The organism is Rhizobium sp. CFBP 13644 (genome assembly GCF_014842165.1).
Classification (GTDB): domain Bacteria; phylum Pseudomonadota; class Alphaproteobacteria; order Rhizobiales; family Rhizobiaceae; genus Agrobacterium; species Agrobacterium tumefaciens_C.
On sequence record NZ_JACYVF010000003.1, the window covers coordinates 230,686 to 346,028 of the forward strand.

General features: G+C 55.7%; 100 protein-coding genes (2 of these 100 only partly in view). 52 read left to right on the forward strand and 48 right to left on the reverse strand.

The window, feature by feature from the left end; genetic code table 11:
* Both IFT53_RS10550 and IFT53_RS10555 read right to left on the reverse strand, forming a co-directional pair.
* Nucleotides 1-173, reverse strand: partial view of an ABC transporter permease gene (locus IFT53_RS10550; RefSeq protein ID WP_192064982.1) — the 5' end (the start) only. It extends 835 nt beyond the left edge of the window; the window shows 173 of its 1,008 coding nt (coding positions 1-173); the start codon lies at nt 171-173; its stop codon lies off the left edge, out of view.
* A gap of 35 nt (nt 174-208) precedes the next feature.
* On the reverse strand, nt 209-1,735 hold the full coding sequence (locus IFT53_RS10555) for a sugar ABC transporter ATP-binding protein (RefSeq protein ID WP_192064667.1): 1,527 nt from the start codon (nt 1,733-1,735) through the stop codon (nt 209-211).
* 161 nt (nt 1,736-1,896) lie between these two features.
* Between IFT53_RS10555 and IFT53_RS10560 the strand changes: the two genes are divergently transcribed.
* Nucleotides 1,897-2,928, forward strand: coding sequence for a LacI family DNA-binding transcriptional regulator (locus IFT53_RS10560; protein WP_192064668.1), 1,032 nt, complete (start codon nt 1,897-1,899; stop codon nt 2,926-2,928).
* Nucleotides 2,929-2,953: 25 nt separating this feature from the next.
* On the opposite strand, the gene IFT53_RS10565 is transcribed toward IFT53_RS10560, so the two are convergent.
* Complete coding sequence (locus IFT53_RS10565) at nt 2,954-3,226, reverse strand: DUF6074 family protein (protein WP_042616706.1); 273 nt, start codon at nt 3,224-3,226, stop codon at nt 2,954-2,956.
* 377 nt (nt 3,227-3,603) lie between these two features.
* Between IFT53_RS10565 and IFT53_RS23965 the strand changes: the two genes are divergently transcribed.
* Both IFT53_RS23965 and IFT53_RS10575 read left to right on the forward strand, forming a co-directional pair.
* Nucleotides 3,604-3,894, forward strand: coding sequence for an exopolysaccharide production repressor protein (locus IFT53_RS23965; RefSeq protein WP_192064669.1), 291 nt, complete (start codon nt 3,604-3,606; stop codon nt 3,892-3,894).
* 120 nt (nt 3,895-4,014) lie between these two features.
* Nucleotides 4,015-5,010 (forward strand): glycosyltransferase family 2 protein, encoded by a 996-nt coding sequence (locus IFT53_RS10575; protein WP_192064670.1) that lies wholly within the window; start codon nt 4,015-4,017, stop codon nt 5,008-5,010.
* 21 nt (nt 5,011-5,031) lie between these two features.
* On the opposite strand, the gene IFT53_RS10580 is transcribed toward IFT53_RS10575, so the two are convergent.
* The gene (locus tag IFT53_RS10580; protein WP_192064671.1) at nt 5,032-5,982 is read right to left on the reverse strand and encodes a polysaccharide pyruvyl transferase family protein; all 951 of its coding nucleotides are present in this window, start codon (nt 5,980-5,982) and stop codon (nt 5,032-5,034) included.
* A gap of 38 nt (nt 5,983-6,020) precedes the next feature.
* Complete coding sequence (locus IFT53_RS10585; protein ID WP_192064672.1) at nt 6,021-6,986, reverse strand: glycosyltransferase family A protein; 966 nt, start codon at nt 6,984-6,986, stop codon at nt 6,021-6,023.
* 118 nt (nt 6,987-7,104) lie between these two features.
* On the opposite strand from IFT53_RS10585, the gene IFT53_RS10590 reads away from it, so the two are divergent.
* The 9 genes from IFT53_RS10590 to IFT53_RS10630 all read left to right on the forward strand — a co-directional run bounded on the left by IFT53_RS10590 (nt 7,105) and on the right by IFT53_RS10630 (nt 18,705).
* Nucleotides 7,105-8,577: a lipopolysaccharide biosynthesis protein gene (locus IFT53_RS10590; protein ID WP_192064673.1), complete on the forward strand. Its 1,473-nt coding sequence runs from the start codon at nt 7,105-7,107 to the stop codon at nt 8,575-8,577.
* Between the two features lie 358 nt (nt 8,578-8,935).
* Entirely contained in the window at nt 8,936-10,084 is a 1,149-nt protein-coding gene (locus IFT53_RS10595; protein ID WP_342365800.1) for an acyltransferase family protein, read from the forward strand.
* Between the two features lie 4 nt (nt 10,085-10,088).
* Nucleotides 10,089-10,880 carry an endo-1,3-1,4-beta-glycanase ExoK gene (exoK, locus tag IFT53_RS10600; protein ID WP_192064674.1) on the forward strand — a complete coding sequence of 264 codons (792 nt, stop codon included), beginning with the start codon at nt 10,089-10,091 and terminating at the stop codon, nt 10,878-10,880.
* Nucleotides 10,881-10,936: 56 nt separating this feature from the next.
* Complete coding sequence (locus IFT53_RS10605; RefSeq protein WP_192064675.1) at nt 10,937-12,118, forward strand: glycosyltransferase; 1,182 nt, start codon at nt 10,937-10,939, stop codon at nt 12,116-12,118.
* A 14-nt stretch (nt 12,119-12,132) separates the two neighbouring features.
* The gene (locus tag IFT53_RS10610) at nt 12,133-13,149 is read left to right on the forward strand and encodes a glycosyltransferase family 2 protein (protein WP_192064676.1); all 1,017 of its coding nucleotides are present in this window, start codon (nt 12,133-12,135) and stop codon (nt 13,147-13,149) included.
* Complete coding sequence (locus IFT53_RS10615) at nt 13,146-14,084, forward strand: glycosyltransferase (RefSeq protein ID WP_274604078.1); 939 nt, start codon at nt 13,146-13,148, stop codon at nt 14,082-14,084. Before IFT53_RS10610 ends, IFT53_RS10615 begins: the two co-directional genes overlap by 4 nt.
* Nucleotides 14,081-15,076 carry a glycosyltransferase family 2 protein gene (locus tag IFT53_RS10620; RefSeq protein WP_192064677.1) on the forward strand — a complete coding sequence of 332 codons (996 nt, stop codon included), beginning with the start codon at nt 14,081-14,083 and terminating at the stop codon, nt 15,074-15,076. The genes IFT53_RS10615 and IFT53_RS10620 overlap by 4 nt, the downstream gene beginning before the upstream one ends.
* Nucleotides 15,077-15,282: 206 nt before the next feature.
* On the forward strand, nt 15,283-17,631 hold the full coding sequence (locus IFT53_RS10625) for a polysaccharide biosynthesis tyrosine autokinase (protein WP_192064678.1): 2,349 nt from the start codon (nt 15,283-15,285) through the stop codon (nt 17,629-17,631).
* 129 nt (nt 17,632-17,760) lie between these two features.
* Complete coding sequence (locus tag IFT53_RS10630) at nt 17,761-18,705, forward strand: 2-hydroxyacid dehydrogenase (protein WP_192064679.1); 945 nt, start codon at nt 17,761-17,763, stop codon at nt 18,703-18,705.
* Between the two features lie 13 nt (nt 18,706-18,718).
* Here IFT53_RS10630 and IFT53_RS10635 read toward each other — a convergent pair whose 3' ends face one another.
* Both IFT53_RS10635 and IFT53_RS10640 read right to left on the reverse strand, forming a co-directional pair.
* On the reverse strand, nt 18,719-21,655 hold the full coding sequence (locus IFT53_RS10635; protein ID WP_192064680.1) for a hybrid sensor histidine kinase/response regulator: 2,937 nt from the start codon (nt 21,653-21,655) through the stop codon (nt 18,719-18,721).
* 140 nt (nt 21,656-21,795) lie between these two features.
* Nucleotides 21,796-23,010 carry an NAD(P)/FAD-dependent oxidoreductase gene (locus IFT53_RS10640; protein WP_192064681.1) on the reverse strand — a complete coding sequence of 405 codons (1,215 nt, stop codon included), beginning with the start codon at nt 23,008-23,010 and terminating at the stop codon, nt 21,796-21,798.
* A 79-nt stretch (nt 23,011-23,089) separates the two neighbouring features.
* Between IFT53_RS10640 and IFT53_RS10645 the strand changes: the two genes are divergently transcribed.
* The 3 genes from IFT53_RS10645 to IFT53_RS10655 are packed head-to-tail and all read left to right on the forward strand — an operon-like array spanning nt 23,090 to nt 25,021.
* Nucleotides 23,090-23,674 (forward strand): IMPACT family protein, encoded by a 585-nt coding sequence (locus tag IFT53_RS10645; RefSeq protein ID WP_192064682.1) that lies wholly within the window; start codon nt 23,090-23,092, stop codon nt 23,672-23,674.
* A gap of 47 nt (nt 23,675-23,721) precedes the next feature.
* Nucleotides 23,722-24,390, forward strand: a complete 669-nt coding sequence (locus tag IFT53_RS10650) for a pseudouridine synthase (protein ID WP_192064683.1) — start codon at nt 23,722-23,724, stop codon at nt 24,388-24,390.
* 7 nt (nt 24,391-24,397) lie between these two features.
* Nucleotides 24,398-25,021: a class I SAM-dependent methyltransferase gene (locus IFT53_RS10655; RefSeq protein ID WP_192064684.1), complete on the forward strand. Its 624-nt coding sequence runs from the start codon at nt 24,398-24,400 to the stop codon at nt 25,019-25,021.
* Between the two features lie 6 nt (nt 25,022-25,027).
* Here IFT53_RS10655 and IFT53_RS10660 read toward each other — a convergent pair whose 3' ends face one another.
* Nucleotides 25,028-25,213, reverse strand: coding sequence for a hypothetical protein (locus tag IFT53_RS10660; RefSeq protein WP_042616506.1), 186 nt, complete (start codon nt 25,211-25,213; stop codon nt 25,028-25,030).
* Between the two features lie 189 nt (nt 25,214-25,402).
* Between IFT53_RS10660 and IFT53_RS10665 the strand changes: the two genes are divergently transcribed.
* Entirely contained in the window at nt 25,403-26,632 is a 1,230-nt protein-coding gene (locus IFT53_RS10665) for a PQQ-dependent sugar dehydrogenase (protein ID WP_192064685.1), read from the forward strand.
* Between the two features lie 116 nt (nt 26,633-26,748).
* On the forward strand, nt 26,749-27,765 hold the full coding sequence (locus IFT53_RS10670) for a DNA topoisomerase IB (protein WP_192064686.1): 1,017 nt from the start codon (nt 26,749-26,751) through the stop codon (nt 27,763-27,765).
* On the opposite strand, the gene IFT53_RS10675 is transcribed toward IFT53_RS10670, so the two are convergent.
* Nucleotides 27,766-28,368 (reverse strand): hypothetical protein, encoded by a 603-nt coding sequence (locus IFT53_RS10675; RefSeq protein WP_197980203.1) that lies wholly within the window; start codon nt 28,366-28,368, stop codon nt 27,766-27,768. It lies immediately after the preceding gene.
* A gap of 264 nt (nt 28,369-28,632) precedes the next feature.
* Between IFT53_RS10675 and IFT53_RS10680 the strand changes: the two genes are divergently transcribed.
* The 4 genes from IFT53_RS10680 (at nt 28,633) to IFT53_RS10695 (ending at nt 33,535) form a co-directional block, all read left to right on the forward strand.
* The gene (locus IFT53_RS10680) at nt 28,633-30,291 is read left to right on the forward strand and encodes a phosphoethanolamine transferase (protein ID WP_192064687.1); all 1,659 of its coding nucleotides are present in this window, start codon (nt 28,633-28,635) and stop codon (nt 30,289-30,291) included.
* Between the two features lie 83 nt (nt 30,292-30,374).
* Nucleotides 30,375-31,028 carry a response regulator gene (locus IFT53_RS10685; protein WP_192064688.1) on the forward strand — a complete coding sequence of 218 codons (654 nt, stop codon included), beginning with the start codon at nt 30,375-30,377 and terminating at the stop codon, nt 31,026-31,028.
* A gap of 4 nt (nt 31,029-31,032) precedes the next feature.
* Nucleotides 31,033-32,361, forward strand: coding sequence for a sensor histidine kinase (locus IFT53_RS10690; protein ID WP_192064689.1), 1,329 nt, complete (start codon nt 31,033-31,035; stop codon nt 32,359-32,361).
* 70 nt (nt 32,362-32,431) lie between these two features.
* A complete protein-coding gene (locus IFT53_RS10695; RefSeq protein WP_192064690.1) occupies nt 32,432-33,535 on the forward strand; it encodes an RHE_PE00001 family protein in 1,104 nt (367 codons plus the stop codon).
* Nucleotides 33,536-33,607: 72 nt separating this feature from the next.
* On the opposite strand, the gene IFT53_RS10700 is transcribed toward IFT53_RS10695, so the two are convergent.
* The 3 genes from IFT53_RS10700 to IFT53_RS10710 form a co-directional block, all read right to left on the reverse strand.
* On the reverse strand, nt 33,608-35,533 hold the full coding sequence (locus IFT53_RS10700; RefSeq protein WP_192064691.1) for a methyl-accepting chemotaxis protein: 1,926 nt from the start codon (nt 35,531-35,533) through the stop codon (nt 33,608-33,610).
* A gap of 317 nt (nt 35,534-35,850) precedes the next feature.
* The gene (locus tag IFT53_RS10705; RefSeq protein WP_192064692.1) at nt 35,851-37,161 is read right to left on the reverse strand and encodes an HlyD family type I secretion periplasmic adaptor subunit; all 1,311 of its coding nucleotides are present in this window, start codon (nt 37,159-37,161) and stop codon (nt 35,851-35,853) included.
* The gene (locus tag IFT53_RS10710; RefSeq protein ID WP_192064693.1) at nt 37,154-38,992 is read right to left on the reverse strand and encodes a type I secretion system permease/ATPase; all 1,839 of its coding nucleotides are present in this window, start codon (nt 38,990-38,992) and stop codon (nt 37,154-37,156) included. The genes IFT53_RS10705 and IFT53_RS10710 overlap by 8 nt, the downstream gene beginning before the upstream one ends.
* A 293-nt stretch (nt 38,993-39,285) precedes the next feature.
* Here IFT53_RS10710 and IFT53_RS10715 point away from each other — a divergent pair, with 293 nt between their 5' ends.
* The 5 genes from IFT53_RS10715 (at nt 39,286) to IFT53_RS10735 (ending at nt 43,765) form a co-directional block, all read left to right on the forward strand.
* On the forward strand, nt 39,286-40,029 hold the full coding sequence (locus IFT53_RS10715) for a FadR/GntR family transcriptional regulator (RefSeq protein WP_192064694.1): 744 nt from the start codon (nt 39,286-39,288) through the stop codon (nt 40,027-40,029).
* Nucleotides 40,030-40,254: 225 nt separating this feature from the next.
* Entirely contained in the window at nt 40,255-41,277 is a 1,023-nt protein-coding gene (locus IFT53_RS10720; protein WP_042616516.1) for an ABC transporter permease, read from the forward strand.
* Nucleotides 41,277-42,161 carry an ABC transporter permease gene (locus tag IFT53_RS10725; RefSeq protein ID WP_192064695.1) on the forward strand — a complete coding sequence of 295 codons (885 nt, stop codon included), beginning with the start codon at nt 41,277-41,279 and terminating at the stop codon, nt 42,159-42,161. The genes IFT53_RS10720 and IFT53_RS10725 overlap by 1 nt, the downstream gene beginning before the upstream one ends.
* A gap of 3 nt (nt 42,162-42,164) precedes the next feature.
* Nucleotides 42,165-43,001, forward strand: a complete 837-nt coding sequence (locus IFT53_RS10730) for an ABC transporter ATP-binding protein (RefSeq protein ID WP_192064696.1) — start codon at nt 42,165-42,167, stop codon at nt 42,999-43,001.
* Nucleotides 43,001-43,765: an ABC transporter ATP-binding protein gene (locus tag IFT53_RS10735; RefSeq protein WP_192064697.1), complete on the forward strand. Its 765-nt coding sequence runs from the start codon at nt 43,001-43,003 to the stop codon at nt 43,763-43,765. Before IFT53_RS10730 ends, IFT53_RS10735 begins: the two co-directional genes overlap by 1 nt.
* Before the next feature lie 10 nt (nt 43,766-43,775).
* On the opposite strand, the gene IFT53_RS10740 is transcribed toward IFT53_RS10735, so the two are convergent.
* The 4 genes from IFT53_RS10740 to katG form a co-directional block, all read right to left on the reverse strand.
* A complete protein-coding gene (locus tag IFT53_RS10740) occupies nt 43,776-44,474 on the reverse strand; it encodes an FkbM family methyltransferase (protein ID WP_042616520.1) in 699 nt (232 codons plus the stop codon).
* A 59-nt stretch (nt 44,475-44,533) separates the two neighbouring features.
* Nucleotides 44,534-46,447 (reverse strand): putative bifunctional diguanylate cyclase/phosphodiesterase, encoded by a 1,914-nt coding sequence (locus IFT53_RS10745; protein ID WP_244656544.1) that lies wholly within the window; start codon nt 46,445-46,447, stop codon nt 44,534-44,536.
* 21 nt (nt 46,448-46,468) lie between these two features.
* On the reverse strand, nt 46,469-46,975 hold the full coding sequence (locus IFT53_RS10750) for an oxidoreductase (RefSeq protein ID WP_042616712.1): 507 nt from the start codon (nt 46,973-46,975) through the stop codon (nt 46,469-46,471).
* 342 nt (nt 46,976-47,317) lie between these two features.
* Nucleotides 47,318-49,519 carry a catalase/peroxidase HPI gene (katG, locus tag IFT53_RS10755; RefSeq protein ID WP_192064699.1) on the reverse strand — a complete coding sequence of 734 codons (2,202 nt, stop codon included), beginning with the start codon at nt 49,517-49,519 and terminating at the stop codon, nt 47,318-47,320.
* A 183-nt stretch (nt 49,520-49,702) separates the two neighbouring features.
* Here katG and IFT53_RS10760 point away from each other — a divergent pair, with 183 nt between their 5' ends.
* The 4 genes from IFT53_RS10760 to IFT53_RS10775 all read left to right on the forward strand — a co-directional run bounded on the left by IFT53_RS10760 (nt 49,703) and on the right by IFT53_RS10775 (nt 55,651).
* A complete protein-coding gene (locus tag IFT53_RS10760) occupies nt 49,703-50,635 on the forward strand; it encodes a hydrogen peroxide-inducible genes activator (protein WP_192064700.1) in 933 nt (310 codons plus the stop codon).
* Between the two features lie 95 nt (nt 50,636-50,730).
* Nucleotides 50,731-51,288, forward strand: a complete 558-nt coding sequence (locus IFT53_RS10765; RefSeq protein ID WP_042616523.1) for a TetR/AcrR family transcriptional regulator — start codon at nt 50,731-50,733, stop codon at nt 51,286-51,288.
* 70 nt (nt 51,289-51,358) lie between these two features.
* Nucleotides 51,359-52,501, forward strand: a complete 1,143-nt coding sequence (locus IFT53_RS10770) for an efflux RND transporter periplasmic adaptor subunit (RefSeq protein WP_244656308.1) — start codon at nt 51,359-51,361, stop codon at nt 52,499-52,501.
* A 12-nt stretch (nt 52,502-52,513) separates the two neighbouring features.
* Nucleotides 52,514-55,651, forward strand: a complete 3,138-nt coding sequence (locus tag IFT53_RS10775) for an efflux RND transporter permease subunit (RefSeq protein ID WP_192064702.1) — start codon at nt 52,514-52,516, stop codon at nt 55,649-55,651.
* Between the two features lie 71 nt (nt 55,652-55,722).
* On the opposite strand, the gene IFT53_RS10780 is transcribed toward IFT53_RS10775, so the two are convergent.
* The 5 genes from IFT53_RS10780 to IFT53_RS10800 form a co-directional block, all read right to left on the reverse strand.
* Entirely contained in the window at nt 55,723-56,043 is a 321-nt protein-coding gene (locus IFT53_RS10780) for a hypothetical protein (RefSeq protein WP_042616526.1), read from the reverse strand.
* 131 nt (nt 56,044-56,174) lie between these two features.
* Entirely contained in the window at nt 56,175-56,588 is a 414-nt protein-coding gene (mutT, locus tag IFT53_RS10785; protein WP_192064989.1) for an 8-oxo-dGTP diphosphatase MutT, read from the reverse strand.
* A complete protein-coding gene (locus IFT53_RS10790; RefSeq protein WP_192064703.1) occupies nt 56,588-57,358 on the reverse strand; it encodes a GNAT family N-acetyltransferase in 771 nt (256 codons plus the stop codon). The genes mutT and IFT53_RS10790 overlap by 1 nt, the downstream gene beginning before the upstream one ends.
* 17 nt (nt 57,359-57,375) lie before the next feature.
* The gene (gene argJ, locus IFT53_RS10795; RefSeq protein ID WP_192064704.1) at nt 57,376-58,617 is read right to left on the reverse strand and encodes a bifunctional glutamate N-acetyltransferase/amino-acid acetyltransferase ArgJ; all 1,242 of its coding nucleotides are present in this window, start codon (nt 58,615-58,617) and stop codon (nt 57,376-57,378) included.
* Nucleotides 58,618-58,692: 75 nt separating this feature from the next.
* On the reverse strand, nt 58,693-59,562 hold the full coding sequence (locus tag IFT53_RS10800) for a peptidylprolyl isomerase (RefSeq protein WP_192064705.1): 870 nt from the start codon (nt 59,560-59,562) through the stop codon (nt 58,693-58,695).
* Between the two features lie 240 nt (nt 59,563-59,802).
* Here IFT53_RS10800 and secA point away from each other — a divergent pair, with 240 nt between their 5' ends.
* The 4 genes from secA (at nt 59,803) to IFT53_RS10820 (ending at nt 66,032) form a co-directional block, all read left to right on the forward strand.
* Complete coding sequence (gene secA, locus IFT53_RS10805; protein ID WP_192064706.1) at nt 59,803-62,514, forward strand: preprotein translocase subunit SecA; 2,712 nt, start codon at nt 59,803-59,805, stop codon at nt 62,512-62,514.
* A 54-nt stretch (nt 62,515-62,568) separates the two neighbouring features.
* Nucleotides 62,569-63,450 (forward strand): glycosyltransferase family 8 protein, encoded by an 882-nt coding sequence (locus IFT53_RS10810; RefSeq protein WP_192064707.1) that lies wholly within the window; start codon nt 62,569-62,571, stop codon nt 63,448-63,450.
* Between the two features lie 206 nt (nt 63,451-63,656).
* Nucleotides 63,657-64,544 carry a DMT family transporter gene (locus IFT53_RS10815; RefSeq protein WP_192064708.1) on the forward strand — a complete coding sequence of 296 codons (888 nt, stop codon included), beginning with the start codon at nt 63,657-63,659 and terminating at the stop codon, nt 64,542-64,544.
* A 207-nt stretch (nt 64,545-64,751) separates the two neighbouring features.
* Entirely contained in the window at nt 64,752-66,032 is a 1,281-nt protein-coding gene (locus IFT53_RS10820) for a GNAT family N-acetyltransferase (RefSeq protein WP_192064709.1), read from the forward strand.
* 50 nt (nt 66,033-66,082) lie between these two features.
* Here IFT53_RS10820 and IFT53_RS10825 read toward each other — a convergent pair whose 3' ends face one another.
* Nucleotides 66,083-66,679 carry a hypothetical protein gene (locus tag IFT53_RS10825; RefSeq protein ID WP_192064710.1) on the reverse strand — a complete coding sequence of 199 codons (597 nt, stop codon included), beginning with the start codon at nt 66,677-66,679 and terminating at the stop codon, nt 66,083-66,085.
* A 371-nt stretch (nt 66,680-67,050) separates the two neighbouring features.
* Between IFT53_RS10825 and IFT53_RS10830 the strand changes: the two genes are divergently transcribed.
* From IFT53_RS10830 to IFT53_RS10860, 7 genes are all read left to right on the forward strand, one after another.
* Nucleotides 67,051-68,667, forward strand: a complete 1,617-nt coding sequence (locus IFT53_RS10830; RefSeq protein WP_192064711.1) for an ABC transporter substrate-binding protein — start codon at nt 67,051-67,053, stop codon at nt 68,665-68,667.
* On the forward strand, nt 68,664-69,653 hold the full coding sequence (locus IFT53_RS10835) for an ABC transporter permease (RefSeq protein WP_342365801.1): 990 nt from the start codon (nt 68,664-68,666) through the stop codon (nt 69,651-69,653). The genes IFT53_RS10830 and IFT53_RS10835 overlap by 4 nt, the downstream gene beginning before the upstream one ends.
* Nucleotides 69,650-70,480 carry an ABC transporter permease gene (locus IFT53_RS10840; RefSeq protein ID WP_192064713.1) on the forward strand — a complete coding sequence of 277 codons (831 nt, stop codon included), beginning with the start codon at nt 69,650-69,652 and terminating at the stop codon, nt 70,478-70,480. Before IFT53_RS10835 ends, IFT53_RS10840 begins: the two co-directional genes overlap by 4 nt.
* Nucleotides 70,477-71,280: an ABC transporter ATP-binding protein gene (locus tag IFT53_RS10845; protein WP_192064714.1), complete on the forward strand. Its 804-nt coding sequence runs from the start codon at nt 70,477-70,479 to the stop codon at nt 71,278-71,280. Before IFT53_RS10840 ends, IFT53_RS10845 begins: the two co-directional genes overlap by 4 nt.
* A gap of 2 nt (nt 71,281-71,282) precedes the next feature.
* Nucleotides 71,283-72,074, forward strand: a complete 792-nt coding sequence (locus IFT53_RS10850) for an ABC transporter ATP-binding protein (protein ID WP_192064715.1) — start codon at nt 71,283-71,285, stop codon at nt 72,072-72,074.
* Nucleotides 72,067-73,164: a pyridoxal-phosphate-dependent aminotransferase family protein gene (locus IFT53_RS10855; protein ID WP_192064716.1), complete on the forward strand. Its 1,098-nt coding sequence runs from the start codon at nt 72,067-72,069 to the stop codon at nt 73,162-73,164. The genes IFT53_RS10850 and IFT53_RS10855 overlap by 8 nt, the downstream gene beginning before the upstream one ends.
* A gap of 181 nt (nt 73,165-73,345) precedes the next feature.
* Complete coding sequence (locus IFT53_RS10860) at nt 73,346-73,531, forward strand: hypothetical protein (RefSeq protein ID WP_042616540.1); 186 nt, start codon at nt 73,346-73,348, stop codon at nt 73,529-73,531.
* 114 nt (nt 73,532-73,645) lie between these two features.
* Here IFT53_RS10860 and IFT53_RS10865 read toward each other — a convergent pair whose 3' ends face one another.
* The 6 genes from IFT53_RS10865 to IFT53_RS10890 all read right to left on the reverse strand — a co-directional run bounded on the left by IFT53_RS10865 (nt 73,646) and on the right by IFT53_RS10890 (nt 81,185).
* Nucleotides 73,646-74,491, reverse strand: coding sequence for a dipeptide ABC transporter ATP-binding protein (locus IFT53_RS10865; protein ID WP_192064717.1), 846 nt, complete (start codon nt 74,489-74,491; stop codon nt 73,646-73,648).
* Nucleotides 74,488-75,354 (reverse strand): ABC transporter ATP-binding protein, encoded by an 867-nt coding sequence (locus IFT53_RS10870; protein WP_192064718.1) that lies wholly within the window; start codon nt 75,352-75,354, stop codon nt 74,488-74,490. Before IFT53_RS10870 ends, IFT53_RS10865 begins: the two co-directional genes overlap by 4 nt.
* 1 nt (nt 75,355) lies before the next feature.
* Nucleotides 75,356-76,264, reverse strand: coding sequence for an ABC transporter permease subunit (locus IFT53_RS10875; RefSeq protein ID WP_192064719.1), 909 nt, complete (start codon nt 76,262-76,264; stop codon nt 75,356-75,358).
* A gap of 16 nt (nt 76,265-76,280) precedes the next feature.
* The gene (locus IFT53_RS10880) at nt 76,281-77,285 is read right to left on the reverse strand and encodes an ABC transporter permease subunit (protein WP_192064720.1); all 1,005 of its coding nucleotides are present in this window, start codon (nt 77,283-77,285) and stop codon (nt 76,281-76,283) included.
* A 148-nt stretch (nt 77,286-77,433) separates the two neighbouring features.
* Nucleotides 77,434-79,032 (reverse strand): ABC transporter substrate-binding protein, encoded by a 1,599-nt coding sequence (locus IFT53_RS10885; RefSeq protein WP_042616544.1) that lies wholly within the window; start codon nt 79,030-79,032, stop codon nt 77,434-77,436.
* Between the two features lie 332 nt (nt 79,033-79,364).
* Nucleotides 79,365-81,185 (reverse strand): IlvD/Edd family dehydratase, encoded by a 1,821-nt coding sequence (locus tag IFT53_RS10890; RefSeq protein ID WP_192064721.1) that lies wholly within the window; start codon nt 81,183-81,185, stop codon nt 79,365-79,367.
* A gap of 489 nt (nt 81,186-81,674) precedes the next feature.
* Here IFT53_RS10890 and ytfQ point away from each other — a divergent pair, with 489 nt between their 5' ends.
* From ytfQ to IFT53_RS10915, 5 genes are all read left to right on the forward strand, one after another.
* Complete coding sequence (gene ytfQ / locus IFT53_RS10895; RefSeq protein WP_042616546.1) at nt 81,675-82,634, forward strand: galactofuranose ABC transporter, galactofuranose-binding protein YtfQ; 960 nt, start codon at nt 81,675-81,677, stop codon at nt 82,632-82,634.
* A gap of 67 nt (nt 82,635-82,701) precedes the next feature.
* Nucleotides 82,702-84,225 (forward strand): sugar ABC transporter ATP-binding protein, encoded by a 1,524-nt coding sequence (locus IFT53_RS10900; protein WP_192064722.1) that lies wholly within the window; start codon nt 82,702-82,704, stop codon nt 84,223-84,225.
* Complete coding sequence (locus IFT53_RS10905; protein ID WP_192064723.1) at nt 84,225-85,268, forward strand: ABC transporter permease; 1,044 nt, start codon at nt 84,225-84,227, stop codon at nt 85,266-85,268. Before IFT53_RS10900 ends, IFT53_RS10905 begins: the two co-directional genes overlap by 1 nt.
* Nucleotides 85,265-86,245 carry a galactofuranose ABC transporter, permease protein YjfF gene (gene yjfF, locus IFT53_RS10910; protein ID WP_192064724.1) on the forward strand — a complete coding sequence of 327 codons (981 nt, stop codon included), beginning with the start codon at nt 85,265-85,267 and terminating at the stop codon, nt 86,243-86,245. The genes IFT53_RS10905 and yjfF overlap by 4 nt, the downstream gene beginning before the upstream one ends.
* A 17-nt stretch (nt 86,246-86,262) precedes the next feature.
* Complete coding sequence (locus tag IFT53_RS10915; RefSeq protein ID WP_192064725.1) at nt 86,263-86,994, forward strand: FadR/GntR family transcriptional regulator; 732 nt, start codon at nt 86,263-86,265, stop codon at nt 86,992-86,994.
* Between the two features lie 14 nt (nt 86,995-87,008).
* On the opposite strand, the gene IFT53_RS10920 is transcribed toward IFT53_RS10915, so the two are convergent.
* The 13 genes from IFT53_RS10920 to pcaD all read right to left on the reverse strand — a co-directional run bounded on the left by IFT53_RS10920 (nt 87,009) and on the right by pcaD (nt 101,327).
* The gene (locus IFT53_RS10920; RefSeq protein WP_446737672.1) at nt 87,009-90,266 is read right to left on the reverse strand and encodes an error-prone DNA polymerase; all 3,258 of its coding nucleotides are present in this window, start codon (nt 90,264-90,266) and stop codon (nt 87,009-87,011) included.
* A gap of 2 nt (nt 90,267-90,268) precedes the next feature.
* Complete coding sequence (locus IFT53_RS10925) at nt 90,269-91,786, reverse strand: Y-family DNA polymerase (protein WP_192064727.1); 1,518 nt, start codon at nt 91,784-91,786, stop codon at nt 90,269-90,271.
* Nucleotides 91,701-92,462: an ImuA family protein gene (locus tag IFT53_RS10930; protein ID WP_192064728.1), complete on the reverse strand. Its 762-nt coding sequence runs from the start codon at nt 92,460-92,462 to the stop codon at nt 91,701-91,703. The genes IFT53_RS10925 and IFT53_RS10930 overlap by 86 nt, the downstream gene beginning before the upstream one ends.
* Nucleotides 92,463-92,610: 148 nt before the next feature.
* Entirely contained in the window at nt 92,611-93,876 is a 1,266-nt protein-coding gene (locus IFT53_RS10935) for an O-antigen ligase family protein (protein WP_192064729.1), read from the reverse strand.
* A gap of 7 nt (nt 93,877-93,883) precedes the next feature.
* The gene (locus IFT53_RS10940) at nt 93,884-95,155 is read right to left on the reverse strand and encodes a polysaccharide biosynthesis/export family protein (RefSeq protein ID WP_192064730.1); all 1,272 of its coding nucleotides are present in this window, start codon (nt 95,153-95,155) and stop codon (nt 93,884-93,886) included.
* 127 nt (nt 95,156-95,282) lie between these two features.
* Nucleotides 95,283-95,963, reverse strand: coding sequence for a sugar transferase (locus tag IFT53_RS10945; protein WP_192064731.1), 681 nt, complete (start codon nt 95,961-95,963; stop codon nt 95,283-95,285).
* 699 nt (nt 95,964-96,662) lie between these two features.
* Nucleotides 96,663-97,223, reverse strand: a complete 561-nt coding sequence (locus IFT53_RS10950) for a DJ-1/PfpI/YhbO family deglycase/protease (RefSeq protein WP_192064732.1) — start codon at nt 97,221-97,223, stop codon at nt 96,663-96,665.
* A 37-nt stretch (nt 97,224-97,260) separates the two neighbouring features.
* The gene (locus IFT53_RS10955; protein WP_042616557.1) at nt 97,261-97,482 is read right to left on the reverse strand and encodes a hypothetical protein; all 222 of its coding nucleotides are present in this window, start codon (nt 97,480-97,482) and stop codon (nt 97,261-97,263) included.
* 209 nt (nt 97,483-97,691) lie between these two features.
* A complete protein-coding gene (locus IFT53_RS10960; protein WP_192064733.1) occupies nt 97,692-98,744 on the reverse strand; it encodes a 3-carboxy-cis,cis-muconate cycloisomerase in 1,053 nt (350 codons plus the stop codon).
* Nucleotides 98,745-98,751: 7 nt separating this feature from the next.
* A complete protein-coding gene (gene pcaG, locus IFT53_RS10965; RefSeq protein WP_192064734.1) occupies nt 98,752-99,372 on the reverse strand; it encodes a protocatechuate 3,4-dioxygenase subunit alpha in 621 nt (206 codons plus the stop codon).
* Nucleotide 99,373: 1 nt separating this feature from the next.
* Nucleotides 99,374-100,114: a protocatechuate 3,4-dioxygenase subunit beta gene (pcaH, locus tag IFT53_RS10970; protein ID WP_042616560.1), complete on the reverse strand. Its 741-nt coding sequence runs from the start codon at nt 100,112-100,114 to the stop codon at nt 99,374-99,376.
* Nucleotides 100,111-100,527, reverse strand: coding sequence for a 4-carboxymuconolactone decarboxylase (gene pcaC / locus IFT53_RS10975; protein WP_042616561.1), 417 nt, complete (start codon nt 100,525-100,527; stop codon nt 100,111-100,113). Before pcaC ends, pcaH begins: the two co-directional genes overlap by 4 nt.
* A 2-nt stretch (nt 100,528-100,529) precedes the next feature.
* Nucleotides 100,530-101,327: a 3-oxoadipate enol-lactonase gene (gene pcaD, locus IFT53_RS10980; RefSeq protein ID WP_192064735.1), complete on the reverse strand. Its 798-nt coding sequence runs from the start codon at nt 101,325-101,327 to the stop codon at nt 100,530-100,532.
* A gap of 92 nt (nt 101,328-101,419) precedes the next feature.
* On the opposite strand from pcaD, the gene pcaQ reads away from it, so the two are divergent.
* Nucleotides 101,420-102,349: a pca operon transcription factor PcaQ gene (gene pcaQ / locus IFT53_RS10985; protein ID WP_192064736.1), complete on the forward strand. Its 930-nt coding sequence runs from the start codon at nt 101,420-101,422 to the stop codon at nt 102,347-102,349.
* Here the strand turns inward: pcaQ and pobA are convergent.
* Entirely contained in the window at nt 102,346-103,518 is a 1,173-nt protein-coding gene (gene pobA / locus IFT53_RS10990; RefSeq protein WP_192064737.1) for a 4-hydroxybenzoate 3-monooxygenase, read from the reverse strand. The two genes, pcaQ and pobA, sit on opposite strands and share 4 nt — an antisense overlap.
* A 117-nt stretch (nt 103,519-103,635) precedes the next feature.
* Here pobA and IFT53_RS10995 point away from each other — a divergent pair, with 117 nt between their 5' ends.
* Nucleotides 103,636-104,553 (forward strand): helix-turn-helix domain-containing protein, encoded by a 918-nt coding sequence (locus IFT53_RS10995; protein ID WP_244656284.1) that lies wholly within the window; start codon nt 103,636-103,638, stop codon nt 104,551-104,553.
* On the opposite strand, the gene IFT53_RS11000 is transcribed toward IFT53_RS10995, so the two are convergent.
* Nucleotides 104,523-105,281: an IclR family transcriptional regulator domain-containing protein gene (locus IFT53_RS11000; RefSeq protein ID WP_192064739.1), complete on the reverse strand. Its 759-nt coding sequence runs from the start codon at nt 105,279-105,281 to the stop codon at nt 104,523-104,525. The two genes, IFT53_RS10995 and IFT53_RS11000, sit on opposite strands and share 31 nt — an antisense overlap.
* 129 nt (nt 105,282-105,410) lie before the next feature.
* Here IFT53_RS11000 and IFT53_RS11005 point away from each other — a divergent pair, with 129 nt between their 5' ends.
* The 3 genes from IFT53_RS11005 to pcaF are packed head-to-tail and all read left to right on the forward strand — an operon-like array spanning nt 105,411 to nt 108,032.
* Nucleotides 105,411-106,118: a 3-oxoacid CoA-transferase subunit A gene (locus IFT53_RS11005; RefSeq protein ID WP_192064740.1), complete on the forward strand. Its 708-nt coding sequence runs from the start codon at nt 105,411-105,413 to the stop codon at nt 106,116-106,118.
* Nucleotides 106,115-106,816: a CoA transferase subunit B gene (locus tag IFT53_RS11010; protein WP_192064741.1), complete on the forward strand. Its 702-nt coding sequence runs from the start codon at nt 106,115-106,117 to the stop codon at nt 106,814-106,816. Before IFT53_RS11005 ends, IFT53_RS11010 begins: the two co-directional genes overlap by 4 nt.
* 10 nt (nt 106,817-106,826) lie before the next feature.
* Nucleotides 106,827-108,032, forward strand: coding sequence for a 3-oxoadipyl-CoA thiolase (pcaF, locus tag IFT53_RS11015; protein ID WP_192064742.1), 1,206 nt, complete (start codon nt 106,827-106,829; stop codon nt 108,030-108,032).
* A 50-nt stretch (nt 108,033-108,082) separates the two neighbouring features.
* On the opposite strand, the gene IFT53_RS11020 is transcribed toward pcaF, so the two are convergent.
* The 5 genes from IFT53_RS11020 to IFT53_RS11040 form a co-directional block, all read right to left on the reverse strand.
* Complete coding sequence (locus tag IFT53_RS11020) at nt 108,083-108,982, reverse strand: amino acid ABC transporter substrate-binding protein (RefSeq protein ID WP_197980204.1); 900 nt, start codon at nt 108,980-108,982, stop codon at nt 108,083-108,085.
* Nucleotides 108,979-109,815: an amino acid ABC transporter substrate-binding protein gene (locus IFT53_RS11025; RefSeq protein ID WP_342365802.1), complete on the reverse strand. Its 837-nt coding sequence runs from the start codon at nt 109,813-109,815 to the stop codon at nt 108,979-108,981. The genes IFT53_RS11020 and IFT53_RS11025 overlap by 4 nt, the downstream gene beginning before the upstream one ends.
* A 115-nt stretch (nt 109,816-109,930) precedes the next feature.
* Nucleotides 109,931-112,153: an EAL domain-containing protein gene (locus tag IFT53_RS11030; RefSeq protein ID WP_192064744.1), complete on the reverse strand. Its 2,223-nt coding sequence runs from the start codon at nt 112,151-112,153 to the stop codon at nt 109,931-109,933.
* Between the two features lie 233 nt (nt 112,154-112,386).
* The gene (gene ligM, locus IFT53_RS11035; RefSeq protein ID WP_192064745.1) at nt 112,387-113,805 is read right to left on the reverse strand and encodes a vanillate/3-O-methylgallate O-demethylase; all 1,419 of its coding nucleotides are present in this window, start codon (nt 113,803-113,805) and stop codon (nt 112,387-112,389) included.
* Between the two features lie 90 nt (nt 113,806-113,895).
* Nucleotides 113,896-114,630, reverse strand: coding sequence for a GntR family transcriptional regulator (locus tag IFT53_RS11040; RefSeq protein ID WP_192064746.1), 735 nt, complete (start codon nt 114,628-114,630; stop codon nt 113,896-113,898).
* A gap of 165 nt (nt 114,631-114,795) precedes the next feature.
* Here IFT53_RS11040 and IFT53_RS11045 point away from each other — a divergent pair, with 165 nt between their 5' ends.
* Nucleotides 114,796-115,343: the 5' portion of a methylenetetrahydrofolate reductase gene (locus IFT53_RS11045; protein WP_244656285.1), read on the forward strand. It continues 373 nt past the right edge of the window; 548 of the gene's 921 nt are visible here — the first part of the coding sequence; the start codon lies at nt 114,796-114,798; its stop codon lies beyond the right edge, outside the window.

Here is a 115,343-nt window from a genome sequence, read left to right on the forward strand (position 1 = left end):
GCGCTTCTCGTCGCCACATTGGCAAGGTTGTTGATGCTGATGAAATTCGGATTGACCATGGCACCGACAATCAACAGCAAGAACAACGCAACGAAGGGGGCAACGGCGCGCAGGTCTATGTCGCGGAGCGACCGCTTCGCCCGTCTTTCCTTGCCGTCTTCACTCTCACTCATACCCAAAACAGACCTCCCGCCCTGTAACACATCGGCTATGCTGCTGCCTTAGATTTCAGGCCTGCCGCATAACGCATGATTTCTCGCTCGTTAATTTCGTCGCCTTCCAGCATCCCGACAACGCAACCTTCGCGCATCACGGCAACGCGGGTACATAAGCCGATGACCTCCTGCATTTCCGACGATACGACAACGACCGAATGGCCATCCCGCGCCAGAGCAGAAATGAAATGGTAGATTTGCTGTTTCGTGCCCACGTCGATGCCACGTGTCGGCTCATCGATAATGATGATTTTGGGCTCGGTCTCCATGACCTTGGCAAGCAACAGCTTCTGCTGGTTGCCACCCGACATGCGCCCGACGACCACGCTGCCATCGCGCACGCGAATATCAAAGCGCCGCCGCGCCCGCTCCAGCGATTTCGCTTCACTGGATGCGCTGAGATAGCCAAACTTGCCGTGCCGCTCCAGAGATTGCAGGGTAAGATTCAGCGCCATCCCCGCATTCAGTAGCAACCCCTTGGATTTTCGGTCCTTGGTCATATAGGCAAGTCCAGCATCGATGGCCGCGTGCAAATCATGCGGCGGCAGGACTTTGTCGTTGACGATGACCTCGCCCGTGGAGCGGCCCCGCAGACCAACGATGGCTTCGGCGAGTTCGGTCCGACCAGATCCGATGAGCCCTGAAAAACCGATGATTTCGCCGCGTCGAAGCTCAAAACTCGCATCCTGCACGTAGCGTGTGGACAATCCGGTGACGCTGAGGACCACCTTTTCATCAACATCAGGCTCGCGCTTGGCCGGATAGAGGCTGGCAAGTTCGCGGCCCACCATCAACTGGGCAATCGCTTCACCATCCAGCATGGATGTGGGTGCTGTCTTGACCCAGTGGCCATCGCGCAGAACCGTGACACGGTCTGTCAACTCCATCACCTCATCCAGCTTATGGGACACGAACACGAAACTTGTGCCCTTGTCGCGCAATTTGCGGACCTGCTGAAAGAGGTAATTGGTTTCATCCCGAGACAAGACCGCCGTCGGTTCATCCATGAAGACGATGCGTGCATCGCGGCTAATGGCCTTGGCAATCTCGACCATCTGCTTTTCGGCGACCGACAACGTGCCAATCAGCGCATTTTCATCGACATGGCACCCGAGCTGGTCGAGAACTCTGCGTGTCTCAGCGCGCATAGCCTTGCGATCCAGCACACCGAACCGCGTCAACTCCCGCCCGAGAAACAGGCTCTCGCTGACAGTCAGGTGTTCTGCCAGATTGAATTCCTGGTGAATGATGACGATGCCGAGAGCTTCGGCCAGCCCATTGGCTGGCAGCTTTATAGGGGCACCATCCAGCAAGATTTCACCGCTGCTTGGCTGCTCAAACCCTGAGAGAACCTTTACGAGCGTCGATTTCCCGGCACCGTTTTCACCCATCAGGGCGTGGATTTCGCCGGCCTTCAGGTCAAAATTGACACTGAAAAGCACCTGTACACCGTTAAATGATTTTGAAATTCGACGCGCAGACAGCACTATAGTGCCGCCTTCAGACATGTCCTCACCCATGATTTCCTCCAGACGTCTCCCTCGTCTAGAGGCTGATGTAAACCTTTACACAGATGATGTAAAGGTTTACATTGACCTCATTCCACAGAATTGGCGTAATCTGCTTTGACCCATCGCCCTGTCTGTGTAGTGTCCCGGCACGCACATATCCGAGGCCTTCCTTGTCCACTTCCTCACCCGCCACAATCGAAGACGTTGCCAGAATTGCGGAGGTTTCCATCGCGACCGTTTCGCGGGCGATCCACAATCCTGAAAAAGTCGCGACTTCAACGCGGTTGAAGGTCAATCAGGCCATCGCCGTCACAGGCTACACGACAAATGCCATGGCGCGCAGCCTGCGGCTGGGTCGCTCCAACATGATCCTGGTTGTCGCGCCCGATATTGGCGATCCGAATTTTTCCAACATTCTCGTCGGGCTTGAGAATGAAGCGCGGTCGCACGGTTACGGCGTCCTGATCGGCCATACGCAGAACGATGCTCAACGCGGGTTGGAATATCTGAAGTTTCTCAACTCGAACCAAGCGGCCGGTTTAATCCTGTTCACCGGCATTCTGCCCTTTGGACATCAGGCCATGACAGCAAGGCTACCGCCAAGCGTCGGGGTGTTCGAACCGATCTATAATGGCGGCATTCCCTATGTGGGCGTGGATGACACGGCTGGTGCGCGCAAGGTGATAGATATGCTGATTGCCGAGGGACACAAACATATTGCCTTCATCGGCGATTCCCGCGTTCGCCTTGCCTATAGCAGGCGTCGAAAAGGATATGATGAGGGTTTGAATGCCGCTGGTCTGTCGCCCAACCCGGCCATGATTGTCGAAGGCGATGGCACGCTGGAAAGCGGACGGTTGGCTATCGAGCAACTTTTCATGCGCGATACGCTACCGACGGCTTTCATGTGCGTGAATGATCAAACGGCAATCGGTGTCATGATCGGCCTCACAGCGCGTGGCTATGATATTCCCAGTGACTTTTCCGTCACCGGCTTCGACGACATTCCCCAGGCCGTCTTCATGAACCCTGCCCTGACAACCATCCGCCAGCCGAGAACATCGATTGGCAAACACGCCATGGCACTGTTGCTAGACCTGCTCGGCGGACAAAAAGCAGATCAGCCAGAGATACTGCTGACGCCGGACCTCATTGTTCGCAATTCTGTTGCTGCGCCCGCCAGACGATGGGCCCAGAAATAGCAAACCAGGAAGCGCGGCTTCGGTTTTAGTTCGCGTCGCGGCGCGCTGGCTCGGCCTGCTGGCAAGCTGCCCATAGGAGCTGAGACTGAACCGCTGCCTGAAATTCCATAACTTCATGGCGCATGGCAAGCTCGTCATAACCAAGATTGGTGAGACGTGTGGCAAGCGCCCGGCACTCATCCCGCCAGAAACGGTTTGCCTCTTCGCCGTGGGTAACCTGAAGGGCCTGAACACATCGCTTGATGTCTGCGACGCGGTTTTTGGCAGGAAACGCAATTACTTCTGAACGCTTTGTCACACGCACACCTTACATCTTCGGGAATCACTCCCCTATCTTTACCCGTGACATAGTTAACGAAGTCTACAGACGCACTTCTGCAGCAAAGAACGTCCGCAACCACGCAGCACCTTGATGAAGGCGATGGGGACCGGTGCAATTTAATGCTTTCTCAACCCTGAGACCCGAAAGGCAGGCGACACACACTGAAGAACGGCGAAACAGAACAAATTCGGGAAAATTTTACCAACAAAGATTACCAAAGTTTCATCCTGCACGCATTAAGGGAAGTATAACTTTGTTGAAATGGCACGCATTTCGTAATATTATCCGGTGAAAAGAAGGCTAGAAAAATGCATTTCTCTACAGGGAGGCAATGCTTAGCGGAGGAGAATAATATGTACGCCCCGCGCGTTTTCATCAGCATGATGTGCGCATTGCTGGTTTTCGCTGTTGCGACGTACATTATTCATGGCTCATTCTTCACTAGCCTTATCCAGACATTGATCTGCCTTGTGATCATTCAGGTCGGTTACTTCATCGGCGTTGTCCTTCTTGTCGCGAAGGAAAAGCGTCGAATGAATGCAAGCTTCGGCTTTCAGAAAGATCTGCCGCCAGCGTTGGATAAGTCCGTTGCTGAAAGCATTACCGTTGTGCCAACGCACAGCCCGAAACTGAGTGATCTCTGAGTTTCCACCTTTCGCGCACACCATCGAAATTTTTGCAGGTGCGAAATAACGCCTGGACCTCCATACGCCTGACATTTTTTGCGTTAAATACAGTGGTAACGCAAAGACGCAGGAGTTTTTATGGCCGGGGAATTGCAATCGATCTGTGTGATTATTGCTGCGAAGAACGCATCAGACACAATCGCGACCGCGATCAAATCAGCCCTTAGAGAGCCTGAAGTCGCTGAGGTCGTCGTCATCGATGACGGTTCGACCGACGCAACATCTGCCATTGCCCAATCCTGTGATGATGGTACCGGGCGCCTGAAGGTAGAACGCTTCGAGGTCAATCGCGGCCCCTCTGCTGCACGCAATCATGCCATTCAAATCTCCACGGCCCCTCTAATCAGCATTCTTGATGCTGACGATTTCTTTTTCGCAGGTCGTTTTACGGCAATGCTTGAGCATGATGACTGGGATCTGGTGGCGGATAACATCGCCTTTATCAAGCAATCGGTCGCAGGCGCTGCCTCCATGGTTCCGGCAAACTTTGCGCCCGAAACGCATTTCCTGAAGCTCGTTGAATTTGTTGAAGGTAACATTTCCAAGCGCGGCGTTGAGCGCGGTGAGACCGGATTTCTCAAGCCCGTCATCCGCCGCTCGTTTCTCGAAACACATGGCTTGCGGTATGATGAAGCTCTTCGCCTTGGCGAAGATTACGAGTTATATGTCAGGGCGCTCGCCTGCGGAGCACGATACAAGGTGATCCGCAATTGTGGCTATGGAGCCATCGTGCGTGGAGATTCGCTGAGCGGACGTCACCGGACCGAAGATTTGCGCCAACTTTACGAGGCGGATCGAAAAATACTCGCTGAGTACCCATTGGCCCCTGATGAAAAACGCGCTCTTGAGGAGCACGAGCGGCATATTCGCGAGAAATTCGAGCTTCGTGACTTTCTGGATGCCAAGGCGAGAAATGGTCTGGGCGGAGCCTTGTCGCACACTCTGAACCGGGTATCGGCAGCGCCGGCGATTGCGCAGGGTCTATGGCGTGACAAAACTGCGCGTCTCCGCAAAAAGCCCGTTGAAGTGGCAGATATCCGGTATCTGCTGAGGGCAACGCCGCTCAACCATTGAGGCGAGCGGCGTCTTTCGCGTTTAGAAATAGTCCCGCTTGATCGTTTCCAGCACAGCCTGAAAGCGCTCTTTGCGCTCTTCCAGCCGTCCATCAGGGCTAAGTCGGGGCTCGGCACGGCTTGCTTGCCACAAGGCCAGAGTTGAAGGCGCGGCAAGAACTTGCTTTGCCAGCTTTTTCACCGAGAACTGTTCTGTCTGCGGACGCACCAGCACGTCGCCGTCATGGTGTTGGGACGATTGCTCTACGACCTCTGGCGGTGGTGGCGGCGGGAAGCTCATGCCCCAGAATTTCGAACCCTTCTTGGCTGCTTCGGCACGGGTCGAAACAGGCACGTAGCGCGGCTCGTATTTGGTGCCCACGCTGCCAGCCCAATCGCTCCACTTGAAGCTGTTGATCGAGGTTGATGTGCTGACCGCAACCCATGGCACGCGAAACGCATCTGCCAGAATTGCTCCGTGCATGGACTCGGCAACGATGAATTCCGACTGTGCAATGTGCTTGATAACCGCCTTGGCCTCGCCACGCGGATCAAGATAGGTGAGCCCCGCAGGTTCGCAGACTGTTTCCCACATGCCGAATTCAGCCGATTCCCAATGGGGAATAAACGTCTTCTTGTGCAGCTTGGGCAGATTTTTGAAGTCCGGCATCTCGGTTACCATCACCGCCGGGTCTACAATCCCCATTTCAGCTGGCAATCCTAGCTTTGCGGCGGTCATTTCACCGCGCACACAACGAATATCCCACAATTCCTTGTTGGAAATATCCGGCACCGCACCGTAGCCGTAACCGCTGCCGATGATAAGTTTACGCTGAGCGGGTGGGAAAAGAACATCGTTGAGAACGGTACCGACGCCGACCAGCAACACATCCGGGTGGACATCACGCAGGCCCGGCAGAAGGAAATCCCAAAGCCAGAGGTTAAGGTCATCGCCAAAATTGCCGTGATGCGATTCCCAGTGATATGGTTTCATGGACTACTCCTGAATGAAAATATGGTTGGCAGCGCCGCTCATTTCTGGCGGGCGAATTTGCCAGTTCCCAGTTCGAGCGCTGCCCGCAAAATAGCCGGGTCTCGCATCATCCATTTGAACAACAGGCCGAGCTCGGGTGCTTTGCGCTGCTTCAATTTGCCTGCCTGGCTCCAAAGCGCCTGCTTGCGCGCCGTGTTTTTATAGGATGCAATGGATGCAACATCGGCAGGACGCTTCGCAAAACGGCCCTGCAACGTATCCAGCGCCACCCAGGTGTTGAACTGCTGTCGCAGGAACTCCGGCGAGGTATTGTCGATGCTGTGGAAAATGTTCACGCCCATGCCGCGCATGGCGCCCGCATCATCGCACAGAAGCGTACACTTGGACGCCATGATGCAATCGCAGAAAAACAGCACGTCTTCTGCCGCAAGCCGCAAGATCGGATCAAAACGGATCTTCTCGAACAAGGGCCTGCCAATAACCATGCAGGAGAGATGCAGGAAGCTCCAGTTGCGAAGCATGACGCTGGCCAGATCCGGCAGTTCGATCACCTTGGGTGATTCGGAAAGCCGGGTCGCGTCTTCGTTTTTCTCGAGCTCGGAAATCGCGAAGTGGTAATAAAACTCGTCGCTCGCCTGCATCGATGCCCAGTAGCACTCGCCACTGAAGGTTTCGAGACTGTAGGCGGCATTTTTCAGGTGGTCAGGTATCCAGATATCGTCCGAATCGAGAAACGCGACATAGGCCGTATCAGCCGGAACATTATTGAGCCCCGTATTGCGTGCACCGCCGGGTCCCGCATTGGCCTGCTTGACAACCTTGATGCGATCTTGCTGCTCTTGGCTCAGAGCGGCAATTTCATTTTCAATCGGATAGGGCGATTCGTCGTCAACGATGACGAGATCGAAATCCTGAACAGTCTGCGCAAAAACTGATGCCAATGCACGACCAAGAACGCCATGCTGCTTTTGATAATAAGGAATAACGACTGTAAATTTCGCCATTGTTTCGCCCCTTGTGTTGATCAAGAAGTGTCGGGCCCGATAATAAGCGGCCCCGATGAGTGGCTAGTCCCCCCGCCAGCGTCCACCCCGCCGGCCTCCAAACGAATAGGATGCACGTATGCCCCCAGCTCCGAGCGTCAAGACGATTACCACGAATGTCGGTTGGAGCGTACTGTCAAAAACAGGCACATTCGGGCTTAAGTTTGTCACGGTACCAATTCTCGCCCGATTGCTGACACCGGAAGAATTTGGCGTCGTGGCAGTGGGCCTGACTGTTGTGCAGTTTCTGACCATGATTGCGGGCGCTGGACTGACCTCCGCGCTGATTGTGGAAAAAGAAGAAGACATGGATACGATCCACACCGTCTTCTGGGCAAATCTCGCGATTTCCTGCACCATGGCCGCAATCCTCTACTTTGGCGCGGAATTCTTCGGAGAGCTGCTTGGGGCTGTCGAAAGCGCGTATCTTCTGCGAATCATGGCGTTTCTCATCCCCATCCAACTGGCGGGCGATGTTGCCTACTCGCTGCTGGCAAGGCGCATGAATTTCAGCAAAGACGCCCTCTGGAGTATGTTGTCTGAGAGCATCGCAGCTGTTGTCGCTGTCATCCTCGCCTTGGCCGGTTACGGGGTCTGGGCGCTCATCATCCAGTTGTTCGCGGCGGCCTTCATCCGGCTGGTCGGTCTCTATGCCGTATCGCACTATCGTCCACGCTTCGTCATGAAGCCGAAGCGCCTCGTTCCGCTGTTGGGGTTCAGTTCGGGCCTGATGGGTTCGGAAATCGCCAACTTCGTCACCTTTCAGTCGCCGATGGTCGTGATCGCCCGACATCTGGGCCTTGCCGATGCGGGCGCCTACTCGGCGTCCAATCGCTTCGCCAGCATTCCCAATCAGGTGGTGCTCTCTGCCGTTATGGGCGTGCTTTTCCCAGCCTTCAGCCGCATGATGGATGACAAACAGCGCCGTCGCGATGCGCTGATGTTTTCGACTCAGGTACTGACCGTTCTCTTGGCTCCCATGATGTTCGGTCTGTGGGCGATTGCTGAACCCGCCATGCTGGTCATTTTCGGTCCACAATGGGCCTATGCCTGGCCAGTCCTCGGTCTTCTTGCCTTGTCCAAGGCAATACTCACGCCTTGCAGCACGTTTATCCCCTACCTCAAGGGCGCAGGCTATGGCCGCGTTCTGTTCTGGTCGGCAACCATCCGCGCCGTCGTCACCACACTTGTGGTCTGGCTTGCAGCGACTTATGGAACGTTGAATGACACCATGGTGGCGCTGTGCATCGTCAACGGCATCACGCTCTTTGCCTACTCATGGGCTGTGTTCAAGGCGAGCGAAATGCCGCTTCTCAAAGGCCTTTACATCAGCAGCCGGCCGATGGTGGCATCCTTCGTCATGGCGCTTGCGGTGCGGTACAGCCTGCATCTGCTCGAAGCCAGCCTGCCCCATGCTTACATGCAGGTTATCGTCGGTGCAGTGGTCGGTGGCGTTGTCTATGCCGCGCTGATTCTGTTGACCGAACGGGAGCTGTTGAAGAAGATTCTAGGCATGGTGAAAAACCGCAAATCTCAACCCGCCACACCGTAGCGGTGCCCTTTTTCGCCACAATCCGTCAGTCGTTTCGTCGGTAGATGCGATCACGTGACCATTTTTTGCGCTTCAATTTGTGCAATGCAGCATATTTTGGGGTAGCTGTTTCCACCCGTGATTTCATGGAAAAGATCTGCGCAAGTCTTTTTTTCAATTCAAAAACAGTAACTTGAGATCGCTTTCGATAACTAGGAGCCTCGCCTTCCAGAGATTCACCCCTCATATTTCGAGATGCATTTTTCTCGCATTGCCACATTTTACCCTCATGTAAAACCGAGACTCTATTGGTGGGCTTACGTTCGCTCTTGGTTGTCATGCGGTGATGGGAGACACCGCCCAATAAAGGGGAACTGATGTGACTTTTGATCAGAACCTGTCTTCCCGCATCAATCTGATGCGCATAGTTTTAATTTCAGGCATTGTTTTCGTACACGTGCCTCATAATCCTGAAACCAGCCCCTTTCTCGGGCTGTATGGTTTTTTTGACTGGTTGCGGGTTTTCCTGGGCGATGCGCTATTTCGCGTCGGTGTGCCGTGTTTGAGTGCCATCTCTGGTTATCTTCTGTTCCGTCGTGGCATCAGTGCGTTCGACTACTCAGCGACTGTAAAATCAAAGGCTAAAACCGTTCTGCTGCCATTCCTGCTATGGAACGGCGCGCTGTTTCTGGCCGTGCTTTTGATGCAACGCATTGGCGTTGGAGATGGCTATTTCCCTGACCTATGGAATGCATCGACGCGCGAAATCCTCAGCCATGGAGCCGCGGTTGAAGAACTTCCGGTCAATGTGCCTCTCTATTTTCTCCGCGACCTGTTCGTGTGCATCCTGCTGGCGCCGATCCTGGCATTTTTCGTGCGGCGCTTTCCGATAGCGACGCTCGGCGTGCTTCTTGTTGTGACTGCCTGGCCAGATCTCACGCTCTATATCGTGCAGAAAAAGTCCATTCTTTTCAGCTTTTCCCTCGGCATCGCACTTGCTTTGTACAAGGTTGATCTGAAAACTCTTGATCCTTACGCGGTCATCATCACTGCAGGGCTTTTCCTGGCTACTGCTCTTCTTGCCACAGGCCTCTACTTCACCGGACCTGAATTCACGTTCGAACTGAACCTGCTGCGCAATCTTTTGGCTGTGTTTGGTGCGGTGGGTTTGTGGGCGTCGTCATCGCTTTTGATCCAGAGCCGTATTGGGCAACGCCTTGCCAACACGGGAAGCCTTAGCTTCTGGATTTTCTGCGCCCACTACCCGCTTCTCGTCATCATGTGGATGGTCTGGAACAGAAGCGGACCGGATTTTTATCCCGCATTCTATTTTGGGGCTGTCCTACTTTCCTTCGTGATCCTAATCATCACCAATGCGCAGGTTCGCGCCAGGCTGCCATCCCTCTACGGTGTGTTGACGGGAAGCCGCGGCAAGAAACCGAAGCCCCCAACGAATAATTCCGCAACCGTGAAAGCTGACCCCCGCGGGCCGGCCGTCACGACACCCGTTCCACACAGACAAAGGTGAACCCATGTCCGCACGTCTTAGCAGCGTTCACTCGCGCTTGATCATATCAGCTCTTCTCATGTCTGGCCTCGGTGCATCCGTTGCCACAGCACAGGAGAGCAACGGCAAGTCTTTCGTCGAAAACTTCGACAGCATGGACCGCTCCTTCTGGTACGTATCCGATGGCTGGAACAACGGCCCACACCAGAACTGCACATGGTCCAAGAAACTGGTGAAGTTCGAAGAGGGCAAACTTCAGCTTGGCTTTCAGGAAGGCAAGGCTGGCGATCGTGAGTTTTCATGCGGTGAAATCCAGACCAAGGGTCGCTATCGCTACGGAACTTACGAAGCTCGCATTCAGACTGCGACAGGTTCGGGCCTGAACTCGGCCTTCTTCACCTATATCGGCCCGACCGATAAGAAGCCGCATGATGAAATCGACATGGAAGTGTTGGGCAAGAACACATCTCAGGTTCAGCTTAACCAATACATCTCTGCCAAGGGCGGCAACGAGAAGCTGATGGATGTCGCTGGCGGTGCGGACAAGGCGTTCAATGATTACGCCTTCGTCTGGGAGCCGACACGGCTACGCTATTTCTTGAACGGAAAGCTCATTCACGAGGTGACCGATCCTTCAAAAATTCCACAGAACCCGCAGAAAATTTTCTTCAGCCTGTGGGGCACCGATACGCTGAAAAGCTGGATGGGCAAGTTTGCCTATAGCGGCCCAACGATCATGTCGGTGGATCGTATGGCGTTTACGGCGCTTGGCGATAAGTGCCAGTTCCCGGAATCGGTCGCCTGCCTGTCAAACTGACGAAACAAGAATGCCGTTTGATCGTTGATGCCAACATATTGTCCCAGGACCTTTTCATGACGCAAATTCTTTACCTCGCCCACGACCTTGCCGACCCGGCCATACGCCGGCGCGTCATGACGTTGCAGGCGGGTGGGGCACGTGTCAGCCTTGCAGGCTTTACGCGCGGCGAAAACAGGCTTGCGACTGTGGATGGCGTAACACCGATCGTTCTGGGCGAGACTGCAGATGGGCGGTTTGCGCAGCGGATCGCCTCGATTATCAAATCAAGCGCATCATTGCGCGGCGCGATGCACGCTGTGCCAAAACCCGATGTAATCATCGCCCGCAATCTCGAAATGCTGGCGCTGGCCCGGCGGGCCTCGGCCATTTTTGGGTCAGATGTACCTGTCGTCTATGAGTGCCTCGACATTCACCGCCTGCTGCTGAACGAAGGACCGGTGGGCAAGCTGGTAAATGCCGCACAGCGTTATTTTGCCCGCAACGCGAAACTGCTGATCACAAGTTCACCTGCCTTTGTAAGCCATTACTTCGCACCTAGATCCGGCCTGCATCTACCGGTGCTGCTGCAGGAAAACAAGGTTCTGATGCTGGATGGTGGAATGCAGACGCAGCCCGAGCCGCGTGCGCCCAAAGCTGGTGAGCCATGGAAAATCGGCTGGTTCGGCGCACTTCGCTGCCGCAAATCACTGGAAATCCTTGCAGATTTTGCCAAGCGCATGGATGGCAAGGTCGAAGTGATATTGCGCGGACGTCCGGCCTATTCGGAGTTCGATGATTTCGATGGCTTCGTTGCGAAAGCGCCGCATATAAGCTTTCAGGGTGCTTACAAAAACCCGGAGGATCTGGCCGCAATCTATAACGAGGTGCAGTTTACCTGGGCCATCGACTTCTTCGAGGAAGGGCAGAACTCGAGCTGGTTGTTACCAAATAGGCTCTATGAAGGCTGCCTCTATGGCACGCTGCCTATTGCCGTTGACGGCACTGAAACGGCCAATTTTCTGAAGACGAAAAACATCGGCCATGTGCTGGATATTGCCGATGCAACGACACTACAAGCGTTTTTCGAGAGCCTGGGAGAGCAAGCTTATCTCGAAAAATTCCGAGATCTTGCCGCGATCGACCCTAAATACTGGGTGACCGATCATCAGGATTGTATCCAGCTCGTTCACAAACTCGCCTCCCTGGCTGCGCCGCACAATGGCCGCGCCTTGGAAGCCAAGCTTTCAACAGTTTGACGGGGGTCAAAGTCATGAAGTCGCAACCTGTTCCAGACATCAAAACTCTCGTCGTCATCCCGTGCCTCAATGAGGCCAAGACGATCGATGATCTGCTGCTGAAGTTCGCCAGCACTCTCAACCACGCTGGCGACCGCGTCATCGTGGCCGATGGTGGAAGCACGGACGGAACCCGCGATATCGTGGCAGCTTTTTCACGGCAAGACCCTCGCGTCATCTTGCTGGCCAATCCGAAGCGGATCCAGAGTGCTGGCATTAACCTCGCCGTCGAGATGTTCGGGGAAGGTTACGACTATCTCATTCGCATCGACGCCCATGGCGACTACCCGGATGATTATTGCCAGCGACTGATCGAGGATGCTGTCAAAACCGGGGCAGATTCGGTTGTCGTCGGCATGGAAACAGTCGGCCATGGCACGTTCCAGAAAGCCACGGCCATGGCGCAGAACTCCAAACTAGGCAATGGCGGTTCCAAACATCGTGACGGTGCGAAAGGTCATTGGATCGATCACGGACATCACGCGTTGATGCGCATATCTGCTTTCACCGCAGTGGGTGGATATGACGAAACGTTCAGCCACAATGAGGATGCGGAGCTGGATTACCGCTTGAGAAAGGCTGGCTTCAGGATCTGGATGACAGACAAGACGCGCATGACCTATTATCCTCGGTCCAATGTCAGGCCGTTGTTCAAACAATATATGGCCTATGGTCGCGGACGAGCTAAAAACCTGCTGAAACACAAGTCCTCGCCGAAAATCCGTCAGATGATTCCGCTTGCCGTGATGCCCGTAGCAGTCTTTGCATTGCTTGGTGTGTTCCACTGGGCCGCGATCATCCCACTCTGCCTTTGGATTGCCGCATGCGCTGGCTACGGGTTGTGGATGGCAATTGCACAGAAAAATCCATACGGTCCGCTTGTGGCGTTTGCAGCCATGGTCATGCATTTCGCATGGTCAACCGGCTTCTGGCTTGAGCTTGCTGGCTCTGTCACCACACCTGCGCCCGTGGTGGGAAAGGCCGTATCATGACAGATACCCTGCCCGTGCCTACACCTCTTAAAATCGATATCGGCATCTGTACCTACCGCAGGCCCGCTGTCGTCGCGACGTTGACATCCTTGTTTGAGCTCGATGTTCCCGCGGGCGTTACCGTGCGGCTGATCGTGGCCGACAACGACGCAGAGCCCAGTGCCAAAGCCACAATCGACAATCTGCGGGCGGTCTCGCCCTTAGATATCATCTATGTTCACTGCCCGAAATCGAACATCTCAATTGCCCGAAATGCTTGCCTTTCCGCTTGCGAAGCGGATTACCTTGCCTTCATCGATGACGACGAGACCGCTCCAAGGGAGTGGCTCTCAGAGCTGCTGCAAACCGCGCGGGAAACGAGCGCTGAGGCTGTGCTTGGTCCGGTGACCGCGATCTACAAGACAACGGTTCCGGGCTGGATGCGCAAGGGTGATTTCCATTCCACCTTTCCGGTCTGGGTCAAGGGTGACATCATCACCGGCTATACATGCAACACGCTGCTGAAAATGAGTGCACCTTCTGTATCAGGTCGACGCTTCGCCCTCTCCCTGGGGCAGAGCGGCGGCGAAGACACGCATTTCTTCTCGCACATGCACGCCGATGGCGGTCGCATTGCTTACGCTGAAAAGGCGGTTCTTTCCGAACCTGTGCCGGACACCCGCGCAAGCTTCAAATGGCTTGCCAAAAGGCGCTTCCGCTCTGGCCAGACCCATGGGCGCCTGCTGGCCGAAAGTAAGCCGGGGCTTCGACGCGTTCCACAAGCCACCACGGCAGGAGCCAAGGCTGTGGCATGCGCTGGCCTGGCGCTGCTTGCCATTTTTGATCCGGTTCGCCGTAACCGGCAACTGCTGCGTGTGGCGCTGCATCTCGGCTCGGTCAGCGGAGCAGTTGGTGTCAAGGAAATTCGCCAGTACGGCACAGTGGAGGCGACATGACGGAAGCCTCGATACAACCCGATGTTACATTCGTAATCGCAGCCTATAATTCGGCCGCGACAATTGTCCCGGCTGTTCAGAGCGCGCTGGATCAGGCGCTGGTTACGCTGGAAGTTATCGTGGTGGACGACAAGTCGAGCGATGCCACCCGCGAAATCATCAATGCATTTACGATGAACGATCCCCGCGTGCGGCTCATCGCGCTGGACGAAAATGTCGGTCCCGGCGGTGCGCGCAATGCCGGAATAGAAGCTGCAACCGGCAGATGGATTGCGGTGCTGGATTCCGACGATGTCATTCTTCCCGCACGCACATCCCGCATGATCGCCCGGGCCGAGCAGACGGGGGCAACTATTGCCGTTGATAATCTCGATGTCGTTTACACAGATGGTCGGCCGTCCGAGACGATGTTCGAAGAGGCGTTCTTGCAGCAGCGCGGGACGCTGACACTTGAAGATTTCATCGCCTCCAACATCCTGTTTCGTTCGACGTTCAATTTCGGCTACATGAAACCGATGTTCCTGCGCGAATTTCTGAACGCGCAGGGCCTGCGTTTTCGCACCGATCTTCGCATTGGTGAGGACTATCTGCTGCTTGCATCCGCGCTCGCGGCTGGCGGTTCGTGCGCCATCGAGCCTACGGCGGGTTATGTGTATAACATCCGCGAGGGTTCCATTTCGCGCGTCCTCGAGCTCCACCACGTAGATGCCATGATGTCGGCAGATGCGGACTTTCTGGAACGCTACCCGCTCTCACCCGAAGCGACAAAGGCGCAGACCCTGCGCACACGCAGCCTTGTGGAGGCCCGGAATTTTCTGCTGCTGGTCTCCGGTATCAAACGCCGGTCAATCGGTGATGTTCTGAGGATCGCGGCACGCAATCCTGCGGCGCTGCGCCATCTTCGCATGCCTGTAGAAGTGCGGTTGAAAAAACTTCGCGATTCGATCTTCTCATCGCGCGCTCACAGGGCCGGCAAAAGGCAGACATCTTGAGCGCGCGCCCAACACATTTAATCAAGGAAACGACCGTGAAACCACACAAGGCTCCAACAAAAGCGTGCAGCGTAGCGGGCATGATGATCGTGCCAGTTTCTCATCACGAATGCCGCATAAAAGCAGCCTGACTCAAACAGTAATGGGAGGCGGGGAGGCAGGAGAACGGCCTTCCCGTTCGCCGTATTTAAGTACAAGGTGGGTCCATGCACCATAAGACCTTTAAATCGAATTTAAACTTTTCCGACGCGTCCAAGGACGCCGATACGTTCATCGATCTCGATCGGCTTTGGGCTGCGGTGATGCGCAGAGCAAAGATCATCGCAGCTTGCGTTATCGCCATGATGATCCTGGCGGGCGCCTATCTTCTCTTCGCCACGCCGGTCTATACCGCGATGACCCAGGTTCTGCTGGACGATAGCCTCTCCCGCTATGCAGAAGATGAGAGCCCCGTGCCTGCGGCCCAGATCGTCGACAATCGCATTGCCAGTGCCGTCGAAATTCTGAAGTCCAAGGAAATGGCCCTGACGGTGGTGGATAAAGCCGCCCTTGATGCCAATGACACCATCGTCAATCCACCAAAGTCACCGGTGGACCTGGTAAAATCGTCGATCAAGGTCGTGGTCGATCTCCTGACCCCGAACTCACCGCCCGCTTCCGAGGAAGCCATGCGCAATGGTCGCCGCGAAAAGGCTGCAGCGGTGATTCAGCAGGCGCTGACAGTCGAGCGCGTCGGGAGAAGCTCGGTCATCGCGATCTCCATTCGCTCCATTGACCGGCAACTTGCCACGCAGATCGCCAAGACCTATGCCAACTCCTATCTGACTGAACAGCTGAACGCGAATTTTGATGCCACGGAACGCGCTTCCGTATGGCTTCAGGAGCGGCTGACAGACCTCAACCAGCGCTCTCAGGCCGCGTCGCTGGCTGTTGAAAAATACAAGGCTGCCAACAACATCGTGTCGTCACGCGGCGAGTTGATGTCCGAAAGCCAGCTTTCAGACTTGAACGGACAACTCATCGCAGCGCAGGCCGATGCGGCAACCGCCTCTGCGCGTTATACGCAGTATAAATCCATCACGGATCAGGGCCCTGACAATGCGGTCAACAATGCCATTGTTTCCGCGCGGGACACTGACAACACCGTAATTCAGGATCTTCGCAAGCGTTACATCGCCATTTCCGACCGTGAACGTGGCGTTGTCCAGCAATTCGGCAAGGATCACCCTCAGGCCATCGCGCTGGAAAGCGAAAAGGGCGACCTCGCCCGCCAGATCTATCAGGAACTGTTGCAACTGACCGGCGGGTTCAAGAATGAGTTCGATGTAACCGAGTCTCGCGTCCAGTCGTTGCGCGAAAACATAGACCGCGTTGCAGGTCGCAACTCCGAAGCCAACATGACTTTGGTCAAGCTTCGTGAACTTGAACAACAGGCGGCCGCCCTCAAGACGCTCTACGAATCCTATCTCGGCCGCTTCGAAGAGGCATCGCAGAAGCAGTCCTTCCCGATTGCCAAGGCGCGTGTGATCTCAGAAGCTGGCCTGCCGACTGCGCCGTCCAGCCCGAAAAAGACGATGACCATGGCACTTTCAATCGTGCTTGGTCTGATGTTGGGCGGGGGCGTCGCAGCAGTTCTCGAATTCCGGGATCGGTATTTCCATACCGGCAATGATGTACGCGACAATCTGCGCATGCGGTTTCTGGGGTACCTGCCCTTCATCGGTGAAAAAGGGGTGGAAACGACAAAATCCGAAACGGGGGCTGCCATGCCGGAAATCCCCGACACCGACATCGAGGATAATGGGCAGGTCTCGTTCCAGAAAATGTTGCGGCTTGCGGTCGATAGTCCGCGCTCCAGCTTTACCGAGACTCTGCGCAACGTGAAACTGACCGCAGACGTGGTCATTCAGGAAAAGCAGTGCCGCGTGATCGGCGTGATTTCCTGCCTGCCCAACGAAGGTAAGTCCGTTGTGGCTCTCAATCTGGCAGGCCTGATTGCGACGACCGGCAAGCGGACGCTCGTCGTGGATGCCGATATTCGCAACCCCGGCCTCAGCCGCATGCTGACGACGCGCCAATCTGCAGGTCTGGTGGAGGTGGTGCTGGATGAGGTTCCATGGACCAAGGCTGTGAAGATGGATAGCCGCACGAAAATGGGCATTCTGCCGGTTTCGACCAGCAATCAGTTCGCCCATTCCAGCGAACTTCTAGCATCGTCGGGCATGCGCAAGTTTATGGAGTCGGCCCGCGAAGCCTGCGACTACATCATCGTTGACCTTGCCCCCGTGGTGCCGGTCATCGATGCCAAGGCATTTGCTTCGCAGGTCGATGGCTTCGTATTTGTTACCGAATGGGGTAAGACACCTATACAGATGGTTCAGAACCTGATGAACCACGAGCCGGAGATTGCCAGCAAGACGCTCGGGATTGTGCTGAACAAGACCGACATGACGGAGCTGCAACGCTATGCAGGGCCCGGCGGCTCAGAGCACTATCACGATCAGTTCTCGGCCTATTATGGCGACGCCAAAAAGCCGGTTGCCGAGCCGGCCTGATCCCCAAGCTGAAATGCCCGCCTTGTGCGGGCATTTTTTTGGACCTCAGAGCGCAATATTCGCTGGATTTGAACCGTTCTTTTCCGCATTGATGTGTTCGCATCACATCAGCGCAGGATCATCTTACCCATGGCGTCTACCATTGCTTTCGTCTCCCGCTCGCCCGACGCCGATGCAGAAGAGTGGGTTGCCATGCTTTCGCAAGCTCTGCCTGGCGAGGTCATCCTGCCATTTCAATCCATGAATGATGAGCAACGGGCGCAGGCGCAAATCGCCATCGTAGCCAACCCGGACCCTGCCGATATTGCCAAGCTAACAGGGGTCAAATGGATCCATAGCCTGTGGGCCGGCGTCGAGCGTCTGGTATCGGAGCTCGGAACTCTTGCGCCACCCATTGTGCGGCTGACCGACCCGGAATTGTCCCGCGTCATGGCGGAAGCTGTCCTGGCCTGGACCTATTACCTACACCGCGACATGCCTGCCTACCGCGACAACCAAAAACACGCGCTTTGGCAGGAGATCGAATATCGTCACCCAAGCGATGTGACTGTCGGCATTCTGGGGCTCGGCGCTCTTGGCGTGGCTGCCAGTGAACGCCTGCTTAACGCCGGTTTTGAAACCATCGGCTGGAGCCGTTCGGCCAAGACGTTGGACGGCGTGGAAGCCCTTTCTGGCGAAGACGGTTTGTCAGAACTTCTGGAGCGCAGCGATATTCTCGTCTGCCTTGTTCCCTTGACGGTCGAGACGCGCGGGCTGCTGAATGAACGCCGCATCAGACAGATGAAACACGGCGCATCCATCATCAACTTCGCACGCGGAGCCGTCATCATTGGCGATGATCTCATCAAGGCGCTGGACGACGGACACCTATCGCACGCGGTTCTGGATGTTTTCGAAACCGAACCTCTGCACCAGACTTCGGTCTTCTGGAACCACCCGAATGTGACTGTTCTGCCCCATATCTCTGCGCCGACAAATCGCAAGACCGCCGCGAAAATCGTGGCAGCCAATATCCGCAGGTGGCGGGAAACAGGCCAGTTGCCAGCAACCGTGGACATGACCCGCGGTTACTGACGCAGCAAAGACCTTATCCACCCATCGCCTTGATGATGGCATCCCGCACGTCGCTCTCATTATAAGGCTTGCAGAGCAGAACTGAGCCTGCAGGGGCATTATCAGGCAAGAAGTTGTCGCCTGTAGCAAACACAACTCCGACAGACGGGCGGCGCTGTTTGATGGCAACACATAGATCGCCGCCGCTCATATCCGGCAGGCCGACATCGGTCATCAGCACATCAAACTCTTCTCGCTCGGTGAGATCGATGGCCTGTGTCGCGTTCGCCGCCTCGATGACCGTATGGCCGCTTTCCATCAGTATGTCGCTGGTGTTCATGCGGATGAGTTCATCATCTTCCACGAGCAGGACACGCATCGCTGGCGTCTTAGGCTCCGTTACTCTGACATCAGGCACGATGGTCCTATCCTTACCCGCTTCAATTCTCTGCTTCTGATTCGCAATGACGTGCCGCAGACGTCTTGCAAGGGCGTCTCGCGTATAAGGCTTGGACAAAAGCTCCACGCCCGCATCCAGCTTGCCGCCGTGAACGATCGAATTTTCGGTATAACCCGAGGTGAAGAGGATCGCGAGATGGGGCAAGCGCTCTTTGGCCCGCCGCGCCATTTCGCTGCTCTTCAACGGCCCCGGCATTACCACGTCGGTGAAGATGACATCGATCGGCACGCCACTTTCGGCAACCGTTAGACCCGCCTGCGCATCCCTCGCCGTCAAGACCCGATAGCCGAGATCTGTCAGCGTTTCGACAACGATGCTACGGACCTCGTCATCATCCTCGACAACCAGAACCGTCTCGCTGCCGCCAACCACAGGGCCGTCCTGCACAATGACTTCACGATCTTCGTCAGCGAGAGAGCGCGGAAGATAGACCTTTACGGTCGTGCCCTGCCCTATCTCACTGTAAATCTTGACGTGACCACCTGACTGTTTGACGAATCCGTAGACCATCGAAAGGCCGAGGCCTGTGCCTTTGCCCTCGGGTTTGGTCGAGAAAAACGGCTCGAACACCTTGTCAACAATCTCTGGCGCCATGCCAGAGCCCGTATCGGTGACCGCCAACATGACATATTGCCCAGGCTCGACCTCGGCATGGGTTCGTGCATAGTCCAGATCGAGGGACGCATTGCCAACCTCGATGGTGAGCTTTCCCGATCCCTCCATGGCATCGCGCGCATTGATGGCGAGATTCAGCAACGCATTCTCGACCTGCGCAGGATCGGCGAAAGTGTTCCACAAACCGCCAGCCGTGATCACCTCGACTTCAACAGCCTCACCGATGGAACGGCGCAAAAGATCATCCATACCAGCGACGAACCGCCCAATATTGATGACCCTCGGCTCCAGCGCCTGACGGCGTCCAAAAGCAAGCAATTGGCTGGCAAGCTTCGCGCCACGGCTAACACCCGCCAGCGCGTTGCCCACGCGCCGCTCTGCACGCTCATTGCCCGCAACATCCTTTGCGAGAAGCTGGAGATTGCCCGCGACAACCTGCAACAGATTGTTGAAGTCATGGGCGACGCCGCCCGTCAACTGACCGATGGACTCCATCTTTTGCGCCTGTTGAAGCGCACGTTCCGCATGCTGACGTTCGGCAATCTCGGTTGCGACGCGGGCTTCAAGGCTTTCATTCAATTGGCGAAGTTGGTCTTCCGCACGCTGGCGGTGACGGATTTCCCGCTCGAGATTGGCAGAATGCTCCTGCAGCGCCAACTCTGCGGCGCGCTGATCCGTAATGTCGGTATGCACGCCGACCCACTCGATGAGCGTAGCATTGTCATCCAGAATGGGCACGGCCCTGATGGTGAAAGTGCGATAAACGCCGTCATGTCGGCGAACCCGGTGCTCCCAGAGATAGGTGGATTTAGCCGCAACAGCTTCGTTCCAACTGCGGATCGAACCTTCCTGATCGTCAGGGTGGACGGCATTTGCCCAGCCATAGTCCTGATACTCGTCAAGTGTCTGGCCTGTCAGTCCGGCCCAGCCGCTCTGGACGCCAAGCATCTTGCCGTCAGGGCTGTTCGTCCACAAGACACCGTGGACCGCATTGACCGCCGCCCTGAACCTGTTGTTGCTGATCTGAAGCTCGGTCTCGACGCGTTTACGAGCGTCAATGTCGATGATCAGCACATAGCAACCGTCAACATCACCCTTTGCCGTATAGCGGGGAACATGGCGTATTTCGACCGCACACAGTGTGCCATCGGGACGGCGAATATCGGCATCATGGATGACCGTCTCTCCGGCCATGGCGCGATTGATGAACGGTAGGCGGGCCTGATAAAAAGCCTCTCCCACAACATCAGCTGCCTTTTGTCCCAAAACATCCTCCGGGCGCCAATTGAACCAGTTCAGATAACCCTGATTGGCGAACCTGTAGATATGATCCTTATCGATGAAGCCGACGAGTATCGGGAGAGCGTCGGTAAGCCTGCTGAGCTCTTCCCGACTGGCGGCAAGATCGGAAATGGCTTTCACCTTGTCGGTGTTTTCAAGCACGGTGCACAAAACGCCATCAACCGTACCGTCATCATTGTGGATTGGCGTGTAAAACAGGTCAAACACGACATGTTCAGGCTGTCCATTGCGGTTCAAAATCATCGTCTGGTCGCGGAATGACTGCACGGCCCCACGAAAACCCGCATCGAGAATGGTGCTATTCCATTCCCAAATTTCAGGCCAGATATCCGGCACAGTGCCTCCGAGCGCTCTGGGATGATAGCTCCCGGCGATCTCGATATAGCCGTCATTGTAGATCATGACGTGGTCTTTGCCCCACATCAGCACTTGTGGGATTGGTGAATTGACGACGGAATTCACCTTGTGGCGGAGGTTGGCGGGCCATGACGATATCGGGCCAAGCGACGTCTTTGACCAATCAAATGCGCGCACAAGCGCGCCAGCCTCGCCGCCGCCAATAGGCCATTGGCCCAATCCAGAAAAATCAGTCATTCATGTCACCAATGGGAGCGCAAACTTCCGTACATCGCAGTTTCAGTCAAAGAAGCACATTGACTGATCTTACCACTTGATCCGAAGTCACTTATCAAGCGTTTTTTTCTAAAGTACGCAATACAGATCACACTATATGGTTATCCTGCCCGCACAAGCGCGTCCAAAACCCCCATGGCGGCAAATTTACCCGAAGCAAAACAAGCAGTTAGGAGATATCCGCCTGTTGGCGCTTCCCAGTCCAGCATCTCCCCGGCTGCAAATATTCCAGGTACTTTCGTCAGCATCGAACATGGGTCGATTTCACCCCAGTCGATTCCACCCGCGCTCGAAATTGCCTCGGCGATCGGGCGTGGTGATTCGAGTGTGATTGGCAGGGCCTTTATCAAGCCCGCTAGGTCTTGCGCAGACATCATGGCGAGCTCAGATTGATGCTCCCGCAGCAATGCGATTTTGACCGGAGAAAGGCCAACGGCCTTGCGCAGCTTGTTGGAAAGGCTGTCCTTGCGGGGATGCCGCTCAAGGTCTTTCGCAAGACGCTGCTCGGTTCGGCCCGGTGTCAGATCAACCAGCAGAACTGGCTTTTCACCACCTTGGAAACCATCGCGCACCGCCGCCGCGTGAGCGTAGATCAGACTGCCTTCGACGCCATGCCGCGTTACAACAAATTCACCCTCGATCCGCCCGGCTTGCGACGTGACGGCCACCGACTTTACCGGGATGCCTGCGAAATGTTCCCGGAAATGATCGCTCCAAAGCGTATCGAAACCGCAATTAGCAGGTTGAAAATCATTGATGACAACGCCCTTTTCCCGAAGCCATGGCACCCATGCGGCGTTAGACCCCAGCTTCGGCCAGCTTGCCCCGCCAAGAGCAAGCAGGACCGCGCCGCTTTTGACCGTGATGGGGCCTGTCGGCGTTTCAAATGCCAGCGCGTCGCCTTCAAAACCCGTCCAACGATGCCGCGTCTTGATCTCCACGCCCTGCGCTTCCAGCCGCTGCAGCCAGGCTCGCAAAAGCGGCGAGGCCTTCATGGAGACAGGAAACACGCGCCCGGATGTGCCGATGAACGTTTCCTGTCCAAGAGAAAGCGCCCATGCGCGCAGCATATCGGGCGTAAAATCGTCCAATGCTTCCCGAAGCCTGCCCTGCGCACCGCCAAACCGGGTCGTGAAAGCGTCATACGCCTCGGCATGGGTGATGTTCAAACCAGATTTACCAGCCATAAGAAACTTGCGGGCAACGGTCGGCATGGCTTCATAAACAGTCACGCCAACTCCGGCTGCAGATAATACCTCCGCCGCCATAAGGCCGGCAGGCCCACCGCCGACGATTGTCACTTGCTTGCCGTGCATCATACGATTTCCAACGCAATTGAATTCCATACGCCTTATACCGATTTGCCAGTGCCGGTACATGCGCTATTGACCTTATATGTTCACGCTCAATCGCCCTGAAACCTTCTCGCAAGAGATCAAGAAAAGTCGCTTCATCGCCTTCGCAAACCCGGTTGCGGATGAAGATGCTGCCAGACATTTCATCGACCAGAACTCCGATGCCACAGCGACCCACAATTGCTGGGCATGGCGGGTTGGGCAGGTCTACCGCTTCAGCGATGATGGCGAACCCTCCGGGACAGCCGGAAAACCCATCTTACAGGCAATCGACGGGCAATCACTCGATTGCATTGCGGTTTTGGTCACCCGATGGTTCGGCGGCATTCTTTTGGGCAGCGGCGGCTTGATGCGGGCCTATGGCGGCACGGCTGCGACATGTCTGCGAAACGGCGAGAAGACGCCGGTCATCCCGACGCTATCGACAGAAATTGACTGCATTTTCTCTGATCTTGCTCTGGTCAAATCGAGGCTCACAGCCGTTTCTCACCTGACGATTACGGCGGAAACCTTTACCGATCATGGCGCGAAGTTAAGCCTATCCATACCGGTTTCCAGTGCAGAGGATGTTGCGAGAATGGTGATGGACCTCACCAGCGGGCGTGTTACCATTCCGCTTCCGTGAGCGGTAGCCACCGCTGGCCAATGGTCAAATCCATGCTATGAGGCAGCATGATATCTGAGCTTGCAAACCCGATCTACAATCCCCCGATGGAGCCGTATGTTTCCATCATTCATCAGGATGACGACCTGCTTGTTCTGAACAAGCCCAGCGGGCTGCTGTCCGTTCCTGGCCGCGATCCCGCGCTTTCCGATAGCCTCGCGACAAGGCTTCAAAAGCAGTTTCCAAAGGCATTGATGATCAACCGGTTGGACAAGGACACCTCCGGCATTGTCCTGATGTCCCTCAACCGCCGTGCCCATGCCAGCGTGGCCTCGCAGTTTGAAAATCGTGCAACGACAAAGACCTATATAGCTGTGGTCTGGGGTCATGTTGACGGCGAAACCGGGCATATCGATCTGCCGCTCGCCATTGACCCCGACAATAAACCGCGCCATCGCGTTGATCATGAGAGCGGCAAGCAGGCCCAGACGGATTGGAAGCTGCTTGAGCGCCTTTCTTTACCGGCAACGCGGCTGCAGCTTCACCCGTTGACGGGCAGAACGCATCAATTGCGTGTCCACCTGAAAGCCATTGGCCACCCCATTCTGGGTGATGAATTTTACGCACAGGCAGATGCGCTTGCGGCGTCTGATCGATTGCTGCTGCATGCGCAAAGCATCAGCTTCCGCCACCCCGATGGTCGTGATGTAAGCTTTACCGTGCCTTGCCCGTTTTGAGATGACGATGACAAACAAAGATCGCGAAGACAGTTTCATCATCGATTTCGTGGGTGGTGCCGTTGGCCACCGCTTGCGTTCTGGTGAAGGCCGTGGGCAGGCGCTGGCAAAGGCCGCCGGTTTGAAGAACGGCAAAACGCCCGCAATCGTGGATGCAACGGCGGGTCTCGGCCGAGATGCGTTCTTGCTGGCATCTTTAGGGGCAGAAGTGACCTTGATTGAGCGGTCGCCCGATATGCACGCATTGCTCAAGGATGCGATCGCTCGGGCCGATGCAGAAGGCGGCATCTATCGTGAAATCGTCTCCAGAATGACGCTGCTACATGGCGATTCTCGCGTGCTGATCCCTACGCTCTCACCAGAGGTGATCGTGATTGATCCCATGCACCCTCCCCGGCAGAATACGGCATTGGTCAAAAAGGAAATGCGTGTGCTGAGGGAATTGGTCGGGGCAGACCCTGATCAGACTGAGCTGATGGAAATTGCGCTCGCCCATGCAAAAAAACGCGTTGTTCTCAAATGGCCAGCACGGGCAGAGCCGATGCCAGGCATCAGAAAACCTTCGCATCAGCTTCTCGGTAAAACAACTCGCTATGATGTCTTCATGATTTTGGGCGGTGATCCCGCCTGACGCGTATCATCGAAAGTTTGGCTTGCGTTGAGCATTCATCAGCAGTTCGTGACGGGACGCAAAGTCGCCGAATAGTGTGCGCAAGCGTGATTCTTCACTTTCATCCAGCCGGTAGCGGCGGCAAAAATCCTCGACGCTCAGGATCGGCTTGATCTCCGTAGATTCGATTTCCCTGTTATCAAGAACTTGCATGCGGGCCTCCCAAGATTTGCGACACCGCTTAACTCGCTGAAAGGCTTGATGTTCCCCACTACTTTTCACCCGCCATATATAAGCACCCTATTATTTACACATTGGAATCAAGTTTTATTGAAACCCATGGGTTGAACGAAAAATCTCCCCACATGTTTGGTTCAAGCAAAGCTAACGGAAGGGAGACCAATGACGCGCGCTCAACACCTGCTGACATCAACCATTCTTTCAATGTTCCTCGCAGCACCCCTGGCACAGACCGCCCATGCTCAAACGCCTGCCCCAGCGGAAACGAAACCGGCAAACGCGCCTGACCAGAAGCCCGCATTCGAGGGGCAGACACGCGCAGCGCAGCCTGAAAAAATGCCGTCGCTCGTCAAAACGGTTGTTGCCGATGATCTCCCGCATTTGTGGTCGATGGAAATCCTGCCGGATGGGCGTATGCTCGTGGCTGCAAAAGACGGGGCGATGCACATCGTAGCCGATGGCAAGGCTGGAAAACCGCTTGAAGGTCTTCCAGAAGTGGCATCGGATGGTCAGGGGGGCCTGCTCGATATCGCGCTCGCGCCGGATTTCGATACCTCAAAAATGATCTACTTCTCCTTTTCCGAACCCCGGGATGGCGGCAACGGCACTTCCGTTGCCTCCGCCAAGCTTATGGAAAGCGGCGGCAACGCCGTTCTTGAAGACACGAAGGTGATTTTCCGCCAGACGCCGACCTATGATGGCGACAAGCATTTCGGATCCCGCCTCGCCTTCGGGCCAAAGGGTGAGCTTTACGTCACGGTTGGAGAGCGCTCGGACAAGGAGCCTCGCGTGCAGGCTCAGGATCTTGGCAGCGGACTTGGAAAGGTCTTCCGCATTGATAAGGACGGCAAGGCCTTCGACGGTAACCCGTTTGTTGACCAAAAAGATGCGCTGCCTGAGATATGGAGCTACGGTCACCGCAACGTCCAGTCCGCAGTGGTCGATGGGCAGGGGCGTCTATGGACCGTGGAACATGGTCCCAAGGGTGGTGATGAGCTGAACTTGCCAAAAGCCGGTCTCAACTATGGCTGGCCTGTCATAACCTACGGCATGGAATATAGCGGCGGTGCGGTAGGAGAAGGCCTGACGGCTAAAGAAGGCATGGAACAGCCGACCTATTACTGGGACCCAGTGATCGGCCCTTCCGGCATGGCCGCCTACGACTCCGACGCCATTCCTGAGTGGAAAGGCTCGCTCATCATCGGTGGGCTTGTTAGCCAGGGACTTGTTGTCCTCAAGATGGACAATGACAAGGTCGTGTCGGAAGGCCGCTTTCCGCTGGAAGCGCGAATCCGCGATGTGAAGATTGGCGACGATGGCGCTGTTTATGCCGTGACCGAGCAACGCGGGGGCGGAAAGTCGCAAATTCTGAAACTCGCACCGGGCGCCTGACCGAAAGAAAAAAGATGAGAGCGGACTCAAACCGCTCTCATCTTGCTTCCCCTTAGCGGGAACGGATGCCAATCGGGCGCATTATTGCTCACAAAGGTGAGGAGCAATAAAAACACATGAACCAGCTTCCAATTCGCATTCTGAAAAAAGTTGGGCTGACCTATGTCACCGATCAGGAGCCCGGCATCACCCGAGAGCGTCGCGGCAAGGGCTTCTCATACCGGCTTCCCGATGGCGGCCTTTTGTCTGACAAGATCGAGCTAACACGGCTGAAATCGCTTGGAGTGCCGCCCGCATATGACCGGGTCTGGATTTGCATCGATCCGTCTGGCCACCTTCAGGCCACCGGGTTTGATGTGAGAGGCCGCAAACAGTACCGCTATCATCCAGACTGGCACGCGTTGCGGGGCGAGAACAAGTTCTATCAGCTCAAGACATTCGGCGAAGCTTTGCCTGCCATCCGCAGACGCGCGACTGCTGATCTTTCAACAAATGGCTACGGGCCCGAGGCAACACTTGCCGCGCTTGTGCTGTTGCTCGACGCAGCTCACTTGCGCGTCGGCAACAAGACCTATCTTGAGACAAATGGAACCTACGGCGCCACGACACTTTTGAAGAAGCACGTTTCGTTCGGGGAAACGATTGAGCTGCGATTTGCCGCAAAGGGTGGTCAGCGCGTCCAGCGCAAGCTCAAACACCCTCGGCTACAGCGGATTCTCGAGAACATCGCAGACCTTCCCGGCAGGCAACTCTTTGTCTGGCAGGATGAGAGCGGTCTTGTGCACCCTGTCGATTCCAGCGCGCTCAATGCCTATATCTCCCAAAGCGCGGGTGAAGGAATATCCGCAAAGACTTTCAGAACCTGGGGCGGGACGCTCGCGGCCTTCGGGAACGCAACGCGCGCGCTGAACAGCGCGGAACGACCCACAATCAAGGGAATGTGCGTGGCTGCATCCGAAGAACTTTCCAACACGCCCGCCATTTGCCGCAAAAGCTACGTTCACCCTGACGTGCTGGATATTGCAACGGAGGAAAAATCCATGAAGCGGCTTGAGAAAATATTGGCGAGCGACCTGAAGCCCATCGCCGGGCTGAAAGCCGATGAGAGACGGCTGATCGAGTTTTTGGCCTGATCACCGCATGGCCGCATCAATGATCATTCTGGGCGGATTGACGATTTCGTAAGTGCAGCGAAAGGCTTCTGCTGCAACGCGATATGTATCGCTTTCATCCGCCTCGACCTGCACGATCGCATCGCCGGGCAAGGCGATCATCATCTCGTTCCAAGGCGCCCTGAAGTTGAACGGCCCGATCTCATCACTCACGATGAAGTAGCTCATATTTTTGCCTCTGGGCCTGAAGGCGCGATACCCTGCGGCGTCCGCCTCCGACAGCGGCTCACCATACCGATCCGCGAAGTTGCGCGCCTTCACCAGAATTTCCTCGTTGCCGGTTTCCTCGCAGCGATTGCGCACCACCCAGTCGCCCTTTTCGGCAGGCCGGGAGCGCGTTTCCACCCCCTGCCCCTTGATATAGGTGATCACGATTTCCCCCGGAGACGCAGGACGAGCATCCACATCCCTGGTCTTTCGGGCCACCCCGGCCAGATCGCTTTTCTTGATCTGCGCCATCAACGCGATCTGGTCTCGGCTCGGCAGGTCCTCGCTTGCATAGGCGACAAGAGGAAACAGGAGCGACATCGAAATCAGCGTTTTCGAAAAGAGCAGCGAAGCCATCTGAATTCCATTCCTAGCGCGAGAACGGGCAACATCCGGCAACAGCAGAACGGTGCGTCCGGGGAGATCACGTAAGTTTGAATGTACAGATATGAAAACAAAGAAATACGGCACGTTTTGAAGGGTAGATTTTAACAATCGTTAAAACGCTCATCAGATGAGCATTTGCCTTCCATAAAGGCTCCCTCTGGTAACGTTCAGCTTCATGTCAGGTACATGACACATCCGCAGCAGTGAATGCACAAGCAGCGGAAAGTCAAACCTATGGCACTATCATACCAAACACTCAAAAGCGGACGTAGCATCCGGCGGCCAGTCATCGGCAGCGTAACGCTGAGTATTGCGACTTCGCTTTATCTGCTGTTTGTGACCAACCATACGTTCTGGGCCAAGGTGAATACGTACCTCTCAGCCTATCCCGTTGCTATCTTTGGCCTATACGTAGCGATGAGCGCCGCGTTTTCGGCAATCTTCATTTTCATGTCGATCAAATATCTGACCAAACCCATCTTCGCGGCGTTGATCGCCATTGCCGTCGTATCTTCATGGTTCATGGATCGGTTCGGTGCCGTCATCGACACTGACATGGTGCGCAATGCTGTCGAGACCACCCAGGCGGAAGCTGGCAACCTGCTAACGCCTGCCTTTGCGCTCCACATCGCGATTTTTGCGGGCATCCCCATCGCTCTTCTAGCGTTTGTGAAGATCGACCACCGGCCTTTTTTCGGTAAGGTGCTGTGGAATACGATCAGCATCATCGGCTGTCTTGCGGTCGTCTTTTCGGTTGCTGCGGCAAATTCCAAGACATTCACGACGGCAGTTCGCCAGCACAAGGATATCCTTAAAAGCCTTAATCCAGTGACGCCCATCTCTTCGACAGTGCGTTATCTCTCACAAGCCGATCAGGAAGCGAAACTCACCGTTTCTCCGACGGGACTGGACGCCAAGGTCATGCCAGCACTGGGCGGCGTGACCAAGCCTCGCATCACAGTTATTGTCGCGGGTGAAACCGCCCGTGCAGTCAACTTTTCGCTTAACGGATATGCCCGGGAGACGAACCCCGAACTCAAGAAGCGCAACGTTGTCTACTTCCCGAACACCGTAAGCTGCGGCACGGCGACCGCAATCTCGATACCCTGCATGTTCTCTCGCTTTACGCGCTCCGAATACAGCCATAGCAAGGCACTTTCAAACGAGAATGTGCTCGATGTTCTGGTCCATGCCGGTGTTGATGCGCGCTGGTGGGACAACAATACCGGAAGCAAGAACGTGGCGGACCGGGTGCCCTATTTCGATCTTACCGCCGCACTCGATCCAAAGTTCTGCACAACGGGCGAATGCCGCGACGACATCTTTCTTGATCGCCTGGACAGCTGGCTCGATGGTGTGACCAAAGACAGTGTCATCGTACTCCACCAGTTGGGAAGCCATGGCCCGACCTATCACCTGCGCTACACCGACGAGTTTAAAAAGTTCACACCCGATTGCCAGACCGCCGAATTGCCGGACTGCAAGGACACCGAGATCGTCAACGCTTACGACAACACAATCCTCTACACAGACCATTTTCTGGCAAGTGTTATCGACAAGCTCAAGGCGCGGTCGGACAAGCTTGCAACAGGCATGATCTACGCCTCCGATCATGGAGAATCGCTCGGCGAGAACGGCATCTACCTCCATGGCGCGCCCTACTTGCTAGCGCCATCGGAACAGACCCACGTCCCGTTCATCGTGTGGTTCGATGATGATTTTGCAAAGTCCATGGGGCTGGATGCCAGCTGCATGATGAAAGAAGCGCAAGCGGGCGGGCGCTCTCATGACGACTTCTTTCACAGCATTCTTGGCATGATGAACATATCCACCACGGTTTACGATCCGTCACTGGATGTGTTCAGTGGATGCAGGCACCGGCCCAGCGCGTGACGATAGCGCGCTTGACGGAACAAAATGCGCAGCATACCCAATATTCACGGCCTGAAATATTCAGACCTGAAAGCGAGGTATGCTTGCGTGTTCTGCTTGTCGAAGATGACCATGTTCTGGGTGAAGCGCTCCGCGACCACGTAGCAGCTGCAGGCCATGCGGTGGACTGGTTCAAGACCGTTGGAGATGCCAGTGCGGCAACGGAGACAGTCGACTATGGCCTCATCCTTCTTGACCTGCGATTGCCGGATGGAGAAGGTCTTTCAATTCTACGAGCATTGCGCAAACGCAACGATCCCACACCAGTGATCATTCTCACTGCCCATGATCAGGTGTCCGACCGTATTGAAGGCTTGAATGCCGGGGCCGATGACTATCTCGTCAAACCCTTCAATCTCGGGGAGTTGACCGCGCGCATGCTCGCCGTATCGCGCCGCTATGAAGGCCGTTCAGCGCCTGTGGTCAAACTGCCCGGCATCGAAATCAATCAGGTCGCGCGCAACATCACCGTCAACGGCACCGCGATGACGCTGAGCGCGCGGGAATGGGCCGTGCTGGAAAAACTGGTCGAGCACCCCGGAGCCGTTGTTTCCAAGGCGCAACTGCATGAGACGCTTTATGAATTCGGGGCGGAAATAGAGAGCAATACGGTTGAGGTCTATGTCAGCAGATTGCGCAAGAAAATAGGTGCCGACAGGGTGGAGACGGTGCGTGGCCTCGGTTACACAATCAGATAAACGTATGAAACGCAGCGACAGCATGACACGCCGCCTGGTGACGGCGCTGACGAGCGTGGTCGTCTTGTCCTGGCTCATCGCATCGTCGCTCGGCATCATGGTGATGCAGGACGAGTTTGCCGAAATTTTCGATAGTGGCGTGCAGGAAACAGCAGACAGACTTCTGCCGCTGATCGCCGACGATCTCAATGAACGCAGTCCGGAGGCGGAACGCCGGTTGGTTCAACCGGCCGGGGGTGAGGAATATCTCACCTATCAGGTACGCGACCGCGAGGGCGAGGTTCTTCTTCACTCCCACGACAGTCCGGCCGAGCCTTTCGACGTGCCTCTCTCTCCCGGCTTTGCGGACACGGCAACGCAACGCATCTATACGGTCGTGACTTCTGATGGCGGGCTCTATCTGCAAATGGCAGATGCATTCGCCAATCGCCGCGAAGCCATCATGGAGGCCGGGACTGCTCTCATCCTGCCTATGCTTCTCCTTATTCCCGCAAGCATGATTGCTGTCATTCTCGTTGTCCGGCGAACGCTGTCTCCTGTCCAAACCTTGCGGGATGAGATCAGCAGCAAGGATAGCGGCAACATGGTGCCTGTCGGTGATGCGCATTTGCCTGCCGAACTGCATCCCATCGCACGCTCGGTCAATCTGTTGCTGGAGCGGTTGCGGGCCGCGCTGGAATCTGAGCGCGCTTTCGCGTCCAACAGCGCCCACGAACTTCGAACTCCCATTGCTGGCGCACTTGCACAGGCACAACGATTGCAGGCCGATATTCCGGGTGAATTCAAACCGCGTGTCGACCAGATCGAACGTTCGCTCTCGCATCTGGCCCAACTGGCGGAAAAGTTGCTGCAAATGTCACGGGCTGAAGCAGGCATCGGCACATCGGGCACAGAGACCGATCTTGCACAGATCGTCGAACTGGTTCTTGAGGACATGGCGCGCTCGGAGACAGGGGCCAAACGCCTTCAGTTTCACCTAAAGAGCGATGGACAACTTCACGGCATGATCAATCCAGACGCCTTTGGCATCGTGGTTCGCAATCTAGTCGAAAACGCGCTGGTTCACAGCCCGGCAGGCACCCCGGTGGACATCTCCATCGGCAACGATAATTCACTCAGCGTTGTCAACCATTGTGCCACCATAGACAAGGCGCTGTTGCCGAAGCTGACGACGCGGTTCACACGCGGTGCAACGCAGGCCAGCGGGTCTGGCCTTGGGCTGGCCATCGTCCACCATCTGGTGCAGCAAATGAATGGATCGCTCCACCTCCTGTCTCCCGCAACCGGGCGCAGTGACGGTTTTGAAGCAAAGATTGTTCTGCCGGGGAACTGAAAACCGGGTAAAACCATATGAAAGCCAAAGGACAAATTGCTTTCATTTCTCGCGTCACCTATCAAAATTCATGCTTTACGATGTGGACCGACTGCCACTTTCCCTGCTGATGTTACCTGTGGCCCGCGCAACGGAGGCGGTGGCGCGGCTGGATGAACGCGTTTCCCAGTCGCCTTTCCGGGAAGGTTTTCTGGAAAGACAGGATTTCCATGAGACCGTGTCATCTCTCTGGGTCGACGGCGAGCTCGTTCACATCGAAGACCTTGTTCTCCATGACGCCCATATGGATATCCGTGCGCCAACCCATGAGGTCGTCATCGCCAGCCGTATTTTGCGCGCGCGCAGACGAATGTTTAGTCATGAACCCATCTGGGCGCTGAGTCCCACCGGCCTTTCCCGGCTGCGCGGTGAAGAGCTTGAACACAACGCGACAATCGCGCGGGATGTCGTGCCAGCGGATATCTTGGACGTTGAAAATGACGATCCAGACGACAGTGCCCTCAACGATGAAATGTCTACCATCGACCGGCTGATCGCACGAAGCTCGGCAACCCTCGACACCATAACGAAAGACAAGAAGACACCACCTCAAGCTCTGGCCTCTTCGCTCACCCGCGATCCTGACTGGAACGAGACGGACAGACTGAATGAATGGCGCACCGTGCTCCAGGGTAGCATCGGCTTGCCAGCCACTCTGCGAGCGGCCATAGCGCTGGACGCATGGCAGAGGCTAGAAGTCTTGCAGCGCAGCCCATGGCTTGGACGGCAGCTCGCATCCGCCCTGCTGCGCGAGGAAGGGCTGACACAGGCCCATCTCCTTACGATGTGTGTTGGTCTGCGTGCGGTTTCCAGAGAGCGTCGAAACGCAAGGACCGCGCCGGACCGTTTGATCGCGTGTCTGGATGCCATTCATGAAGCGGCGACGCTGGGGCTGAAGGAACATGATCGACTGTTGCAGGCCAAGAACCGCATCGAGCGAAAGCTTGTGGGGCGGCGCTCCAATTCGCGTCTGCCAGAGCTGATCGCTCTTGTGCTTTCACGTCCCGTCGTCTCCACGTCAATGATCGTCAAGGCTCTTGGAACGACACCACAGGGTGCCGTTGGCCTCGCCAACCAGCTGGAATTGCGAGAAATGACCGGCCGGGGGCGCTTCCGCGCATGGGGCGTGCTGTGACCGCAATCCAAACGAAACCCGCCCGTGACAAGAGCGGGCGGATTTCATGTCTCGATAAAGGGTAAGAGTTACTTAGAACTCTTCCCACTCGGACTTGACAGCAGCATTGCCGTTGAAGGCACTCGCAACCTTGCGGCTCAGAGCGCGGGCTGGAGACTGAACCGGACGTTCAGTCTGCGTCACCATGCGCACCGGAGCTTCCGTGCTGCCACCTTGCAGTTTGAACTGGCCAAGCAGATCATTCAGCGAAGCAGCTTCACGGGCCAGGCCGTGGCTGGCAGCTGTCTGCTCTTCTACCATTGCCGCATTTTTCTGCGTATCCTGGTCCATCTGGTTTACCGCGCCATTGATTTGCGCCAGTCCAGATGACTGTTCCTGAGCGGCATCGACAATCGCCACCACGTGACGGTTGATTTCCTGCACTTCAGAGACGATGTTTTCCAACGCCCGGCCAGTTTCACCAACCAGTTGCACACCCTGCTGAACCTGCGTGTTCGATGTGTTGATCAGCGCCTTGATGTCTTTTGCAGCATTGGCGGAACGCTGAGCAAGTTCGCGAACCTCCTGCGCAACAACCGCAAAGCCCTTGCCCGCTTCACCAGCACGCGCAGCTTCAACACCGGCGTTCAATGCAAGAAGGTTGGTCTGGAAGGCAATTTCGTCGATCACGCTGATGATGTTGGAGATTTCCGAGGACGATTTCTCGATCTGCTCCATGGCCACAACAGCCTTGCGCACGACGACGCCAGATTGCTCTGCACCGCTGCGGGCGTTGGCAACCAGATGGCCGGCCTCCTGCGCACGTTTGGTCGAGTCATGCACGGTTGTAGTGATCTGTTCGAGTGCGGCCGCAGTTTCCTCTACGGATGCCGCCTGTTGCTCGGTGCGTTTCGCCAGATCGTCAGCGGCTGCGCGGATCTCATTGGCACCGGCATCGATAGCACGGGCGTTGTCTGCAACGCGGGTCAAAGCGGACTGGAGTTTTACAGCGGATGCGTTGAAATTGGATCGAACCACATCGAGATGCTCGGCAAAGGGCTGATTGATGCGATAGGCAACATCACCATCCGAAAGACGCGCAAGTGCCGCTGCCAGATTTTCGACTGCGAAGCTGGTGTCTGCGGCTTCCTTTGCCTTTTGCTGTTCGTGAGCAATCCGTTCTTTTTCAGAGCGGCTACGGTTGGCCTCGGTTTCATCTTCCAGGCGCTGACGCTCCACGGCGCTCGTGCGGAAGACAGCGACGGCGCGCGCCATGTGGCCAATTTCGTCACCACGATCGAGCCCCGCCACTTCCTCCTTAGTCTCACCTGCGGCCAGCGAAACCATGCGCTCACGCAACTGCTCGATTGGCTTTGTGATGCCGCGTGCAGACACAAAGAGTGCGCCGAAAATCGCCATCAAAAAGAAGACACCCAGCGTCACAATAGATGTCAGAATGGTGGAATTCGTCTGGGCTGCCAGCTCGACTTTCTTCTCATCCACGAGCTTTAGATTGCTGTCGGTGACGGCACGAAGATCCGCACGCCATTGCGCGATCATCGGACCGACTTCCGTCAGGTGCTTGCGCGCAGTTTTAAAATCACCAGCCTTGGCGCTGCTCCATACCTTGTTGCCCGTTTCGCCAATCGTTTTGACCCGGGTAATGAGCGAGCCCATGTCGCTCGCCAATTCCGGCAACCGCTTCGTTGCCTCTTCAAGGCGCGTAACGATGAGGTCCAGATCAGACTTAAAGCTTTTTTCCAGTTTCTCCGTATCACCGGATTGCTCAAGCAACACAAGCCCGAGTGTCGCTGAATAACCAACAGAAACAATCGCTGTATTGGCACGCACCAGTTCCATTGAGCCCATCACGTTTCTCGCGATGAAATCAGAATAGTTCGTATCGGCACTCTTATAGTTCATTGAGACGACACCGACGCCAATTAAACCTGTGAGTGCAACAATGATAACAAATGAAAGAATCTTAGTGCTGATTTTCGCTTTTTTGAGAAAAGACATGACACCCCGGAATTTACTTTGAGCAAACCGGCCAACACATCTGCCCGGCTCTTTGACAAGCAGGCGAGTTACATCGTGCTTCCGGAACAGGACTTACTTCGTCATGAAGCGTCAGTGATGACAGGTTATATTACTATTATTGTTTCAACCAAGTTAACAAAAACCGGAGATGCTAAATAACCTAATGAATACATAGCGTCATTTTAGATATCGCTAAATTTAATTTATTTAGCTATACTTAAAAGTATTATTTTTTACCGCCAAATTCTCGCAATTTTAGCCAAAATTTGCACATAACCCCTGTAAATTTACGGGCATTACTCCTCTCTGAACGCTCTCATGATTTGATCCTGGAATGGTTTCACCAGATAGGAAAGCGCGGTTCGGTCCTGTGTTTTCACCATTGCCTCAGCTGGCATGCCTGGAACGATCCTTAAATCCGTGAATTTTTGCGCTTCGGCTTCATCAACCGAAAGATGCACTAAATAGTAACGCGCTCCGGTTCGCTCGTCTGCATCAAGATCGGCGGCAATGCGCGTTACATGTGCCTGAAGTTGCGGAGTGGTTCTCTGGCTGAAAGCAGACATGCGAAGCATGGCCTGCTGCCCAAGACGGACCTGGTCGATATCTTTGGGAGCGATCTGCACCTCGAGCGAAAGAAGATCATCATCCGGCACAATCGACATGATCGCCTGTGCAGGGCTTATGACACCGCCCACCGTGTGAACGGCAAGTTGGTGGACGATGCCCGACTGCGGAGCGATAATATCAATCCGCTTGAGGCTGTCTTCAGCCGAGATGCGGCGTTCGACATACTCCCCCATCTGCGCCTGTATCTCACTGCGCTCCCGTCCAACTTCGGATTTCAGGTCTTGATCGATCTGAAGGATCTGAAGTCTTGTCTCCAGAATGCGTCCGGCCGCCTGTGCCTGAAACGCGATTTTTTCGCCCCGCTCCCCGCCAAATGTCGCGGCCTGCGTTTTCAGGCCGTTGAGCCGCTGATCCGAAACGATGCCCTTTTGCTTGAGGGAACTCAGGGCTGAGATTTCCGTGGTGAGGACCCGCAGTCCCTCTTCATAAGCTAACTCTTGCGCCTTCAGCCCATCAATCTCGTGCTCGAATTGCGTGATGCGCTCCAGAAGCTGGGCCCGCTTGACACTTCGGGACTGTTTGCGTGCTTCGAAAAGCTGTGTTTCGTTGCTGATGACAGCAGCAACATCCGGATTGTCCTTTCGCGCTAGAAGATCCGCAGGAAAGACAAGCTGCGCCCGGTCATCCTGCTCCGCCTGAAGCCGGGCCATTCGTGCCGTCATCTCATCCAGGCGTTTTGTGACGATTGCGAGATTGGCGCGGGTCTGCGTTGCATCGAGCCGCATGAGGAGCGTCCCGGCTTTCACATAGTCGCCATCTTGAACGAGGATTTCGCCAACAACTCCGCCGGTTGGATGCTGCACGGTTTTTACATGGGAGCCGACGACGAAATGGCCTTGAGCAACCACGGCTGCAGAAAGCGAGGTGGCGGCAGCCCAGGCCCCGGCACCTCCGACCAGCACAACACCAGCGACACCACCGCCGATGATATGGCGCCAGATGGAACGGGAGACATTGAAGAGTTCAGCGTCACGCATCATCGCGCTCCTTCACGTCGACAGGCTTCGATCCGGCGTCTCCTTCAGCTGTGGGCTGATGCACGGCGGCGCGCAGTGGTTTGGCGCCGTAAGCCACCACAGGAAAACCCTTGGGCGCAACACGCGCCGGGGCGCTGTCTTTCAACACTTTCGAAAGAACATCGTCGCGCCGGCCGAACATTTGCTGGCGACCACCGTCCATGACCAGCACATGGTCAACCGCGCCGATGGCGCTTGGCCTGTGCGCGACGACGACTGCGATGCCGCCGCGTGCACGCACTGCGGCGATAGCATTGACGACAGCGGCTTCTCCCTCCGCATCCAGATTGGCATTGGGCTCATCCAGGACCACCAGAAAAGGCTGCCGATAAAGCGCACGCGCAAGGCCGATGCGCTGCCTCTGGCCTGCGGAAAGGGCTGAACCGCCCTCGCCAATCGGGGTTTCGTAGCCCTTTTCAAAACGGAGAATGAGGGCATGCGCACCAGCAGCCATGGCGGCCTCGACGACCGCATTAGAACTGGGATCTTTCTCAAAACGGGCTATGTTTTCGCCAATCGTGCCATCGAATAGTTCCACACCCTGGGGCAGATACCCTATGTGGCGGCCAAGCAGTGCTGGATGCCACTGATCAAGGCTTGCACCATCTATCCTAACCTTGCCGAAGCTGGGTGCCCAGGCATTGACCAGCGCACGAACGAGCGTCGATTTACCCGAGCCGGAAGCGCCGATGATGCCCAGCGCACTTCCGGCCTCCACCACAAAACTCAAACCCGCGACAGTCGGCATCTTTTGGCCGGGCGGCACAATCGTGACATTCTCTGCTCTCAGTTCTCTTGAAGGTATTGGCAGGACCGTGTGCGGCTGGGACTGCGGAACACGCGCAAGCAATTCTCGCAAACGGCTCCAGCTCTGCCTTGCCATGAGAAACGGCTTCCAGTTTGCGATGATCAGATCGACCGGGGCCAGCGCCCGCCCCATCATGATGGAACTGGCGATCATCACACCGCCGGTGGCTTCCTGACGAATGACAAGATAGGCGCCGACGCCCAAGATTGCCGATTGCAACATGACGCGCAGCGTTCGAGACACGCTGCCGAACCCGTTCGAAATATCACCCGCTACACGGTTGGCGGCAAGGTAGTTGCTATTCGCAAAGCGCCAGCGCTCTGCAACGCGCGAGCCCATACCCATGGCCTGCACCACTTCCGCATTGCGCCGTGCTCCATCCAGCAGCGCATTGCGGCGCATGTTGTGGCCCACTGTCTCGCGCACCGACTTTCGCGAGAGACCATTTGTCATGAGCGTGACGGCAACAAGAACGAGTGCGCCGATCAGCGCCGTCATTCCAATCCAGAAATGAAACAGAAAGCAGATGGCCAGATATAACGGCATCCAGGGCAGATCGAAAAATGCGGTTGGCCCCTGCCCCGACAGAAATCCCCTGATATTGTCCATATCCCGCAAGGGCTGCAATCCATCTCCCGGCAGCCGTGACAACAATGGCAATCGCACGACTGCATCATGCACCCGACCAGACATTCTGTTATCGAAGAGTTCGCCAAGCCGCAGCAGAACACGTGCGCGAATGATTTCAAGCGCGCACTGGACGGTAAACATGGCGGCGGCGAGAACGGCAAGGCCGACCAGTGTGGGTACGCTGCCGCTGGCCAAAACCCGATCATAGACCTGCAACATGAACAAGGGCGAGGTCAGCGAGAGAACATTGACGATACCGCTAATGAGGGCTGTCGCGCCTAAAACCCATTTCAGAAGCGCTGCATTCGCACGCGCATCATCCGGTGGCCTATGCTCCCGAGAAGTTTCAACCACATTCGTGTCCACGGGTTTAAGCGATGGGTTCGACGATACCGCAATCCAGACCGCTCCGGTATCATCCAGTGATAGGATCGCCACAAGCCCCAAACGGGCAGGCCTCCTTGAGAGAGCGCACAACCCGACGGCGCCGAGGCGCTAGGGTCATCGCCGTATATTAGGGTATGCGCGCGCTCCACTCGCTGTAAACCCTCATACCGTGCGAGTAGAAATTGAGATAGACAAGAGAACTTGCATTGCGGCGATGAGTCGCTAACATGCCAGACAGGTTATAGGCAGGTGAGGCAAATATGGACGCTGCAACCACGATTGAGCGCGGAACATCACTCGCAGCCAAGATCAGCACCGCGCTGCGGCGCGATCTGGTTGGCGGCGTTTTTCGCCCTGGCGACAGGCTGCCCAGCGAAAGCGAACTGACCCGTGAATATTCCGTGAGCAGAACAGTCGTGCGCGAGGCCATCGCGATCCTGCGCGCTGATGGCCTTGTGGAGGCTCGCAAGGGTGCCGGCGTCTTCGCGCTTCAGGTGCAACAATCAAAGGACGAGCCCTTCAAGGACCTGACGACCGAGCGGATTTCCTCTGTCATCGAACTTCTGGAACTTCGCACAGTGTTTGAAGTCGAGTCTGCCGGGCTCGCCGCCTCGCGCCGCTCAGCAACTCAGATCGAAGCCATTCTCGATGCTCACAACACCATTGCCGCATGCCTTGCTGAGGGGAGATCAACCCGTGACGCGGATTTCGACCTGCACTTCAAGATCGCGGAAGCCACACAAAATCAGCGATTCCCCGAATTTCTGCGCCTGATCAGATCAGGCATCATCCCCCGCGGTGAGTTGCAGGGCGCAGAGCCAGGATCGCGTCCGAAGGACTATAACCTCCATTTGCAGGAGGAACACGCCCGTATAGTGGATGCGATCATTGAAGGCGATGCGGACGGCGCACGGGAGCAGATGCGCATCCATTTGCGCGGAAGCCTAGAGCGGTACAAGGCGCTGTTGCGCTCTAAAACCGCCCATGCTGAAGACAAAGCTTAACGAGCTTTGCCGGGAAAAGTCCTAGCTCAACCAACGCCCATGCAAGACACCTGGCGCGACAAATGCGCGTCTTCTTGCCATGCACGCCCCGTCTCCATCACCCTCCAGAGATATGATTCATCATCCAAAGCCCTTGCTTGACAGATAAGATGACATGTGACAGGTTTTGCGAAACTTGTCAGACATGAGGTCCACACCTCGAGCGAACTGGCAGAGGGAGGACAGATGATCATTCGAAGCCCGCGCCTTGCCGGCGTTGCCGGGCAAATCGGCACCATTGCCATTACGCTGCTTGGCCTGCTTTTGCTCACCTTTTTTATCGGGCGAATGATGCCGGCCGATCCCGTACGCGCCATTGTCGGCGAGGATGCGACCCGAGAAACCTATGAACAGGTTTTCCGGTCGCTCGGTCTGGACAAGCCCGTCTGGCAACAATTCTTCTATTATCTCGGTGATGTCTTCACCGGTAATTTCGGCACGTCCATCAGAACGGGTCAGCCTGTCATTCAGGATATTCTGCATGTCATGCCCGCGACCATAGAGCTTGCAACATTTGCAATCATGATTGGGGCTGGCCTTGGCGTTCCGATGGGGGTTTTTGCAGCTGTGAACAAAGACCGCTGGCCAGACCATCTCGTGCGTGTGGTCAGCCTTTTCGGCCACTCCATGCCCATCTTCTGGACAGGAATGATCGCGTTGATCGTTTTCTATGCCAAACTCGATCTTGTCGGCGGCAGCGGACGCATGGACCAGTTTTACATCGGGCTCGTCGATGAGCGCACTGGTTTTCTGCTGATCGATAGCCTTATGGCTGGTGACATGGATGTCTTCTGGTCAGCCGTCAACCACCTCATCCTGCCCGCTTCGCTATTGGGATATTCGTCATCCGCTTATATCACGCGAATGACACGCAGCTTTATGCTCGACCAGCTAGGGCAGGAATATGTTACGACGGCCCGCGTCAAGGGCCTCTCCAGTCGCCAGACAATCTGGCGGCATGCCTTCGCCAATATCCGCGTCCAGCTTGTCACCATTGTGGCACTGGCTTACGGCTCGCTGCTAGAGGGTGCTGTGCTCATCGAAACCGTGTTCGCATGGCCGGGCTTTGGTCAGTATCTAACCAGCAATCTGATCACAGGCGACATGAATGCTGTGATGACCTGCGTTCTCATCGTCGGCGTCATCTTTATCGGGCTCAATCTTCTGTCTGATATTCTTTACCGCTTCTTCGATCCAAGGACACGCTGATGACCGCGCATGCCGAGAAAATCAGACTGCCAGCCTCCGTGAATGCGATGAAGAATATCGTGCTTTTCCTTCTTCGCAGTCCCACCTCCACCTTCGGGCTGATCGTACTTGCCATTCTTATTCTGGCGGCAATTTTCGCGCCGCTGCTTGCCACCCATGATCCTTACGTTCAAGACCTGACAAATGTGCTGAAGGCTCCGGGAGACGGGCATCTGTTTGGAACCGATGAACTGGGCCGCGATATCTTCAGCCGCCTTATTTTCGGGGCGCGGATCACGCTCACCATCATCTTCCTCGTATCCATTGTCGTTGGTCCCATCGGTCTCGTCATCGGCACGGCTTCGGGCTATCTTGGCGGTAAGTTCGATACTGTCATGATGCGGATCACGGATATTTTCCTTTCCTTCCCGAGCCTCATCCTGTCTCTTGCATTTGTTGCAGCGCTCGGCCCGAGTCTCAACAATGCGATCATTGCCATTGCGCTCACCTCGTGGCCGCCCATTGCTCGTCTCGCACGCGCGGAAGCGATGACATTTCGCAATGCTGACTATATCGCAGCCGCCAGACTTCAGGGTGCTTCACCTCTGCGTATCATCGTGAAGTCGATCATGCCCATGTGCCTGCCATCCGTCCTCATTCGTCTGACGCTAAACATGGCAACCGTTATCCTCACCGCCGCTGGCCTTGGCTTTCTGGGTCTCGGGGCCCAACCACCACTGCCGGAATGGGGTGCGATGATTGCCACAGGGCGGCGCTACATGCTGGACAATTGGTGGCTGGTGACATTTCCGGGAATATCGATCCTCACCGTCAGCCTGGCATTCAATCTTCTGGGCGATGGCTTGCGTGACGCGCTCGATCCCAAGCAGATGAACCGGAGATAGTTCATGGAACAGACCATTCTCGACGTCAAAAATCTCCGCATTCGCTATGGCGGGTCTGAGGTGGAAGCGGTTCGCGGCGTATCCTTCACCCTTGGCCGAGAACGCCTTGGCATCGTTGGCGAAAGCGGTTCCGGCAAATCAACAGTAGGGCGCGCCCTGTTACGCCTCCTGCCTGGAGCCACAATCACCGCTGACACATTGCGCTTCAACGAACTCGATCTTCTTAGCCTGTCAGAAAGGGAGATGCTGAAGGTTCGCGGCAAACGCATGTCGATGATCCTGCAGGACCCAAAATTCTCACTGAACCCCATTCGTCGTGTTGGCGATCAGGTGGCTGAAACCTATCTGCGCCACTTCAAATGCTCCAGATCTGAAGCAAAGATGCGCGCACTGACAATGCTGGAAGCAGTGAAAATTCGGGATCCCGAACGGGTTTATGCGCAGTATCCCCATGAAATTTCCGGCGGCATGGGGCAGCGCGTGATGATTGCGATGATGCTTCTGGCAGATCCCGATCTGGTCATAGCAGATGAGCCGACATCAGCGCTCGACGTTACAGTGCGACTGCAAGTTCTCAACATTCTCGATGGTCTGGTTCGAGACCGCGGTATCGGCCTGATCATGATCAGCCACGACCTTAACCTCGTGCGTAATTTCTGTGACCGCGTCCTCATCATGTATGCGGGACGGGTTGTCGAGACGCTCGCAGCGGGCAATCTTGAGGCCGCTCAGCATCCCTATACACGCGGCCTTATCGCAGCGCAGCCGCGTATCGGCGGCAGCCGCGCACCGCTTGCGGTGCTGGATCGGCGCCCAGAATGGCTGGAGGACCATGCCTGATGTCAGTTTCTGTAGAAATACGTGACCTTTCCATCAGCTTTGGCGAAGGCCCATCGGCTGTCAAAGTGCTGCCATCCGTGTCGTTTTCCGTCGACCCGGGCGAATGTTTCGGCCTCGTCGGCGAGTCAGGCTCGGGCAAATCCACCGTCCTGCGATGCGTCTCGATGCTGACCGACTTCTGGAAGGGCGAGGTGTTGATCGATGGGAGATCCGTGCGCGACATGGCGCTGATCGACCGTTGCCGCACATTGCAGATGGTTTTTCAGGACCCCTATGGATCACTTCACCCACGCCAATCGGTGAGAACAGTTCTTAACGAGCCATTGACCATCCACAAGCTTGGCAACAAGGAAGATCGGATGCGTCAGGTTATTACCGATGTTGGCCTTCCGATCTCGTTTCTGGATCGCTTCCCGCACCAGCTCTCAGGCGGACAGCGCCAGCGCGTTGCCATCGCCCGAGCGCTCATTCTGGAACCATCCTTGCTGCTGCTAGATGAGCCGACATCGGCACTGGATGTCTCGGTGCAGGCCGAAATTCTCAATCTCCTCCAGCGCCTGCGAAAAGAGCGCGGATTTACCTACATCATGGTCACGCACGATCTGGCCGTCGTCGACCATATGTGCGACCGATTTGCGGTGATGCTGCGCGGTGAGGTGACGGAAATCCTGCCCCGTTCTGCTATCGCGCATAACGGTGCAACGCACCCCTACGCGCGCGAACTGATTGGCGCATCACTTGAGTATGAGGGCGTGAGGACCTGAGGTAAAAACCTCAGTCCACGTCTGGATCATATTCTCTCGGGCTGTCGTCTTTCGAGAAAAGTACGCATGGCCCGCGCGAGCCGCGAGGGTCATAGGAATAACCTTTCAGGGCCAGCGCTTGCGTGATGTCCCGAATACCCGCCAGATGGTAGAGGTGATCGTGCAGTTCCACGAAGATACGCTCCACGCCATTCAGCTGGGCGTTCTGCAGCAGGTCATGCTCCGCACCTTCGATGTCCATCACCAGCGCATTGATACCATGGCGATCAATGAAGGCATCGATATTCTCAGATGGGATTTCGATGCGCTTCTCATAGGGGCCCTGGTTTTCATCCATGGATGACATCCAGAGGTCTTTGCGCACATAAAACGCATGGACGTGGGGCGCATGCGCCGTCAGCAACCCTTGGGAAAACACGACATTATCAGCAGGGCAATTGGCTTTGATGACGCGTTCTGCCAATGCAGCGGTTCCGGGGTTCGCCTCGAAAGCCCAGACCGACACATCTTTTATCCCTGCAATGATGGATGTGATGATGCCGATGCCCGAACCCAGTTCCAAAACCCGGTCTCCCGGCTTGATGGCCTTGAGGATACTGCGTGCTTCCTTGGCTTCGTAACTGCCATCCTCCAACGCGTTCCAAATAACAGGGGAAACTTCACCTTTGGCGAGATCAAGTTTGATCCCATGCACGTTCAGCCGTTCCATTCACACAATCCTCAGCAGGCCACAGCCTGTACTAACAACAGAAAACACCGAATGATCCATCAACGCCGAAATGCGCTGAGTTTTTCGGCGGGCGCCGGACGACCAATGAGATAGCCCTGCATCTGGTCGCAACCAAGCCGCGTCATGCATTCGAACTGTTCTTCCGTTTCAATACCTTCGGCAATCGTCGTCATGCGCAAGCTCTTGGCCATGCCCACCACGAATTCCACAATCGCCAGCGCATCTGTATCCGTTGCGACATCGCGAAGGAATGCCTGATCGATCTTGATCTTGTCGAACGGCACGCCGCGGAGGTTTCCAAGCGAAGAGTAGCCGGTTCCGAAATCGTCCATCGCTATCTTGATACCCACATTCTTCAGCTTCTCGAGCGTTTCGATCGTGTCATCGCTCTTGTTGAGTAGAACCGACTCCGTGATCTCAAGTTCCAGCCTGCTCGCATCGAGGCCGCTCTTATCGAGCGCATCGACCACGTTCTGAACGAGGCTGGTGCTATGAAACTGGATGGGTGACAGGTTGATGGCAATTTTCAGATTGCCTTTCCATGTCTTGGCCTCCTGACACGCGACATCCATGGCCCATTTGCCAAGCGAATGGATCAACCCGGTTCGTTCTGCCACGGGAATGAATTCCGACGGAGGAACCTTGCCGCGCACGGGGTGTGTCCAACGCAACAGCGCCTCAAATCCGCAGATTTCACGGGTCTTGGTGAACATCTGCGGCTGGTAGTAGACTTCCATCTCATTGTTCTGCAGCGCGGTCTGGAGATCGGCCTCGAACGATCGTTTCTCGGCCAATTGCTGCTGCATATGGGGCTGGAATACACTGATGCGGCCCGGCCCAAGGCGTTTGGACTCGTAAAGGGCTAGATCAGCTCGCTTGAACAATTCATCGGCAGTCGTCACATCGCTTGAAACGGCAATACCCACGCAGGTCCCGATCTTGATCTCCAACTCGCCTAGATTATAGGGTTTGCTGATCTGCAAAATAACCTTTTCGGCAAAAGAGAGCGCGTCCTCTTCATCCCGCGCACTGGTGATGAACGCAAACTCGTCGCCGCCCAACCGGCACACGATATCTGCATCTTCACGCATGGAAGACAGACGCGTTGCAACCGCCTGCAAGAGTGCATCCCCGACATCGTGGCCGAGCGTATCGTTGATATCCTTGAAGCCGTCGAGATCGAGCAGCAGAATAATAGATGTTCCGGCGTCGACCGACGTCAGTCGCTCGTTCAACTCCTTGCGGAACAGTGAGCGATTGGGCAACTCTGTCAGAGCGTCATGATAAGCATCGTGCTCCAGACGAGCATTATTGGCCTGAAGCTCAAGGGTCGCGGACCGGAGCTCATCCGTCAAACCGCGTGTTTCCTTGTGGGCGCGGTGCAATAGATTGTTGTGGCGGTTCAACAACAGGATGAGAGCCACGCCACACAGGATGAGACCGGCAGCAAGGGCGGTGAATATTGTGTGGAGTTCACGCACTTCGGAATGCGCGTTGTCTACCACCTCCACGTCATAGGCGACGGACGACGAGGCGAGCGTGGTCAATGGACCATCAAGCACGCTCATCGTCTCGAGAATGGGCTCGACATCTGACGGCTCAAGGGTGTCAATCCGGCTGTCGAGATCCGAAAGAACCGTGGTCAGCCGCTTGACCAACTCATGCGACTCCGGCCTGTCACCGATAAAGGCTCCCAGATTTCCCTGTTTGAGAAGCTCAAGCCTCCCGAGCATCAAATCCATGCGCAGCCGCAGATCATCGCGGGTCACGCGTTGAGGGTTGGCCAGAAATCCATACAGATTGTTCTGAAGACGCAGATACTCAGACACGGTCTGACTGACCGCCCAGGAATCGTTATATCTGGCAAACTTTTGAAGTGCGGTCTGTCGCTGCGCAATGACGTAGGCAATGTAGCCTGTAGCCAAAACGAAGCAGCATATGATAACCGCCAAGACCTTTCGCAATCGGCACCTTTAATTAATGATAAGCTTTGCAACCTGCCAGGCGGAGCGGGTATAATATGTTTGAGTTTGAAGTTCTGGAACAGTATCGTAGGGGTATATTACGAACAAGGGTCCTTTTTCACGAACCTCCATATAATTCCCATCTCTCTTCATAGCCAGTATAACATTGAACTTATCAAAATCTGCCATCGGTATGGTGCTGACATAGTCATTGAGAGCCACAGCCGTGACTGTTGTGCCCTTGGCGCCGACAAATTTCATCAGTTTGCTCAGCGAAACGCCTTCAAATCTGGTGATTCCGTCATACCATGGCGAATGCGTTTTCACAGTCACGAGACCGAGGCCTTCAAGCATATCCCTGTCAAATCGAGCGACACCATCCGCATTTGTTTTGGAGATGTTGCCCGAAATCGTCAGAATCGGCTTGCCGACAGGCTGTTGAAAAGTCTCCGCCCGTGCCGAGGATAACCAAGAGATCGTCAAAATAGCGCTAAGAACCAACCGCATGAAACGCATCGTCTTGTCCTTCGATGGATTTGTTTGAGCGACCTCAGATTCTACCAACATCTTATATCAGTGTTTTAAAAGATAGCTGCATCAAAATTTGCCAATAGAAATATCGGCTGTGCCATACGCCAAATATTGCAACGACTCATTATCTGGCCGGGTTAAACCATAATAACGGTTACCGAATGTTTCAGTATCTCGTTAGCAAAATCGTAAAATCCATTCGAAATGGTTTAGGAAAGTAAAATACAGAAACACCGGACGTGGCATATGCCGCGCCCGGTGCTATCTAGAGTTAAATCTTAGGCATGAAACTGTTCAGCCACAGTACAGTGGTGAAAAGCGCAGCATTTAGATTAGGTCGAAACGATCCGCTTCCATGACCCTGTTCCAAGCGGAAACAAAGTCCTTCAAGAATTTCTGCTTGGCATCTGCTGACGCATAAACCTCTGCAAAAGCTCTGAGCTGGGAGTGCGAGCCGAAGATGAGATCGACGCGGGTTCCCGTCCATTTCACTTCGCGTGTCTTGCGGCTGCGCGCTTCGTAAACGCCTTCCTTGCCAGCCACTGGCGACCATTCCAGGTCCATGTCCAGCAGGTTGACGAAGAAATCGTTTGTCAGTGCTTCAGGCTGAGATGTGAACACGCCATGCTCTGGCTGACCGACGTTGAGTACACGCAATCCACCCACGAGAACGGTCATCTGCGGACCACTCAGCGTCAGAAGCTGCGCACGATCGACCAGCGCTTCCTCCTGCTTCATGAACTGATGGCGCGTCTTGTTCACATAGTTCCGGAAACCATCTGCGCGTGGCTCAAGCGCTGCGAAGGATGCAGCATCCGTCTGCTCCTGCGAAGCGTCGGTACGGCCAGGCGTGAACGGAACGGTGATATCGTTTCCACCAGCCTTTGCTGCCTTCTCGACGCCAGCAGCACCTGCCAGCACGATCAGGTCCGCCAGTGAGATCTTCTTTCCACCGGTCTGAGCAGAGTTGAAGTCGCGTTGAACGCCCTCAAGAACGCTAAGAACCTTTGCGAGCTGCTGCGGCTGGTTGGCTTCCCAGTTTTTCTGTGGCTCAAGACGGATGCGCGCGCCATTTGCGCCGCCACGCTTGTCGGAACCACGGAATGACGAAGCGGAAGCCCAGGCTGTAGAAACCAGTTCCTGAACAGAAAGACCTGTCGCCAGCACCTTGGCCTTCAGATTTGCAATATCCGCATCATCGACCAAGGCATGGTCCACCGCAGGAACCACGTCCTGCCAGAGCAAATCTTCGGCAGGCACTTCAGGTCCAAGATAACGGGCCTTTGGTCCCATATCGCGATGGGTCAGCTTGAACCAAGCGCGCGCAAAAGCATCTGCGAACTGGTCGGGATTTTCAAGGAAACGACGCGAGATCTTCTCGTAGGCTGGGTCAACACGCAGCGCCAGATCAGACGTCAGCATGGTTGGCAGGTGCTTCGTGGAGGGGTCGAAGGCGTCGGGGATGGATGGCTCTGCATTCTTGGCAACCCACTGCTTTGCGCCGGCAGGGCTTGTCGTCAGTTCCCATTCGAATGCAAAGAGGTTCTCAAAGAAGAAGTTGCTCCACTGCGTCGGCGTCTGTGTCCATGTCACTTCGGGACCACCGGTAATGGTGTCTTTGCCGAAGCCAGTTCCATGGGTGCTTTTCCAGCCAAGTCCTTGAGCTTCAAGCTCGCCGCCTTCCGGCTCTGCACCGATCAGGGACGGATCGCCTGCACCGTGGGTTTTACCGAAAGTGTGACCACCTGCGATCAGCGCAACGGTCTCTTCGTCATCCATGGCCATGCGGGCAAATGTCGAGCGGATATCACGCGCAGATGCCAATGGATCAGGGTTGCCGTTTGGACCTTCCGGGTTGACGTAAATAAGGCCCATCTGCACGGCACCGAGCGGCTCCGCCAGTTCGCGTTCGCCGCTGTAACGCTCATCGCCAAGCCATGTGCCTTCGGGACCCCAGAACAGTTCTTCTGGCTCCCACACGTCAGCACGACCCCCGGCAAAGCCGAATGTCTTGAAGCCCATGGATTCCAGCGCGACATTGCCGGTCAGGATCATCAGATCGGCCCAGGAAATGCTGTTGCCATATTTCTGCTTGATAGGCCACAACAGGCGACGCGCCTTGTCGAGGTTGGCATTATCAGGCCAGCTGTTGAGGGGAGCGAAACGCTGCTGACCGGCTCCGGCACCGCCGCGACCATCGGTGATGCGATATGTGCCTGCGCTGTGCCAGGCCATGCGAATGAAAAGTCCGCCATAGTGACCAAAGTCAGCTGGCCACCAATCCTGCGAATCCGTCATCAAAGCATGGAGATCGCTTTTCAGCGCATCAAGGTCCAGCTTCTTGAATTCTTCAGCGTAGTTAAAATCCTTGCCCATTGGGTCAGCAAGCGCCGAGCCATTGTGCAATATCTGGATATTGAGCTGGTTTGGCCACCAATCCCGGTTTCCACGAACGGCCTTTGGCGCCTGAGTCGGCGTCTGGCCGTGGGCGACGGGACATTTACCGGCTGTCTCGGGTGTCTGGTCCATAATTATCTCCATGTCACTTTTGCGTGGGCGTTAAAAAAGGCTCTTGCTGTCAAAATTGCAGGATTTCAGTTGACCTGGTCGCATCACGCGACCTGAAGACCGTAACCTCGCCTCAAGGCCTTTTAACGACTTAGCCCCATAAATAAAAGTTGGATTTTCTGATTGATGCGATAAGCTATGATTATGAAGAATTTGACCCTCAAACAGATGCGTTATTTTGAGGCTTTGGCGCGACACAAGCGGTTTCGCGTCGCAGCAGATGCCTGCGCCATCTCTCAACCTGCCCTTTCCATGCAGATAAAGGAGATGGAGGAGGATGTCGGTCACGATCTGTTTGAGCGATCCGCCAAAGAGATAAAGCTCACCGCGTTTGGGGAAACCTTTGCCGTGCGGGTGCGCGAAATCCTTCGTGCCGTGGACGAGCTGGCAGAACTCGCGCGCGCCTCAAAAAACTCTTTTCTGTCCCGCCTTCGCATTGGAGTTATCCCCACCGTTGCCCCCTATCTACTGCCGACCATCATCAACGATTTGAACAGGGCCTTTCAGGGCATCGAAATCCAGATCCGAGAAACGCAAACGACGAAGTTGCTGGATGAATTGAAGCAGGGAGACCTCGATCTTGCCATTGTCGCCCTGCCCGTTTCAGAACCCTCACTGACAGAACTGAAACTTTTCGATGAGGAGTTCGTACTCGTCCGTCGGCATGAAGATGAAGGCAAGCCGGTGCCGGAGAGGACGGCACTGCCCAAGATGCGGCTGCTGCTTCTAGAAGAGGGACACTGCTTCCGCGATCAGGCCCTTTCCTTTTGCCATGTCGGCTCATCGCAGCCGAGAGAGGTCATGGAAGGTAGCTCACTTTCGACACTCGTTCAGATGGTGAGCGCCGGAATTGGCATCACGCTCATCCCAGAAATGGCGGTCTCAATGGAGACACGCTCCGCTCACGTGTCCATTTCCCGTTTTGAAGCCCCCGCTCCTTCACGCACTATCGGCATGATCTGGCGAAACTCGACGCCGCTCAGCAAACAAATCCACGAAATATCGGGCGTTGTCCGCGGTTCGGCCGAAAAAGTAAGAGCGAACTGGAATATCGAGCATTCCGCGAACCCCAATTAACAACCTGATTTACATATACAATTTTTTGTGATTGTGTTTTACTTGATTAAAAACACGAACGTTCGTATTTGAACCTCAATTTAGGACGTATTGATATGGCAAGAACCCGCAAGATTAGCGAGAATGATATTTTGGACGCCGCCGAGAGGGTTGTCTTGCGCGAAGGCGCTAGCGGCCTGTCGATCGATGCTGTCGCGCAGGAAGCCGGTGTCAGCAAATCGCGGGTGGTTTATGATCACAAATCCAAGTCAGCCCTACTCGAAGCCCTGATCGAACGACGCCTGGCCTCTGAGGAGGAGCACGTGCGCGCCGCCGTGGATGAGAGCAGCCATCTCCCGCACCCGGAACTCTTCGCTCGCATCTCGGTGGCCGAAAAAGTGCCTGAGGATATCGACAAGGCTGTCTGCATTGCCATCAGTGCTGCCATGTCAAGCGACAAGAATATTCATGACAGGATGAGCGAGTGGACCAGAAAAGATCTCGCCGCCATGGAAACCAGCAAGAAACCGAAAGCGGCCCTGATCGCCTATCTGGCGCTTTCAGGCTTCTACTGCACGGAATATTTCAATTTTCATCAATGGGAGCCGGAGGAAAGACTGGCGATCCTTGATGGTATCCGCGCGATATACACCAATTTTCCCGAAGAAAAATAACAATCACCTTAGGTGATGCAATGAGGACACGACCATGCAAAGCAGAATAACTCTGCCGCGATTTCTACCCATGATGACCGCTGCTGTCCTGGCAATGGCGCCGACAACTCTCTTCGCTCAGGAGGGGATGCAAATGCCGCCACCTGCCGTGGGTGTTCTCGAACTGACTGCAAAATCCGTTCCCGTCATCAACGAGCTTCCCGGTCGCGTTGCTGCGACACGGGTTGCAGAAGTGCGCGCAAGGGTTTCCGGCATTTTGCTGGAACGCGTATTTGAACAGGGAGCGATGGTTCAGAAGGATGACGTGCTCTACCGCATTGACCCACGGCTCTTCAAAGTCCGGGTAGCCAGCGCTGAAGCCTCCTTGCAACGCGCCGTGGCGACACAAAGCAATGCGCGCCAGCAACTTGAGCGTCAAAAGAGCCTGCGCGAACGCAACGTTTCGACCGGCATCGATTTCGATACGGCAGCGGTTAATCTGGCTCAGGCCGATGCCGATGTCGCACTTCAGCAGGCGGCTCTCGATGAAGCCCGTATCAACCTCGAATATACCGAGGTTCGGGCACCCATCTCCGGCATTATCGGAGCGGCTCTGGTGACCGAAGGTGCGCTGGTGACGGCAGACGGGACCCAGAACCTTGCCTTGATCCAGCAGATCGACCCAAGCTACGCCGATTTCACCCAGTCCGCACAGGACATGATGGCGCTGAGACGCGCTGTCGAATCTGGCAAGCTGGCAGGCACGGCGCCAGATCAGGCCAGCGTACGGCTGGTCTTTGATGATGGCTCTGTCTATGCCGATCCTGGCCGACTGCTATTTTCCAGCGCCAGCGTGGATTCCACCACGGGCCAGGTGACGCAGCGCGCGGAGTTCCCCAATGCCCGCCGTGACCTTTTGCCCGGAATGTATGTTCGGGTCAGAATCGAGCAGGCGGTTCGGGAAAATGCTGTCGTCGTGCCGCAACGGTCCATCGTTCGCGCTGCCGATGGCAAGCCTCTCGTCTATGTGGTCAAGGCCGATGATACCGCAGAGGCGAGGCCCGTCGAACTCGGGCAGGCACTGGAAACGGAATGGGTGGTTGAAAAAGGTCTGAACGCTGGCGACAAAATTGTCGTGGACGGCGCACAGAAGGTTCAAACCGGCGGCAAGATCAAGCCAGAGCCCTGGCAGGCTGAAAAACCAGCTGACGCACCCGCGCAAGCACCGAAGTAGTAAGGTCCACTCATGGCACAGCTCTTTATCAGACGGCCGATCCTTGCCTGGGTCTTTGCGCTGTTCATCTCCATCGCGGGCGTCATTGCGCTCCCCTTCCTTCCCATTGCGCAATATCCAAAGGTTGCGCCACCACAGCTGACGATCTCGACCAACTATCCAGGCGCCTCACCTCAGGACATCTATCAGGGTGTCACAAGGCTCATCGAGGATGAGTTGAACGGCGTGGATGGTTTGATGTATTTCGAGTCCACCTCGGATACATCAGGCCAGGTCTCGATCAACGCAACCTTCGAAGCCGGCACCAACATCAACCAGGCATCGGTCGATGTGCAGAACGCGATCAGGCGCGTCGAGTCCCGACTGCCCTCCGCCGTGACGGCACAGGGTGTTACGGTGGAAGAAGCGTCTTCAGGCTTCCTGCTGTTCATCTCGCTCACCTCGACAGACGGCACCATGGACGAAGTCGCGCTTGGCGACTACATGAACCGCAATGTGCTGGGAGAACTCCGACGGATCGATGGTGTGGGCCGTGCCCAGCTGTTTTCGGCGCAGCGCGCCATGCGCGTATGGATCGATGCCGACAAGCTCGTTGGCCTTAAATTGACGACTGCAGATATCAACGCCGCCATCACAGCACAGAATGCGCAGGTTGCCGCTGGCCAGATCGGCGCGGCTCCAAACCCGATCAGTCAGGATCTGACAGCCACCGTTCTCGTCAAGGGTCAACTGACCGACACCGAGCAATTCGGCAACATCGTTCTGCGCGCAAATCCGGATGGCAGTACAGTCCGGTTGAAGGACGTTGCCCGTCTTGAACTGGGCGCGGAAGCCTACAACCAATCCAGCCGTCTGAATGGGCAGGCGAGTGCTGCTGTCGGTATTCAGCTTTCCTCAACGGGCAATGCTGTCGCAACGTCCACGGCTGTGGCGGCCAAGCTGGAAGAACTGTCGCGGTTCTTCCCTGAAGGCGTTGCCTATTCCATTCCTTACGACACAAGCCCCTTCGTCTCAGCATCGATTGAGAAGGTTCTGCATACACTCATCGAAGCGATCATCCTCGTCTTCGTGGTCATGTTCGTCTTCCTGCAGAACTTCCGATACACCGTCATTCCGACATTGATCGTGCCGGTCGCACTGCTTGGGACCTGTGCAGTGATGTATGTGACGGGGTTCTCCATCAATGTTCTGACGATGTTTGCCATGGTGCTGGCGATCGGCATTCTGGTTGATGACGCCATCGTTGTGGTTGAAAACGTTGAGCGCATCATGGCGGAGGAAGGGCTTCCACCAAAGGAAGCCACCCAGAAAGCCATGAGCCAGATCACCGGCGCCATTCTTGGCATCACGCTGGTGCTCGCCTGCGTGTTCATTCCCATGGCCTTCTTCCCCGGCTCCACCGGCATCATCTACCGTCAGTTCAGCTTGACGATGGTCGTTTCCATTCTGTTTTCAGCTTTCCTGGCGCTTTCGCTCACACCGGCGCTGTGCGCAACGTTCCTGAAACCCATCAAGAAGGGTCACCATGCAAAAGGTGGTCTTGGTGGGTGGTTCAACCGCAAGTTCGATGGCCTGACGAATGGCTATACGAAGGTGGCAACAGGTGGGGCGCGGCGCGCGGGCCGTATGATGGTCATCTATCTGGCACTGGTTGCCGGACTGGGTTACCTCTTCATCAACCTTCCAAGCGGCTTCGTGCCCGCCGAAGACCAGGGCTTCCTGATCGTTGATATTCAGGGACCGCCTGAGGCCAGCGTAAACCGCACCAACGCATCGATCCAGCAGATCGAAAAGATCTTCCAGGCTGATCCAGCAGTGAAGGACATCATCGCCATTCAGGGCTTCAGCTTCTCCGGCAACGGCGCCAATGCAGCACTCGCCTTCATTACCCTGAAGGACTGGAGTGAACGTGGCGCCGGCAGCTCGGCTCAGGAAATCGCCGACCGCGCCAACATGCAGTTGTTCGGTCTCAAAGATGCGCAGACATTCGCGTTGTCGCCACCGCCTATCGAAGGCTTCGGAACAACCGGCGGCTTCTCTTTCCGCCTGCAGGATCGTAACGGCATCGGCCAGGCAGCCCTTTCAGCTGCGGCAGGGGAGCTTATGCAGAAGGCCAGCAAGAGCCCTATTCTTGCGGGCATGCGCATCGAAGGCCTGCCTGACGCGGCCCAGATTATGCTGGTCATAGACCGCGAAAAAGCCAACACCTTCGGCATAACCTTTGCCGATATCAACAACACCATCACGGCCAATCTCGGATCGTCCTATATCAACGACTTTCCGAACGCCGGACGCATGCAGCGCGTTGTTGTGCAGGCACAGGACCGCGACCGCCTTCAGGTCGAGGATCTGCTGAAGCTCAACGTGCGCAATGCCAGCGGTGGCATGGTGCCTCTCAGCTCCTTTGCCATCGCGCAATGGCAAAAGGGCTCTCCACAGATTGTCGGCTACAATGGCTATCCGACCATCCGTATCTCGGGCGAACCTGCGCCCGGCAACTCCACAGGCGTTGCCATTACGGAGATGGAGCGTCTTGCATCCGAACTGCCTGCGGGCATCGGCTATGAATGGACAGGTCAGGCTCTGGAAGAAATCAAATCCGGATCCCAGGCACCATTCCTCTTCAGCCTCAGCATTCTCTTCGTGTTCCTGCTGCTGGCAGGCCTCTATGAGAGCTGGTCCATCCCGCTTGCCGTTATGTTGGTTGTTCCCTTGGGCATCATTGGTTCCGTGCTGGCTGTTCTTCTTCGGGATATGCCCAATGATATCTATTTCAAGGTTGGCCTCATCGCGATCATCGGCCTCTCTGCAAAGAACGCGATCCTGATCGTGGAATTTGCCAAGGACTACTATGCGGAAGGCAAGACGCTGCTCGATTCAGCCGTACAGGCGGCGCGTATCCGCTTTCGGCCGATCATCATGACCTCGCTTGCATTTACCCTCGGTGTCGTGCCGCTTGCCATTGCGACCGGCCCAAGTGCGGCAAGTCAGAATGCCATCGGTACCGGCGTTCTGGGGGGAATGATCTCAGCCACGATCCTTGCAGTCTTCTTCGTGCCGGCATTCTTCGTCTTCGTTCTGAAGCTGATGCGAACGAAAAGACCGCAGGAGAAAGTTACCCCGGAAGACGCAAAGACGGTAGAACCGTAAAAACAAAGACGCCGCAGACCAAAATCTGCGGCGTTTTCATATTCAGTCAGTGGAAGCCAGAATGGCTCCTATCAGCAATCCCGGCCATTTGCATAACCGTCGACAATGCACACCGAGCCGGGCATGGGCTGTGTGACGCTGCGGCGGATGCTGTAGGATTTCTTCGGCTGTTCCACCCGGTTTATAGAACCCGTGGAGATCATGTCGAGATTGTCAGGCATCTGAGCGAAACGCGCGGGCGGCATCTTGCCAGCCAGCATCGGCGTAACGATCAGAGAAAGGGCGATGGCAACCATGCCAAACAGCAGAGCGACGTTCAATACACCAATTTTGCGCGATTTTTCAGAATAGGACCGACGGCCCTCCACTGTTTTCCAAAAATCCTCGTTCATATTAGGCCTCGCTACGCGCCATTTACCAATTCTTCAGCTTTTTAATGTGCCAGATGGTGATAAACGAAACGTTAATAGCGGCCCGTTTTGACGCATCGCAGGCGCCTGAAAGCCTTTATTCACTATATTGTTTACAGCAGGTCCTGAAGATAGGGAATGAGCGGCTCATCAGCCGGCGGCATGGGATAATCCCGCAGGGCCTGAGGCTTCACCCATTTTATGGCCTGGCCCTCGGCCCCACGGGGAATGCCCTCAAAGCGACGGCAAACATATAGCGGCATCAGAAGATGAAATATCTCATAGGAGTGGCTTGCAAATGTCAGCGGCGCCAGACACGCTATCTTGGTCTTGATAGCGAGTTCTTCTTCCAGTTCGCGAACCAGGGTTTCTTCCGGCGTCTCGCCGTTTTCAACCTTGCCGCCCGGAAACTCCCAAAGGCCAGCAAGCGATTTACCCTCTGGTCTTTGCGCCAGAAGAATACGTCCATCCTGATCGATCAGCGCGCAAGCGGCAACGAGCAGTATCTTCCGGCCTGAACCCTCCATCACTCCACCTCTTTGCGCCAGTAGCGATAGGTGTAGGCCGTCTGAAAACCGAACTTTTCATAAAGCGCGATGGCAGGTCGATTGGTGGAGACGACCTGAAGCCACGCTGTAGACGCACCGCTAATACGGGCCCAACGGAGTGCGGAGGTCAGGATTTGTGTGCCGGTTCCCTGTCGCCGCAACGGTGCCGCCACATCCAGCGACAGAATGCCAGCCAGATCATTATCCTGAACGCAGATCAAAGTGGCCTGCGGCTCGCCTTCAATCTCTTCCATCGTAAACAGCCCGAGCGTCGGCTTGATGGAACTGACAATCTCTGCGATCGGTGAGCGCAAGGACGGGTCTACACCGCTGACCTTGAGACTTGCTTCCACAAAGCGACCAATGTCGTGGCTTGGAATGTGGGAGACGGTTTCCGGCAATTCCGCATTGGCAATGTCGGCGGTCATCACGTCGACATTTTCAAACACGCTCCAGCCATTATCCGTCAGGTGCTGGCGCAACTGCGGAGGCATCAGCACCGTTTCCCTGATGATGAGCTGGCGTCCGAAATCCTCAAAGCGCTTGCGCGCTTTTTCAAGACGAAGGTCGCAATTGCCGTAGTCGGAAGGATCGAGCGGCACCACGCAGTTGATCCGTTTGGACGGATGCGATCCCGTCAGCCTTATCTGCCAGCTGCCATCATAGACAACGGAAGATGCAGGCCATGCCCGGAAACTGACCGCTTCCAGACGACGAACCAGTGGTAGGTTGGTGGCGACACTTTGCATACCGGAGGTCTCCAACATCAGCTCCGATAATCGCCATTGATTTCAACATATTCCTTGGTCAGGTCGCAGGTCCACACGGTGGCGGTGCCGTTGCCAAGACCGATATCGACTTTCACCGGAATATCCTGGTTCTTCATCACAGCGCTGGCTTCGGCCTCGGAGTAGTCAGGGTCGCGTTCGCCATTAACGGCCACGCGCACATGTCCAAACCAGATTGCGAGGCGATCGCGATCCGCCAACTCGCCAGATTTGCCGACAGCCATCACGACGCGACCCCAATTGGCGTCCTCGCCAGCAACGGCTGTTTTGACCAGCGGAGAGTTGGCAATGGAAAGCGCTATGCGCTTGGCAGCCACATCACTCTCGGCACCCGTCACGGTGATTTCCACCATCTTGCGAGCACCTTCGCCATCACGGACGACTTGCAACGCCAAATCCTTCAGGAGATCATTCAGAGCATCGCGGAAAGCGGAAAGCTTCGGATCATTGGCATTGTCGACATGCGCTTGCCCGTCAGCACGCGCGGCGCCCGTCGCAAACAGCATCAGCGTATCGGATGTTGAGGTGTCACTGTCGACAGTAACGGAATTGAACGTCGAACCAACGCCCGCAGACAAGAGATCCTGCAAAGCAGAAGCCGAAATATCGGCATCCGTCACGACAAAGGACAGCATGGTCGCCATGTCGGGCGCAATCATCCCCGCACCCTTGGCTATGCCGTTGATGGTGACTGTGACACCGTCAATTTCGGCTGTGCGCGTCGAAACCTTCGGATAGGTATCGGTTGTCATGATGGCCTTGGCAGCTTCTGTCCAGAAATCGCCTGTGGCATCGGCATTCATCTGGCCAAGAACACCGGCAAATTTGGTGGCGTCAAGCGGCTCACCGATCACGCCTGTGGACGCCAGAAACACTTCGCTCTCGGAGCAACCAACAGCTTCAGCTGCAGACTTCGCGGTCAACTCTGTCGCGGCTCTGCCCTTTACGCCTGTAAAAGCATTGGCGTTTCCGGAATTGACCACCACTGCACGCGCAACGCCTGCTGGCAGGTTAGCGCGGCAAAAATCCACTGGCGCAGAGGGGCAGCGGGATTTTGTAAAAACACCCGCGACAGCCGCCGGCTCGTCGAACACCATCATCAGAACGTCGGTACGGCCCTTATACTTGATACCTGCAGCCGCCGTTGCCATTCGGACACCGCGCAAAGCGGGCATATCTGGATAGGATTTCGGGGCAAGTGGGGAGACGGCAGCGGACATGGGCAAGAACCTGCATATTTGCGAAAGTTGAAATGAAACAGGGCGGCTCTAAAGCCGCCCCGTCAGTTGAGGACATTACTGCTGGGCAGGTGGCTCGGCTGCCTGCTGCTTGCTGGCATCGTCATAGGCCTTGCGCATCGCCGCATCAGGAATATCGATCTTCTGCTCGGCCTTGGCCTTTTCAATCAGGGCAACATATTTGTCGCGCATGACAAGCTGACGAACCTGCGCTTCAACCTGCTCATAAGCCGGTGGCGGTGCAACGCGCTTGTCTTCAAGCTTGATCACGTGAAAGCCGAACTGCGACTTGACCGGAGTTTTCGTGTAGGCGCCCTTTTCAAGCGTGAAGGCAGCCTCTTCGAATTCAGGAACCATGCGGCCCTTGCCGAACCAGCCGAGATCGCCGCCGTCATCCTTGTTGGAATCGGTGGACTTTTCCTTGGCCAGCGCTGCAAAATCCTTGCCAGCGTCTAACTGCTTGATCACATCCTTGGCTTCCTCTTCGGTCGCAACGAGAATGTGGGCAGCCTTGATTTCTTCTTCCTGCGGCAGCGCGGCGACTTCCTTGTCGTAGCGAGCCTTGACCTCTTCATTGGTCACAGCGTCAACAACGTGCTTGCGGAAATAGGCATTATGAAGTTCGCGGTCAGTGATGAAGGAGAGGCGCTTTTTGAAATCTTCGGTCTTTTCGAGACCTTCAGCAGTCGCATCTTTCACCAGCAGCTTCACGTCGATCGCGCCGGACAGGGCGGCAACTTTCTTCTGCTCATCAGGAAGCTGTGCGAGCTGCGGATCAAGATTGCTCATGGCAAGATCCAATTCAGACTGGCGAATCTCAAGATCGCCAACCTTGGCAACAACGGCATCTTCCTGCGCGAAGGCAGGAAACTGAAGACCGAGCGTCGCCACGATGACAGCCGCTGCAATTCTATTATAGCGCAACATATTAAACCTTTCGGAGACAATGCCGGCTCCAGACGTGGTTTTCCGGCTGAAAAAACTTCCAAACACCGGAATGTGGCCATTCTGTAACGGGCAGAACCGTTGACATCATTTGCCCCCCCTCTTATCTGTCGCTCAACCTCGCGTCCAGATACGTTTGAGGGTCAAGTCTGTCATTTGCACGGAAATGCGAAACCAGATTGCGATGCCTCGGTAAACGGAATTTCAGAAAGGGCCACTAAGATGGTCAGTCTCGGCGGAATAGCCCGCAAGTTGTTCGGTTCGGCAAATGAGCGCCGTGTCCGGTCCTATCGTAGCAACATCACGGCAATAGGTGCACTCGAGGCGGAGATGAAAGCACTCTCCGATGAGGCACTGGCAGCAAAGACGGTTGAATTCCGTCAGCAGCTCGCCAATGGCAAAACCATTGACGACATCCTGGTTCCGGCTTTCGCCGTGGCACGCGAAGCATCGCGCCGTGTTCTCGGCATGCGCCCCTTCGATGTTCAGCTAACCGGCGGCATGATTCTTCATTCCGGCGATATCGCCGAAATGAAAACGGGTGAAGGTAAAACGCTGGTTGCGACCCTTGCCGTGTACCTCAACGCCCTTGAGGGCAAGGGCGTGCACGTTGTGACCGTCAACGACTATCTTGCCCAGCGTGACGCCGCCACCATGGCGCGGCTTTACAATTTCCTAGGCCTCACCACCGGCGTGATCGTTCATGGACTTGACGATGACCAGCGCCGCGAAGCCTATGCCTGCGATATCACTTACGCGACGAATAACGAACTCGGCTTCGATTATCTGCGCGACAACATGAAATACGACAAGCCGCAAATGGTGCAGCGTGGCCACCATTATGCCATCGTCGATGAAGTCGACTCGATTCTTGTCGATGAGGCACGCACGCCTCTGATCATCTCTGGTCCATTGGATGATAGGTCTGATCTCTACAACACGATCAACGCCTTCATTCCGATGCTTTCGCCCGAAGATTACGAAATCGACGAGAAGCAGCGTTCTGCCAACTTCTCCGAAGACGGCACCGAAAAGCTTGAAAACCTGTTGCGTGAAGCAGGTCTTCTCAAGGGCGAATCACTCTACGACATCGAAAACGTGTCGATCGTCCACCACATCAACAATGCGTTGAAGGCCCATAAGCTGTTCCAGCGCGACAAGGATTACATCGTCCGTAACGACGAAATCGTCATCATTGACGAGTTTACCGGCCGCATGATGCCGGGCCGTCGTTATTCGGAAGGTCAGCACCAGGCTCTTGAAGCCAAGGAACAGGTGCAGATTCAGCCTGAAAACCAGACGCTGTCTTCTGTTACCTTCCAGAACTATTTCCGCATGTACAAGAAGCTCGCCGGCATGACCGGTACAGCATCAACGGAAGCGGAAGAGTTCAACAACATCTATAGTCTCGATGTGATCGAGGTTCCGACGAACCTGCCAATCCAGCGTATCGATGAAGACGACGAAGTTTACAGAACGGGTGAAGAAAAGTTCAAGGCCATCATCGAGCAGATCAAGGCCGCACATGAGCGCGACCAGCCGGTTCTTGTTGGTACCACATCGATTGAAAAGTCCGAGCTTCTAGCAACTATGCTGCGCCAGACGGGCTTTGAAAATTTCCAGGTGCTAAACGCTCGTTACCATGAGCAGGAAGCTTACATCGTTTCGCAGGCTGGCGTTCCCGGCGCCGTGACCATCGCTACCAACATGGCTGGCCGCGGTACGGATATTCAGCTGGGCGGCAACGTCGAGATGCGTCTCGACCGCGAGCTTGAAGGCATGGAGCCCGGCGAAGAGCGCGATGCGACCGAAAAACGCATCCGCGAAGAGATAAAAGTCCTCAAAGACAAGGCGCTTGCCGCCGGTGGTCTTTTCGTCATCGCCACAGAGCGCCACGAAAGCCGCCGTATCGACAACCAGCTGCGCGGTCGTTCCGGTCGCCAGGGTGACCCAGGTCGCTCCAAATTCTACCTGTCGCTTCAGGATGACCTGATGCGGATCTTCGGCTCCGATCGTATGGACAGCATGCTGCAAAAGCTGGGCCTTAAGGACGGCGAAGCCATTGTCCATCCCTGGATCAACAAGGCGCTAGAGCGCGCCCAGAAGAAGGTGGAAGCGCGCAACTTCGAAACCCGCAAGAACCTTCTGAAATACGATGACGTCCTCAACGATCAGCGCAAGGTGATCTTCGAGCAGCGCCTGGAGTTGATGGAAGCCGATAATATCGGCGAGACCGCGACGGATATGCGCAACGAAGTCATCGAGGGGCTTGTAACCAAGCATGTCCCTGAGAACGCCTATGCGGAGCAATGGAATATCGTTGGCCTGAAAGCTGGCCTCGAGCAGTCTCTCAACCTTGATCTCCCAGTCGATGAATGGGCGAAAGAGGAAGGCATTGCCGAAGACGATATTTTGCAGCGCATTACCGAAGCAGCAGACAAGGTGATGGCAGAAAAGGCTGAGCGGTTCGGCCCCGAAGTCATGACCTATGTTGAGCGCTCCGTGATCTTGCAGACGATCGACCATTTGTGGCGCGAGCATATCGTCAACCTCGATCACCTTCGCTCCGTCGTCGGTTTCCGTGGTTACGCCCAGCGTGACCCGTTGCAGGAATATAAGGCAGAAGCTTTCGAACTGTTCCAGGCGCTGCTTGCCAACCTGCGTGAAGCGGTGACGGCACAGTTGATGCGTGTGGAACTCGTCCGTGACCAGCCAGAGCCAGAGCTGCCGGAAATGACACCTCACCATATAGACCCACTCACCGGTGAGGACGAGTTCGGCAACAACCAGCCAGCACCCGTAGCGTTCGTTCCACCAGAGCAGCGCAACCCGGATGACCCGTCCACTTGGGGCAAAATCAGCCGAAATGAGGCCTGCCCTTGCGGTTCCGGTAAGAAGTACAAGCATTGCCACGGGATTTTCGACCAGGCTTAGGCCTGTTCGAAAATCTACGAAAATCCTTAAATTATCTTAACCATAGAGCCACAGATGATTATTGCCTGCGCGACAGATAGAAACTACGCTGAACTCGCAGGAGTGTTGGTTAATTCCATTGTCATGAACGGCGACGTTCCTGACGCGAAAATCATCATCTGCGACTTCGACTTGCGCGAAAAAGACAGGGAAAACATCCGAGCCTGTGCGATGGGCAGAGAAGTCGCTTTCATCAAAATTGAAGACGAAGTAAAAGCCAAGCTTTCCTCCTATCGGCGGACCGTATCATGGTCACGTGCCATGTACTGCCGACTCCTTCTTCCTGACCTGATCAGCGACACAGGCCGTATGGTTTATCTGGACAGCGACATGGTGGTGTTGCAAAGCCTGCGGCCGCTTTTCGAAATGCCTATGAATGGCTCTGCCGTTGGTGCGGTACCGGATGCAGGCCGCCCAGACAACATAAAACGTCGTAATCTGCGTCTCAAGCGCGATGAGAATGCCCGATATCTGAATTCAGGGACATTGCTGATCGATCTTGAAAAATGGCGAACCGATAACTTGGGTGAGAAATGCCTTTCCTTTCTCGACCATACCTCAACGGGCTATCCTGATCAGGATGCTCTGAATGTCGCACTTGGCGACTCCTGGGTCGAGATCGAAAGAAAGTGGAATTTCACCGAACTCGTTTCAACTGAGTTTCCTAAAGAGCATTATCTTCAGGCGGCTGTCCTTCATTATACATGGCGCAAACCCAATCTTGCCCATTGCGAACACCCTGCTCGTGACCTCTATCTGGCGCAGCGTCAAAACACACCGTGGAAGAACAAGCCACTGGTCTCGAATACGAAGCGCCGCATGAAGCGTGAGCTGAAAAAGCTGGACGTCCTTTTCGAGAAAATTGCGAAGCGCGCCCGATTGGCGTTTTCCCGCTAAGAACATCATATATTGGCGATAGGCCGACCCGATCATGGTCGACCTATCCTCTGTCAATGAAACTGTTGCCAAGTTCTTTCCGGCATTCTTCGACTTTGCCGCAAGCCTGCCGCTTACATACACACTGAACTACACAATTCGTTTGACGTCATCATTGCTCTTTCGTAACCGTTCGCTTCGAATCATCCGTCGCCGGACATAAACATATGAAACCCGCACAACTCGCTGCCTATCTTTTTCTCGCTGTAGCGTGGGGGTTCTCTTTTCTGCTCATCTTGCATGTCGTAGAAGCATTTGGCTGGGTGGGTGCGGTCACATTGCGTTGCTTCATTGCGAGCGCAGCTTTGCTTGTCATGGCCAGGATTTCGAAACGGAAACTTGATTTCAGCGCTGGCTGGCGAGCCTTCACAGCTGTTGGAGCCACCACTGTCGCGGGTCAACTCATCGGCCTGTCCTATGGCACACCCATCATTGGTACCGCGATGGCCGCCATTCTGGTCGCCAGCATCCCGCTGTTTTCCATGCTGATCGGCCAGTTATGGGGTCTTGAAAAAATCTCGCTTCAGAGCCTGCTAGGCATGATTCTTGGCTTCAGCGGCATCGTCGTCCTCGTGGGTTTTCCTGCCGTTCCGATCACATCCGCTTTTTTGGTTGGCTGCCTTGCCGTCATTCTGGGATGTATCTGCGCTGCTTTCGGAAGTAACTATGCCAATCGCCACCTTAAAGGTTCAGGTGCATTGGAGATCACGATCGGCTCGTTTCTTGCTGGTGGCATTTTGACACTGCCATTACTGCTTATTGTTCCAGTGCCGGGCCAACCAAGCTTCTTTGATGTCGCCTATCTTGCTGGATTGGCGGTCTTTATGAGCTCTTTAACCTATGTCACCTATTTTCGGTTGGTATCGCAGATCGGAGCAACGAAAGCCATTAGCGTCGAGTTTGTTGTGACGGTGATTGCCGTCATCATCGGTGCGTCTGTCCTGGATGAACCGATATCAGTCATGCAACTTTTCGGGACCGTCATCATCCTTTCAGGATGCGCACTGGTTCTCGGACTTTATCCAAAACGCAGTGATGCGGTGATCTTGCCTTGAATGAACTAAACATGACGCTTTTCTGAAATAGCTGTTTTACTACCAATACGCACTCAACATTTCCAACGTTTCCATGTATAATTGAAAGACTGAATTCTAAAAATTGGTATTCATCGGTTGCCAGATTGCGACAACGTGCCTAATTAACACGCGGCTTTCAGCAACTAAAATGTCACGGAATGTGTGACAGGGACGGTATAGGCAGGCATGGCAAGCGATCCGAATGATACAGATTTGCGAGACAGCCGTTTCGCCATGCTGCTATCGACACCGCTGCCGGAGCGTCCCGTTGCAGATAGCAGTATCCGTGTTGGCCGCACCGGACGTGAGTTTTGCATTTATCCGGCGCAGCTTGGGTATGATCTCCAGGAAGAACTGGATTTCCTGTCGAACCGGGTCATGGAACCCAATATTTTCTTCACGGGCAAACTTCTGGCGCCGGCAATGCCACGCGTTGATGAGAAGTCAGTCCGTTTCGCTTTGATGCGCGATGAAAATGGTGCACGCAGTCGCATGCGGTTTCTGATGCCTTTTACCGTCGAGAAGCCCGGCTTTTCAGTAGGACCATCGATTTTGCGTGGCTGGGCCAACCCTTTCGGACCGCTGGGCACCCCGCTTGTTGATGCAGAAGGCGCGGCGGAAACGATCGATAATCTTCTCGACGCTTTGGCGCAGCCTGAGCTTCGGTTGCCCGATATCCTCGTTCTGCCTCAGCTTCGGCTAGATGGTGCATTCGTGCGAATGATCAAGGCCATCGCTCTCAGCCGCAACTTGCCGCTGGCGACCGCAGAGCCGCACCAACGGATGATGCTTGAGAGCAAGATCGATGCGGGCCTCTATCTGCAAAACAACCTTCCGGCTTCACACATTGAAACCTTGCGCAACCATTGGCACAAGCTGGGCGCAGGTGGCGTTCTCACGCACGACATCGCCCGCCAATCGCAGGATATTCGCCTGCGGACGGAAGAATTTCTGGCCTTGGAAGCCAGTGGCTCGAAGGGTCGCAGGCGCTCCGCGCTTGCCAGCGACAGATACCGCGCGGCCTTTGCCCGCGAAGCCATTACGAACCTGGCGGAAATTGACGCTGTCCGTATCCACACGCTGAACCTTGACGGTGTTGCCATCGCATCGGCAGTTGTCTTCATGACAATGGGTGAAGCCTATGTATGGAAACTGGCGGTGAATGAGGATTATCGGCACCACGCCATTGATCAGCTCTTGATGGAGCGGCTGACCGAATGGCATCTGGATGACGCCAACATCCTGAAGACAGACAGTTGTGGTGCGGATGAAACCGGAGCCCTGTCCAGCTTCTGGTCTGAAAAGGCTGAGATGGGCACGCTGATCATCGGCCTCGCACAAAACAGCGACCGCGACGTGCGACAAGTGGCAGCGCAGGTGCACATGTACCGTAATACCCGCAACCTTGCCAAAGCACTGCGTGAACGCATCATGTCAATTGGCCGTAAATCCGGCAGTGCTGCCTAAATTTCCGGTAAAAAGGGGCGACAATGCACCCCTTTTTATGGAAATTCATGTCAGCGTGACGCTGTCTGAATCATGCGACAAAGTTGCGTCAACGCCGCATCATAGCCCCCGTTCAGAATATCCGCACAACGCTTGACAAGCCTCACCTGCTGCGAGCGTGACATGTTGTTGTAGGATACAATGGCATCCCGCACGGCGCCGGGTGGCGTTGTTCCCGGGCTGATAGGCCCAGTAGGCGTTCCGGGGGTGCCGATACCCACGCCAACATTCATGTCTACGCCGGTCTTTCCGCCAACACCGACATTTGCGTTTGCGTTGAGGCCCCGGCTGCCACCGACCGATGCATTAACATCCGCGTTCAGGCCGTTGCGTCCCCCGACGCTGGCGCTGGTATTGGCGTTAATGCCACCACGGCCTCCCACCGAGGCGTTGACGTCGGCACCCAAACCGCCGCCGCTTCTTCCGCCCACATCAGCGCCGGCATTGATGCCACCACTTCCGCCAACCGAAGCATTGGCGCTTAGACCGCCTCTGTCATTTCCACCCACACTTGCACTGACGCCGCCGACGCTAACATCCAGCGCAAACGCCTGAAATGGCAGTGTAATGCAGGCGGACACGAATAAAGAACATGCTACTTTTCTCATGGTCTCTCCTCCTCACGTGGGTGCGTTAAACATCGACAGTCCTCTAACCCACTGGAGGGACTAATATATAAGCAATAGCTTTATTTTAGAAGTCTTATATTTAAGTGATGCCTAATATTTGATTGCCAGCATTTCCCCATATGGTTCTGAATGGCACAGAGTGGACCAAGATCCGCGATAGACGAGCCCCCCCGGATGAGAATTCTCTCGGCACAGGCCTGCCTGCAACAATCATTTTTCTCGTGTCTAAATGTAGAAAATCCATTGCTGTCGCGCGCGTCGAATCTTGTGGACACTTTGCATCACTCGGTCCTAAACTGCGTCTGTATCTCTGCGGCGCTGACACTGCCCTTTCCACTTCGGAGTTATCGATGCCCACAACGCAGTTTTCACGTCGCACTCTTCTGCAAACGATAAGCCTGCTGATAGCTTCAACGGCACTCTCGCGTCCGCAGTCCGCCTGGGCAGCGCATGGCACCGGGCGCCTTGTGGTTGCAGCTGATTCAGAACCGAAAAACCTCAACCCCGCCATCGTCGCGTCCAACGGCGTTTTCTACATTTCCAGTAAAGTGATCGAGCCGCTGGCTGAAGCTTCTTACAAGGGAAAAGACGGACTGGAGCCGCTGCTTGCAACCTCTTGGGAAGGCTCAGACGATGGCCTCAGCGCCACCTTCAAGCTGCGGGAAGGCGTGACATGGCATGATGGAAAGCCTTTCACATCGGCAGATGTTGCCTTTTCTGCGATGTCCGTCTGGAAACCACTTCAAAATCTTGGGCGGTTGGTCTTCGCCAATCTTCAATCAGTCGATACGCCTGACCAACATACGGCAATCTTCCGGTTTTCAAAGCCAACCCCGTTCCAGCTCCTGCGCAACGCCCTGCCCGTGGTGACCAGCGTCATTCCAAAACACATTTATGAAGGCACGGATATTGCCACGAACCCCGCAAACACGAAGCCAATCGGTACAGGCCCCTTTGTCTTTGCCGAATACAAGCCGGGTGAATATTACCGCCTGACCCGCAACGCGTCGTACTGGCAAAAAGACGCTCCGAAACTCGACGAAATCATCTATCGCATCCTGCCAGACCGTGCTGGCGCAGCATCGGCACTTGAGGCGGAAGAAATCCAGCTTGCTGCTTTTTCAGCCGTCCCATTGTCTGATCTTGCCCGCATTGCCAAAGAGCCCGGTATCAAAGTCATTGCCGATGGATATGAGGCGTTGACATATCAGCTTGTTGTCGAAATCAACCATCGCCGCAAGGAGTTGGCTGATCTGAAGGTTCGGCAGGCCATTGCCCACGCTATCGACAAAAAGCTGGTGATCGACACTGTGTTTCTAGGTTACGCAACAGCATCCACCGGGCCAGTGCCGATAAACGCACCGCAATTTTATACCGCAGATGTTGAACGCTACGATTTTAGCGTGGCCAAGGCGAATGCGCTGCTCGATGAGGCTGGCTACACCCGTGACAGCAACGGTAATCGTTTCTCTCTCAAGCTGTTGCCCGCGCCCTATTTCAACGAAACGCGCCAGTTCGGGGCCTATTTGCGTCAGGCACTGGCCGCCATTGGCATAAAGGCCGAGCTTATCAACAACGATTCCGCCGCTCATCAGAAGGCCGTCTATACCGACCATGCATTCGATCTCGCCATTGCACCTCCGGTCTTCCGTGGAGACCCAGCCATCTCCACAACCATCCTTGTCAAGTCCGGCACGCCCGCCGGTGTCGGCTTTTCCAACCAGGGCGGCTACGAAAACAAGGCGCTGGATGCACTGATCGACAAGGCAGCGGAAACGATTGATGAGACCAAGCGCACGGAGCTCTACAAAGAGTTTCAGAAAGAGGTCACGCGCGATCTGCCGCTTATCAATGTTGCGGAATGGGGCTTCATCACCGTTGCGCGCGACAGCGTAGAAAATGTGGCCAGCAATCCGCGCTGGGCCGTATCCAACTGGGCGGACACGGCATTGTGGACGGACCAGTGAGCAGTGCAGCAGGCATAATCCAGCGCAGGTTGCTCAGCGCGATACCTGTGCTGGTCATCGTGCTGCTGGCGACATTTCTTCTGCTCGAAAATGCGTCTGGTGATGCTGTGGACGCCTATCTTGTGTCGATTGGCGGCGGAGATGCCATGTTGCGTGACACGTTGCGCAGTCAATATGGTCTCGATCAATCCATGCTGGCACGGCTGTGGCTTTATCTTTCATCCGTGGCACGGCTTGATCTTGGCTGGTCTGTCGCGTTTGACAGGCCGGTCTTGACGCTTATCCTCGAGCGGCTTCCCAATACTCTATTGTTGATGACAACCGCCACGGCACTATCATTCGTGGTGGGCTCTGCACTTGGCATCGTCGCGGGCGCAAAACCCGGCAGCTTGCGCGATCGGACATTGTCCACCCTATCACTCGCGCTCTACGCGATGCCCGGTTTTTGGCTCGGGCTTGTGCTGGTCATCGTCTTTTCCGTCAGTTTACGTTGGTTGCCGACATCGGGTCTTGAGACCATTGCCTCTGGCAAACAGGGCATAGATCGGGCGCTGGATATAGGCCGCCATCTCATCTTGCCTGTGGTCAGCCTTGGGCTTATCTATCTGGCATTGTTTCTGCGTGTCATGCGCAATGCAATGGCAGATATCTGGCCTTTGGAGTTCGTGGCATTCGCACAGTCGAAAGGTCTCACACACAGACGCATCGTTCTGCGCCATGTGGCACGCAACGCCGCCCTTTCCCTTGTGACAGTCCTTGGCCTGCAATCTGCGGCCATGCTGGGGGGAAGTGTAGTTATTGAAAGCGTGTTTGCCATTCCCGGCTTCGGCAGACTGGCCCATGAAGCCGTCAGCGGCAGAGACGCGCCATTACTGATGGGCATCATTTTATCGAGCGCAGTCTTCGTCATTCTCATCAATCTGGTTGTCGATTTACTGTATGCTGTGCTTGATCCGCGCATCCGCGCGCAGGGCGGCAGCGCATGACCGTTTTGCGATCCGTCACAAACAGTCTCGAAGGCCGGCTTGGTATCGTCATTCTCGGTGTGAACGCTGGCGTAGCTCTCGCCGCCCCCCTCCTCTTCCCGCAAGATCCGTTGTCGATTGTTGCATCGCCGCTCATCAGGCCCTTTACCGATTCCAATTTTCCGCTGGGAACAGATAGTCTGGGCCGGGATATGCTGGCCGGCCTGGTGCATGGCGCACGCGTTTCGTTAACGGTCGGACTGACCGCCGCCGCGGCTGCACTCTTCATCGGCATGGTCGTTGGCACGCTGGCGGGCTTTGCTGGTGGGATGATCGATGAGGCCTTGATGCGCGTGACAGACGCCTTTCAGATCGTACCCAGCTTCCTGCTCGCGCTTGCTTTCGTCAGCACCATCGGCCCCTCCACCCCCATTGTTGTCGTGGCGATTGCGCTCAGCGCTTGGGCGGATCCCGCCCGCCTGACGCGGGCGCAGGTGCTTTCCATTCGCGAACGGGACTATGTCGCATCTGCCCGTGCCATTGGCATGCACCCGCTGGAAATCGCATTTCGACAAATCCTGCCAAACGCACTGCCACCGGTGCTGGCACTGGCTGCCATTATCGTCGCTGCTGCCATTTTGACCGAAGCCGCACTTTCATTTCTAGGCCTTGGGGACCCCAATGTCGTCACATGGGGTTCCATGATTGCAGAGGGCCGCAACCTTCTTCGATCGGCTGCCTATCTCTCTGTCATCCCCGGCCTCGGGCTTCTGGCCACGGTGCTGGGTGTTTACCTCTTGGCAGAAGGCATCAACCACGCGTTGGCCAGACTGGGAAAGACGCCATGAGAACACGGCCCATCTGCACTGTGGAAAACCTCTCCGTTACCTATGCGGGGATGAAGCAACCCGCACTGGAAAACGTTTCGCTGATAATCCGTGCCAACAGGCGTCTGGCCATTATCGGCGAAAGCGGCTCTGGCAAGAGCACATTTGCAAAGACGCTCGCCAGGCTTTTGCCCAAAGGCGCAAAAGCCACGGGCGATCTCATCTGGAACATTCAGCCAGAGGGAAGATCCGACGCCTCGCCGCCCAAACCGGGCCTCGATATTGCCTATGTTTTTCAAGACCCGGGTGCCAGCCTCAATCCGGTCCTGACCATCGGGGAACAGGTTGCCGAAAGCGCAGTTCATCATCTCGGAATGTCGTGGGCGAAGGGCTTTGCGCATGCGCGCATCATGCTCGACCAGGTCGAGCTTCCAGCCTCCGCCACGCTTCTGAACGTCTACCCACACCAACTCTCCGGAGGGCAGCGCCAGCGTGTCGCGATTGCGGCGGCGATGTCTGCCGGTCCAAAAATCCTGATTGCGGACGAAGCGACAAGCGCGCTTGACACCATCACGCAGGCTGCAATCGTGCGCTTGCTGGACCGGCTGGTGCAGCAGAACGGGATGACACTGATCTTCATTACCCACGATATTGCGCTGGCTTCCTCGCTCGCGGATGATATCGCCGTGCTGAAATCAGGGCGCCTGCAAGAGGCCGGGCCAGCAGGATCCATCTTAACCAACCCGCAGACACCCTATACCAGACAGCTTGTTGAAGCCCATCTCGACCTCACCACACCGCCACTGATCGGGAGCCTGTAGACATGGCTCCTCTTTTATCCGTCGAGACGCTTTCCAAAACCTATCGGGGCCAAGGCCAGGTAAAACACGCCGTTCGCGATATTTCTTTCACGCTTTCGCAGGGCGAAACATTAGGCCTGGCAGGACCTTCAGGCTGCGGCAAGTCTACGCTCGCTCGTCTCATCATGCGCTTGGTAGAACCAGACGCGGGCACCATTTCCTTTCGTGGAGAGAACTGGCTGGCACGCCATGGCCGCCAACTTCGACAGGCGCGAAGGCACATGCAGATGGTGTTTCAGGATTCCCATGCCGCCTTCAACCCGCGATCCACAGTCGCGTCCGTCATTTCCGAGCCGCTGCGCATTCACGGTCTCTTCGCCGCAAAAGCGTTGGTGCATGAGGTCGAAAGACTTCTCGACCGCGTCGGTTTGCCAGCAGACTTATCGCCTCGGCCGATACTCGACCTTTCCGGCGGGCAACGGCAGCGCGTCGCAATCGCCCGCGCACTTGCCACCCGTCCCTCCCTGCTCGTCATGGATGAAGCCGTCTCGGCGCTCGATGTGTCTGTGCGCGCTCAGATCCTTTCCTTGCTGGTATCCATCCAGCGCGAGACCGGTCTCTCCTGCCTGTTCGTTTCGCATGATATTGCGGTTATCCGCGCCGTTTGCCACCGGGTTGCCATCATGGAAGCAGGCCATATGGTCGAATATGGCGAGACCCAACAGGTTATCTCTGCCCCACAATCCGAGATGGCACAGCGGCTCATCGCAGCGGTTCCGACATTTCAAATCGATAAGGAGAACCATAATGCCTGATCGTCACTGGGATCACCTGCTAGACATCCCCTCCTTCCCAGTTGATCACTACGGATCGCTGGCTTACCGACTTGCAGCCCTGATGGGCACGAGAAACGATGTTATCCTTGTGCAGGCCGAAGCTGTTGTTGCGCTGGAAGCGGTTGCGACAAGCCTTGCTCGACCAGATCGTCATGCCCTGAATATCGTCACCAGCCCCTATGGCACGTGGTTTGGAAACTGGCTTCAACGCGGGGGTGCCGATGTGGTCAATCTCTGCGCAAAACCGGCTCAACCCATCACCGTTGAGGCAGTCCGCGCAGCGCTGGATGCCAATCCAGATATTGCAGCTCTTGCAATCGTTCATGCGGAATCGGCCAGCGGCATTCTCAACCCGCTCGAAGACATTGTTGCGCTTGCCAGCGCGCGCGGTATTCTCACTATTGTTGATGCGGTGGCATCCATAGGCGGCCATGCCCTCGACGTGGATAGGCTCGGCATCGATATTGCAGTGATCGGCCCGCAAAAATCCCTCGCCGGGCCTGCTGGAGTATCTGCCGTGTCCATCAGCCAGCGGGCATGGACGGCGCTCGCACATGACAAGGCACCGAGGAACTCCATCCTCTCCCTTATGGACCAGAAAGAGCAGTGGCTGGAAAGCGGTCGCTTAGCCTTGCCGGGTACGCCAGCACCTCTAGAGTTCTTTGCCCTTGAAGCGGCACTCGATCGGATCGAGACCGAAGGCATGCATCAAGTCATCAGCCGCCATCAACGGGCAAGCGCGGCGACCCGCTCGGGCCTGCGTGCACTCAGCGTGGAACTATGGGCGAATGACATGGCCGCCTCTGCGCTCGTAACCACAGCAGTCCTGCCTGCTGATATCAACCGCACCGATTTTCTATCACGCCGAACAATAGCCGGTTCAGATCTGAGCTCAGGCGTGGGCCCCGGAACGGACCTGCTAGTTCGACTGAACCATACAGGCCAGCGCGCTTGCGAAGAAGCGGTTCTGGCAAATTTGACCGCATATGCAAAAGCACTTGAGACCGGCGGACACTCCACCAATCTTGAGTATGCGTTGCTCGCCGCTGTGGATGCCTACCGCCTTTGAGCGTCTAAGTGCGGGAATGACGGCTCAGGAATGAAACATCGGCGATACGGCAAGCGGCAAAATAGTTTTCTCTGGACGGACCCGATGTTCACGAAAGGAATCCCTGCGGCAATCTTGACGAAAACATGGCAATGCGCAAAACTTAACCTCTCGTTAACAACTGTGACGAAGAGGAACAGAAATGGTTGCTGGCTTCGATATGCTATCCTTTGACCTGTTCGGACTTGGTCGCAAGGCCAGGGAAGAGCGGCTCAACCGAGAGCGTGGGCTTACGCCTGAGCGAAAATCAGAAAAAGAATCCTCGGAACAAAAAGACCGCGATCAGGAACATGAACTGTTCTTCTGGTCGCTTTATCCAGTGATCTGATTCCGGTTAAAAACCGAGTTTATTGTTCTCGACGCCGCGAGGGGTAATTCCTTCGCGGCGTCGAGTGTTTAATGAGCGTATGTTCAACCCGGCAGAACCGGAAGCACGCAAACCTTATCCAGCCTTTGCCAGTTTCTTGGCAGCGACACGGGCACGAATGGATTCGACGTCGGACTTCGGTGTCGCGGCAAACAGCGAACGTGTGTAGGCGTGTTGCGGGTTGCTGAACACCTCTTCGCGGGAGCCGTATTCAACAGCCTCACCGAAATACATGACCATGACCTCATCCGCGATGTATTTGACGACCGACAGATCGTGGGAGATGAAAACATAGGTCAGGCCAAATTCGTCCTGCAAGTCCGATAGAAGGTTGAGCACCTGCGCCTGGACTGAAAGGTCGAGTGCGGAGACAGGTTCGTCCAGCACCAACAGCTTGGGGTTCAGCATCAACGCGCGCGCAATGGCGATACGCTGGCGCTGTCCGCCCGAAAACATGTGCGGATAACGATTGTAGTGCTCTGGGCCAAGACCCACACGCACCAGCATATCGTTGGCCTTTTCACGCCGTTCGGCAGCCGAGAGTTTCGTGTTGATCAGCAGAGGCTCGCCCAGCACATCGCCGATCTTCTGGCGTGGGTTCAGTGAACCATAGGGGTTCTGAAACACGATCTGCACCTTCTGGCGCATTTCTGGCGTCAGATGGCCCGGACGCGTATCAACCTTTTGTCCATCGATCAGCAAATCGCCCGATGTCGGCTCGTCGATGAAGGTCAGCATGCGGGCAAGCGTAGACTTGCCGCAGCCGCTTTCGCCAACGATGGCAAGAGTCTTGCCGGTTTCCAGCGCGAAGGAAACACCCTTCACTGCATGAATGATCTTTTCAGGTTTCATGAAGCCGCCGGGAAGGCGATAATCACGCTTCATATTGCGGATTTCGAGCATAGTGTTGTTGGTGGTCATGCCGTTTCTCCTGCTGTGCTGGAGGCCGGTGTGGGCGTGCCATCGAAGAACTGCGACACAGTTGTCAGGCGGTCACCTATCGCATTTTCAGGAAGGGCTGCCAGAAGTGCTTTGGTGTAATTGCTCTTGGGGTTTTCAAACAGCGAAAGCACGTCGGCCTCCTCCATCTTTTTACCCTTATACTGCACCACCACGCGGTCGGCGGTTTCGGCCACAACACCCATATCGTGGGTGATCATGATGAGGCCCATGCCATTTTCGGTCTGAAGCTTCATCAGCAGATCGAGGATCTGCTTCTGGATCGTGACGTCGAGCGCGGTTGTCGGCTCGTCGGCGATGAGAAGTTTCGGATTGCAGGCAATCGCGATAGCAATCATCACGCGCTGGCACTGGCCACCGGACATCTGGTGCGGATAGTGCTTGAGACGCTCTTCCGGGTCCGGCAGGCCAACGAGCTTGAACAATTCAATAGCACGTGCGTGACGCGTCTTCTTGTCCATGCCCATATGGATGCGCAGAACTTCCTCAAGCTGGAAGCCAACCGTAAAGCACGGGTTGAGGCTGGCAACTGGCTCCTGGAAGATCATGGCAATATCCTTGCCAATCAACTTGCGACGCTCAGACGCACCGATGTTCTGGATATCCTTGCCTTCAAACAACATCCGGTCAGCGGTGATCTTCGCGGTCCAGGGCAAGAGGCCCATGACCGCGAGCATCGAGACCGATTTGCCTGAACCGGATTCTCCCACGATGGCAAGAACCTCGCCCTTTTCGACGGAGACGGAAATGCCGTCGACTGCACGAAACCAGCCGCTGGCGGTTTGGAACTCGACGGTGAGATTATCGACTTGCAGAAGTGCCATATCAGGACCTCTTCAGTTTCGGGTCAAGCGCATCACGCAGACCATCGCCCACCAGATTGATGGCAAGAACGGTGATCAGGATGGCAAGACCGGGGAAGGTAACGACCCACCAGGCGCGCAGAATGAACTCACGCGCTTCGGCAAGCATTGTGCCCCATTCAGGTGCTGGCGGCTGTGCCCCCATGCCAAGGAAGCCAAGAGCGGCAGCATCAAGAATGGCATTGGAGAAGGACAGCGTTGCCTGAACGATGAGAGGACCCATGCAGTTCGGCAAAATGGTCTTGAACATCAGGCGCAACGGACCGGCACCAGCCAGACGTGCGGCGGTAACGTAGTCGCGTTCCTTTTCCGTCATCACGGCGGCACGCGTCAGTCGCACGAAGTGCGGCTGGAGAACAAGCGCGATGGCGATCATGCCGTTGGTGAGGCCCGGGCCGAGAATGGCAACGAGAACCAGTGCCAGAAGCAAAGACGGAAATGCCAGGATGATATCCATCAACCGCATGATGACCGTATCCAGCCATCCCCGATAATAACCGGCGATCACGCCGATGACGATGCCGGTGGACAAAGACAGGGTGGTTACGAAAACACCGATGAACAGCGAGTACTGCGCACCGTGGATGAGGCGAGACAGAATGTCACGGCCCAGCGGGTCCGTACCCAGAGGATAGCTCCAGTTGCCGCCTTCAAGCCAGGCCGGCGGAAGTAGAATGACTTCACGGTACTGCTGGAAGGGCGAATGCGGAGCAATCAACGACGCGAAGATGGCGACGAAGACGATGATCGCGAAAACATAGAGGCCGATAACGGCGCCACGGTTTTCGGAGAAATAGTGCCAGAATTCGGAAAGCATCTGACGGCGCATTGCCGCGCTGCTCACCGGCTGGCTTTGAGTGGTTTCAGCCATGGGAATACTCAACCTTCTAGTGGCGGATGCGCGGATTGATCAGGCCATACAGCACGTCGACAATCAGATTGACGAACATGATGATACCGGCGATGAGCAGCAATCCACCCTGAATGACGGGGTAGTCGCGGCGGAAGACACTGTCGACCATCCACTTCCCAATTCCCGGCCACGAGAAAATCGTCTCGGTCAGGATCGCGCCTGCAAGCATGACACCGATCTGCAGACCAATCGTGGTGATGACGGGTATCAGCGCATTGCGAAGCGCGTGAAGACCGACCACACGAAACGGCGACAAGCCCTTGGCGCGCGCGGTGCGAATATAATCATCCGACAATACTTCCAGCATGGCAGAACGGGTCTGACGCGCGATGACGGCAAGCGGTATCGTTGCCAGCACGATCGATGGCAGGATCAAATGGCTGACAGCCGAGGAGAACGCACCCTTCTGGCCAGACAGAAGCGAGTCGATCAACATGAAGCCTGTCACGGGCGGGAAGTAGAACATTAGCGAGATGCGTCCCGATACCGGCGTCCATTGCAGAATGCCCGCAAACAGGATGATCAGCAGCGGCCCCCACCAGAATATCGGCATGGAGTAGCCGACAAGCGAAACGCCCATCATCGTCTGGTCAAAGAACGAGCCACGCTTGATCGCCGCGATAACGCCGGCAGGAACACCAATGGCGATAGCCAGTAGGATCGCACAGAGCGACAATTCGACGGTCGCTGGAAACAGCGCGAAGAACTGGTCGATAATGGGTGACTTGGAAACAATGGATGTTCCGAAATCACCTGAAAGGATGCCCTTCAGGTAATCCAGATACTGGATGACCATGGGGCGGTCCATGCCAAGAGCGGCGCTGATCTGCGCGTGTCGCTCTGGAGACATGACCCGTTCACCCGACAGCAGGGCGACAGGGTCGCCCGGCAAGAGCCGGATAAACATGAATGCGATGATAGAAACCCCGATGAATGTCGGGATGAGCACGGCTATGCGCCGCACGAGAAAGCCAATCATGAAAAACCTTCGATCTGTTCCGCCTGGAACCTATGCGCTGGTAGTAGCGACCTTTTCGGTCTGCTTCTTTGTTGTTTAGAGATACTTCAGAACGCAAGTGCCGCGCGCCTTGAGACAAGACACGCGGCATTTTCAGATGCGTTGAATATTACTCGGCGATATCAACGTTTTCGAATGTGAAGTCACCCAATGGGCTCTGCACGAAACCAGTGACTTCCTTGCGCATTGGAACAACAGACAGGGAGTGGTCGATGGTGGCCCAAGGTGCCTGCTTCTTGAAGACAACCTGTGCCTCTTCGTAAAGCTTGGTACGCTCGGCCTGGTCGGTCGTGACCTTTGCCTTCTTCACGAGAGCGTCGAACTCCTTGTCGCACCACTGCGCACGGTTGTTTCCACCAACAGCATCGCAACCCAGCAGCGTATCAAGGAAGTTGTCCGGATCACCATTGTCACCGGTCCAGCCGAGGAACACGGCACCGTCGCGGTCCTTAGCCTTGGAACGATCGAGATATTCGGCCCATTCGTAGGAAACGATCTCAACCTTAACGCCGATCTTGGCGAAATCATCCTGGATGACTTCAGCGGCGCGGCGAGCGTTCAGCATGTAAGGGCGCGAAACCGGCATCGCCCAAACCTTCATCGAAAGGTCCTTGACGCCTGCGTCTGTCAGCATCTTCTTGGCTGCTTCCAGATCGTAAGTGTCGTCTTGAACCTTGTCGTTGTAGGACCACATTGTTGGTGGCAGTGGGTTCTTGGCAGGTGTTGCCATGCCCTGGAATACGGCATCAACAATAGCCTTCTTGTTGATGGCTTTGTTCAGCGCAATGCGCACTTCCGGCTTATCGAAAGGAGCCTGCGTCGTGTTGTAAGCGAGGTAGGCAACGTTGAGGCCTTCCTGCTCCAGGATCGTCAGGCTCTTGTCAGCCTTCATGGACTGAACGTCAGCAGCGTTCGGGTAAGGCATCAGGTGGCATTCGCCAGCCTTGAGCTTCTGGTAGCGAACGGCAGCATCGGTCGTGATCGCGAAAACGAGATCGTCAACCTTTGGCGCGCCGCCCCAATAGTCCTTGTTGGCCTTGAAGCGGATGACGGCATCCTGCTGGTAGGCAACGAAGGCGAAAGGACCGGTGCCAACTGGCATCTGGTTCAACTGAGCCTGCTTGCCATCAGCGGCCAGCTTGTCCGTGTATTCCTTCGAGATGATCGAAGCGAATGGCATTGCGAGGTTGGCGAGGAACGGTGCTTCAGGGCGGTTCAGCGTGAACTTGACCGTCATGTCGTCAACTTTTTCGACAGACTTGATCAGCTTGGGGAAGCCCATGCCTTCAGCATATTCCCAGGACGTGCCTGGTACATACTGGTGCCAAGGGTTGTCGGTCTTGATCTGACGATCGATCGACAGGATGACGTCGTCTGCATTGAGATCACGCGTTGGCGTGAAGAATTCTGTAGTCTGGAACTTAACGCCCTTGCGGAGCTTGAACGTGTAGACAGTGCCGTTCTCAGACACTTCCCAGCTCTCGGCAAGACCGGCAACAGGCTTGGTTGTGCCTGGTTCAAATTCCAGCAGGCGGCTGTAAACTGTGTGGGCCGAGGCATCAAATGTCGTGCCTGCGGTGTAAAGACCCGGATCGAAACCTTCTGGCGAACCTTCCGAGCAATATACGAATGTCTTCGCGCTTGCGGCAGGCGCAAAGCATGTCGCCGAAAGCAAGGCTGCAGCGATTAGGCCAAGTTTATATCTCATCAATGAGCTCCCAATTTTTGTATTCGGCTCGCTTATTCTGCGACTACCGATGCGTCGTGGTTATAAGAAACTTTGCACATACTCAAGCGGGCACGCGGAGCCTTCACAGTAGTTTTTGTTCAAAAGTTTAACTTCGCGTGATTTTGATACTAATTTAGGCAAAAGAATTAGAATTCTGTCCTTCCCATGGAAGAATTCTACGTCCTGGTTTTTCGTAAGAGACTGCGGCAGGAAGAGCAATCCAGCCCAGCGCCACAGAGCGAAAAAACTGGGCGCTTCACACAGAATCACCGGCTGAACCTCAGCCGGTGATAAGTATTTTCACGTGTTGTTTAGTGGTTGTCGCGTGGCACGCCCTTTGTCTGGGCAATACGCTGGTACTTGATGGCAGGCTCGAGAACCGCGCCCGATTCCATCTGGCCAACGATGCCGCGCTGGATTTCCTGCCATGGCGTCTGGTGGTCTGGATACTTGTATCCTCCAGCCGCTTCCAGTGCCTCGTAACGCGCAGCCAACTCCTCAGCTGAAATCACGATATCGGCCTTGCCCTTGCCCACGTCGATACGGACCTTGTCGCCTGTCTGGAGAATGGCAAGACCGCCACCCGCAGCCGCCTCTGGCGACGCGTTCAGAATGGACGGGCTGCCAGATGTGCCGGACTGACGGCCATCGCCGATGCATGGCAGCGAGGTGATGCCCTGCTTCAGCAGGTAATCAGGCGCGCGCATGTTGACGACTTCTGCCGCACCCGGATAACCGATTGGGCCGGCACCACGCATGAACAGAACCGTGTTGGCATCGATACCCAGCGACGGGTCGTCGATGCGGTGGTGGTAATCTTCTGGACCGTCGAACACCACAGCCTTGCCTTCGAAAGCTTCGGGATCGTTGGGGTTGGAAAGATAACGTTCACGGAATTCCGGCGAGATAACGCTGGTCTTCATGATGGCGGACGAGAACAGGTTTCCACGCAGAACGCGGAAGCCAGCACGTTCCTTCAGCGGCTGATCGAACGGACGAATGACCTTTTCGTCTTCGATAATCGCGCCACGGCAGTTCTCGCCAATGGTCTTGCCATTGACCGTCATCGCGTCTTCCTTGATCAGGCCCTGGCCCATCAACTGGTTGACGACAGCTGGAACGCCGCCCGCGTGATAATAGTCTTCACCGAGATATTCACCGGCAGGCTGAAGGTTGACGAGCAAAGGAACTTCTTCGCCATACTTCTGCCAGTCATCCACCGTCAGCTCGACGTCAAGGTGACGTGCCAGACCGTTAAGATGGATTGGCGCATTGGTGGAGCCACCGATGGCCGAGTTGACCCGGATGGCGTTGATGAACGCATCCTTGGTCATGATGTCGGAAGGCTTCAAGTCTTCTCTGACCATTTCAACGATACGCATACCCGTGAGGTAGGAAATTTCCTGACGGTCGCGGTACGGAGCAGGAATGGCGGCAGAACCTGGCAACTGCATGCCGAGCGCTTCAGCCAGCGAGTTCATGGTCGTGGCCGTACCCATCGTGTTGCAATAGCCTGTGGATGGCGCCGAGGACGCAACGAGCTTGACGAAACCGGCATAGTCGATCTCGCCCTTTGCCAGCAGTTCACGTGCCTTCCAGACGATGGTGCCGGAACCTGTACGCTCACCACGGAACCAGCCATTGAGCATGGGGCCGACAGACAGCGCGATAGCGGGAATGTTGACGGTAGCCGCCGCCATCAGACAGGCAGGCGTGGTCTTGTCACAGCCAATGGTCAGCACAACGCCGTCAAGCGGGTAGCCGTAGAGCACTTCCACGAGGCCGAGATAGGCGAGGTTACGGTCGAGACCAGCTGTCGGACGCTTACCGGTTTCCTGGATAGGGTGAACCGGGAATTCGATGGCAATACCACCTGCTTCGCGGATACCTTCGCGCAGACGATGAGCCAGCTCCAGATGGTGGCGGTTGCACGGAGACAGGTCCGAACCCGTTTGCGCGATGCCGATGATGGGGCGATCCGACTGCAATTCGGCCTGGCTGAGACCGAAGTTCATGTAACGCTCCAGATAAAGCGCTGTCATGTCAGCATTGTCGGGATTGTCGAACCATGCGCGAGAACGCAGCTTACCGCCCTTAGCCTGCGTTGCGGGTGGGTTGGTCAGGTCTTTCATAGCTTTGGTCTCCAGCAGAAATGGCAAATGGGTACGACACAGGATGCGACGACCTTATGATGAGGAAAAGAGAGAAATACGGCCATAAGACGCGCAAAGCAGGTGCGGCTCTGAAAAGCCCCTGTTTAGGTCGACCTTTTGAAGACAGTCGATGACGATCGTCACGAAATTTCCGCCCTGAATTCTTCTTTTGTCTGCTCTCATCTGCGACAATTGACGTAAGCCGTCAATTGTCACGATTAGCAGTGTATATTCGTATTACTAATTTGCGCAAAGGTCGCTTGTCAAGGCGAGTACGGGTGCGGTTTCGCATCCGTTAAAAAAATATTACGTGATGTTTTTCTATTGTAAACCCTCACTAATTTTAAGTTTTTACAACTCTGGCTCATTGTTCAGCACAAGAAAATGCTCGCATAGCACTTTTCAAAGGTAATACTATATGCTCATATCGGCTTGTCTTAGCCGAATTCATCTCTGGGAGGATTACAGATGAAAAAAGCACTCGCGGCGGTTACCGTCGCTCTTTCCGCATGTCTGGCTTCAGGCGTTTCCGCAAAAACCCTCACCGTTGGCTTCTCGCAGATCGGCTCCGAATCCGGTTGGCGCGCTGCTGAAACCACTGTTACCAAACAGCAAGCTGAAAAGCGCGGTGTAACGCTGAAATTCGCAGATGCGCAGCAGAAGCAGGAAAACCAGATCAAGGCCATCAGGGGCTTTATCGCACAGGGCGTCGATGCCATTTTCATCGCACCCGTTGTCGCAACCGGCTGGGATGCCGTGTTGAAGGAAGCCAAGGAAGAGAAAATCCCGGTTATCCTGCTCGACCGTCAGATCGAAGCTCCAGACAGCCTTTACTTGACAGCCGTAACATCCGATCAGGTTCATGAAGGCAAGGTCGCTGGCGAATGGCTTGCCAAGGACGTTGGCTCCAAGAACTGCAAGGTTGTCGAGTTGCAGGGCACAACAGGTTCGTCACCTGCCATCAACCGCAAGAAGGGTTTTGAGGCTGGCATCGCGTCCCACGCCAACATCAAGATCGTTCGCTCGCAGACCGGCGACTTTACCCGCACAAAGGGTAAGGAAGTCATGGAAAGCTTCATCAAGGCTGAAGGCGGCGGCAAGGACATCTGCGCCGTTTACGCCCATAATGACGACATGGCTGTTGGCGCAATCCAGGCCATCAAGGAAGCGGGCCTGAAGCCTGGCACTGACATCAAGGTCGTATCCATCGATGCGGTTCCTGATATCTTCAAGGCCATGGCTGCCGGTGAAGCCAACGCGACTGTAGAACTGACGCCAAACATGGCGGGGCCGGCTTTCGACGTGCTTGAAGCCTATCTCAAGGACAAGAAAGAGCCTGCAAAATGGATCCAGACGGAATCCAAGCTCTACACGGCATCTGATAACCCGATGAAGGTTTATGAGGAGAAGAAGGGACTCGGCTACTAAGCCGGTTTCATCTTCGGGAGCGGCGCGAAGGCGCCGTTCCCACCCATATTCCGTGCAGGACCTGACCATGCCCGAAACCACCCCCCTTCTGGAAGCCCGCGCCATAGGAAAATCATTTCTCGGCATTGCGGCTCTCGATAATGTCGATATTTCCCTCCGCCGTGGCGAAGTGCATGCCTTGCTCGGCGAAAATGGAGCCGGGAAATCGACGCTCATCAAAATTCTGACCGGCGTCTACCATCGCGACCGTGGCACGATCCGTCTGGATGGCACAGAGATTTCACCCAAGACCGTTGCAGAGGCGCAAGACCTCGGTATCGGCACCGTCTACCAGGAAGTGAACCTGCTCGAAAATCTGACCGTTGCCGAAAATCTGTTTCTCGGGCGGCAGCCACGTCGTTTTGGCATGATCGACCGGCGCGAGATGAGCGCAAGGGCGGTAAAATTGCTGACGCGCTACGGGCTTTCGATCAACGTCGATGCGCTCCTGTCGAGCTACTCCGTTGCGATAAGGCAGATCATCGCTATCGCCCGAGCCGTCGATCTTTCCGGCAAGGTGCTGGTCCTGGATGAGCCGACGGCCAGCCTCGATAGTCATGAAGTCGAGATGCTCTTTACCGTTTTGCGGCAACTGCGCGCAGAAGGCCTTGGCATTGTCATCATTACCCATTTTCTCAATCAGGTTTACGACATCGCCGACCGCGTTACGGTTCTGCGCAACGGCAAACTGGTTGGCACCCGCGAAATTTCCGAATTGCCGCGCGCCGACCTCATCTCGATGATGCTGGGGCGCGAGCTGCTGAGTGTGACCCATGAGCGTAAGGCTCACGACGCTGCGCCCGCGGAAGGCGAAGCTGCGATACGTTTCAAGGATTACGGCAAGCGCGGCAGCGTCGAGCCTTTCGATCTCAATGTGCGTCCCGGCGAAGTCGTCGGCATTGCTGGCCTTTTGGGATCAGGCCGGACCGAAACGGCTTTTCTGCTGTTTGGCATCGACAAGCCCGATGGAGGACAAGCCACCATTGATGGCAAGACGGTCGAGATCACCTCACCCGTCGCCGCCATTGACAATGGCTTCGGCTTTTGTCCGGAAGAGCGCAAAACGGACGGGATTATCGGCGATTTTTCCGTTGCGGACAATATCGCCCTTGCCTTGCAAGCCCGGCAGGGATGGATGCGGCCGCTATCGAAGCGCCAGAAACTGGCATTGACGGAAGGCTTCATCACCTCGCTCGATATCAGGCCTGCCGACCCCGAGCGGCCCATCAAGTTTCTATCCGGCGGAAACCAGCAAAAAGCCATTCTGGCACGCTGGCTTGCCACCGAACCTCGGCTTCTCATTCTGGATGAGCCGACACGCGGCATCGATATCGGCGCGCATGCGGAAATCCTGAAAATGATCGAGCGGCTGTGTTTGCAGGGCATGTCCCTCATCGTCATATCATCTGAACTGGAAGAGCTGACGGCTGTGGCGCACCGGGTGATCGTGCTGTCTGACCGCAAACATGTCGCTGAACTCAAGGGGGGTGACGTGACCGCCGACAACATCATGCAGGCCATTGCCAGTGCGGCCAGGACGGAGGCCGCATAATGAGAAGCATCACAGCCCGCCTGAAGCGACTTGCGCCACAGATCGCTGCCCTTTTCATCATTCTCGCTGCCATCACCGTGATTTCGCCAGGCTTTCTGAACGTATCGTTTCAGAATGGGCGGCTTTACGGCAGTGTCATCGACATTATGGTTCGAGCAGCGCCCGTGGCACTGCTGACCATTGGCATGACGCTGGTGATTGCCACCAAGGGCATCGACCTTTCCATCGGTGCTGTCATTGCCATCTGCGGAGCAGTCGCGGCAACGCTGATCAGCATTGGTCAGCCCATTCCGGTCGTCATCGCCGTTTCACTGTCTGTTGGCATTGCCTGCGGCATCTGGAACGGCATTCTGGTCGCCATGCTGGACATTCAGCCGATCATCGCAACGCTGATCCTGATGGTGGCCGGACGCGGCATTGCGCAGTTGATCACCGAAGGTGTGATCCTGACGTTCAACGACGACAGTTTTTCCTCCATCGGCATCGGCGCTTTTGTGGGCATTCCCATGCCCATCATCATCTGGGTGGTGACAGCATTGCTGGTGGGCCTTCTTGTGCGGAAAACCGCACTCGGATTCCTCATTGAAGCAACGGGCATCAATCGTCGCGCCGCAGCCCTTGCCGGCGTTCGCGCCCGTTTCCTGCTGTTCTTCGTCTATGCGATATCGGGCCTCTGCGCAGCGGTCGCTGGCCTGATCGTGACCGCCGATATCAGGGGTGCTGATGCAAACAATGCCGGGCTATGGTTGGAGCTCGATGCCATTCTGGCCGTGGTCATTGGCGGAACGTCGCTCAATGGCGGACGCTTCTCCATCACCGCATCGCTCATCGGCGCTCTGATCATCCAGACCATCAACACCGGTATTCTCGTCTCAGGCTTCCCGCCAGAATTCAACCTCATCATCAAGGCGGGCATCATTATCGTCGTTCTGACACTTCAATCACCGGCCATCGGCACGCTGATCGGCTTTGCGAGATCACGCAAGGCGGCAAATCCCGGCACGCCCCCAACCACTGTCAACAATGAAGGAACGGCGCGATGATCCATACCCGCAACCTTCCGTTCCTCACAACGCTCGCGGTTTTCATCGTCGCCTATGTTCTCTGCGTGATCCAGTATCCGGCGATGTTCTCCACGCGGGTTGTCGGCAACCTGCTGACTGACAATGCCTTTCTGGGTATCGCAGCTGTTGGCATGACCTTCGTCATCCTCTCGGGCGGCATTGATCTGTCGATTGGCTCAGTCATCGCTTTTGCAAGCGTGTTCGTGGCCGTGTTGGTGGGCACATACAATGTGCACCCGCTGGTCGCCTTCGCCGCCGTACTGGTCATCTCCACGATCTTCGGTTGCCTGATGGGCGCGATGATCCGGTTTCTGTCGATACCGCCATTTGTTGTGACGCTGGCTGGAATGTTTCTGGCACGTGGGGCCGCCTATCTTATCTCGACAGAATCCGTGCCGATTTCACATCCTGTGATCGATGCCATACAGGGCTTCTATTTCCGGGTGCCGGGCGGCGGACGATTGACGGCACTGGCCATTATCATGCTCATCGTCTTTATCGTTGGCGGCATTGTTGCCAGCCGCACCCGGCTTGGTGCCAATATCTATGCGCTGGGCGGCAACCAGCAATCCGCGGAGCTGATGGGCGTTCCCATCGGCAAGACAATCATCAGCATTTACGCGCTTTCAGGCTTTCTCTCCGGTCTGGCTGGCATTGTCTACACGCTCTACACATCCTCGGGCTACTCTCTGGCAACCGTTGGCATGGAGCTGGACGCCATTGCAGCCGTGGTGATCGGAGGTACATTGCTCACCGGCGGCACCGGACTTGTGGCGGGAACGTTTGTCGGCCTTTTGATCCAGGGATTGATCCAGACCTATATTGTTTTTGAAGGTACACTTTCGTCCTGGTGGACGAAAATCGTGATCGGCATACTGTTGTTCATCTTCATCGTGTTGCAACGCGCTATCATCTGGTATTCAAACAGAAGATTATCCGGGGGACATCCGGCATAAGGGAATCGGAGATTTTTTTGGGCCTGCTGGAAACGACAATCACCGGACGAAAGCGACGCAGCAGCCACGCGCATGTCGTGGCTGAGCTTGGCAGTGCAATCGTTTCCGGTCGCATTCCTGAAAACTCGTTGCTGCCAAATGATGCAGAGCTTTCTTTGCGCTTTGGTGTGTCCCGCACGGTGTTGCGCGAGACGATGAAAACGCTGGCGGCCAAGAGACTGGTTGAGCCGAAGGCGAAGGTCGGCACGCGCGTTCTGGAAAAATCTAGCTGGAATTTTTTCGATCCTGATGTTCTGGGCTGGCGGTGCGATGCGGGGTTGGACCCGGAATTCATCAATCATCTGGCCGATATCCGGCTGGCGCTGGAACCGGCAGCCGCTGCCGCCGCCGCCCGCCATGCCTCCAGCGAAGACATTGTTTCGCTCTATGCCATTGCGGCCAGGTTCGACAATCCGGCCCACAGCCCGGAAACCATTGCCAAGGTCGATCTAGAATTTCACCTTGCCGTCGCCCGCATTTCCGGCAACCCTTTCATGCGGTCTGCCAGTGGCTTGATCGAAGCGGCGCTGGCCATATCGTTCCAATTGTCATCACCCGCCTCGGCGCCAGAGACGATCTCAGAAATCGCCGCAAACCATTTGCGCATCGTCCACGCCATTGCTGCACGCGATGAAACGTCCGCCATTAAGGCCATGAGACACGTGATCGAAGTTGGCAAGGACCGGATAAAAAACGCCATCTACGAGTGAAAGCTCTTTCACCCTCAGTGAAAGTTACGGCCTTTGACGGTGATATGCGCTTCACTCTCGTCCGCAATCTCTGATCGCTTTGGCAGGCCCCGGCGGTCTGTTGACGGAATGCCGTGGTGAAACTCATCGCCTCTGCCATGCGGCAACGGGAACGGCCCTTCCCTTTCGCCAACACTTCGCAACTCATGGGAAAGATCGGTAATGCGGTGGGCGACGAGATGAACTACCTCGCCTTCGCGCTGGATTTTGCCGTAGATACCCACCATTCCGGCTGACAGGATAACGGGACGAAACTTCTCGAAAATCTTGACCCAGACAACTGCGTTGGCAATGCCGGTTTCATCTTCCAGCGTGATGAAAATGACGCCCTTGGCAGAGCCCGGTCTTTGGCGGATCAGCACCAGCCCTGCAATTTCCACCCATCGGCCATCCTTCGTCGCGCCTGCTTCAGCACAGGTGGAAATACGCCTTCGGGCCAGATCTTCGCGCAGAAAAGCCATGGGATGCTGGCGAAGAGTGAGGCCCATATGGCCGTAATCCTGAACCACTTCGGCACCTGCTGTCATGGGCAGCAGTTGCACCTCCGGTTCGCTCTGTTCTGCAATGACGCTTTTTTGGCTCGCGGCAGCGGCAACGAACAAAGGCAACGGCTCATCCCGCAGCGCCTTAATGGCCCATAATGCTTCCCGGCGAGAAAGCCCTAGTGATGGAAGGAAGGCATCCGCTTCCGCAAGGCAGACAAGCGCATCAACCGAAACACCCGCCCTTCGCCACAGATCATCAATCGATACGAAGGGCCGGTCCTCGCGGCAAGCGATGATGCGGCTGGCATGCTTGTTGGACAGACCCTTGACGAGGCACATTCCCAGCCGAACGGCATTGCGCTCTTGCGCGACCGGCTCTTCCAGAGTGCAATCCCAGCGACTGGTGTTGACGCAGACCGGGCGCACCACCACACCATGATTGCGCGCATCGCGAACAAGTTGGGCGGGCGCGTAAAAGCCCATGGGCTGGGAGTTCAAAAGAGCGACGCAGAAAATATCCGGGTGATGACATTTCACCCAGGCGGATGCATAGGCAATCAGCGCGAAAGAAGCCGCGTGGCTTTCCGGGAAGCCGTAGCTGCCGAAGCCCTTGATCTGCTCGAAAAGCCGCCTGGCGAACTCTTCCGGAAAGCCATTGCCAATGAGGCCCTCGACCAGTTGCTTTTCGAAGGTGGAAATTGTGCCGACATTCTTGAATGTCGCCATTGCCCTGCGCAACTGGTCGGCCTGATTGGGTGTGAAACCGGCGCAATCAATGGCGAGACGCATCGCGTGCTCCTGAAAGAGCGGAACACCCAGCGTCTTGTGCAAGACCTGCTTGAGCTTGGCGTGCTCGTACACAATCTCCTTGCCCTGCGCTTTCTCCTGCCGCCGCTTCAGATAGGGATGCACCATATTGCCCTGAATGGGACCGGGCCGGACAATGGCAACCTGAATGACGAGATCGTAAAGCACCTGCGGTCGCAAACGCGGCAGCATGGACATCTGCGCCCGGCTTTCAATCTGGAACGTGCCGATCGTATCGGCCTTGCAGATCATGTCGTAGGTTTTTGCATCGCCTTGCGGCACAGTGACGAGCTCATACCGCTTACCTTCGCGCTCCTCCAGCATATCGAAAGCCCGTCGCATGCAGGACAGCATGCCCAGCGCAAGACAATCCATTTTCATGAAATCGACGACTTCGATGTCGTCCTTGTCCCACTCGATAATGCGGCGATCAGCCATGGCTGCGGGCAATATGGGCACGAGTTCGTCCAGCCGGTCATGCGTCAGCACAAAGCCACCCGGATGCTGGCTGTGATGGCGCGGAGTGCCGATCAATTGCCTTGCCAGATCGAAGGCAAGCTTTACGCGGCGATCATTGAGGTTGATATTGAGGTCCTTGGCCTCTCCTTCGCCCACCCCTTCTGTCCACCACCAGATTTGCGAGGACATGAGCTTGGTCAGGTCTTCAGGCAGGCCTAAAACCTTGCCGACATCACGTATGGCGCCCTTGCCCCGGTAACGGCTGATGACGGAACACAAGGCCGCCTTGTCATGCCCGTAATGGCCGTAAATCCATTGGATAATCTCCTCGCGCCTTTGATGCTCGAAATCCACATCAATATCAGGCGGTTCATCGCGGTCTTCAGAAACGAACCGTTCGAACAGGAGGTCGCTTTCCTTGGGATCGATGGCCGTGATGCCAAGAACAAAACAGACGGCCGAATTGGCAGCGGAGCCGCGCCCCTGACAAAGGATCTCCATCTTCCGCGCCTGACGGACAATGGAATTGACGGTCAGGAAATAGGGTGCATATTTTTTCTTGGCGATGACGGCCAATTCGTGCCTGAGCGTCTTTTCCACCTTCGCAGGCAAGCCGTCTGGATAGCGGTTTGGAACTGCGTCCCAAACCGCTTTCTCAAGGGCTTGCTGGGCACTCAATCCCGGCTCATTGTTCTCTTCGGGATATTGATATTGCAATTCCTTGAGCGAAAATCGGCAGCGGCGCATGATATCCAGCGTGCGCTTCAAGGCCGCCGGATAGGCACGAAATAGGCGGTGCATTTCCTGTGGCGGCTTCAAATAGCGGTCGGCATGCCGCTCCCGCCGAAAGCCAGCATCATCAATGGTGCAATTGTGGCGAATGCAGGTGACGACATCCTGCAACATACGCCGCTCCGGCTCATGAAACAGCACATCATTGGTCACCACAGTCGCAACACCAACTTGCTCTGCCATCCGTGAGAGATCATGCAGCCGCACATGATCGTTCGGTCTGCGGCGCAGGCTCATCGCCACATAGGCACGATCTGCGAAATCCGCCTTGAGACGCCTCAGACGTATAGCCAATGCTTCATCCACGCCATCGGGCAACAGGATCACCAGCAGCCCATTACCATAGGCAACCAGATCGCTCCATCGCAGATCGCATTTTCCCTTGGGTGCATGTCGTTTTCCGTGGGTCAGCAGACGACACAACCGACCATAGGCGGCACGGTCTGTTGGATAGACGAGCACGGAAACATCATCGGCGAGATCCAACCTGCATCCAACAACAAGCCGGATACCGGTCTTTTCCGCCGCCTCGAATGCACGCGGTATGCCCGTCAATGTGTTGCGATCCACAATCCCAAGCGCTTCGATGCCCAGCGCCTTGGCTTGCGCAAACAGATCTTCGCAGGAGCTTACGCCGCGCAGAAAGGAAAAATGGGTCGTGACCTGAAGCTCGGCATAGCGAGGGTCCATACTCATCCGAACATACCGTGCAGAAACCAGCCTTGCGACCCCGTATTGGCATGTTCCCCATCGCCAGAGCGGAAAATCCAGAACCGCTCGCCGCTCTCATCCTCCACCATGAAATAGTCCCGAACGGCCGCCTGCTCACGCTCGCGTTTCCACCATTCGCCAAAGACGCGCTCCGGCCCATCGGCGCGCTTCACCAGACGCCGAACGCCGCGCCATGTGAAGCTCTTGGGCGGATGATCCGGCAGCAGCGCCATGGTCTGGATAGGCTCGGGACGGCTGAGAAGGCGCACAGGGCGCGGCCATTGGTCAGGCCAGCCGAGCATATCGTCAGCCGATTGCGCAGCAACCATCTGAACGGCACGCTCCGGCACATCGCTGGCGACAGCTCCATAGCGGTAGACCCTGTGGCCACGGTTGATAATGACATCAACGGTTTCACCAATATCGCCTCTGACATCCTCCAAAAGCGTGGAGCGCGTTTGCCCGACGACCAAAGGCTCAGCATGGGTGGCAGTGAGGATCATTTTCTCGATGCCGAAGCCGGGATTGATCGTATCGATCCTGTCCGTCAACAGGCGGGACAGTTGTTTGATATCGCGCACGGGTCTGGATGTGCCGGCCCGGATAGCCTGCACGCCACTATCGACACGGTGAAAGACTAGATCGACACGCCGCGCACCAAGGCCGCGTTTTTCGAGTTCAAGACAGAGCTGCCGGACAAGCTTATCGGCATAGCGTGCAATGGTTTCAGCAGCGCCGATGGGTTCGGCAAAGAAACGCTGCGCCTCCACAAGCTCCGGCACACGGATTGGCTCGATCGGTTCCGATAAAAGCCCGTAAGCCTGATCCAGCCTGCGGCCAACCTGTGGCCCGAAACGCAATGTCACCGGCGCACGCGCCGTTGCCATCAGCTCTCCGATGCGCCGAAAGCCGAGAACTTTCAGGTCTGCCACGGTTCGTGGCTCAAGCCGAAGGGCTGCCAATGGCAAGTTTTCCAGCGCGGCGGATGCACCCGCTTGCGGGACGATGGTGGCCTCATCCTTTCCGAAGCGCGCAAGTGCGTGCGCTGCCCCCCAGCTATCGGCAATGGCCGCACGCGCCCTGAAGCCAAGTCCGTGAAGGCGGTTGATCATGCCCGTTATCATCATCAGTTCATTGCCATGCAAATGATCTGCACCCGTTGTATCCAGCACCAGCCCGTCTGGCGGGTCGGGTGCTACGATGGGCGCATAAACGCGCAAAAACCAGAATGCGAGATCGCGAAGCGCACTGATATCATCGCCCGCTTGCAGATCTTCAACTATCAGCCCGGGCAAAATGGCTTGAGCCTTGCTGACCGGCATGCCGAGCCGCAGGCCCGCAGCCATTGCGGCAGCATCCTGCGCTGCGATGACACGGCGGCTGCCTTGGCGTGCAATCATGACGACCGGTTGGTCAACCGGTGGCGCCTTGTTGCCAAGCGCCCTGCGATAGCGATCTGTCGACCATGTTGGCAGGTAGAGCGAGACGACCCTTTGCATCACAGGCTTCCACTTCAAATGTTGCACATTCGCCGCCACGACACCGCAAAAGCTCCAGAAACCAGCGTGCGCGCCCAACGCCCTGCACAGGCAGCGGCGTGGAAGGACGCACGGAAATTCTCCACCGTGTCACGGCGGCCGTCGGCTGACCGAATTCGGCAGCACCGGACAAATGACGCCAACGGCGAATAGCAAGACCGACGACGCCGGAACTTTCCGCCACCAGTTGCAGCCGACGGGACATATTCATCGGCAGTCTGGACACCTCACCGATGACAGCACCAAAGCCGTTGCAGCGCAGACCTTCCTCAAAACAATCCAGCACGCCTTTTTCATCACGGCACTCCACCATGATCAGACGGTTTTGCGAGAGACCGGCCTGTGTCAATGCGGGCATGAAAAGGTCAGGCCGGGTGACGCACCAGAGAATTTTACCCGTCACACGCGCCGCAATTCCTGCCGAAAACAAGGCGGATGCCGCCCCATCAACCGCACCATTGCCGCCTCCGCTCACCTCGTGCAGGCTTCCCATCTTCAATCCTCCGCCTGGCAGATGGTTGTCGATGGCGGGAATTCCGAATGGCAGATTATCATGGTGGCGCGTCGGGCCTTGCGTGATCCGCTCAAGCCTTTCCCGCAATTCTTCCACAACAAGCTGTTCGGCGCGTTTATGCATGACTGAGAACTCTTCAAAAGCATTTCACGCTAAAAGATTACTTGTTCACTTTTTGTTCCTTTTCCAAAAGAGAGTCAAGGAGAGTCTCATATGGCTTGTGGACAAGATGCAAAACGAGTTCGGAAGCCTCTGCTTTAGAGCAATCGCATCACGAAATCGGCCGCAAAACGACGCGGGACAAGACCGTGCTGCTCACGTCCAAACGCTTCGGCAATGTCAGCTTTCCGGCGGCATAATAGAGCAGGAATGAGCCGATCTGATAGGCGAAGATAATATCGATTTCCACGAAGGAGCGCACGACGAAAAGCGCGCAAAGCGCAAACAGGATCAGCCCTTGTTGGTCTTGTCTCTTTATCAGAATGGAACGTAGATGCCCGATCAGGGTGCCGTAGAGGACGATGACAAGCAGCAACAGGCCTACAAAACCATTTTCCACGGTCGTTTCGATATAGGTATTGTGAAAGTGGAAGCCACTTCGCGTTGTGATGAAGAAGTCGTTCCATAGGCGCTCGGCATCAAAAAAGCCCATGACCCAGAAACCCTGATAGCCCACACCCAGTATAGGTGAGGCCTTGGCGGCTTCTATGCCCTGCTGCCAGAGGTAGGTCCGCCCTGTCAGCGTTGAATCCTTGCCGAAAATTCCAAGGATTGCATCGAGCAGACCGAATTGAAGGGCTGCCACGACAAACAGGCCTCCCACACCCACAAGTGCCAGAAAAATCATCTTTCGGTTGGCCGGTGACAGCATTCCCATCGGTAGGAAGCCAATGACGAGGGCAACCACAGCGGCGGTGGTGATAACAGACGTTGCCGATTGCGACGCAAGCAAACAATAGGCTGATATCAGCCCTGCGAAACCGGCGATGCCAAGCCAGAGAATGTCGCGTTGCCGCAGCACAAGCACGGAGCATGCAGCAAAGATGACACCCAGCGATGCGTAAAAGCCCAACTGGTTCTTGGAGGAGAAAGCCCCCACAAAGCTGAACGTGCCATCCAGAGCATCAAACAGGTAGATACCGAACAGCAGAGAATAAAGAAGCACGACGATGATGCCGATCAAGGCACCTCGTGTGAGCGTCGTTATGGATATCAAGCGCATGGCGATGAGTGCGCAGATGATATGCGTCATGTACTGTATTGATGCACGCAGCGTGACCGACATGGCGTCCGACCAGAAACTGGAAAGGATCGCCAGAACGCCAAACCCGAAAATCCACCAGTAGCGGGTATAGTTGCCCAGCACACGGCGATAATCAACGACGATCAATGGTAGCCACATGCCGTAATAGGCAAGCACGGACACCATTCCGAATTTTGAGGAATAGGCGAAGACGAAGAACGACAGCGCGATAGCCGCCGTTCCGTAAAGGCCGTTTTTATCCGGGTCGATCAGGGCCGATTTGGCAATCCGCATGCGGACCTCACTGCATCAGAACGTCTGATGAGACCTTTATCACATCGCCGGGCTGAACCGTTGTCGTTTCGTCAGCCTTGATTTCCTTGGACTGACCGTTTTCCTCACGAACGATGATATAGGTGATGGATGCGGATTTGCCCGATGGGTCAAAGCGAATGGCTTCGGCTGACTGCGCCAGGGCCTCGGACATCAACTCGCGACTGGTGCCCAGCTGAAGGTTCAGCTTTTGTAACTCAGCCTCGGTGTCCTGCAACTCCTTGGACCGTTGTGCGACCCAGTCATTGCGCAGGTTGATCTCGTCCTGCATGGCCTTGTTGATGTCTTGCTTGGCGCGCAGCGTGGAGGTGTCGATATCGAGAAGTGTCGACTCCACGTCAGCGGAGCGTTCTTCCGCCGAAATCCGCCGCTGGGCAAGGGCAAGCCCCTGCTCGTTGAGGCGGTTTACTTTCTCGCGGTCTTCATTGGCCAGTTGAAGTTGGCGATTCTGGGTCTCGGCCTTCTTTTGCAGTGACTCCACCTCTGTTTCCAGAAGCTGCCTGAGATCGGTCAAAGCCTTCAGCTGAAGCGTGTAGCGCTCGCTTCGCGACTTCATAAGCGCGTTTTCACTCTCCAGCAGAGCGTCAATATTCAGGATTTTTTCAAGCGCGGGCGTCTTGGCTATTTCCGTATCGCCCCGAACCTCTGCCTGAAGCCGCGCCTGCCGTGCCAGAAGGCGTCCGCGCTGGTCATCATAGACAGCGGCATCACCACGTGCATTGATAAAATCGCGGGCGAAACGCTGCCCCGCCTCGGAGCGGCGCAAACCACCCGAAAGGCTGACGGCCTTCAAAACAGTCAAATTGGGTGCATATGGATATTCGCCAGGCGTCTCAATGTCACCGGTCATGAAGACCGGGCGGAACTGGGCAATTTCCACCGATGCGGAAGGCAGATTGCGAAGCGCGAACTTGGCTTGCAACTGTGCACCGATCTGCTCACCAACCTCATCGATGGTCTTTCCTGCTACATCAAGCCGACCGATGAAAGGCAAAGAGAGAGACCCGGAAGCACCAACGGAATAGTCACCATTGATAACATCCCAATTTCGGATGGTGCCATCGGCAGGCTGCCACTCCGCAACACGGATGCGCAGCTTATCGGCAGTGCCGAGCCGGTACTGATTGTCCTGTGCGAGGGCATGAAGGGGACTTGAGGCGAGCAAAGTTCCAGCCACAAGAAGCGTGGCAACCTTGCGCAACGCACCATTAAGGCAAAATTCGGCGGCAGTGCCAACCATACTATACTCCATTGAAACGACCGCTGAGAGCGACCGGGTTACGACCAGCGCTTAAGCTGGTCGTAAATGCCACCGTTAGATGGCCGCAATATTATCGTGCTGCAAAACGCAAGAATACGAAATTGGTTCAATAGCTACCGCGTGACATGCACACGGCGGGAATTGTTTTAAAGATAATCGAAACATCCTGCATCATCGACCACGTGCGTACGTATTGCGTATCGAAATCGACGCGCTCCTTGTAGGAAACGTCGTTACGACCACTGATCTGCCACAGACCTGTCAAACCTGGACGGGTGCTGAGATAGTAGGAAGCAGCGCCTTCGTAATAGTTGAGCTCTTCATCGACCACAGGACGTGGACCAACGACACTCATCTCACCACGGATGATGTTGATAAGCTGTGGAAGCTCATCAAGGCTCAGCTTGCGCAAAACATTGCCGATTGCCGTTACACGCGGGTCGTTCTTCAACTTGCGCGTTGCCTTCCATTCCTCGGCAGCTTCTGGATTGGCCGCAAGGTACTGTCGCAGAACCTCATCGCCATTCGTCACCATCGTGCGGAATTTCAGGCAATGGAACATGCGTCCATTATGTCCGACGCGGCGGTGGCCGTAAAAGGCAGGGCCGCGGTCAGTAAATTTCACCATAGCCATGATCATGAGGAAGATCGGGCTGAGGATGAGGATTGCTAGCAGGGCTGACGAAACGTCAAAGCTGCGTTTAGCGATTCCTCCGATCGGAAAGCTCAGATCAAACTCATCTGAACCACTAAGCGGCGAAACAGCCGATCGAGTCGCGGACTTCATAGAGAGGACTCCATTTATGTTTGCGATTGGTCGGTACCCGTTGGGCGCGTCATTTCAAGTTGGATCATCCAGCAAGGCTGTGACCAGAATTTGGTGCTTTTGAATTTTTTATGGGGCACCCCGCCTTAGTTCCCTGTTGCCGCTTCCCCACAAATACTCACAAAAGATCAGTCTTTAATATTAAAACACGCGATATCAACAAACAGATTGCCATCGGCTTGAACGATCGCCGCAACGGCAAAGTCGACTTATGTATTACTTGCATAGATAGATTTGATTTATGCTTATAGCTTGCTCAAAACCGGCGAAAATCGGGAGTCAAGCTGGTCCAAAACAACGCTTTTAAAGGTAAAAATGCTATTGTGCAGCGCAATAAAATTGCGGCGACGCACACTCAAAAAGACATGCAATGTCGGAAAATTCGTAAAGAAAAATTCATCTCGTTTGCAAAAACTCGCAAAAGTCGTGAAAAATAGACGCAATCGTGACCCAAAAAAGGCAAAATTGTGGCAAATTCATTTTGCCAAGCTGTCAATTATGTTCGGCGAGTTCTCATATTCTTATTTAATCGATTGAGCGGGTGAATTTTGCGTGATTCCGGTATTTTATGACGCGCCGCTCACCACACGCATGGCGGCCCTCTGAACAAGACAAAAAAAGAGCCGTCATTTTCATGACGGCTCTCGCAGAAAAAAGGGATTAGGCGGCGCGGCGGTCGTGTCGGCCTTCCTCGACCTCCTCAACAATCTTCGCAACAAATGCTGGAAGGTCATCAGGCGACCGCGAGGTAATGATGCCCTTGTCTGTGACGACTTCTGCATCTTTCCAAATGCCACCGGCATTTTTCACGTCTGTCTTGATCGACCCGTAGGATGTCAGTTCAAGACCTTTGACTGCGTCGGCCTCAACCAGCAGCCACGGTGCGTGGCAAATGGCGGCGACGACCTTCCCGGACTTCACGAATTCACGCACAACACGCATCGCTGATTCATCCGTGCGCAAAACATCCGGGTTAATCTGGCCGCCGGGGAGTACCAACGCGTCGAAGTCATCGACCCGCACGTCTTTCGCCAAAAGATCAACCTTAATGGCGTCACCCCAGTCTTTCTCATCCCAGCTCTTGATTTCGCCGTTATCGATGGACGCGATCTTTACGTCCGCGCCTTTACGCTTCAGTTCTTCGTAGGGAACGCGAAGCTCAGACCGTTCATAACCGTCTGTTGCGAGAATCACAATTTTAGCAGCGTTGATAGCTGTCATGGCTGTCTCCTTAAAATGTGTTGATAGAGGCTATGCCTCAGTTTTCCTCGTCGGAATTGACCGACGGCAGGAAGAACTCGACATCGTCGCGGCGCGACTTTTCAAGCACTTCGATCTTTTCCTGCCAGAAGCGCTCTGCCTCTTCAGGTTCTCCGTCATATTGACGGACGAAGGTTTTATTATCGTCTATCATCACCTGACGGGTTCCGCCGAGGAGCATGTATTCTTCCGCAAGCTTTCGCGTTTCGGTCTTTTCCATAACGTCCCCACTGGCTGGAGTTTCAGGTGTGGAGAGCACCGGATGGGATAGAAGCTCGTCTGCCATTTCGTTGGCCACCAGAAGAAAACGGAAAAATCCTGGTGTTCTTCGCTACCATCATGTCCGTTTGACACGGTGTCTCTCCTGCCAAGTGAACGTCACCCTGGAGGAATAGTTCCTTAAATTTCATTTGGAAAAATATGGAACGCTCAAGCGCCGAGAGCCTGAACCTGACACAGAAGCCTATCGGCTATTTGCAACGCGGTGCCGGTGGCAACAACCATTTGAGGAAGCATCAACCATTCCAGCATCCATGCGGCACCAGACCGTTCCTGCTCATGCACCATGGATTGATGCAGCGCCGATATCTGGACAGCGTTGAAACGGGCAAGCGTTACAAGTGTTTCCGCGAGAACGGGATTTTGCTTGTGCGGCATGGCCGATGAACCACCTCCGCCCGACAGGCGGATTTCTTGTCCCTTCTGGGCAAGAAGTGCGACATCCTGGCCAATTTTGCCAAGCGAGCCCGTTATGAGTGACAGAATATTGGCAAATTCCACAATGCCATCGCGTTGACTATGCCACTGTGGCGTATCCGCCAGTTCAAGTCGCCGCGCCAGTTCCGCGCGAACCTCAGCGCCTTTGGCACCAAATTTTTCCAGCGAACCCGCAGCGCCACCAAATTGCAGGCAAAAGCCGGTCTGGCCAAAGTTGGCAAGCCGTCCATGGTGGCGGGTGATTGGATGCCGCCAGCTTGCCAGCCGATCCTCAACAGTAATCGGAATGGCCGCCTGCATGCGTGTATGGCCCATCAGAGCCTTTGAACCATCGCGTGCGCCAACATTTTCCAGCCCTGCAATGCAGCCAGAGAGCCGGCGCTGAAGAATCCCTGCGGCAACCTTGAGCCGAAGCATCAGGCTTGTATCGATCACGTCCTGGCTGGTGGCACCAAAATGCACGCTGGCAGCTGCGTCTGCTCCAACCGCCGCCCGCAATTGCCGAACCAGTTCAGGAATGACAACGCCGTCCTTTGAGACCCCGTCCCGCAATGCGCCGTAATCAATCGAGACAGTTGCGATGGCGCCAACAATGCGTGCCGCATGTGGCTCTGGAATAATCCCGACCGCCGCTTCCGCCTCAGCCAACGCCATTTCAAACCGAAGCATTGCCTGCACATCCGCCTCCGCGCCAAAAAGCGCGGAGATTTCAGCATCACCAAAAAGGCCACCCAGAAACGGATGTTCGAAAGGGGACAGGCTCATTTTCACCTCAGATGTCGAAGAAAACCGTTTCGCGTTCACCCTGAAGATGGATGTCGAACCGGTATACGTTCCCCTCCTCTTTTCTTGCAATCAATGTTGCGAGGCGTGACTTGTGTTCAACGCGGGCAAGAACGGGATCTGCGGCATTCGCGTCAACCTCTTCGGGAAAATACATGCGCGTGTGCAGTCCGATATTGATACCACGTGCAACGATCCAGAAGGTGATGTGCGGCGCCATGGGCCGACCATCGTTAAAAGGCACCTTTCCCGGCTTGATGGTTTCAAACGTAAATTCACCCGTATCCATATCTCCGGGCGAACGACCCCAGCCTGTAAAATTCGGGTCTGCAGTGCCCCGTGTTTCGCTTGGACTGTTGTGAAGCCCCTCGGCATCGGCCTGCCAGATCTCGATCAGGGCATCTTTGAGGGCATTTCCACCACCATCATAGACGGTGCCACGGATGGTGATGCGTTCACCTCTGGCACTGTCATTATATAGAGCGCCAGAACCGAGATCTTTCGGGAACACCCCTTCGATACCGACGAAATTGGGCGTGCAACCAATATGGACGTAAGGCCCGGCTGTCTGCGAGGCGCTTTCCTTGAAGTAATGAAGCGGCTGAACCATCTTAATTGCCTTCCATGCGGTTTTCAAACAGGGTGGAGCGGCGCCCCCGAAGCACGATATCGAACTTGTAAGCACGCATATCCATGGGGATTGCAGATGACATGTCGAGTGCCGCAACAAGGCCTTCGATAGCAGCCTTGTCTGGAATGGTCTTGACGATTGGACACTGCCAGATCATCGGGTCGCCTTCGAAATACATTTGCGTGATCAGGCGCTGCGAAAAGCCGTGACCAAAAACCGAGAAATGAATATGCGCGGGACGCCAGTCATTGACGCCGTTTGGCCAAGGATAGGCTCCAGGCTGAATTGTCTTGAACCAGTAATAACCATCCGCATCGGTGATAGTGCGACCAACACCGCCGAAATTGGGATCGACTGCGGCGAGATATGACTCTTTCTTATGGCGATATCGACCGCCGGCATTGGCCTGCCAGAACTCCACCAATGCGCCTTCCACACCCTTGCCGCGCTCGTCGATCACCCGACCATGCACCAGAATGCGGGGCCCGATGGGCATTTCTCCCGGGCGGGCGTAGTTGAGAATGAGGTCATTATCCAGCGGATTGAGCATACCATGCCCGAAGACGGGACCGGTGATCTCGCTCTTGGTGCCTTCCAGTGAAATCAGTGCACGCTGAGGCGAGCGCAGAACGGATGTCTTGTAACCCGGCGCGAATGCGGGCGGATGAATGCTACGATCTCTGGCGAAAAAGGGGCCGGTTTCCGGTGGCTTGTTGGTCATTTCGTCTCCTCCTCACGAACGGACGCAGCCTGCATTTCGGCAAGTGCGCCCTTGGCAATTTTAAACGCATGATTGGCAGCGGGCACGCCTGCGTAAATCGCGACATGCATCAAGGCCTCGCGAATATCCTCCTGCGTCGCACCTGTGTTGGCAGTGGCGCGCACATGCATGGCGACCTCTTCATCATGCCCAAGCGCTGCCAGCAAGGCGATGGTCACCATGGAACGCTCACGTTTCGTCCAATGGGTACCGGACCAGACATTGCCCCAGGCAGATTCCGTTATCAGCCGCTGAAAAGGCTCATCAAAGGGCGTCGCGGCCTTCTGCGCCCGGTCGACATGGGCATCACCCAACACGCTGCGGCGCGTCTTCATTCCATCGTCGAACCTGTTTGTCTTATCCGCGTCTGCCATGGTCAAACCTCCGGCAAGGATTTAAAGAAAGCATCGACAGCGCTGGAATAGGCCTGCGGCTGCTCAATGCACGGTATATGCCCGCAGTTTTCAATGATGGTGACCTGACTGCCGGGCACCAGCGCGGAAAGCGCACGAACGAGCTCCGGCGGTGTGGAGGCATCCCCGTCCCCCGCGACGCAAAGCGTGGGAACCGCGATGGTTTTTGCCACATCGGTGAAGTCACAATCTCTGATGGCGGCACATGTGGCGGCATAGCCATGCCGGTCCTGCCGCACGAGCATGGTGCGCGCGCCGAGAAACTCGGCATTGTCTTCCCTACGAAATGCGGGCGTGAACCAACGTTCCATTACGCCATCAGCAAGCGGTGCAATACCGTCGCGATGGATGTGCGCGATGCGGTCGTTCCACATGTCGGCACTGCCAATCTTGTGGGCCGTGTTGCTGAGCACAAGGGCGCGGACGAGATCGGGACGCCGCGCATAAAGACCCTGCGCAATCAGGCCACCGACAGAAAGACCCCAGATGATGGCCCTATCGACAGAGAGATGATCCAGCAGTGCGATGACATCATCGACGTGATCATCGATGGAATAGGGCGTGGAGCCAAGATCGGACAGGCCGTGGCCGCGTTTGTCATGGCGGATATAAGCATATTGATCGCCAAGTTTGTCCATAACATCGTGCCAGATCCGAAAATCCGTACCAAGCGAGTTAATGAAGACGATTACCGGCCGGCTCTGGCCCAATCCCTGAGCGCGATAATGAATCGCACCGCTTTTCGACAACAAAAACTGCATGGCTAGGTTCCTCCTGCTCAGACATTGCAAGATCCGAACGGTTAAGTAAAATGAGTTTATTGGCAGTAATCATAACCGATAGATTATAATTGATGATCGATGCACGCTTGAAGTTTCGGCATATCCGAACGTTTGTGGAGATAGCACGCCAGAAAAGCGTCGGGCGGGCTGCGGCCATTCTCAGCGTCAGCCAGCCAGCGATCACAAAAACTGTTCGTGAACTGGAAGAGGTTCTTGGCGTCTCCCTTTTCGAGCGCGATGGCCGGGGCATCAAGCTCAGCCGATCTGGCGAAATTTTTCTCAAACATGCTGGCGCAACGGTGACCGCGCTGCGGCAGGCGGTCGATTCCGTTTCACCCGAGGCCGCAAAGATCGGTACGCCCGTGAGGATCGGAGCGCTGCCAACCGTCTCGGTCAGCATCATGCCCGAGGCGATGGTCAGCTTTTTGAAGGAAAGCACCGGCAGCACCGTCAAAATCGTGACCGGCGAAAACGCTGTCTTGCTGGAGCAACTCCGCCTTGGCGATCTTGATCTCGTCGTCGGGCGTCTTGCCGCGCCTGAAAAGATGACGGGATTTTCATTCGAGCATCTTTATTCGGAAAAAGTGCGCTTTGCGGTTCGATCAGGTCATCCCCTCCTGATGGACACCGCAAACATTTTCGAAAAGCTCCATGAGTTTCCGATACTAACCCCCACCCGAAATTCGGTGATCGGCCCCATCGTTGACCAGTTCCTGCTGGCCCACGGCGTTGCTGCTTTACCAACCAGAATTGAAACGGTTTCCGACGCGTTCGGCCGCGCCTTCCTGCGCGCGACAGACGCCATCTGGATTATCTCGGAAGGTGTGGTGGCCGCCGATATTGCCGACGGCACCATTGCTGCGCTGCCATTGGATACGGCTGACACGAGCGGCCCGGTTGGATTGACCATCCGCGCCGACACGCAGCCGTCCCTGCCACTCGCTCTCTTGATGCAGACTATCCGTGAAGCGGCGGCTGCGTTGTTATCGGCACGCTCTTAATAGGGCAGGCCAACGTAGTTTTCGGCGAGCGAGGTGGATGCTGCACGCGACTGGACGAGATAATCCAATTCGGCTTCCTGAATCTTCTGACCGAAATCGCCAGAATCAGGGAAGCGGTGCATGATACTCGTCATCCACCAGGAGAAACGAACTGCCTTCCATACTCTCGACAAGGCGCGCGCCGAATAGCCATCAACACCCGCTTCGGAGCGTTCATTGTAATATTCGATCAGAGCCTCGCTCAGATAATGCACATCGCTTGCTGCGAGGTTGAGACCCTTGGCACCCGTCGGCGGCACGATGTGAGCCGCATCCCCGGCCAGAAACATGCGCCCGAAGCGCATGGGTTCGGCCACGAAGGAACGCAGCGGCGCGATCGATTTTTCGAACGATGCAGCGGTTATCAAGGCCTCCGCGTGTTGCGTGGGCAACCGGTTTTTCAACTCAGCCCAGAAACGATCGTCGCTCCAGTTTTCGACCTTATCGTCCAGAGAGCACTGGATATAATGGCGGCTGCGGGTTGGAGACCGCATGGAGCACAGCGCAAAACCGCGCGGATGGTTTGCATAGATCAATTCGTGATTGACGGGCGGCGCATCCACAAGAATGCCAAGCCATCCGAAAGGATAGATCCGCTCGAATTCCTGGATGGCACCTTTCGGAACAGCCTTGCGGCTTACCCCGTGGAAGCCGTCGCATCCAGCAATGAAATCACAGTCAATGCGGTGGGTCACCCCATCCTTTTCATAGGTGACATAGGGCTTTGCGCTGTCGAAGTCATGTGGCTCCACATTGGCAGCCTCATAGATCGTTTGCGCGCCGGATTTCTCCCGCGCATCCATCAGATCATGCGTGACTTCCGTCTGGCCATAGACCATGACCCGCTTGCCGCCCGTCAGGTCGTGCAGATCGATGCGATGATCGCGACCATCAAACGCCAGCGAAAAACCATCATGCGGCAGGCCCTCGGCATGAAGCCGCGTCGCTACCCCGACCTTTTCCAACAGATGAACTGTGCCTTCTTCAAGCACGCCCGCACGGACGCGGCTCAGAATGTAATCCTTGCCGGCACGGTCCAGAATGACGTTGGCGATGCCCGCACCAGACAGTATTTGCCCGAGTAGCAGTCCGGCTGGACCGGAACCGATAATGACGACCTGTGTGCGCATTGCTTCCTCCCACTTGATTTCCTACCCCGAAACTGCTGGTTCAAAGCCTCGCGATCAATGGACATTTTAGATCAAGCATTGCACTATTCGACCATTACGGACTACGGGCCTGTTTCGATGACACGACAGATACACGACCAGCTTTACGGTGAAGCGACCGCGCAACAGGCGCCGTTTCGCTTCCATTGCGAAACGCTTTTTTCGCGCAGCAGCCTGCATCGGTTCGAAATCGACCTGCACCGGCATGAGAGTTTCTTGCAGATTCTTTGCGTTTCCGGGGGAGAGGGCGACGCCTCGTTGAATGGCGACGTTGTCGCCATCAAGCCACCCTCCATCGTCATCGTCCCGCCAGGCTTCGAACACGGCTTTCGTTTTTCGCGTGATATTGCGGGCATCATTATCACGCTTATTCCAACGGCGCTTTCACCGTCAGCGCAGGCGGCGGCACGGCAGTATCTGGCGCGGCCCTCTCTGCTGTCGCTCACCGGCAACTCGCAACAGCAGAGGATCATAGACTGCTGCGATTTGATCTGGGGGGAATTTTCCAGCGGCCACCCAGCACGGCATGCAATGATGGAGGGGCTGATCACGACGCTGATCGTCCACCTGTCACGCGGCGTACAACTGAGTTTTCAAGGCGGAGAAACGGACAAGAATAGTAGTCGCCTGGATCTTTTGCTCAGCCTGATCGCCCGTCACGTTCGCGAACATAAGGACGCCCAGTTTTATGCCGAGAAACTTGGCCTATCCCAGACCCATCTGAACCGCCTTTTGCGACAGCAATTCGGAGTGAGCCTTCAGAGACTGATCGCCCAACGGCAATTGGATATTGCCAAGCAGGAATTGCTGTTCACGGTCTCGACGGTGCAGATGGTCGCCATTGGCCTTGGCTTCAGCGACCCCGCCTATTTCTCTCGTTTTTTCCTGCGGGAAACCGGCATGACGCCACGAGCCTGGAGACTTGCAGAACAGTATTCCCTTTCGAATGGCGCAGGATCGGTGGATCAGGCCAGCATTCTGGCCAATTCGGACTGAACGCTCAGCAGCGCAGGCAGATAACGCTCCACAAGGTCTTCCATCGACGCCGCCGATGCCGAAAGCCCCACATTCAGCGCCGCCACCGTCTGCCCCCTGACATTGTTGACCGGGACCGCAATCGAGCGCAAGCCGAGTTCGACCTCCTGGTCGATCAGCGCATAACCACGCTGACGGGTCGCCATCAATTCCTCCATCAAGGCTTCGATTTCGATCAATGTCAGCGCCGTTCTGGCTCGCCGGTCCGATTTCTCCAGGACGGCTCTTTGTTCCTCACGATCCAGTGCGGCCAGCAAGACGCGCCCCATGGACGTGCAGTAAGCTGGCAATCGTGAACCGGGCATGAGCGAAATGGACATGACGCTGCGCTGCGCTGCCCGGGCGACATAGACAATTTCTGTCTCATCCAAAATGGAAACAGAGGTGCTTTGGCCGATGGCTTCGGACAATTTGTCCAGAACCGGCTGAACGATGCGTGGCAGGGGCATGGTTGCAAGACAGCCGGTACCAAGCCGCAAGACCTTGGGTGTGACCGTGAAATATTTGCCGTCATAAGCAGCATAACCCAGCTCAGCCAATGTCAGCAGGCAGCGTCGGGTCGTGGCACGGTCCAGATCCGCAGCATCGGCCGCCTGGGAAATCGACAGGCGCGGCTGCTCAACCCTGAAGGCCTCAAGAACACGAAGGCCCTTTGCAAGCCCACTCATCAGGTCTCTTTCATTGGCCATGGCGACGATCCATTTGTGCGATATACGAACAAAAATCATATAACGCACAAACCATTTGCGGTCGAGGACATTTCGGTCTTACCTGCTCAAAAGCCAAAACTGGTTTCAAAGCTGTTCGGGAGGATTTTTATGGACAAGACCATCAGGAGCGCAGCCGATGCGGTGTCTGGTATTGGCGACGGCGCGACGGTGATGATCGGCGGATTTGGCGGGTCTGGTGCACCCATCGAGTTAATCCACGCTCTGATCGACAAGGGACCCAAAAACCTGACAGTCATCAACAATAACGCCGGAAACGGACGGATCGGCATTGCGGCGATGATTGATGCGGGCATGGTCCGCAAGATGATCTGCTCTTTTCCCCGCTCCTCTGATCCGCGGGCATTCACAGACAGATATCTGGCTGGAGAGATCGAGCTTGAACTCGTGCCGCAAGGCACGCTTGCCGAACGCATTCGTGCCGCAGGGGCTGGGATTCCGGCATTCTACACGCCCACCGGCTACGGCACCGAACTTGCGAATGGCAAGCCGATAGCAGAGTTCGATGGACGCCATTACGTTCAGGAACGCTGGCTGAAAGCAGATTTTGCCATCGTGAAGGCTCACATCGGCGATACCCACGGTAACCTGACCTACTCCAAGGCTGGCCGCAACTTCAATCCATTGATGTGCATGGCGGCAAAGACGACGATCGCACAGGTATCAAAACTGGTGACTGCCGGAGGCATCGACCCCGAGCATGTGGTGACGCCCGGAATATTTGTCGATGGCGTCGTACAGATTGAGAACCCTCAACAGGAAGAAATTCTGATCCGTGCAGGAGCGTCCTACGCATGACCGAAACTCAACCTCTCAACACATTCGAAGACATCAAGCTTTCCAACGCACAGATCGCATGGCGTGCCGCGCAAGACATTGCCGATGGCGCCTATGTCAATCTGGGCATTGGCTTTCCTGAAATGGTGGCGGGCTACCAACCGCCCGGCCGAGAGGCGATTTTTCATACCGAAAACGGCATTCTGAATTTCGGTGAAGCGCCTGCGGAGGGCGAGGAAGACTGGGATCTGATCAATGCCGGCAAGAAGGCCGTCACTCTGAAACCGGGCGCCGCGTTTTTCCACCATGCAGATAGTTTTGTGATGGTGCGCGGCGGCCATCTGGATGTCGCCATTCTGGGAGCCTATCAGGTCGCGCAGAACGGAGACCTCGCCAACTGGCGTGTGGGTTCCAAAGGTGTGCCTGCTGTCGGTGGCGCGATGGATCTCGTGCACGGGGCAAAGCAGGTCTTCGTCATCACTGAACATGTCACCAAGAAAGGCGAGCCAAAGCTCGTCGAGACATGCGCATTCCCCCTGACCGGGGTCGGCTGCATCACGCGCATTTACACCAGCCATGCGGTGGTTGACGTCAAGGACGGCCATTTCGTCCTTCGCGAGAAACTGGCCGGTATGAGCTTTGACGACCTTCAAGCCATGACCGGTGCGAAGTTGCATATTGATGGCACTGTTGCCGATCTCGTCGCACCCGAACTGTAAGGTATGAAAAATGACTGATGTATTCATATGCGATTATATTCGAACCCCCATTGGCCGTTTCGGCGGGGCATTGTCATCCGTCCGGGCTGATGATCTCGGCGCTGTTCCACTGAAGGCGCTGGTCAGCCGCAACCCCGGAGTGGACTGGGAAGCGGTCGACGATGTGATTTTCGGCTGTGCAAACCAGGCCGGTGAAGACAACCGTAACGTGGCGCGCATGTCACTCCTTCTGGCAGGCTTGCCGGTATCTGTCACCGGAACCACCATGAACCGTCTTTGCGGCTCCGGCATGGATGCCGTCATTGCTGCGGCTCGGGCCATCAAGTCCGGGGAAGCGGAACTGATGATTGCGGGCGGCGTCGAAAGCATGAGCCGCGCGCCCTTTGTCATGCCAAAGGCAGACGCCGCATTTTCCCGCAATGCCGAAATCTACGACACAACAATCGGTTGGCGCTTTGTGAACCCGGCGATGAAATCGCTTTATGGCGTCGACTCCATGCCTGAAACCGGTGACAATGTCGCCATTGACTACAACATCTCCCGAGACTCTCAGGACGCTTTTGCCGTGCACAGCCAGCAAAAGGCGGCGAAAGCGCAGGTAAACGGCCGACTGGCCAAGGAAATAACGCCCGTCAGCATTGCACAGCGCAAAGGCGACCCAATCATCGTCAGCAAGGATGAACATCCGCGCGAAACGAGCATTGAGGCTCTTGCCAAGTTGAAGCCGGTCAACCGCATGGAAGGCGCGACGGTTACCGCCGGAAACGCTTCTGGCGTCAATGATGGTGCAGCGGCTCTTATTATTGCGTCAAAGACAGCGGTCGAGAAGTATGGACTGACGCCAATCGCCCGCATCGTCGGCGGTGCGACGGCAGGTGTTCCGCCACGTGTCATGGGTATCGGTCCGGCACCGGCCTCACAGAAGCTTCTGGCGCGTCTCGGCTGGAGCCAGGAAGCCCTTGATGTCATCGAGTTGAACGAAGCCTTTGCGTCGCAGGGGCTTGCGACACTGCGCCAGCTGGGCGTTGCCGATGATGATGCACGCGTCAACGCCAATGGCGGAGCCATCGCACTCGGCCACCCGCTCGGCATGAGCGGTGCCCGCATTGCAGGCACGGCTGCCCTTGAGCTTTCCTTCACCGGCAAAAGCAAGGCACTGGCCACGATGTGCATTGGCGTTGGCCAGGGCATCGCGATTGCGCTTGAGCGCGTTTAAACAAAGCTCAACACGACAGGGTCGCGCGCCGACCCTGTCGTGTTGAGGCGCTATAGCTCCATATTGGGGTTAGCCAAGGCGGCACGCAGCCTTTTGCCCATTGGAAGATTGATGTTGACGCCTATTCCGGGCGCAGTGCTCTCAAACCAGCGCCTGTAGATCTCGGGCATGTCTGCACTTTTGTAGATCTCGGCAAGGGCCTCGTTGACAGCAGTCGCGAACTCCCCGTCATCCAGGCGCATCATGAATCCGAACGGCTGAGCTTCGGTGACTTTTTCCAGGGAAACGCGATAATCACTGGGATTTTTCGTTCGCGCGATCATGGTGCGGAGCAAAACCTCGTCCATGACAAAGGCCGACACTCGGCCATCCGTGACCATGTCAAATGCCGACTGGAGCGTTTCGGTCGGCACCACCGATACATTCAATTTGTTCGTTCGGTTGGCTTCATTGATGTCGCTGACGTTGACAGTGCCGCGGGCGACACTGACAGAACGACCCTTCAAATCTGCCAGCGTCACCAGATTACTCTTGGTCAAAGACACAAAACGCGTAGCGCCGTAAAAATGGCTTATGGCGAAAATCGCACTTTTTCGCCGCTCTACAGTATTGGTGCTGGCGTTGCATTCTATGTCGATTTCGCCGCTATTGAGAAGTTGCACCCGGTTGCTGGGCGTGCGTGGCAAGTAGGCAATCTCGAGAGTGGGCAAACCGAGCCGGAGTTTCAGCTTTTCCGCGACGCGATTGCACAAATCGATCGAGTAACCCATGATCTGACCATTGCTTGCGGCAAAGGAAAACGGAGGCGTCGCGCCATAGCCAATGCGGATTTTTCCGGTTTCCTTGATGCGCTCCAGCGTGGACTGGGTAAAGTCTGCCGCAGCAGCGCAGGAAAGTGAGACGAGCAAGGCAGCGGGCAACATGAAAAGTGTCTTAAGCGAACGCCTCATTTCAGATACTCCTGCGGATCATCAAAGGTCGCCTGTAGCTCCGCAGATATCGGAAGATTGAAATTGCGCCCTTCCGGTGGCAGAGGTGCCATGAACCACTTGTCGTAGATGTGATTGATTTCACCGCTGACGAAAAGCTGGCGCAACGTGTCATTGACGAGTTGTCGAAACGGCTCATCACCTTTGCGCATCAAAATTCCATAGGGTTCTGGTGGCCCGAACGTTTCAGCCGATACCAAATAATCATCGGGCCTCTTTGAGAAAGCGACCTGCGCGGCCAGCAAAACCCCATCCATAACGAAGGCACTGGCCTTGTTATTCTCCACAAAGGCGAAGCCATCCGAATTTTGCTTCGCAAGCATCACAGAAATATTCAGTTTGTCTGCGCGATTGATGGTCTGCAACTGCTCGATATTGACGGTGCCAGTCGTGGCCGCCACCGTACGCCCAGCCAGATCCTTGATGGTTTTTACCCCACTGGCTTTCTTTGCAACGAAGCGAGTGGCCGTGATGAAGTGGGGATACGAGAATGACACCAGTTCGCGTCGTTCTGCATTGTTGGTCGTGGCACTGCACTCAAGATCGATCTTGCCACTTTTGACCAGAACAAAGCGGGTAGCCGGCGTTGCCAGCACGTAATTGATATTGATTTTATCAAGCTTCAGGTGGCTGCGCACACGATCAGCAATGTGTTGGCAGAGCTCGATCGTGTAGCCGATCGCCCCACCATCTGGCCCCCTAAAGGCAAAGGGAACCTCGTCTTCGCGATAACCGATGGAGATTGTCTTGGTTTGGGCAATCTTATCGAGCGTGCCAATATCATGCGCCTGCACCGGGGAGGTGGCAACGCTGGCAATCTGGAAGAGAGCGAAGCCATAAAGACCAGCTCTCGCGGCGATTTTTAGCAGCTTCTCACTCGCTGGCAGAACAACAGGATATCGCATTTCTTCACGCTCCTAGCGATGAGACCTTCCGGGGGTATAGGCTTTGATAGATATTTTGAATGTCTTGAATGTTTGCAGGCCGAGCGAGGTGGTAGCCCTGCCCTAGCGTGCAGCCTAGCAACCGCATGAATTCGAGCTGATATTCATTCTCGATGCCTTCCGCAGTTGTCTGAAGCCCAAGGCTTTTTGCCAATTGCAGAAGATTGGTCACCACGGCGCGGCTGTCTGCGCGATCTTCAACGTGCATGACGAAGCTGCGATCAATCTTGATTTTGGTGATTGGCAGGTTGAGAAGGTAGCTGAGGCCGGAATAGCCCGTACCAAAATCATCCAGCGCAATGCCGATGCCGAGGTCGCGGAGTTCCTCAAGCATTTCCTTGCATTCAAGCGAGGAAATCTGCGCGCTCTCCGTCAATTCCAGTTCCAGCCTGTGTGCCGGAACGCGATAGGTCGACAATGCGGCTTTGACCTTGTCGGCAAAATTCCTCTGCTTGAGCTGAACGGACGAAACGTTGACGGCCACAAATGTGTTTGCGGGCAGGTTTGCAATATCTGCGCAGGCCATCTTCATGACCCAATCACCAATCGCGATGATCTGTCCGGTCTTTTCTGCAACGGGAATGAAATCTGCGGGAGAAACCCAGCCAAGCCTTGGATGCTTCCATCTCAGCAAGGCCTCAAAACCAACCGGCTGCGGCTGTGCGACAGAGAAAATCGGCTGATAAAACAGCTCGAATTCGTCGTTGCGCAACGCTGCGTCCAGATCGTGCTGGAGGACATGACCTCGCTCACCGGACATTTCCATGCCCGGCTTGAAGAAGCGAAATGTTCCCCGCCCCTCGGACTTGGCGGCATAAAGCGCGATATCCGCCTTGTTCAGCAGCTCTGAAATTTCAGTGCCCTCTGCCGTATCGAGGCAGATCCCGATGCTGGTGCCGACCGAGACTTGCTTGCCAAGCAGCATGAAAGGCCGGGCAACAGCGCGGATGACATTTGAGGCGAGCTTGCTGGCCTCCACAAGAGCGTCTTTGCGCACCACTTGCAGAACCGCAAATTCATCGCCGCCAAGACGGGCGGCGATATCACCCGGTCGCATCAGCAGGAGCAGACGCTCGGCAAAGGACGTCAACAGTGCATCTCCACTGGCATGTCCAAGACCGTCGTTGATGGATTTGAAACGATCGAGGTCCAACAGCATGATGTTGAAACGGCGGCCATTGTCTCCGGTCGGGGTCAGCAATTCCTCAAGCTTCTTGCCGAAGAATGCACGATTGGGCAATCCGGTCAGGGGGTCGTGATGGGCAAGGTGCTCCATATGCTTGGCAACATCCCGCACCTGCCGCAAATGCTCTCGCTCTACCACCGCTTCTCTCAACGTTTCGATTGCCACCGCCAGACGGCCGATCTCATCATGTCTGCCCTGAAACGGGGTTACCATGCGTGTATCATCGCGGGCGATGCGGCTGAGCGCACCGACAAGGTCGGGAACGGGCTTGAATACCTTGCGCATGATCAAAGTGACCGCCGCGCCAGTGAAAATCAGGATCGTCACAAGCAGGATGGCAGAGTTGCGAAACAGCCTGTTCTGACTTTCGTGCAACAGCGCCGCTTCACCAATGGACGTAACGACAGCACCCTGCAATTCGCTCTTTGATGTTAGGATGGGTACATAGGCAATGAAATGGCTGATCCCGCCCACATCAGCCAGACCAACAAAAAACTCGTCCGGATTGGTCTCCGGGGGTAGCGTCAAGCCGATACCGGTCGTTGATCCAAATGCTTCAGCCGAACTGACGAAGCTCTGCTGTCCGGACGATTTCTGAAACAGCCAGATATTGTTTTTGGTCTGCGCTGCGGCCACGGCCAGCACATCTGCGGGGTTAAATCCCGTATCCAGTATCGACGCATCGTCGCCCAACGGGCGCTCACTGATGATCCTGGTGATCTGACCGTCATCGGCACTGTCAATCGCGATGAAGGTGTATATGGAGCGGATGGCAGAACTCGTGACCTGCGCATTTAACTCGGCCTGCCTGCGCCACTGTTCCAGCGAGCCATGCTCAACCATGACCCAGCCGATTGTTGCCCCCGTAATATAGGCAAGCACGACGCTGGAGACGAGAAAGACGTTAATTTTCCAGAAGAGCGAATGATACCACACAAGGCGCGTTTGGCCCGACTGGAGATCGCAAGTCTCCGCTTCAGCCTTGTTTCTGTCTTGTACCATGTCGGCCTGAGCCCTCTTCCCCCGAAGGCTGCGACCATAGAAGCGCGTGCCTTAACCCATGGTTTAAGAGGGTATGTGATGTGCTACTCGGCACAACCAATGCAAGACATGGCAAACAGAACCTAAATACGGCGAAGGATATTTCATATTGGCGTCAGAGTGGAACGACGCATTGTCTCTCAAACAGAAAACCCGCCGGACGTAACTCCGGCGGGCTGTCAAGCTTGCGTTAGTCAGGCGCGCCTGGAACGCCAGCTTTCAGCGTAATTTTCACGCGCCTCACGTGCGTAAGGTGTTTGCGAGACGCGAACGCGGATCTTTGCCTGCTTGTGCGGTGTTTCGATTGACGTCTTGCGAGACCCACCATCCGGCTCTCCCCACACTAGAGTGAGAATATCGCCAATCTTCACATCGGCGTTCACCACGCCCAGCGAAAGCATGCACCGTTCATTGTAGGAATACCCATTGAACATGGACATGCCGACCCTGTTTCCGGCGTCGTCGAGTATGAGATCGGCGCTGGTGGAAGCATAGTTGGCCACGGGGAAGTCGATCCACTTGTAATGGTCTTCACCCGGACGGAACGCCGATGCGATGACCTCCACCACGTCCTCCGCGTTCCACTCGAACGTCACCTTCTTGCGGTGCGCTTGACCCTTCTGCTGCTCAAGCGCCGACTTGCCGATGAAGTCGTCCTTTTTCCAGCCAATGTAGAAATCATAGCCAAGCTCGAACGGATTGAGGTAATAGTCCTCGATATTCTCAGAGACAAAGCTGCCGCCAATCGCGCCGTTGGCTTCGTAGGAATCCACGCCCAACCACTCGCGATAGGCTTTCAACATGCCGTCGCCCGTATAAATCCCAGGCAGTGGAGATGGAATCCATCCCGATTCAAGCGTGTTTGTGGAGTAAGCGCGGCTGCCACACCGCACCAGATCGACCTCGGCCTCCTTGGCCGCTTCAAGTATGCAGGCAAGAACATAGCTCTTGTCTTCATAGGGGCCCCAGATTTCAAGCCCGGGCGCACCGGACATGCCATGCCGAAGGGCCTTTACCTTTTTCGATCCGACATTGATCCAGTCCACATGGAAGAACTTGATGTCAGGCACAGGGCCGCGGTTCAGTTTCTCGAAAATCTTCGGCGCTTCTGGCCCCTGTATCTGATACCGATAATGCGTGCGAAGCACTCGCTCGCCTTCGGGGCGGGATGTGGAGCGCGGATCATGCTTGAGACGCACATTCCATTTTCCGTAGGCCGCGCAGAACATCAGCCAATTGGAGGTCGGTGCGCGCCCGACCAGAATGAACTTGTCTTGCCGCTCCCTAAAGATGATATGGTCGCCAATGACATGGCCCGCCGGCGTGACGGGAACGAAATGCTTAGCGCGATTGAGATCGAAGTTCGAAAATGAATTGATGCCGTGATAGCTCAGGAATTTCTCGGCGTCTGGCCCTTCGACCGTCAACTCGTCCATATGGTGGGACTGGTCAAACAATACGGCGGAGTGGCGCCATGCCGCCTGCTCCGTTCGCCAATTGCTGAACTCCGGCGTCACGACAGGGTATACATACATTCCGCTTTGAGAGTTTCTCAAACGCCCGACAATATCGGGATTCTCATTCAGAATGTCATCCAGACTGGTATTGGCCAATGCATTATCCTCCCAAGATATTCAGCATAATGTATACATTAAGGCCGAGACTGGGGCGTATTGCAAGCCCGTATTTTCTCTCTCGCCACATTAGCGATGGATCAGGGCCAGCCCGGGAATTTTGTCGAGCAAGCCGGGCTCCTCGTCGAAAATGTAATCAAGATTGTAGCGGGCGGTGCGCGCATGCTCGCGCGCCATGGCTTCGGCGCGAGCACCTTCACGGGCGGCGATTGCCTTAACGAGCTCATGATGCTGCGCCTGAGCGAAGCGCAGTGAACGCCAGAATGCCGAGATTTGCAGCCGATTGGGAACGAATGCGGAAGGAGATGCGAATGGAAGGGCGCAGGCGCGCTCAACTTCGCGCCTGATCACATCGCTTCCGGCAAGGCCCGCCAATTGCTGATGGAAGAGCGCATTAAGTTCTGAATAAGCATCGAAATCCACATCGTCCTGCGCCGCACCAAAACAGCTATCCAGCCTTGCCAGTGTCGCGCGGATTTCATCGAGAGCCTCAACCTCGACGCCTCGTTCTGCGGCAAGACGCGCAGCGGTGCCCTCCATCACGCCGCGCAACTCGATGGAATCGATGACGTCAGCGTAAACAAAGCGCCGCACCACAAAACCGCCATTCGGGAGGCGATCCAGCAAGCCTTCTTCGCATAGACGCGACAGCGCTTCTCTGACCGGCGTGCGCGAAATGTCGAGCTGCGACGCCAGGGAAACCTCAAACAGCCGCATGCCTCCATGCAACTCACCACTGAAGATTTTCTCTCGCAGCTCAACAACTGCCCGTCGCCCGTGCGTTGCAGTGTCATTTGCTTTCATTTTTGATAGGCTCCGCCGACTTCCTGATGCAGGACTATACACGCCAGATTGTATTCATGAAGACCTATTGAAAGCGGAATTTGCATGAAACAAACGCACTCAATCGTCTCTTGTGAGACTGACCGTTGATGTATACATTTAAATGCCGCCGGGGAGATGAACACCTTGCTGAACGTTGAAAAAAATCCAGAGAATGAATTGCATCAAGGCCTGCCCGACGCCGCCGACCATTTGCTTGCGCGGTCGATTGAGGTGATGCCTCGAACCGCGGCCAAGATCGACGATTTCAAGACCCTTCTTCCGGCAGGCACGCGCGTCTACATTGCGCACATCGCTGGCACATCGATCGATGACATGGTGAAAACCGCAGCCCGTATCACAGCGGAAGGTCTTATAGCCATGCCGCATTTCCCGGCGCGCTCCATTCCCGACGCAGCGACGCTCGAACTGTGGCTGAAGCGCTATTCCCTCGAGGCGGGTGTGACAGAAGCGCTGCTTCTGGGTGGTGGCGATGCGCGGCCTGCAGGTACGTTGAGCAGTTCAATGGACCTTCTGGCAACTGGACTGTTCGACCAATATGGCTTTAAGCGCCTGCATGTTGCTGGTCACCCTGAGGGCAGCAAGCAGATTGACAGGGATGGCTCAACAACAGAGGTCGATGCCGCGCTATCGTGGAAGAATGACTTTTCTCGCCAGACCGACGCCCGGATGGC

Bases quoted from the DNA above. Each gene is read 5' to 3' on its own strand.
- IFT53_RS10765 (WP_042616523.1), top strand. From the start codon at position 50,731: ATGGCAAGAACCCGCAAGATTAGCGAGAATGATATTTTGGACGCCGCC.
- IFT53_RS10675 (WP_197980203.1), bottom strand. From the start codon at position 28,368: ATGGCTTCGCTGCTCTTTTCGAAAACGCTGATTTCGATGTCGCTCCTG.
- IFT53_RS10735 (WP_192064697.1), top strand. From the start codon at position 43,001: ATGTCAGTTTCTGTAGAAATACGTGACCTTTCCATCAGCTTTGGCGAA.
- IFT53_RS10720 (WP_042616516.1), top strand. From the start codon at position 40,255: ATGATCATTCGAAGCCCGCGCCTTGCCGGCGTTGCCGGGCAAATCGGC.
- pcaF (WP_192064742.1), top strand. From the start codon at position 106,827: ATGACTGATGTATTCATATGCGATTATATTCGAACCCCCATTGGCCGT.
- IFT53_RS10870 (WP_192064718.1), bottom strand. From the start codon at position 75,354: ATGGCACTTCTGCAAGTCGATAATCTCACCGTCGAGTTCCAAACCGCC.
- IFT53_RS10660 (WP_042616506.1), bottom strand. From the start codon at position 25,213: ATGCAAGTTCTTGATAACAGGGAAATCGAATCTACGGAGATCAAGCCG.
- IFT53_RS10775 (WP_192064702.1), top strand. From the start codon at position 52,514: ATGGCACAGCTCTTTATCAGACGGCCGATCCTTGCCTGGGTCTTTGCG.
- IFT53_RS23965 (WP_192064669.1), top strand. From the start codon at position 3,604: ATGTACGCCCCGCGCGTTTTCATCAGCATGATGTGCGCATTGCTGGTT.
- pcaQ (WP_192064736.1), top strand. From the start codon at position 101,420: ATGATCGATGCACGCTTGAAGTTTCGGCATATCCGAACGTTTGTGGAG.
- mutT (WP_192064989.1), bottom strand. From the start codon at position 56,588: ATGGAGGGTTCAGGCCGGAAGATACTGCTCGTTGCCGCTTGCGCGCTG.
- secA (WP_192064706.1), top strand. From the start codon at position 59,803: ATGGTCAGTCTCGGCGGAATAGCCCGCAAGTTGTTCGGTTCGGCAAAT.
- IFT53_RS10590 (WP_192064673.1), top strand. From the start codon at position 7,105: ATGCCCCCAGCTCCGAGCGTCAAGACGATTACCACGAATGTCGGTTGG.
- IFT53_RS10680 (WP_192064687.1), top strand. From the start codon at position 28,633: ATGGCACTATCATACCAAACACTCAAAAGCGGACGTAGCATCCGGCGG.
- exoK (WP_192064674.1), top strand. From the start codon at position 10,089: ATGTCCGCACGTCTTAGCAGCGTTCACTCGCGCTTGATCATATCAGCT.
- IFT53_RS10925 (WP_192064727.1), bottom strand. From the start codon at position 91,786: ATGCAAAGGGTCGTCTCGCTCTACCTGCCAACATGGTCGACAGATCGC.
- argJ (WP_192064704.1), bottom strand. From the start codon at position 58,617: ATGTCCGCTGCCGTCTCCCCACTTGCCCCGAAATCCTATCCAGATATG.
- IFT53_RS10810 (WP_192064707.1), top strand. From the start codon at position 62,569: ATGATTATTGCCTGCGCGACAGATAGAAACTACGCTGAACTCGCAGGA.
- IFT53_RS10865 (WP_192064717.1), bottom strand. From the start codon at position 74,491: ATGACCACCAACAACACTATGCTCGAAATCCGCAATATGAAGCGTGAT.
- IFT53_RS10580 (WP_192064671.1), bottom strand. From the start codon at position 5,982: ATGAAACCATATCACTGGGAATCGCATCACGGCAATTTTGGCGATGAC.
- IFT53_RS10945 (WP_192064731.1), bottom strand. From the start codon at position 95,963: ATGAAGTCCGCGACTCGATCGGCTGTTTCGCCGCTTAGTGGTTCAGAT.
- IFT53_RS10845 (WP_192064714.1), top strand. From the start codon at position 70,477: ATGAGAACACGGCCCATCTGCACTGTGGAAAACCTCTCCGTTACCTAT.
- IFT53_RS10615 (WP_274604078.1), top strand. From the start codon at position 13,146: ATGACAGATACCCTGCCCGTGCCTACACCTCTTAAAATCGATATCGGC.
- IFT53_RS10740 (WP_042616520.1), bottom strand. From the start codon at position 44,474: ATGGAACGGCTGAACGTGCATGGGATCAAACTTGATCTCGCCAAAGGT.
- IFT53_RS10670 (WP_192064686.1), top strand. From the start codon at position 26,749: ATGAACCAGCTTCCAATTCGCATTCTGAAAAAAGTTGGGCTGACCTAT.
- IFT53_RS10820 (WP_192064709.1), top strand. From the start codon at position 64,752: ATGGCAAGCGATCCGAATGATACAGATTTGCGAGACAGCCGTTTCGCC.
- IFT53_RS10650 (WP_192064683.1), top strand. From the start codon at position 23,722: ATGATATCTGAGCTTGCAAACCCGATCTACAATCCCCCGATGGAGCCG.
- pcaG (WP_192064734.1), bottom strand. From the start codon at position 99,372: ATGGTTCAGCCGCTTCATTACTTCAAGGAAAGCGCCTCGCAGACAGCC.
- IFT53_RS10575 (WP_192064670.1), top strand. From the start codon at position 4,015: ATGGCCGGGGAATTGCAATCGATCTGTGTGATTATTGCTGCGAAGAAC.
- IFT53_RS10750 (WP_042616712.1), bottom strand. From the start codon at position 46,975: ATGCGTTTCATGCGGTTGGTTCTTAGCGCTATTTTGACGATCTCTTGG.
- IFT53_RS10635 (WP_192064680.1), bottom strand. From the start codon at position 21,655: ATGACTGATTTTTCTGGATTGGGCCAATGGCCTATTGGCGGCGGCGAG.
- IFT53_RS10630 (WP_192064679.1), top strand. From the start codon at position 17,761: ATGGCGTCTACCATTGCTTTCGTCTCCCGCTCGCCCGACGCCGATGCA.
- IFT53_RS11000 (WP_192064739.1), bottom strand. From the start codon at position 105,281: ATGGCCAATGAAAGAGACCTGATGAGTGGGCTTGCAAAGGGCCTTCGT.
- IFT53_RS10770 (WP_244656308.1), top strand. From the start codon at position 51,359: ATGATGACCGCTGCTGTCCTGGCAATGGCGCCGACAACTCTCTTCGCT.
- IFT53_RS10825 (WP_192064710.1), bottom strand. From the start codon at position 66,679: ATGAGAAAAGTAGCATGTTCTTTATTCGTGTCCGCCTGCATTACACTG.
- IFT53_RS10715 (WP_192064694.1), top strand. From the start codon at position 39,286: ATGGACGCTGCAACCACGATTGAGCGCGGAACATCACTCGCAGCCAAG.
- IFT53_RS11020 (WP_197980204.1), bottom strand. From the start codon at position 108,982: ATGAGGCGTTCGCTTAAGACACTTTTCATGTTGCCCGCTGCCTTGCTC.
- IFT53_RS10955 (WP_042616557.1), bottom strand. From the start codon at position 97,482: ATGGAAAAGACCGAAACGCGAAAGCTTGCGGAAGAATACATGCTCCTC.
- IFT53_RS10960 (WP_192064733.1), bottom strand. From the start codon at position 98,744: ATGAGCCTGTCCCCTTTCGAACATCCGTTTCTGGGTGGCCTTTTTGGT.
- IFT53_RS10890 (WP_192064721.1), bottom strand. From the start codon at position 81,185: ATGAAAGACCTGACCAACCCACCCGCAACGCAGGCTAAGGGCGGTAAG.
- yjfF (WP_192064724.1), top strand. From the start codon at position 85,265: ATGATCCATACCCGCAACCTTCCGTTCCTCACAACGCTCGCGGTTTTC.
- IFT53_RS10815 (WP_192064708.1), top strand. From the start codon at position 63,657: ATGAAACCCGCACAACTCGCTGCCTATCTTTTTCTCGCTGTAGCGTGG.
- IFT53_RS10645 (WP_192064682.1), top strand. From the start codon at position 23,090: ATGTTCACGCTCAATCGCCCTGAAACCTTCTCGCAAGAGATCAAGAAA.
- IFT53_RS10830 (WP_192064711.1), top strand. From the start codon at position 67,051: ATGCCCACAACGCAGTTTTCACGTCGCACTCTTCTGCAAACGATAAGC.
- IFT53_RS10605 (WP_192064675.1), top strand. From the start codon at position 10,937: ATGACGCAAATTCTTTACCTCGCCCACGACCTTGCCGACCCGGCCATA.
- IFT53_RS10555 (WP_192064667.1), bottom strand. From the start codon at position 1,735: ATGGGTGAGGACATGTCTGAAGGCGGCACTATAGTGCTGTCTGCGCGT.
- ytfQ (WP_042616546.1), top strand. From the start codon at position 81,675: ATGAAAAAAGCACTCGCGGCGGTTACCGTCGCTCTTTCCGCATGTCTG.
- IFT53_RS10655 (WP_192064684.1), top strand. From the start codon at position 24,398: ATGACAAACAAAGATCGCGAAGACAGTTTCATCATCGATTTCGTGGGT.
- IFT53_RS10695 (WP_192064690.1), top strand. From the start codon at position 32,432: ATGCTTTACGATGTGGACCGACTGCCACTTTCCCTGCTGATGTTACCT.
- IFT53_RS10905 (WP_192064723.1), top strand. From the start codon at position 84,225: ATGAGAAGCATCACAGCCCGCCTGAAGCGACTTGCGCCACAGATCGCT.
- pcaD (WP_192064735.1), bottom strand. From the start codon at position 101,327: ATGCAGTTTTTGTTGTCGAAAAGCGGTGCGATTCATTATCGCGCTCAG.
- IFT53_RS10620 (WP_192064677.1), top strand. From the start codon at position 14,081: ATGACGGAAGCCTCGATACAACCCGATGTTACATTCGTAATCGCAGCC.
- IFT53_RS10780 (WP_042616526.1), bottom strand. From the start codon at position 56,043: ATGAACGAGGATTTTTGGAAAACAGTGGAGGGCCGTCGGTCCTATTCT.
- pcaH (WP_042616560.1), bottom strand. From the start codon at position 100,114: ATGACCAACAAGCCACCGGAAACCGGCCCCTTTTTCGCCAGAGATCGT.
- IFT53_RS10930 (WP_192064728.1), bottom strand. From the start codon at position 92,462: ATGCATAAACGCGCCGAACAGCTTGTTGTGGAAGAATTGCGGGAAAGG.
- pcaC (WP_042616561.1), bottom strand. From the start codon at position 100,527: ATGGCAGACGCGGATAAGACAAACAGGTTCGACGATGGAATGAAGACG.
- IFT53_RS10950 (WP_192064732.1), bottom strand. From the start codon at position 97,223: ATGACAGCTATCAACGCTGCTAAAATTGTGATTCTCGCAACAGACGGT.
- IFT53_RS10800 (WP_192064705.1), bottom strand. From the start codon at position 59,562: ATGTTGCGCTATAATAGAATTGCAGCGGCTGTCATCGTGGCGACGCTC.
- IFT53_RS10640 (WP_192064681.1), bottom strand. From the start codon at position 23,010: ATGCACGGCAAGCAAGTGACAATCGTCGGCGGTGGGCCTGCCGGCCTT.
- IFT53_RS10850 (WP_192064715.1), top strand. From the start codon at position 71,283: ATGGCTCCTCTTTTATCCGTCGAGACGCTTTCCAAAACCTATCGGGGC.
- IFT53_RS10855 (WP_192064716.1), top strand. From the start codon at position 72,067: ATGCCTGATCGTCACTGGGATCACCTGCTAGACATCCCCTCCTTCCCA.
- IFT53_RS10995 (WP_244656284.1), top strand. From the start codon at position 103,636: ATGACACGACAGATACACGACCAGCTTTACGGTGAAGCGACCGCGCAA.
- IFT53_RS10705 (WP_192064692.1), bottom strand. From the start codon at position 37,161: ATGCGTGACGCTGAACTCTTCAATGTCTCCCGTTCCATCTGGCGCCAT.
- IFT53_RS11005 (WP_192064740.1), top strand. From the start codon at position 105,411: ATGGACAAGACCATCAGGAGCGCAGCCGATGCGGTGTCTGGTATTGGC.
- IFT53_RS10760 (WP_192064700.1), top strand. From the start codon at position 49,703: ATGAAGAATTTGACCCTCAAACAGATGCGTTATTTTGAGGCTTTGGCG.
- IFT53_RS10880 (WP_192064720.1), bottom strand. From the start codon at position 77,285: ATGATTGGCTTTCTCGTGCGGCGCATAGCCGTGCTCATCCCGACATTC.
- IFT53_RS10920 (WP_446737672.1), bottom strand. From the start codon at position 90,266: ATGGACCCTCGCTATGCCGAGCTTCAGGTCACGACCCATTTTTCCTTT.
- IFT53_RS10875 (WP_192064719.1), bottom strand. From the start codon at position 76,264: ATGGCTGAAACCACTCAAAGCCAGCCGGTGAGCAGCGCGGCAATGCGC.
- pobA (WP_192064737.1), bottom strand. From the start codon at position 103,518: ATGCGCACACAGGTCGTCATTATCGGTTCCGGTCCAGCCGGACTGCTA.
- IFT53_RS10730 (WP_192064696.1), top strand. From the start codon at position 42,165: ATGGAACAGACCATTCTCGACGTCAAAAATCTCCGCATTCGCTATGGC.
- IFT53_RS11030 (WP_192064744.1), bottom strand. From the start codon at position 112,153: ATGGTACAAGACAGAAACAAGGCTGAAGCGGAGACTTGCGATCTCCAG.
- IFT53_RS10940 (WP_192064730.1), bottom strand. From the start codon at position 95,155: ATGGTTGGCACTGCCGCCGAATTTTGCCTTAATGGTGCGTTGCGCAAG.
- IFT53_RS10625 (WP_192064678.1), top strand. From the start codon at position 15,283: ATGCACCATAAGACCTTTAAATCGAATTTAAACTTTTCCGACGCGTCC.
- IFT53_RS10665 (WP_192064685.1), top strand. From the start codon at position 25,403: ATGACGCGCGCTCAACACCTGCTGACATCAACCATTCTTTCAATGTTC.
- IFT53_RS10585 (WP_192064672.1), bottom strand. From the start codon at position 6,986: ATGGCGAAATTTACAGTCGTTATTCCTTATTATCAAAAGCAGCATGGC.
- IFT53_RS10840 (WP_192064713.1), top strand. From the start codon at position 69,650: ATGACCGTTTTGCGATCCGTCACAAACAGTCTCGAAGGCCGGCTTGGT.
- IFT53_RS10725 (WP_192064695.1), top strand. From the start codon at position 41,277: ATGACCGCGCATGCCGAGAAAATCAGACTGCCAGCCTCCGTGAATGCG.
- IFT53_RS11040 (WP_192064746.1), bottom strand. From the start codon at position 114,630: ATGAAAGCAAATGACACTGCAACGCACGGGCGACGGGCAGTTGTTGAG.
- IFT53_RS10935 (WP_192064729.1), bottom strand. From the start codon at position 93,876: ATGCGGATTGCCAAATCGGCCCTGATCGACCCGGATAAAAACGGCCTT.
- IFT53_RS10790 (WP_192064703.1), bottom strand. From the start codon at position 57,358: ATGCAAAGTGTCGCCACCAACCTACCACTGGTTCGTCGTCTGGAAGCG.
- IFT53_RS10610 (WP_192064676.1), top strand. From the start codon at position 12,133: ATGAAGTCGCAACCTGTTCCAGACATCAAAACTCTCGTCGTCATCCCG.
- IFT53_RS10690 (WP_192064689.1), top strand. From the start codon at position 31,033: ATGAAACGCAGCGACAGCATGACACGCCGCCTGGTGACGGCGCTGACG.
- IFT53_RS10885 (WP_042616544.1), bottom strand. From the start codon at position 79,032: ATGAGATATAAACTTGGCCTAATCGCTGCAGCCTTGCTTTCGGCGACA.
- katG (WP_192064699.1), bottom strand. From the start codon at position 49,519: ATGGACCAGACACCCGAGACAGCCGGTAAATGTCCCGTCGCCCACGGC.
- IFT53_RS10700 (WP_192064691.1), bottom strand. From the start codon at position 35,533: ATGTCTTTTCTCAAAAAAGCGAAAATCAGCACTAAGATTCTTTCATTT.
- IFT53_RS10900 (WP_192064722.1), top strand. From the start codon at position 82,702: ATGCCCGAAACCACCCCCCTTCTGGAAGCCCGCGCCATAGGAAAATCA.
- IFT53_RS10860 (WP_042616540.1), top strand. From the start codon at position 73,346: ATGGTTGCTGGCTTCGATATGCTATCCTTTGACCTGTTCGGACTTGGT.
- IFT53_RS11010 (WP_192064741.1), top strand. From the start codon at position 106,115: ATGACCGAAACTCAACCTCTCAACACATTCGAAGACATCAAGCTTTCC.